Origin of the sequence: Oceanicella sp. SM1341 (assembly GCF_003448965.1) — a bacterium.
Taxonomy (GTDB): Bacteria; Pseudomonadota; Alphaproteobacteria; order Rhodobacterales; family Rhodobacteraceae; genus Paroceanicella.
In genome coordinates this window covers 1-113,431 of record NZ_QRGC01000001.1, presented here as the reverse complement: position 1 = coordinate 113,431, position 113,431 = coordinate 1, and the positions used below count along the sequence as shown (strand labels likewise).

Here is a 113,431-nt window from a genome sequence, read left to right as displayed (position 1 = left end):
CACCGCCAACGCGAAGGTGGGCGAGGAGATGACCCCCGTGGGCACCGCCCTCTCCGAGCGCACCGTGCCGATCCGCCTCGAGCACGAGGGCCGCGAGGTGATCATCCACTCCAACCCCGTGGGCACCAACTTCGACTATATCGAGGAATGCGCCAGCGCCGAGGACGTGCAGGCCAAGGTGGAGGAGATCCGCGCCGAGATCGGCGATCTGAGCCTGATCATCTCCGTCGCGCGCACCGACTACACCAAGGGCAACATCGAGCAGCTCGAGACCTACGAGCGCCTGCTCGAGCGGCGGCCGGAGCTGCACGGCAAGATCCGCCTGATGCATGTCTCGGTGGGCGCGAACCGCAACATGACCGCCTACGAGGAGGTGCAGCGCTCGATCGAGGAGATCTCCGGCCGCATCAACGGCCGCTTCGGCTCGTTCGAGTGGCAGCCGGTGTCGCTGATCTCCACCGCCATCCCCTTCCGCGACCTCATCGCCTACTACCGGGTGGCCGACGTGTGCTGGATCACCCCGCTCTGCGACGGGCTGAACCTCGTCGCCTCGGAATACTGCGCAGCGCGCACCGATGGCGCCGGCCGGCTGATCCTCTCCGAGTTCGCCGGCTGCGCCATCCTGCTCAACGGCGCCATCCCGGTGAACCCGTTCAGCCATGCCTCGATGAACTCGGCCATCGACCAGGCGCTCGACATGGACGACGAGGAAGCCCGCGGCCGCATGGCGCTGCTGCGCAAATCCTCCAAGCGCTTCGACGTGGGCGCCTGGACGCGCGGCCAGCTCGAGGTGTTCGAGGAAGCCCGCCGCGGCGTGGCCGAGACGGTACGCGCCTGAGACGGCGGGCCCCCGGGCCCGCCCCTCGCCTGCCTCAGCCCTCCGTTTCGGCGGGCCGGGAGTTCAGCGTGCAGATGGCCGGCGGCATGTAGCTGCGGGCCTTCACCAGCGTGTCGATCAGCTGGTGAACCATCTTGTCGGGCACGTGCACGAAGAGCTCGGAGTAGATCTGGGTGATCGAGCTGCGCAGCTCCTCGACATGCGAGACGCCGGCGGGCGTGAGCTCGACGTATTTCTGCCGCCGGTCCTCCGGGTTTTCGCGCCGCTGCACCAGGCCGGCGCGCACCATGCGCTCGACCATGCGCGAGGCGGCGGTGGAGCTGAGCTTCACCGCCTCCGCCAGGTCGGCGATGATCACGGCGCCATGGCGATTGAGATGCATCAGGGCATGAATCTGGCTGAAGGAAAGCTCGAGGCCGCGCTGGTCGTCGGTCATCCGCCGGAACATTTCCGAGGAGACAAGGGCGTGGCACTGGTCGAACAGCGCCCCGAGACGAAGCCTTGACGGATCCGCAACCGGATGACTCATGCAATTGTTACCTTTCTGCAAATGTTGCGCTTCCTCAGGTTACCGCGCTTGCGGGGCCGGTCAATTTTTTTCGTGCAACGGCAGATACATACCATCGCACTGCGGCGGATTTGCATGATTTTTGTCGCTTTGGAACGGAAACTGCCTCCGATCAGGCGGGCAGCAGGCCCTTGCTCTGCAGGATAAATCGGTGCACGGCCGCCGCGGGGTGTGACAATGCCGCTCCGGCGCGATGGATGAGGAACCATTGCCGCTCGATGGGCAGGCCGGCGAAGCTCAGGGTCACCAGCCGGCCCGCCTCCAGTTCGTGCAGCACCGTGTGCCGCGAGATGATGGCGAGGCCGAGCCCCGCGATCACCGCCTGCTTGATGGTTTCGTTCGAGTTCATCTCCACCGTGGCATAGGGCTGGCCGTCGCCGATCCGGTCGAGGATTCGCTCCGCGAGGATGCGGGTGCCGGAGCCGGGCTCGCGGCTGAGGAAGGTCTGGGCCAGCAGCGCCTCGGGCGTAATGTCGCAGCGCCCGGCCAGCGGGTGGTCGGGGGCCGCGATCAGCACATGCGGGTGCGGGCCGAGTATGCTGGCCTCCACCGCCGGCTCGCGCGGCGGGCGGCCCATGATCGCGAGGTCGACCGAGCGGCGGCGCAGCGCCTCGATCACCTCCTCGCGGTTGCCCACGAAGAGCGACACCTCGATGTCCGGCAGCGCTTGCCGCGCTGCAGCAACGATGCCGGGGGCGAAGTATTTCCCCGTGCTCACCACCCCCAGCGCCACCTGCCCCGCCTTGCCGGCGCGGATGGCGGCGATACGAGCAAAGCACCGGGCGAGCACGCTTTCCACCTCCTGCACCGCGAGCAGCACCTCGCGCCCCTCGGGCGTGGGCAGCGCCGGGCCGCCCTCGTTGCGGTGCAGCAGGCGCACGTCGAGATGCCCCTCCAGCGTGCGCAACTGGGTGGAGACGGCGGGCGCCGTGACGCTCAGCCGCTCGGCCGCCGCGGTGAGGGTTCCCGCCTCCACGATCGCGGCCAGGGCGCGGAGCTGCTTGAGGGTGATCGCGTTTTCATGAGCCATAATTTTTCTTAACGGATACACAAAACTTTTCAATTCCCTTTCACGCCGCCCTCCCGCAATGAAAGATTATTGCGCAACCAAGCCGCAGCCGGGAAGGAACCATGATCCACATCACCAGATTGCAGGAGCATCTGCTGCTCACCGGGGCCGAGCCCGTCGTGGCCGGGCTGATCGGCGCCCTGGCTGAGGTGGCGGCGGAGATCTCCCGGCTCATCGCCCGCGGCGGCATCGGCTCTCCCCTCGGGGCCGCCGTGGGGCGCAACTCGGACGGGGACGGCCAGAAGGCTCTGGACGTGATCGCCGACGAGGCCTTTGCCGCCATCCTCCCCGGCAAGGGTGTCCGCTGGCTGGCGTCCGAGGAGCGCGAGGGGGCGACACAGATCGACCCGCGAGGCCCCCTCGCGCTCGCCATCGACCCGCTGGACGGCTCGTCCAACATCGACGTGAACGTCTCCATCGGCACGATCTTCTCCATCCGCCCGGCCGGGGAGACGCCGCAGGAGAGTTTCCTCGCCCCCGCGCGAAACCAGCTCGCCGCCGGCTACGTGATCTACGGGCCGCAGACCGCCCTGCTCGTCACCTGCGGCGCGGGCGTGAGCCACTACGTGCTCGAGCCCGCGAGCGGCGAGTTCCTGCTGGTGAACGAGGTGGTGCGCGTGCCGCCGCGCGCCACCGAATTCGCCATCAACGCCTCCAACTTCCGCCACTGGAGCAAGCCGGTGCGCGCCTATATCGACGATTGCCTCTCCGGCGAGGCGGGCCCCCTGGGGCGCAACTACAACATGCGCTGGATCGCCTCGCTGGTGGCCGAGACGCACCGCATCCTGATGCGCGGCGGCATCTTCCTCTACCCCGCCGACGCGCGCCCCGGCTACCAGCACGGCCGGCTGCGGCTGGTCTACGAATGCGCGCCCATCGCCTTCCTGATCGAGCAGGCCGGCGGCCGCGCCACCGACGGCGCCGACCCCATCCTGTCGCTCGCCGCCTCCGGCCTGCACGACCGCACCCCCTTCGTGTTCGGCAGCGCCGAGAAGGTGGCCCGCGTGGCCGCCTACCACGACCTGCCGGAGGCCGAGATCTCGCCGCTCTTCGGCATCCGCGGCCTGTTCAAGACCTGAAGGGCGACACCATGAGCAGAAAACACCCCATCATCTCGGTCACCGGCTCCTCCGGGGCGGGCACCACCACGGTGAAGCACACGTTCGACCAGATCTTTCGCCGCGAGGGCATCACCCCGGTCACCATCGAGGGCGACGCCTTCCACCGCTTCAACCGCGCCGAGATGAAGGCCGAGCTGGCCGCCCGCCTCGCCGCCGGCGACGAGACCTTCAGCCATTTCAGCCTCGAGGCCAACGTGCTGGGCGAGCTGGAGGCGATCTTCCGCGAATACGGCGAGACCGGCAGCGGTCGCACCCGCCACTACGTGCACGACGACAAGGAGGCCGCGCGCTGGGGCACCCCGCCGGGCGAGTTCACCCCCTGGGCGCCCTTCGAGGAGGGCTCGGACCTGCTGTTCTACGAGGGCCTGCACGGCGCGGTGAAGACCGACACGCTCGACATCGCCGGCGAGGCCGACCTCAAGATCGGCGTGGTGCCGGTGATCAACCTCGAATGGATCCAGAAGATCCACCGCGACCGGGCGCTGCGCGGCTACACCACCGAGGCCGTCACCGACACCATCCTGCGCCGCATGCACGCCTATGCGCACGTGATCTGCCCGCAGTTCACCGAAACGGACATCAACTTCCAGCGCGTGCCGGTGGTGGACACGTCCAACCCGTTCATCGCCCGGTGGATCCCCACCGCCGACGAGAGCCTGGTGGTGATCCGCTTCCGCAGCCCGCGCGGCATAGATTTCGCCTACCTCACCCAGATGATCCACGGCTCCTGGATGAGCCGCGCGAATTCCATCGTCATCCCCGGCAACAAGCTCGACCTCGCGATGCAGCTGATCCTCACGCCGCTCATCCTGCGGCTGGTCGACCAGGCGCGCCGGGCCTGAGAGGAGACCCCAGACATGACCACCATGGAGAAGATCGCCCCCGCCACCAGCGCAGAGACCGCCATGGCCACCGCCCTGCGCGTGCTGGCGATGGACGCGGTGGAGGCGGCGCAATCGGGCCACCCGGGCATGCCGATGGGCATGGCGGACGTGGCGGCGGTGCTGTTCAACCGCTTCATCCGCCTCGACCCCGCCCGCCCCGACTGGCCGGACAGGGACCGTTTCGTGCTCTCGGCCGGCCATGGCTCGATGCTGCTCTACGCGCTGCACCATCTCGTGGGCTTCGAGGACATGACGCTGGAGGAGCTGAAGGCCTTCCGCCAGCTCGGCGCCCGCACCGCCGGCCACCCGGAATACGGCCACGCGAGCGGCATCGAGATGACCACAGGCCCCCTCGGCCAGGGCATCGCCACGGCGGTGGGCATGGCGCTGGCCGAGCGCATGCTCAACGCCCGCTATGGCGACGGGCTGGTCGACCACCACACTTACGTGATGGCGGGCGACGGCTGCCTGATGGAGGGCATCTCCCACGAGGCGGCCGACCTCGCCGGGCATCTCGGCCTCGGCCGGCTGATCGTGCTGTGGGACGACAACCGCATCACCATCGACGGGCCGGTCTCGCTCTCCTCCTCCGCCGATCAATGCGCGCGCTTCGCCGCCCTCGGCTGGCACGTGGCCCGGGTGGACGGGCATGACGCGGAGGCGATCGCCGCCGCCATTGCGGCCGCGAAGGCCGACCCCCGCCCCTCGCTGCTCGCCTGCCGCACCGAGATCGGCCGCGGCGCGCCCACGCTCGCCGGCTCGCACAAGGTGCATGGCGCGCCGCTGGGGGCGGAGGAGATCGCCGCCGCCCGCGCAGCACTCGACTGGCCGCATCCGCCCTTCGAGATCCCGGCCGATGTGCGCGCCGCCTGGGCCGCCGTGGCCCGGCGCGGTGCCGCCGCACGGGCAGACTGGGAGGCGCGTCTGGCGGGCGACGCCCGCGGCCCGGCCTTCGCCGAGGCGCATGGCCCGGGCGATCTCGCCGCCCTGCGCGAGGCGCTCTGCACCTTCAAGGCGGAGGTGAGTGCGGCCGAGCCCGCGCATGCCACGCGAAAAGCCTCCGAGCTCGCCCTCGGGGTGGTGAACGCCGCCCTGCCCCACACGGTCGGCGGCTCGGCCGATCTCACGGGCTCGAACAACACCCGCTCGGCCGGGATGGCGCCGGTGACACCGGGCGATTTCTCCGGCCGCTACATCCACTACGGCATCCGCGAGCACGGCATGGCCGCGGCGATGAACGGCATCGCGCTGCATGGCGGGCTCAGGCCCTACGGCGGCACCTTCCTCGCCTTCGCGGACTATTGCCGCCCGGCCATCCGCCTCTCCGCGCTGATGGGCGTGCCGGTGGCTTACGTGATGACCCACGATTCCATCGGCCTCGGCGAAGACGGCCCCACCCACCAGCCGGTGGAGACCATCGCCAGCCTGCGCGCCATGCCCAACCTGCATGTCTACCGCCCGGCCGACGCGGTGGAGACCGCCGAGGCCTGGGAGCTTGCCATGGCCTCGGCCCGCACGCCCTCGGTGCTCTGCCTGTCGCGCCAGTCCCTCCCCACGGTGCGGCGCCACCACGAGGCGGAAAACCTCACCGCCCGCGGCGCCTACGTGCTGCGCGAGAGCATCGGCCCGCGCGACCTCACGCTGATCGCCACCGGCTCGGAGGTCTCGCTCGCGCTCGAGGCGGCGGATGTGCTGGAGGCGGAGGGCATCCGCGTCGCCGTGGTCTCCGCGCCCTGTTTCGAGCGCTTCGCGGAGGAGGCGCTGGCCTACCGCGCCGAGGTGCTGGGCAGCGCCCCGCGCCTCGGGGTGGAGGCCGCGGTGCGCCAGGGCTGGGAGGCGCTGATCGGCTGCGAGGGCGGCTTTGCCGGCATGACCGGCTTCGGCGCCTCCGGCCCGGCCCCCGAGCTCTACCGCCATTTCGGCCTCACCCCCGCGCGCGTGGCCGAGGCCGCCCGCGCCCTGCTCACCCGCAGCTGAAGGAGACACGCAATGCCCCTCATCACCCTGAGGCAGCTTCTCGACCATGCCGCCGAGCATGGCTACGGGGTGCCGGCCTTCAACATCAACAACATGGAGCAGGGCCTCGCCATCCTGCGCGCCGCCTCCGCCTGCGACGCGCCGGTGATCCTGCAGGCCTCGCGCGGCGCGCGCTCCTATGCCGGCGACATCATGCTGCGCCACATGGTGAGTGCGCTCACCGAGATGTACCCCGCCATCCCCATCTGCCTGCACCAGGACCACGGCAACAACGAGGCCACCTGCATGTCGGCCATCCGCCACGGCTTCACCTCGGTGATGATGGACGGCTCGCTGATGGAGGACATGAAGACGCCGGCGAGCTACGAGTACAACCTCGCCATCACCGAGCGGGTGGCGCGCATGGCGCATTGGGTGGGCGCCTCGGTGGAGGGCGAACTGGGCGTGCTCGGCAGCCTCGAGAGCGGCGAGGCCGCGGCGGAGGACGGCTCGGGCGCCGAGGGCAAGCTCGGCCATGACCAGCTCCTCACCGACCCCGCCCAGGCGGTGGATTTCGTCACCCGCACCGGGGTCGACGCGCTCGCCATCGCCTGCGGCACCTCCCACGGCGCCTACAAGTTCACCCGCGCACCCGATGGCGAGATCCTCGCCATGTCGGTGATCGAGGAGATCCACGCCCGCCTGCCCGCCACCCACCTGGTGATGCACGGCTCCTCCTCGGTGCCGCAGGCGCTGCAGGACCTGATCAACGCCCATGGCGGCGAGATGCCCCAGACCTGGGGCGTGCCGGTCGACGAGATCGTGCGCGGCATCCGCATGGGCGTGCGCAAGGTCAACATCGACACCGACTGCCGCATGGCGATGACCGGGCAGTTCCGCAAGGTGGCGGCCGAGAAGGCCGCCGAGTTCGACCCCCGCAAGTTCCTCGTGCCCGCCATGGCCGAGCTCGAGGCCCTGTGCCGCGAGCGCTTCGAGGCCTTCGGCACAGCAGGCCACGCGCACGCCATCCGCGTGGTCGAGATGGACGAGATGGCGCGCGCCTATGCATCCGGCGCGCTCGCCCCCGAAACCCGCACCCGCAAGGCAGCCTGAAGGAGGCCAAGATGCTCGACGACAAGAAAACCGAATTGCGCGGCAAGGAACGCTACCGCGCCGGCGTGCTCAAATACGCCCAGATGGGCTACTGGGACGGTGACTACACCCCCAAGGACACCGACCTGATAGCCCTCTTCCGCATCACCCCGCAGGAGGGGGTGGACCCGATCGAGGCCGCCGCGGCCGTGGCGGGCGAAAGCTCCACCGCCACCTGGACCGTGGTCTGGACCGACCGGCTCACCGCCTGCGACCAGTACCGCGCCAAGGCCTACCGGGTCGACGAGGTGCCGGGCACGCCGGGGCAGTATTTCGTCTACATCGCCTATGACCTGATCCTGTTCGAGGAAGGCTCCATCGCCAACCTCACCGCTTCGATCATCGGCAACGTGTTCTCCTTCAAGCCGCTGAAGGCGGCGCGGCTGGAGGACATGCGCCTGCCGGTGGCCTATGTGAAGACCTTCAAGGGCCCGCCCACCGGCATCGTGGGCGAGCGCGAGCGGCTCGACAAGTTCGGCAAGCCGCTGCTGGGCGCCACGACCAAGCCCAAGCTCGGCCTCTCGGGCAAGAACTACGGCCGCGTGGTCTACGAGGGGCTGAAGGGCGGGCTCGACTTCATGAAGGACGACGAGAACATCAACTCGCAGCCCTTCATGCACTGGCGCGACCGGTTCCTCTACTGCATGGAGGCGGTGAACCGCGCCCAGGCCGAGACCGGCGAGGTGAAGGGCCATTACCTCAACGTCACCGCCGGCACGATGGAGGAGATGTACCGCCGCGCCGAGTTCGCCAAGGAGCTGGGCTCGGTGATCGTGATGGTCGACCTCATCATCGGCTACACCGCCACCCAGTCGATCTCCGAGTGGTGCCGGCAGAACGACATGATCCTGCACATGCACCGCGCCGGCCACGGCACCTACACCCGGCAGAAGAACCACGGCATCTCCTTCCGCGTCATCGCGAAATGGCTGCGGCTGGCGGGGGTGGACCACCTGCATTGCGGCACCGCCGTGGGCAAGCTGGAGGGCGACCCGCCCACCGTGCAGGGCTACTACAACGTCTGCCGCGAGATCCGCAACGAGGTCGACCTCGCCCGCGGCATCTTCTTCGACCAGGACTGGGGCGACATCCGCAAGGTGATGCCGGTGGCCTCGGGCGGCATCCACGCCGGCCAGATGCACCAGCTGCTCGACCTCTTCGGCGATGACGTGGTGCTGCAGTTCGGCGGCGGCACCATCGGACACCCGATGGGCATCCAGGCCGGCGCCACGGCAAACCGCGTGGCGCTGGAGGCGATGGTGCTCGCCCGCAACGAGGGCCGCGACATCGCATCCGAGGGCCCGGAGATCCTCCGCGCCGCGGCGAAATGGTGCAAGCCGCTGGAGGCCGCCCTCGATACCTGGGGCAACATCTCCTTCAACTACACGCCCACCGACACGTCGGACTTCGTGCCCGACATGACCCCCGCCATCTGACCCCGCGACACGAGGAGAGAGACCATGCGCATCACCCAGGGCTGCTTTTCCTTCCTGCCCGACCTCACGGACGAGCAGATCACCGCCCAGGTGGAATACTGCCTCGGCCGCGACTGGGCCATTGGAGTGGAATACACCGACGACCCCCACCCCCGGAACACCTACTGGGAAATGTGGGGCAACCCGATGTTCGACCTGCGCGACGCGAAGGGCGTGATGATGGAGCTGGAGGACTGCCGCAAGGCGCATCCCGAGGCCTACATCCGCCTCAACGCCTTCGACAGCACCCGCGGGCTCGAGACGGTCACCATGTCCTTCATCGTGAACCGGCCCACCGTGGAGCCCACTTTCCTCATGACCCGCACCGAGGTGGCCGGGCGGAGAATGAACTACACGCTCACCGCTCGAAGAACTTGACGAGGGAGAGCACGATGACCGCGAGCACCGTGGCGATGATGGCGAGCAGGTACAGCCCCACCCCGGTGGCACAGCCGATGGCGCCCGCAAGCCACATGCCCGCGCCCGTGGTGAGCCCCTTCACCCCTCCCTCGCCGCGGATGATCGTGCCCGCGGCGAGGAAGGCCACCCCGGCCGTCACCGCCTCGATGACGCGCGTGGGGTCCATGTTGCCGCCCGCATCGGCGAAGCGCGCGAAGAGCTCGGCGCTGATGAGGGTGAACAGGCAGGCCGCGAGGCAGATGAGGATATGGGTGCGCAGGCCGGCCGAATGCTGCCGCGCCTCCCGGTCGATGCCGATCACCGCGCCGAGGGCCGCCGCTATGCCCAGCCGCACCACTGCCGTGCCGAGCGGGGTTTCCATCCGATCGAGCATCGCGATCGTCTCAAGTTCCATGCGACTGCCTCCCCTGAACCGTTTTTGCGAGAGGAGATCCCGATGAGCCTGGACACCGCCGAGACCGCCCCCCCCGGGGATATAGACCTGCGCGCCGAGTTCGAAAGCTCCGGCGTCGCCGGGGTGCTGGCCGATCTCGACCGCGAGCTCACCGGCCTGAAGCCGGTGAAGGCCCGCATCCGCGAGACCGCCGCCCTGCTGCTGGTCGACCGCGCGCGCCGCAGCCTCGGCCTCGCGCAGGACACGCCCACCCTGCACATGTGCTTCACCGGCAACCCCGGCACCGGCAAGACCACGGTGGCGCTGAAGATGGCCGGCCTGCTGCACCGGCTGGGCTACGTGCGCAAGGGCCACCTCATCTCCGTCACGCGTGACGACCTCGTGGGCCAGTACATCGGCCACACCGCGCCCAAGACGAAGGAGATCCTGAAGAAGGCCATGGGCGGCGTGCTGTTCATCGACGAGGCCTACTACCTCTACCGCCCCGACAACGAGCGCGACTACGGCCAGGAAGCCATCGAGATCCTGCTGCAGGTGATGGAGAACAACCGCGACGACCTCGTGGTGATCCTCGCCGGTTACGCCGACCGGATGGACCTGTTCTTCCGCTCCAACCCCGGCTTCCGCTCACGCATCGCCCATCACATCGACTTCCCGGACTACTCCGACGCCGAGCTGCTCACCATCTCCGAGCGCATGCTGGAGGGGCAGAGCTACCGCCTCTCGGCCGGGGCGCGGGCGGCGGTCACCGAGTACATCGCCCTGCGCCGCGCCCAGCCGCATTTCGCGAATGCCCGCTCGCTCAGAAACGCGCTCGACCGCGCCCGCCTGCGCCAGGCGAGCCGGCTGTTCGAGGCCGGCGGCCGGGTGAACGCCGCCACCCTCTCGACCATCGAGGCGGAGGACATCCGCGCCAGCCGGGTCTTCTCCGGCGGGCTCGACCAGGAGAGACCCCATGACTGACCGGATCCGCATCGCGCCCTCCATCCTCTCGGCCGATTTCGCCGCCTTCGGCGCGGAATGCGAGGCGATCGAGGCGCAGGGCGCCGACTGGGTGCATGTCGACGTGATGGACGGGCATTTCGTGCCCAATCTCACCTTCGGCCCCGCCATGGTGAAGGCCCTGCGCCCGCATGTGAAAACCGTGATGGACGTGCACCTGATGATCGCGCCGGCCGACCCCTACCTCGCCGCCTTCGCCGAAGCGGGCGCCGACGTGCTCACGGTCCATGTCGAGGCCGGGCCGCACCTGCACCGCTCGCTGCAGGCGGTGCGCGCGCTTGGCTGCAAGGCCGGCGTGGCGCTCAACCCCGCCACCCCGGCCGAGGCCATCGAGTACCTGCTCGACGACATCGACCTCGTCTGCGTGATGACGGTGAACCCCGGCTTCGGCGGCCAGGGCTTCATCGGCTCGCAGCTCGAGAAGGTCCGCCATCTGCGCGCCATGCTGGGCGACCGCCCGGTGCATGTCGAGATCGACGGCGGCGTGACCCCCGAGACCGCTCCGCTGGTGGCGGCGGCGGGGGCCGATGTGCTGGTGGCGGGCTCCGCGGTGTTCCGCGGCGGCTCGGTGGCAAACCCCGCCCCCTACGGCGCCAACATCCGCGCCATACGCGCCGCGGCCGAAGCCGCGCTGCGCGCGCCCGAGCCGGTGTGAGGCCCGGGCCCTGCCCGGCTCACTCCGGCCAGGGCACCCGGCGGATCGGGATGATCTCGATGTCCTTCCACACCTTCTCGCGGTAGAACACCTCGGCCGCGAGAATGGCGTCGAGCGCCGCGCGGTCCTCGGCCTCGTAGACCATCACCGAGCCGGCCATGTTGCCGTCCTCGCCGATGATGGCGCCGCCGTCGATGACCGAGCCGTCCTTCTTGCCGGCGAACAGCCCCTCGAGATGCTCCGGCCGGTGCGCCATGCGGCGGTCGAGCGTGCCCGGGGCGGTGTCGTCGCGGGCGATTACGGTAAATTGCATGAAAGATCCTCCGGTTGCGGCGCCACTCTGGCGAAGCGTGCGGCGCGGATCAAGCCTCTGTCCGGTCGGTCCGATGCTACCACGGTTCATCTGGCAAGCGGGCGCGCAGTGTGTCACTGTCAGGGCCATGTCGAAACCGCAGGACCCCTTGGAAATCACTCCCACACTGCTGCTGCGGGCCTACGCGGCCGGCGTGTTTCCCATGGCCGAGTCGGCACGGGCCACGAGCCTGTTCTGGGTGGATCCCAAGCAGCGGGGCATCCTGCCGCTCGACGCGCTGCACGTCTCCGCCTCGCTGCGCCGGCGCATCCGCCGCGGCCGCTTCCGGGTGGGGATCGACGAGGATTTCACCGGCACGCTCGCCGGCTGCGCCAGCCGCGAGGAAACCTGGATCAACCCCGAGATCCGCGACCTGTTCATCACCCTGCACCGCATGGGCTACGCGCATTCCATCGAGGTCTACGACGAGCAGGGCCTGGCGGGCGGGCTCTACGGGGTTCGGCTGGGGGCGGCCTTCTTCGGCGAGAGCATGTTCTCCTACCGCCCCGATGCCTCGAAGATCGCGCTCGTGTGGCTGGTGGCCCGGCTGCGCGCCGGCGGCTTCACCCTGCTCGACACCCAGTTCGTCACCGACCACCTCGCCCGCATGGGCGCGGTGGAGGTGAGCCGGGACACCTATCACCGCATGCTCGACTCGGCGCTGGAGCGCACGGCTCAGTTCTGGGAACTGCCCGTCGACGCCTCCTCCGAGGCCATCCTGCAGCTCAGCACCCAGACATCGTAGCGCGGGTGGTCCAGCGCCGAGAGCGCCGGGCTCGAGGCGAACATCCAGCCGTGGAAATCCGGCTCTTCCTGGCGCAGGTCGCGGATCTGCAGCCAGGCGTAGGCGTCCTCGCCATCGCCCTCGGCGGGGCGCCGGCAGGCCTCGAGCGTGAGGTCGAGGCGCTCGTACTCGCGCTCCTCGCCCACCTTCATCTCGAAGGTGGTGATCGCGCCGGTCATCTTGTCGAGCCCGCGCAAGACCGCGATATCGGCGGCAACCGAGGTCACCGGCGGCCGCACGGAGGGGATCTCGTTGGTGAGCTCGCGCGTGGGCGCGCGCTCCTCGGTGGCGCCCTCGGCCGGCGTGCCGGTATCCGCCCCCGGCGTCTCGCCCTCGCCGGGCAGGTCGTCGAGCGGGGTGATCTGGATGGTCTGCGCCCCTGCCGGAGTCACGGCCGGGCCGAGGGCGGCAGACAGCACCATGCAGGCGGCCAGCGCCAGCTGGGAGGCGCGCGCGAGGCGGGGAAGGGTCTGTGTCACTGCTCGTCTTCCAGAAACGGGGCCGCGGCCGGGATCTTCGCCCGGCCCACGGCCTGGTCAGTTTTGGCTTGCGCCACTGCCGCCGCTGCCGCCGGCGAAGGTCAGCAGCAGGTCGATGAGCGAGACCGAGCCCTGGGTCATCGTGATCTCGTCACCGGGGTTGAGCATGAATTCCGAGGCGCCGGGGGTGATGGCAACATAGTTGCCGCCCAGAAGGCCCTCGGAATCGATCTTGGCGTCGGAATCCTCCGGCAGCTCCACACCCTCGCGCACCGACATGTGCGTGACCGCCTGGTAGGTGGTGGGGTCGAGGGTGATGCCGGTCACCGAGCCGACCTTCACGCCGGAGATCCGCACATCCGAGCCGACATTCAGCCCCCCGGCCTTGCGGAACTTCGCCACGACCTCGTAGCCGCCGCCACGGCCGAAATCGGCATTCTGCGACGCGAAGGCAAGGAAGCCTCCGGCCGCGACCAGCACAACCGCGCCGATCAGCGTTTCCGCTGCGGAACTGGCCATGTCAGCCCTCCGGCGCCCAGGCTTCGTACTCCGGCCGGCGGGCCGGGCTCGGCGTCAGGATGCTGCCGGGCGGGTGGTAGGCCGCATCGGTGCCGGTGAGGTTCGGCAGATGCGGCTTCTCCCAGGCCCGGTGCTTCAGAGGCGCCTCGGTCGGCGCCTCGTCATAGGTGAAATGCAGCCAGCCATGCCAGTCCGGCGAGATGCGCGAGGCTTCCACGGGGCCGTTGTAGATGACCCAGCGACGCTTGCCGCCACCGCTCTGGTAGAAGGTGTTGCCCTGGTCGTCGGTCCCTACCTTCTCCCCCGATCTCCAGGTGGAGAGGCGGGTTCCGACGGTCTGGCCGTTCCACCAGGTGAAAATCTGCGCAAGCAAGCTCATCTCGACGCTCCGTACGGTGGTTATGCGGGGGGTTATGCCCCCTGCGGCGGCCGAACGCCAGCCTCCATCAGGAGGCTGACGCCGGTTTTCCGCTGCTCTGCTCGGAGTAGACGAGCATGGGCTTGGCTTCTCCGCGGATCGCCTCTTCGTTCACCACAACCTCTTCCAGCCCCTCGCGGCCCGGCAGCTCGAACATCGAGTCGAGCAGCACGTCCTCGAGGATGGAGCGCAGGCCACGCGCACCGGTCTTGCGCTCGATGGCCCGGCGGGCGATGGCCCGCAGCGCCTCGGTGGTGAAGGTGAGCTTGGTGTCCTCCATCTCGAACAGCCGCTGGTACTGCTTGATGAGCGCGTTCTTCGGCTCGGTGAGGATGGTGATGAGCGCATCCTCGTCGAGGTCCGTGAGGGTCGCGATCACCGGCAGGCGGCCGACGAACTCGGGGATCAGGCCGAACTTCAGCAGGTCCTCGGGCTCGAGCTCGGCGAAGAGCTCGCCCACCCGGCGGTCCTCGTTCGACTTCACGTCGGCGCCGAAGCCCATCGCGGTGCCCTTGTTGCGCTGGGAGATGATCCGGTCCAGCCCGGCGAAGGCGCCGCCGCAGATGAACAGGATGTTCGTGGTGTCCACCTGCAGGAATTCCTGCTGCGGATGCTTGCGCCCGCCCTGCGGCGGCACGGAGGCCACGGTGCCTTCCATGATCTTCAGCAGCGCCTGCTGCACGCCCTCGCCCGACACGTCACGGGTGATCGACGGGTTGTCGGACTTGCGCGAGATCTTGTCGACCTCGTCGATGTAGACGATGCCGCGCTGTGCCCGCTCCACGTTGTACTCGGCGGACTGCAGGAGCTTGAGGATGATGTTCTCGACATCCTCGCCCACGTAGCCGGCCTCGGTCAGCGTGGTGGCATCGGCCATGGTGAAGGGCACGTCGATGATGCGCGCCAGCGTCTGCGCCAGCAGCGTCTTGCCGCAGCCGGTGGGGCCGATGAGCAGGATGTTGGACTTCGCGAGTTCCACATCCGCGTTCTTGGCCGCGTGGTTGAGGCGCTTGTAGTGGTTGTGCACGGCGACGGAGAGAACCCGCTTGGCCGTGTCCTGGCCGATGACATAGTCATCGAGCACGTTGCAGATGTCGCGGGGGGTGGGCACGCCCTCGGTCGACTTGACCAGGGTGCTCTTGCTCTCCTCGCGGATGATGTCCATGCAGAGCTCGACGCATTCATCGCAGATGAAAACGGTCGGACCCGCAATCAGCTTCCGCACCTCGTGCTGCGACTTTCCACAGAAAGAGCAGTACAGTGTGTTCTTGGAATCGGTTGTGCCCGACTTGCTCATTCAACACTCCCGGAAAGGCCTGGGGCCCTTCCCTGTTTGGCAGAGCCGATGGCCCTGCGCTCTTCAGACCGCGCCCCCGATTGGAGCACGGTCATGGTTGCCCTGACAAGCTCAAAGCCCGGAATTGAGCGATTCCTCGCCAAAAAATGACCTCTGTGTGTCAGCTTTCCTCACTCGAGAAATCGCGTTTCTCAACGATCTTGTCGACCAGACCCCATTCCTTGGCCTGCTGGGCGGTCATGAAATTGTCGCGGTCGAGGGCGTTTTCAACCGTCTGCAGGTCCTGGCCGCAGTGCTCGACGTAGATGCGGTTCAGCCGGTCCTTCAGCTCGAGAATTTCCTTCGCGTGCAGGGCGATGTCCGAGGCCTGGCCCTGGAACCCGCCCGAGGGCTGGTGGACCATGATGCGGCTGTTGGGCAGCGAGAAGCGCATGTCCTTCTCGCCGGCGGCGAGCAGCAGCGAGCCCATCGAGGCCGCCTGGCCGATGCAGAGCGTCGAGACCGCCGGGCGGATGTACTGCATCGTGTCGTAGATCGAGAGACCCGACGTCACCACCCCGCCGGGGGAGTTGATGTACATCGCGATCTCTTTCTTCGGGTTCTCCGCTTCGAGGAACAGCAGCTGCGCGACCATCAGGGTCGCCATCCCGTCATGCACCGGGCCGGAGAGGAAGATGATGCGCTCCTTGAGCAGGCGCGAGTAGATGTCGTAGGCCCGCTCGCCGCGCGACGTCTGCTCGACGACCATCGGCACGAGGGTATTCATGTAAACGTCGTAGGGATCTTTCATCGTGCCGCCTGCCTTCTGACTGTGCCGGAAGTCCTTTGGACCACCTTGGGGTTACCACAAGGTTTAGTGGCTGACTCGGGGGGGTTCAAGGGGCGAGCGGTGCCGCTGTCGCCGCGTCCGCCGGCCGCAATGGACGCCCGCAGCCCCCGCGTGTCATAAGCGGCACACCACAACCGGTCGCCCTGCCCGCCCCGGGCCCGTGCGGCCCCGCCGCGGAAAGGCCCCCGAATGCTCTACGATATCGCCAAGGCAGCCCATATCTTCTCCGTCCTGCTCTGGGTGGGCGGCATGCTCACCCTCGCCGTCGTCATGCCGGTGGCGGGCCGGGCCCGCGAGGCCGCGCAGAGGGTGCATCGCTGGGACCGCGCGGCCTTCAACCCCGCCATGGCCGCGGCCTGGGTGCTGGGGCTGTGGATGGCCTGGGACGGCGGATGGTTCGTCGCCGGCTGGCTGCACGGCAAGCTGCTGCTGGTCGTCATCCTCTCCGCCGTGCACGGCATGCTCTCGGCCGGCATGCGGCGCGCGGCCGGAGGCGAGGGCCGCCCGCTCTCCGCCATCCAGCGCCATGGCGGCCGGATCATCGTCGGCCTCGTCGCCATCGTGGCGATCCTGGTCGAGGTCAAGCCGTTCTGAGGCGAAACGAAAGGAGCCCCGCGCCGGCCGGCACGGGGCTCCGAACTCATGGCCCGGCGCCCGGAGGCGCCGGCGACGGGATCACTCCTCGTCGAGCGACTCGATGGTCTTCTGCAGCTCTTCCTTGGTGACCGTCTTGTCGGAGACCTCGGCCAGCTCGACGATGTAGTCGACGACCTTGTCCTCGTAGATCGGCGCCTGGATGGACTGCAGGGCCTGGGGGTTGTTCTTCACGAAGTCGAAGAACTGCTTCTCCTGGCCGCGGTACTGCATCGCCTGGCGCATCACCGCCTGGTTCAGCTCGTTCTCGGAGACCTGCACGCCGGCCTTGGCGCCGGTGTCGGCCAGCAGCAGCCCGAGGCGCACGCGGCGCTCGGCGAGCTTCTTGTGCTCGTCGGTCACCTCGACCGCGCCATGGTCATGGCCCTGCACTTCCGGGTGCTCCTCGTGCCACAGCTGGTGCGCGACCTGCTGGGCCTCGGCATCGACCAGGGCGGTCGGCAGCTCGAAGGACACGAGATCGTCGAGCGAGTCCATCAGCTGGCGCTTGAGCACGGAGCGCGCGGCGCCCTTGTACTCGGCGCCCAGGCGCTCGGTGATCTGGGCCTTGAGGTCGTCGAGCGACTCGGCGCCGAACTTCTTGGCCAGCTCGTCGTCGATCGCCGCGGCCTCGGGGGCCTTCACTTCCTTCACCTTGCAGGCGAAGGAGGCTTCCTTACCGGCGAGGTTCGGCGCGCCGTATTCCTCGGGGAAGGACACCTTCACCTCGACCTCGTCGCCGGCCTTGGCACCGACGAGCTGCTCCTCGAAGCCGGGGATGAAGGAGTTGGAGCCCAGCACCAGCGGGTAGTCCTCGGCGGAACCGCCCTCGAACAGCTCGCCGTCGATGGAGCCGGCGAAGTCGATCACCACCTGGTCACCGTCCTCGGCCGCGGCACCCTCCTCGCGGGCGGCGAAGTTCTGCGCGGAGTTGGCGAGGTTTTCCAGCGCCTCGTTGATCGCGCCGTCCTCGACCTCGACCACCAGCCGCTCGAGCTTGAGGGTGGAGAAATCGGGCTGCTCGATCTCGGGGAGCTTCTCGTAGGACATCTCGACGGTGAGGTCCTCGCCTTCCTTCCACTCCTGGTTGGTGACCTTCACGTCCGGCTGCTGGGCCGGGCGATCACCGGACGCCTCGAAATGCGACTTCATCGCCTCGTCGACGACTTCCTGCATGGCCTCGCCGATGACGGACTTGCCGAACATCTTCTTCATCAGCGCGGCGGGGGCCTTGCCCTTGCGGAAGCCCTTCATCTGGAAGTCGGCGCGCACCGCGTCGAGCTTCTCGTTCACCTTGGCCTCCAGCGCGTCGGCCGTCAGGGTCATGGAATAGCCGCGCTTCAGACCTTCGTTCAGCGTCTCGGTGACCTGCATAAGTGTTCCCTTTTTCTTCGTCTCGTCCGACCGGGGGCCGGTTTGCCTCTGGTCCGGCGCGGGGCCGGCGATTGCGTCCGTCCGATCCCGGAGGACCGGCCTCACATCAGTGCATCGGGGCCCGGGAGCTGGTGCGGGCGAAGGGACTTGAACCCCCACGCCTTGCGGCACGAGAACCTAAATCTCGCGTGTCTACCAGTTCCACCACGCCCGCAGCCCTGCCGGCAGGCGAACCTGCCGGTGAATTCCGCGCGCCTTCTAACAGAGCTTTCGCGCGAGAGTAAGCGGAAAATGACGCGCGCAGCCCCGCCCGAGGCCCGCCTCAGAGCCCCAGCGCGGCCAGAACGGCGGGCAGCCGCTCCGGCAGGTCCTCCGCGATCAGCCCGGGCCCGAAGCCGCGCGCGGCCTCCGCGTGCAGCCAGGCACCGCTCTCGGCCGCCGCCGGTGCGGGCAGCCCGCGCGCCATGAGCCCGGCGATGAGCCCGGCCAGCACGTCGCCCGCCCCGGCGGTGGCGAGCCAGGGTGCGGCGCGCGCATAAACCGCGTCGTTCACCACAACGGCCCCATCGGGCGCGCCGATCACCGTGTCCGGCCCCTTCAGCAGCACCACCGCCCCGGCCCGCGCCGCGGCCTCCCGCACCGCGTCGATGCGCGAGAAGGCGGGGCCGCGCTCCGCCGCCCCCTTCAACCGCGCCGCGATGTCGGGGAAGAGGCGCGCGAACTCGCCGGGATGGGGCGTGAGCACCGTCTCGCCCTGCCCCGCGGCGATGGCGGCGAAGAGCACCTCGGGCGCGTCCTCGAAGGCGGTGAGGGCGTCGGCGTCGAGCACCGCGGCACGGCCGGCGCCGAGCGCGGCCTCCACCAGGGCGCGCGTACCCTCCGCCCGTTCGGGGCCGGTGCCGAGACCGGGGCCGAGGCAGAGCGCGTTCACCCGCGCGTCCTCCAGCAGCGCCGCCAGTGCCTCCGCGTCCGCCAGCCGCCGCAGCATGATGGCATCGAGCCGCATGGCATTCTCCTGCAGCGCCGAAGGCGGCACCCCGAGGGTGACCAGCCCGGCCCCCGCGCGCAGCCCCGCCCGGGCCGCGAGCCGTGCCGCGCCGCCGCGGCCGGCTCCGCCGGCCAGCACCAGCAGGTGGCCGTGGGTGTACTTGTGCGCGCCGTGCCGCTTCGCCAGCCGCTCCGGGCCCTGCGCGCCGCCGGGCCGCGCCAGCCGTTCGGCGCCCTCCACCGGGAGCTGCGGCAGGCCGATATCGACCACCTCGAGTGCCCCGCAGAGCTGCGGGCCGAGGTCGAGATAATGGCCCGGTTTCGGACGGTGGAAGCTCACCGTGAGATCGGCGCGAAACGGCACGCGCCCCAGCGCCCGGCCGCTGTCCGAGCAGAGCCCGCTCGGCATGTCCACCGCCACCACGTGCTTGCCGCGCCCCAGCGCCGCGAGCCCCTCGGCAAGGCCCGAGAGATGTTCCGAGATCGGCCGCGACAGCCCGGTTCCGAACACCGCGTCGACCACCAGCCCCGCCGCCGCGATGCCGGAGAGATCGAGCATGGCGAGATCGGCCACCGTGCCGCCCATGGCGCGCCAGCGCGCGCAGTTGAGCGCTGCATCGGGGGGAAGTTTCCCTTCATCTCCAAGGAGAAACAGGTCGATGTTCCAGCCCTTTTCCGCCAGTAGCCGCGCGATGACGAACCCGTCGCCGCCGTTGTTGCCCGGCCCGCAGAGCACCGCCGCGCGCCCCGGCACATCGCCCTGCGGCCAGCGCGCGGCGATGGCCGCCACCACGCCTGCCCCGGCCCGCTCCATCAGCGCCTCGCCGGTCACGGTTCCCCGGCCGATGGCCTCCTCCTCGACGGCCCGCATGCGGGCCGCGGTCAGCAGTTCCATATCGATACCTTGTCGTTACCTTTACACTCTGCCCGAGGCTCGGGCATCCTGCACAGAAAATCGGCACGTCCGCGGAATTATGCGTTTCCTTCCGCGTCCGCCCGGCTTAACCATTTGAAAGCCCCGGAGCGAAGTGCTTTTCCATCGAACTGTGCGGACGCGCCGGGCCGCTGACGCACCGAATTGTCACGGGAGCTCGACAGACAATGAAAAAGATCGAAGCGATCATCAAGCCGTTCAAGCTCGATGAGGTCAAGGAAGCGCTGCAGGAAGTGGGCGTCCAGGGTCTCAGCGTGATCGAAGCCAAGGGATTCGGGCGCCAGAAGGGCCACACCGAACTCTACCGCGGAGCGGAATACGTCGTCGACTTCCTGCCGAAGGTCAAGATCGAGGTCGTGCTGGCAGACGACCAGGTGGATGCGGCCATCGAGGCCATTGTATCCGCCGCCAAGACCGGCAAGATCGGCGACGGGAAGATCTTCGTCTCCAGCGTCGAGCAGGCGATCCGCATTCGCACCGGCGAGGAAGGCGGAGACGCTCTCTGACGACCGGCGCAGTCCCCGAACGTAATGAAAATAAGGGAAATCAGGACATGAGCGACACGAAGAACGTGCTCAAGACCATCAAGGATGAGGACGTCGAATACGTCGACATCCGTTTTACCGACCCCCGCGGCAAGCTGCAGCACGTCACGGTGATGTCCGACCAGGTGGACGAGGACTTCCTGGAGGAAGGCTTCATGTTCGACGGCTCGTCGATCGCCGGCTGGAAGTCCATCGACCAGTCCGACATGAAACTGATGCCTGACGCGGCCTCCGCCTACATGGACCCGTTCTACGCCGAGAAGACCCTCTGCGTGCATTGCAACGTGGTCGAGCCCGACACCGGCGCCGCCTACGACCGCGACCCCCGCTCCACCGCCGTGAAGGCCGAGGAATACCTCAAGGCCTCCGGCATCGGCGACCAGTCCTTCTGGGGCCCGGAAGCGGAGTTCTTCCTGTTCGACAACGTCCGCTTCTCGAACACCATGCAGAAGGTGGGCTACGAGGTCGACGCCATCGACGGCGCCTGGAACTCGGACACCGAGTACGAGATGGGCAACATGGGCCACCGCCCGGGCATCAAGGGCGGCTACTTCCCCGTGAACCCGACCGACTCGGCCCAGGACATCCGCTCCGAGATGCTCTCGACCATGAAGCGCATCGGCATGAAGGTCGACAAGCACCACCACGAGGTGGCCTCCGCGCAGCATGAGCTCGGCCTCATCTTCGGGACGCTGACCGCCCAGGCCGACGCGATCCAGAAGTACAAGTACGTGATCCACAACGTGGCCCACGCCTACGGCAAGACCGCCACCTTCATGCCCAAGCCCATCAAGGGCGACAACGGCACCGGCATGCACGTGAACATGTCGGTCTGGAAGGACGGCAAGCCGCTCTTCGCGGGCGACAAGTATGCCGACCTCTCCCAGGAAGCCCTGTGGTACATCGGCGGCATCCTGAAGCACGCGAAGGCGCTCAACGCCTTCACCAACCCGGGCACCAACTCCTACAAGCGCCTGATCCCGGGCTTCGAGGCCCCGGTGCTGCTGGCCTACTCGGCCCGCAACCGCTCCGGTGCGATCCGTATTCCCTGGGCCGAGTCCCCGAAGGCCAAGCGCGTCGAGGCCCGTTTCCCGGATCCGTCCGCGAACCCCTACCTCGCCTTCTCCGCGCTGCTGATGGCCGGCCTCGACGGCATCAAGAACAAGATCGACCCGGGCGAGAGCTCCGACAAGGATCTCTACGACCTGCCCCCCGAGGAGCTGGCCGCGATCCCGACCGTCTGCGGCTCGCTGCGCGAGGCCCTGCAGTCGCTCGAGGCGGACATGGACTTCCTCACCGCGGGCGACGTGTTCACCGCCGACCAGATCGCCGGCTACATGGACCTGAAGTGGGAAGAGGTGTACGCCTACGAGCACACCCCGCACCCGGTCGAGTACCAGATGTACTACTCCTGCTGATCCCGCGCGGATCATGCGGACGGAACGGGGCCTTCGGGCCCCGTTTCTCGTTTCAGGGCCGGATCACGCAGAGTTGCGCTTGGCGCGGGGCGGCCCGGTCTGCCATGCTGCAGGCGGGACGCGGCCCGGCAGAGGCCCCCCTCGGGACGGAGAGCGAAACATGGCCCCCATCGACTACATCCACGATCTTGCGCCCGAAGACCCCCAGGGTGCCTACCCGGAGGCGGTGGCCGCCCTCCGGCGCTCCACGCGGGTGATGATCGGGCATGTCGATGCCGGCATCGCCCCGCATCCCTCGCTGGGCTTCGCCGGAGAGATCGCCCCCTCCAACATCCTCATCGACGAGGGCGCCAACCTTTACGACCCGGAGAACGACCCCAGCCCGCTCACCTCGCTGCGCACCGGCTCCGACCCGCTGGCGGGCTATCTCGAGTTCCCCGACCACGGGGTGAAGACCCTCTCGGTCATCCTCGGCCACGAGCCGGCCTTCCGCGGCGTGGCGCCGGGGGCGAAGGTGGTGCCCTACCGGGTGTCGAACGGCCCGCTGTTCCGCAACGGCGACGGGCCGATGATGCGCTCGCGCGAGGCGACGGAGGCGATCGGCCTCGCCATCGACCAGGCGGTGCGCCTCGGCCCGGCCATCCGGGTCATCACCATCTCGATGGGCAACCCCGGCTGGCTGGGGCCGTTCGATCTCGCGGTGCGGCTGGCGGGCGGCGGCGTGGGCATGTCGCGCGTCACCGGCCGCGCGGTGGACCGCGCCTACGAGGCGGGCGTCATCCTGTGCTGCGCCGCGGGACAGGTGATCGACCGGGTGATCTACCCCGCCCGCTACCCGCGCACCATCGCCGTGGGCGGGTTCGACAGGCGCGGCGGCCTCTACGACCATTACCCGCCCGCGGGCTACGCCGAGCCGAGCCGAGTCGACATCTGGGCCCGGGCCGAGCGGCTGAACCGCGCCGGCTACCTGCCGGAGACCGACCCGCCGGTGCCCGCCTATGCCGACGACCCGCGCGCCGATGCGGGCGAGCCCTCGGGCACCTCCTACGCCACGCCGCAGGTGGCCGCGGCCGCCGCGCTCTGGGTGGAGCGCTTCCACGACCAGCTCGAGGACATGTTCTCCGAGGAGCGCTGGAAGATCGTCGAGGCCTTTCGCGCCGCCCTGCGCGGCAGCGCGCGCAACGTCCGCGCCCGGCTGCACACCGACACCGACGTGCCGATCCGCGCGCTCGACATCCCGCGGCTGCTGGACACCAGGCCGCAGCCCGTCAGCGGCGAGCCTGCCGCGCGCAGCGGAGCCGGCTTCTTCTGATCACTTCGCACGGCGGATGAAGAACACCCGCCATGCAATTGAAATCACGCGTTTACGCGGGCTTCCTCGGGGAAGAGATCGGCGAGTTTCGCGATCATCTGCGCGCCGCCCTTGTAGGTGAATTCCTTCTCCGGCAGCTTGCGGAACTCGGCCAGCATCACCGTGCCTTCCTCCGGCGTCACGCTGGAGATATGCGCGACATCGGTCTTCACGGTGAAGATCACGGCGCCGCTCTGCGGCAGGCGGCTGAGGGTCTGGCGCTCGACGCGCAGCCAGAGGTCGGGCTGGTCGTAGTTGCGCTGGCGGTTGGCCTTGGAGATCGGCTGGAACAGCTCCGGGTAGGTGTGCAGCACCCAGTTCGCCCGCCACAGCGGGCGGCCGGGGCGGATGGCGTCGAAGAACCGCTGCACCCGCTTCGACAGGCTCTCCTCGTAGAAGGGCACCGGCCCGTGGATGGCGAGCAGCCCGCGCCGCATCTTCTCCTGCAACGACCAGCGCGAGGGAAAGCACAGGATGCCGCCGCCCAGGTGGTGCTCCTCCTCGCCCTCGCGGCGCTCGAGCACCAGGAAGTCCTCCTGCACCAGCCGGCCGATCGTGGCGAGCGGCGCATCGGCGGTAACGTCGATGGTCACCCCGTCCGGCCGGGTCACCACGTCGCCCTCGCGGGCATAGCCGGGGTCGGCGGCGATGGCGCCGAGCACGGTTGCGAGCAGTTCCTCCGAGGCAGGCCGGCCCCAATCCGCCTGCTGGTACACCTCGTCGCGCCGCGCGCCCGTCACCAGCCCGTCGCGCAGCGCCATCTGCGGAGCAAAGGCCGCGTCGCGCCGCAGCCATTCCGCCGGGTCGAGCGGCTGCACCCCCGGGGCCGTGGCGGTGCGTGCTTCCATGAAGGGCAGAATCGGCAGGCGGTCGAGATGCGTGGGATCCATTGCGGAGACCTTCGGACAGGGAGCGCCGCCACCCCCGGCGGACGCTCAGCGGAACAGGGCGCGCACCGGGCGGTGGTCGGACCCCAGATCCGGACCGACCGACACTCCCCCGACCGCGAGATCAGGATGCGCCAGCACATGGTCGATGGGCAAGGGAAGAAGGAAGTGCGGCTTGAAAAGCGTGAAGCCGAGCCCGCCCACCCGCCGGGTGCCGCTGGCCCGCGCCACCCGCGCCACCGCCTCCGACCACGGCAGGGCGTTGAAATCACCCGAGATCAGCACCGGCCGCTCCAGCCCCTCGAGCAGCGGCTCCAGCGCGTCGAGCTGCTGTTCCTGCGCATACGGCCAGGGCCAGCGCAGGTGGATTGAGGCGATGGTCACCGGCCCGTCCGGCCCCTCCACCCGGGCCCAGGCCAGGCCCTCCTGCTCGGCACAGCCGAAGCTGCCCTGCTTCAGCGGCAGCCGGGTGAGCACGGCGGTGGAGATGTAGCCGGTGAAGCGGCAGACGAACTGCGCCGGGTAGCGCGCCTCGAGGTTCGCGAGCACGCGGTCATTGTCGGTCGAGACCTCCTGCAGGGCGATCACGTCCGGGCTCTCGGCGGCGATCCAGGCCTCCACCTCGGCCGGCGCGCGGTTGGCGAGGTTGAGGTTGAAGCTCAGCAGCTTCAGCCGCCCGGTGGCGGCCGAGCCCGCATCCTCCCCCGCGCCGTTGAGCGCATAGGGCAGCACCCCGGCAAGCGAGATTACGAAGGCCGCGGCGGCGATCAGCCCGGGCGTGCGCGCGCGCAGCATCATCGCGGCGGCGAGCAGCAGCAATGCCGCCAGCCCGCCCTGCATGCGGAACACCGAGAGCGAGTCGAAGGCCGGGTGCAGGTGGCCCAGGAAGCCGAGCGACAGCGCCGCCACGTCTCCCAGCGCCAGCGCTCCGAGCACCCATCCGGCCCGGGCGCGCGCGCTCATCGGAAGGTCCGCGAGTAGTTGAGCTTGTTGAAGCCGGTGAGCCCGGCATGCACCGGCGCCCAGGCCTGCGCAAAGGCGAACCAGTCGAGCCGGGCGGCGCGGGCAATCTCGCCCAGCGGCCGGCCGTCAGCCAGCGCGATCAGCCGCGCGGCCGAGGGCGGCAGGCGCACCCTGTGCTTCACCCCGGCATAGTCGATGGTGATGCCGCCGCGTTTCGCCACCGTCTCGGCCAGCGCCTTCGGCGGCAGGCCGACGAGGCGCGGCACCGCGTCGGGGGTGACCTTCGCGCTCACCGCGCCCGCCCGCTCCGCATGGGTGGCATAGGCCACGTGCAGGCGGATGTCGCCGGCCAACTCCTCGGCCAGCGCCATGCGCTCGAGCGGGGCCAGCGCCTTCACCCGCGCGGCGAAGGCCTCGCCCTCGGGCAGGTAGCGCAGCGGGTCATAGCGCGCGGGCTCGAGCATCGAGACGAGGCCCAGCCCCGCCTCCTCCAGCGCAGCCCCCAGGGCGGAGACGGTGAAGGGCACGTCGCGCGAGTGCAGCAGCAGGTCGTAGAGCCCGGCGTCGGACTGCTGGTGGTCGGTCACGAACCGGTTGTGGCGGAACCAATTCGCCTCCGGCAGCGCCTTCAGCACCTCGCGGGCGAGCGCGGGCTTTTCCGAGGCCGCGTCGGCCCCCAGCAGCCGGCCGAAGGCGCTCTGCAGCGCATACACCCCGGTGCGCCCGTAAGGCGCGTAGACCATCAGCCCCATGCCGCCCTCGGGTGCGAGCGCCTTCGCCAGCGCGTCGAACCCGGCTTGCGGGGTTTCGAGGTGGTGGAGCACGCCGCAGCAGTCGATGTAGTCGAACTGGCCGAGGGCGGGCGCCTCCTCCAGCGGGCCGGTGACGAAGCGGATGTCGAGCCCGCGGATGCGCGCCCGCTCCTCCGCGATGCCGCGCGCGGCGCGCGAGGGGTCGAGCCAGGTGATCTCGGCCGGGCAGCCGGCATCGGCGAGGAGCTGCGCGATCTGGATGGTGCCGTCGCCCGTGCCGCCGCCGGCGCAGAGCACCCGGAAGGGCTGGCTCCAGTCGCGCGCGCCGCGGAACAGGAAGTGGTCGATTTCCCGCGGTGCGGAGGGCGAGCCTGTCACCAGCCGGCGCGTCTCGTCCGCCGGGTCGCGCTCGGGATAGGGATAGGTCTCGTATTGTTCGGATACCGGGTCCATGCCTGCTCTCGCTGGCCCCGCCTGCCGGGGGGCGGTGCTGCTGCCTCGGGCCCTCTCATCCGACGCGCCGGGGGGCGATGTCAACTGCCGCGGCGGCGCGCGCCACCAAGCACATGCGGTGCCGGGCGGGCGGTCATACCGGATATTGAACCTCCTCCGCCCTCTCTGCTCTAATGGGCCCTCAAGGCAAGAACGATTCGAGGACAGTATGGCAGGCAGCCCCGAGCCCGCAGACCTTTTCCAGGACGACGCGGCACAGACCGCCTATGACGCTTCGTCGATCGAGGTCCTCGAGGGGCTCGAGCCGGTGCGCAAGCGCCCGGGCATGTACATCGGCGGCACCGACGAGCGTGCGCTGCACCATCTCGTGGCCGAGGTGCTCGACAACGCGATGGACGAGGCCGTGGCCGGCCACGCCAACCGCATCGAGGTCGAGCTCACCGAGGACGGCTCGTGCATCGTGCGCGACAACGGCCGCGGCATCCCCATCGACCCGCATCCGAAATTCCCGCAGAAATCCGCCCTCGAGGTGATCCTGTGCACCCTGCACGCCGGCGGCAAGTTCTCCGGCAAGGCCTATGCCACCTCGGGCGGCCTGCACGGCGTGGGCGCCTCGGTGGTCAACGCCCTCTCCGACTCAATGGTGGTGGAGGTGGCACGCAACCGCGAGCTCTACCGCCAGAGCTTCTCGCGCGGCCTGCCGCAGGGCCCGGTGGAGAAGGTGGGAGCAGCACCCAACCGCCGCGGCACCACCGTCACCTTCCACCCCGATGCGCAGATCTTCGGCGAGACCGCACGGCTGAAGCCCGGACGGCTCATCGGCATGGTGCGCTCGAAGGCCTATCTCTTCTCCGGCGTCGAGATCCGCTGGAAATGCGCGCCCGCCCTGCTCTCGGAGAAGGACGAGATCCCGGCCGAGGCCACCTTCCACTTCCCCGGCGGCCTCGCGGACTATCTCGGCGAGCGGCTGGCGAAGGCCTCCACCTACTCGGAGAAGCCCTTCGCGGGCCGGGTGCAGTTCGCCGAGAAGTTCGGCGCCGACACCGCGGGCTACGTGGAATGGGCGATCAACTGGACCCCCTCCATCGACGCCTTCGTGAACTCCTACTGCAACACCATCCCCACGCCGCAGGGCGGCACGCATGAGTTCGGCTTCTGGTCGGCCATCCTCAAGGGCATCCGCGCCTACGGCGAGCTCACCGGAAACCGCAAGGCGGCCAACATCACCCGCGACGACGTGATGGGCGGCGGCTGCGCGATGATCTCGGTCTTCATCCGCGAGCCGGAGTTCGTCGGCCAGACCAAGGACCGCCTCGCCACCAACGAGGCGCAGCGCCTCGTCGAGCTCGCGGTGCGCGACCATTTCGACAACTGGCTGGCGGGGGACCCGAAATCCGCCGGCGCCATTCTCGACTACATGGTGCTCAAGGCCGAGGAGCGCCTCGCCCGCCGCGCCGAGAAGGAGACGGCCCGCAAGTCCGCCACCAAGAAGCTGCGCCTGCCCGGCAAGCTGGTGGATTGCTCCACCTCCGCGCGCGAGGGCACGGAGCTCTTCCTGGTGGAGGGCGATTCCGCCGGCGGCTCGGCCAAGATGGCGCGCGACCGGCGCACCCAGGCCCTGCTGCCCCTGCGCGGCAAGATCCTCAACGTGCTCGGCGCCGCCTCCTCGAAGCTCACCCAGAACCAGGAGCTCAACGACCTGTGCCAGGCGCTCGGCGTGGCCCCCGGCTCGAAGTTCCGCATCGACGACCTGCGCTACGACAAGGTCATCATCATGACCGATGCCGATGTCGATGGCGCACATATCGCCTCGCTGCTGATGACCTTCTTCTTCACCCAGATGCGCCCGCTCATCGACCACGGCCATCTCTACCTCGCCTGCCCGCCGCTCTACCGCATCACCCAGGGCGGCAAGTCGGTCTATGCGCGCGACGACGTGGAGAAGGACGCGCTGATGGCAAAGGGCCTCGGCGGGCGCGGCAAGATCGACATCTCGCGCTTCAAGGGCCTCGGCGAGATGGACGCGAAGGACCTCAAGGAGACCACGATGAACCCGGAGAAGCGCCAGCTCATCCGGGTGACCATCGACGAGGACGAGCCGGGCGAGACCGGCGATCTCGTGGAGCGGCTGATGGGCAAGAAGCCCGAGATGCGCTTCCAGTACATTTCCGAGAACGCCCGTTTCGCGGAAGTTGTAGACGTCTGACACGGCCGCGCCGGCCCGCGCCGGCGCGGCATGCCATGGCCAAAATACGGAAACGCGTACAAGTAGTTGGCCGGTGGCCGGGCCATATCCCACTGCATGGACTTAACCATGGAGTGAAGACATGAAACGCAACATCCTCGCCTCCCTCGCCGTCGCCGCGCTGCTCGCCGGCGCCTCCGTTGCCAGCGCGGAAACCCTCTCCCTGCCGGTGGGCGAAGTGTTCAACAAGGACTTCGCCAGCGCCTTTGCCAGCTCGGGCAGCCTGCCGCTCGGCGGCACCCAGGCGGTGGAGATGCACGGCACCCCGCCCGAGGGCATGACCGACGCGCAGTTCGCCGCGATGATGTCGGCCCCGGCGAGCTACCAGCCCACCCGGTTCGCGCCGGCGAAGCCCGGGCCGGAGGCCTTCCGCTTCGTCGTCGGCTTCGGCGGCCAGGCCCCGGAAAACTACTGCGGCGGCGAGGTGGACGGCGGTGCGGCCGATCTCGTCTCGGTGGCGGTGTGCAACGGCCCGGTGACCGTGAGCCGCGCCTCGCTGCGCGTGAGCCCCGAGGAGTCGCTGCAGCCCCAGGTCGACACGCTGATGCAGGCCCTGCTCACCCCCGACCAGACCGAGATGGCCAACCCCCGCCACTGAGGCACCCTCCCCGCCGGCAGGCGGCGCGCGGCGGGCAACCGCCCACGCCACCTGCCCGCAGGGCATGCCCCACGGGCCCGCCACGCAAGCCCCGCGCCCCCGGCCATCCCCCGGGGGCGCGCTTGCGTGCGGGCACCGCGGCACCGGTGCACAACCGGCGCGAGAAAATGAGGGGCTTCCGCGAACCTCCGGATATATATTAAGTCACTCAATGTCCGGACCGGGTGCCCCCGGCCAGCGGGTGGCCATCCTGCCGCTCCGCACCCCCCACAGAAGGTGGAGATGAACATGAAAGCCTATCTCGCGGCCACGTTTGCTGCTCTCGGCCTTGCGGCCTGCTCGGGGCAGAGCCTCGTCTACAACACCGATTACCGCCCCAGCTTCGCTGCTGCCGGCATGGTTCCGCTCGGCGGCACCCAGCCGGTGGAGATGCACGGCACGCCGCCGCGCGGGCTCACGGATGTCCAGTTCACCCAGATCATGCGCGCCCCGCCGAGCATGCAGGCCACGACCTTCGCCCCGGCAAACCCCGGGCCCCGCGAATGGCGCTTCGTGGTGTCCTTCGGGCGTGATCAGAACACCGCGCTCTGCGAGGAAGCCGCCCCCGGCGGAAACCCCGACGTGCTCGCCATGTCGCTGTGCAACGGCCCGGTGCAGGTCAGCCGCGCCTCGCTGCGCATGACGCCGGACAAGCCGCTGCAGCCGCAGATCGACCAGCTGATGTACACGCTGCTCACCCCGCCGAACGACTCGCCCGACGATGGTGACGGCGTGCGGCGCCGCTATTGAGACGCGCCCTCCTCGCCTGCGCCCTGCTCCTCGCCGGCTGTGACGACCCCGACGGCACGGTCGTCACCCACATCACCCGGGAGGCGGGCTACGACCCGAGCATCTTCCGGGCCGGCGGCGTGGCGCTCGAGATCCACAACACGCCCTTCGCCGGCATGAGCGAGGGCGAGGTGGCGGGACTGATCGCGCTGCCCGAGAGCATGGCGAGCGGCATCCGCATGCCGCTCGTCGGCCCCGGGCAGGCGGGCCCCCACCAGGCGTTCCGGCTGGTGCTGGTGTTCAATGGCAGCGCCGGCGCCTCCGCCCTGCGCGGCGCCTGCACGGCCGAGGGCCCGCTCGACGCGCGGCCGGCGGAGGAGACCGGCTATGCCGTGCACGCAGTGGTGTGCCGCGAGGAAAAGCCGCTGCTCTCGGGCTACATGGTGGCAAAGAAGGTCGCGGCCGGCGACGGCGAGGCGATCACCCGCTCGCTGCGCACCCTGTTCCGCGCCATGGGGCTTTCGAAGGGCGAGGACCAGCGCTGAGGCTCAGCCCTCCAGTTCCTCGCGCAGCGCCTCGAGCTCGAGCCATTCCTCTTCCATGGCCGCCAGCCGCTCCTGCCGCTCCACCAGCCCGTCCGTGGCCTTCTGAAACTTCGCGGGCGCGGTGGTGAACAGCTCGGGGTCGGCGAGGAACTGCTCCAGCCGGGCGATCTCGGCGGTCACCCGCTCCATTTCCGCCGGCAGGGCCTCGAGCCGCAACGACTGCTTGTAGCTCAGCCGGTCCTGCGGCTTCGGCGCCGCCGCGGGCTCGGGCGCCGCGGCCTTCGGCTTCGCTGCGGCAGCCGCGGCGGCGGGCGCGTCGGCCAGCCCCTCGGCGCGCTGGGAGCGGTAGTCGGTCCAGCCGCCGGCATAGACCGTGGCGCGGCCGTCGCCCTCCATCGCGATGGTGGTGGTGGCCACGAGGTCGAGGAAGTCGCGGTCGTGGCTCACCAGCAGCACGGTGCCGTCGTAATCGTCGAGGATCTCCTGCAGCAGGTCGAGGGTCTCGACGTCGAGATCGTTGGTCGGCTCGTCGAGGATGAGCAGGTTGGAGGCCCGCGCCATGATGCGCGCCAGCAGCAGCCGGGCCTTCTCGCCGCCCGACAGGGCGGAGACCGGGCCGCGGGCCTGGCGCTCGTCGAACAGGAATTCCTTCAGGTAGCCCACCACGTGGCGCGGCGTGCCGCGCACCATCACCTGGTCCGAGCGGCCGGAGACGCCGAGCTCGGGATCCTCCGTGAGGCTGGCCCAGAGGCTCTTCTCGGGCGCGAGCTGGGCGCGGTTCTGGTCGAACAGTGCCGCGGAGAGGTTGGTCCCGATGCGGATGGTGCCGCTGTCGGGCGCCACCTGGCCGGTGAGGATGTTGAGCAGCGTGGTCTTGCCCACGCCGTTCGGCCCCACCAGCGCCACGCGCTCGCCGCGCATCACCCGGATGGAGAAATCGCGGATGATGCTGCGCTCGCCGAAGGCCTTCGCGACATCCGTGGCCTCGACCACCAGCTTGCCGGATTTCGGCCCGCTGTCGATCTCCATGCGTGCCACGCCGGTGCGGGCGATCTGGTTGCGCCGCTCCTCGCGCAGGCCCTGCAGGCGGCGCACCCGGCCCATGTTGCGCTTGCGGCGGGCGGAGATGCCCTCCACCGCCCAGCGGGCCTCGGCCTTGATCAGGCGGTCGAGCTTGTGGCGGCTCTGCTCCTCCTCCTCGAAGGTCTTGTCGCGCCATTCCTCGAAGCCCTCGAAGCCGCGCTCCTGCCGGCGCACCTCGCCGCGGTCCACCCAGAGCGTGGCGCAGGTGAGGCGGCGCAGGAAGGCGCGGTCATGGGAGATGAGCACGAAGGCCGCACGGGTCTGGGCGAGGTGCTCCTCGAGCCAGCCGATCGCCTCGATGTCGAGATGGTTGGTGGGCTCGTCGAGCAGCATCAGCTCGGGCTCGGCCGCGACGATGCGCGCCAGTGCCGCCCGGCGCCGCTCACCGCCCGAGGCGGCCTCGGGCCGGGTGGCGGGGTTGAGCTTCAGCCCCTCCATCACGATGTCGGCGCGGTAGCGCTCGGCCTCGGGCACGCCGGAGGCGGCGTAATCGCCCAGCGTCTCCCAGCCCGAGAGGTCGGGGTCCTGGGCCATGTAGTCGACCAGCGCGCCGGGCTGCACGAAGCGGGTGCCGCGGTCGGCCTCCACCAGCCCGGCCATGATTTTCAGCAGCGTGGACTTTCCGGAGCCGTTGCGGCCCACGAGGGCGACACGGTCGCCCGGCTGCACGGAAAGCTGCACCCCCTCGAAGAGCGGGTTGCCCCCGAAGGTGAGCGAGATGTCGGCGAGGGTGAGGAGCGGTGGCCTGTTCATGCGCCAAGGCCGTAGCGCGGCGGCGCGGCGCGGTCAACGGGGGGCGTGGCCCCGCGGAGCCCGATCCTCGTTGCATTCGCCGTGACGGCGCGTAGGGTGCGGAAAAACACGCAGGAGTGACCATGCCCACCGCCCCGTTCTCGCGCACCATCGACGCCACCTTCCCGCCCCCGGTGATGGAGGCGCGGCGCTGGATCGCGGGGCGCAGCTTTCCCGCGGAACGCCCCCTGCTGAACCTCAGCCAGGCCGCCCCGGTGGAGCGCCCGCCGCTGGCCCTGCGCGAGGAGATCGCCCGCGCGGCCCTCGAAGACCCGCAGGCGCATCTCTACGGCCCGGTGCTGGGACTGCCGGAGCTGCGCGCCGAGATCGCCACGCAATGGTCGGCGGCCTATGGCGGCAGCATCGCGGCACAGGACGTCTGCATCACCTCGGGCTGCAACGAGGCCTTCTGCGCGGCCATCTCCACCATCGCCGCGCCCGGCGAGGCGGTGATGCTGCCCACGCCGTGGTATTTCAATCACAAGATGTGGCTCGACACCGCCGGCATCGAGGCCGTGCCCCTGCCCTGCGGCCCCGACATGGTGCCCGACCCGCAGATGGCCCGCGCGCTGATCTCGGCAAAGGTGAAGGCCATCGTGCTCGTCACCCCCAACAACCCCACGGGGGCGGAATATCCCGCGGGCGTGCTCGCGGCGTTCCTGAAGCTCGCGCAGGAGGCCGGCATCACCCTGGTGGTGGACGAGACCTACCGCGACTTCCACTCCGCCTCCGGCGCCCCCCACGCCCTCTTCACCGACCCGCGCTGGCGCGAGAACCTGGTGCACCTCTACTCCTTCTCCAAGGTGTTCCGCCTCACCGGGCACCGGGTGGGGGCGATGGTGGCGAGCCCGGAGCGCCTCGCGCAGGTGGAGAAATTCCTCGACTCGATGACCATCTGCCCCGCCCAGCTCGGCCAGATGGCCGCCCTGCACGGGCTGCGCACGCTGAAGGACTGGGTGGCCGGCGAGCGGCGCGAGATCCTGGCCCGCCGCGCCGCGGTGGAGGAAGGCTTCGCCGCCCTGCCCGGCTGGAAGCTGCTCGGCTGCGGTGCCTATTTCGCCTATGCCGAGCACCCGTTTCCCGAAAGCTCCCTCGCGCTGGCCGAGGCGCTGGTGGAGGAGCAGTCTCTGCTGCTGCTGCCCGGCACCATGTTCACCCCCGAGGGTGCGGGCGGCGAGCGGCAGTTCCGCATCGCCTTCGCCAATGCCGACGTGGCGGGCCTGGGCGAGATGATCCGCCGGCTGGCGGCCTTCACCGCGGCGCGCACGCCCGCGCCGGCAAGCTGAACAAAGCGTAACTGGACAGGGCCGGGACGCGGCCCTAAAAGCAGCCGCGAAACGGTGAAGGGAAAGACATGCTCGGCTCCATGCGCTTCAAGGCGACGAACATCCTGGTCTGGATCATCCTCGTGCTCCTGATCTTCGGGCTCGCCGGCTTCGGCATCTCGGACATGCTGCGCGGCGGGATCTCCAACGAGATCGGCAGCATCGGTGACCAGAAGATCACCCGCGAGCAATATGCCAACGCGATGAACGCCCAGCTTCAGCGGCTGTCGCAGCGCGCGGGCCGGCAGATCACCATCGCCGAGGCGCGCCAGTTCGGCATCGACCGCGCGGTGCTGGCCGAGCTCGCCCGCCGTGCGGCACTCGACGCGGAGGCCGAGCGCCTCGGCATCGGCGCCGACATGGCCACCGTGCAGAAGCGCATCTCGATGATCCCCGAGTTCCAGGGCCCGGACGGCACGTTCAACGCCCAGCAGGCCCGGCTCGTGCTGCAGCAGTCGCGGATGGACGAGGCGGACCTGCGCGAGGACGTGGGCTCGGAGGTGAAGCAGAACATCCTCGCCGCCGCCGTCGCCTCGGGCATCACCGCGCCGCAGGGCCTGCTGCAGACCATCTTCGCCTGGCGCAACGAGCAGCGCGGCTTCACCTGGGTGAAGCTGCCGGCAAACCGCTTCGGCGAGGCGCCGGACGCCCCCGATGACGCCACCCTGCAGGCCTGGCACGACGAGCATTCCGCCGACTACACCCTGCCCGAGACCCGGGAAGTGACCTACGCGCTGCTCGACCCCGCGAAGCTCACCGCCGATGTCGACGTGCCGGAGGACGCCCTGCGCGCCGAGTACGAGCGCCGCGCCGCCCAGTACGACATCCCCGAGCGCCGCAGCCTCAGCCGCCTCGCCTTCGCGAGCCAGGCCGATGCCGAGGCCGCGAAGGCCGCCATCGACGCGGGCGAGACCACCCTCACCGCCCTTGCCGCCGAGCGCGGGCTGGAGCCCTCGGACATCGACCTCGGCGAGCGCGCGGAGACCCAGCTTGCCGCCAGCGCCCGCGGCCCGGTGTTCGGCACCGATGCGCCCGGCGTGGTCGGCCCGGTCGAGACCGATCTCGGCCCCGCCCTGTTCGAGATCTCCGCCATCCTCGCCCCGCAGCACACCAGCTTCGAGGACGCCCGCGCCGAGATCCACGAGGCGCTCGCCACGCGCGATGCCGTGGAGCGGGCCACCGGGATCGCCACCGAGGTGGAGGATCTCGTCGCCGGCGGCGCCACGGTGGAGGAGATCGCGCAGGAGACGCCCTTCGAGCTCGCCACCCTCGAGGTGCCGGCCGACGGTTCCGGCACCGGCCTTGCGACCGACACCAACTTCCGCCAGACCGCGCTCGGCGCGCAGGAGAAGGTCGAATCCGACCTCACCCAGACCGCCGACAAGCGCTACTTCGTGCTGCGCGTGGACAGCATCCGCCCCGAGGCGGTGCAGCCGCTCGACGAGGTGCGCGACCGCGTGCTGGCCGACTGGACGGCCGAGCAGAAGCGCCAGTCCGCCCACGCCGCCGCACAGGCGCTGGCCGACCGCATCTCCGGCGGCGAGGCCTTCAGCCGGGCCGCGATCTCGCTGGGCATCACCCCGGGCGACGCGGGCCCGGTCACGCGCAGCCAGCAGGTGGAGAACCTCCCGGCCGAGGCGGTGAGCGCCGTCTTCACCCTCGATCCGAACGGGGTCGCGGTGGCCGATGACGACACCGGCTCCTACGTGCTGCAGCTGCGCAACGTGACGAGCTTCGACCCCGGCGCCCCTCAGGCCCAGGCGATGATGACCCAGGCCCAGACGCAGATCGACCAGTCGATGACCGAGGACGTGATGCAGGCCTATGTCTACGCGCTCGAGAACGCCGAGGACGGGCTGCGGGTCGACATGAACGCCGTCGACACCGTGCTGAGCCAGATGCGCTGACCATGGAGCTGTTTCCCGGATACCCCGCCTTCGAGCCCCGGCACGCGGCGGGCGAGAACCAGGTGCTGTGGACCGTGCTGCCGGCCGATCTCGACACGCCGGTCTCGCTCATGCTCAAGCTCGCGGCAGGGCGCAAGGACACGTTCATCCTCGAATCCGTCACCGGCGGCGAGATCCGCGGCCGCTACTCCATCATCGGCATGAAACCCGACCTGGTGTGGCGCTGCGCGGGCGCGCAGGCCGAGGTGAACCGCCAGGCGCGCTACGACGCGGACGCCTTCGAGCCCGACACCCGCGCCCCCCTCGCCTCGCTGCGCGCGGTGATGGAGGAGAGCCGGATCGACCTGCCCGAGGGCCTGCCGCCGATGGCCGCCGGCATCTTCGGCTATCTCGGCTACGACATGGTGCGCCATGTCGAGCACCTGCCCGACGTGAACCCCGACCCGCTCGGCCTGCCCGACGCGATCATGCTGCGCCCCACCATCATCGCCATCATCGACGGGGTGAAGGACGAGGTGACCATCGTCGCCCCGGTCTGGGCCGCGGACGGGCTCTCGCCCCGCGCCGCCTATGCCCGCGCCGCCGAGCGCCTGCAGGACGTGGTGGCCGATCTCGACCGCTCGCCCGCCGCCGAGCGGCGCGACTGGTCGGCCGAGACCTTCGATCTCGCCCCGGTCTCCAACACCTCGGAGGCCGAGTACCACGAGATCGTGGCGAAGGCGAAGGAGTACATCCGCGCCGGCGACATCTTCCAGGTGGTGCCGAGCCAGCGCTGGTCGGTGCCCTTCCCGATGCCGCCCTTCGCGCTCTACCGCGCGCTGCGCCGCACCAACCCCTCGCCCTACATGTTCTACTTCGACTTCGGCGGCTTCCAGGTGGTGGGCGCCAGCCCGGAGATCCTGGTGCGGGTGCGCGACGGCGAGGTGACCATCCGCCCCATCGCCGGCACCCGCCCCCGCGGCGCCACGCCCGAGGCGGACGCCGCCCTCGAGGCCGAGCTGCTCGCCGACCCCAAGGAGCGCGCCGAGCACCTGATGCTGCTCGACCTCGGGCGCAACGACGTGGGCCGCGTGGCCGAGATCGGCACGGTGAACCCCGACGAGCAGTTCATCATCGAGCGCTACAGCCACGTGATGCACATCGTCTCCAACGTGCGCGGCCGGCTGCGGAGCGATACCGACGCCCTCGCCGCCCTGCTCTCCGGCCTGCCGGCGGGCACGGTCTCCGGAGCGCCCAAGGTGCGGGCGATGCAGATCATCGACGAGCTGGAGAAGGAGAAGCGCGGCGTCTACGGCGGCGGCGTGGGCTATTTCTCCGCCGCGGGCGAGATGGACGTGTGCATCGCCCTGCGCACCGGCGTGGTGAAGGACGGCACGCTCTACGTGCAGTCCGGCGGCGGCGTGGTGCATGACAGCGATCCGGCGGCCGAGTACCAGGAAACCGTGAACAAGGCGCGCGCCCTGATGCGCGCCGCCGAGGAAGCCGTGCGCTTCACCGGCCGCGGCAACCGCTGAGCGCCCCGGGCCCGCCCTCGCCGCGGGCCCGCTCTTTCCCGGAGAGTTCCCGGCGCGATGGCGCGGCCCCGCGCGCCCGCCGCACGGTCGCGGGGCCTCGCTCCTGCGGTGCAGCTCCGTGGCTCCGCTCCCCTGTGGTCCCTCGCTCCTGCCGCGCAATCCGGCCCGGTTTCGCGCGCTGGCTCAGCGCGGGAGCTGCGCCGTGGCCGGGGCCAGCGCCACCCGCCCCTCGTTGCCCGCCAGCGCCCAGGAGAGGATCTCCCGCGCGGTGTCGGGCCAGGTGTGTCCCAGCAGCACGACACCCTTCCGCGCCGTGGCGGCCGAGAGCTCCCGGGCCGCGTCTTCGAGCACGGCGCCGGTTTCCTGCGTCCCGCCGGCCTTGGCGGCGTCGAGCATCCGCGCCACCTCCAGCTCCGGCCCCTGGGCGGGCTCGGACCCGCGCTCCGGACCAAGCACCACCAGCGCGAGGCCGCGGCGCGCGACAGGGCCGCGCAAGGCGCTGGCCTGTCCCGCGGGCAACATCACGCCCACCGCCTCGGGCGCCCGCGAAAGCGCGGTCTCCAGCCGGGCCACGGCGACATCGGTGCCGTCGCTCGCGCTGCCGCCGGCCGGGCGCAGGAACAGCTCGTAACCCATCCCGCGCAGCAGCGCCGCGCGCTCCGCGAGCCCGGGCAGGTCGGAGGGCAGCACGAAGCTCACCGGCAGGCCCATGCCGGCCAGGTCCTCCAGCGCCACCCCGCCCTGGGGCAGCACCTCGAGCAGGATCGAGAGCACGGGCGCATCATCCGGGGCGGCGGCGTCTGCCTCGGCGGCGTAGGCCTGCCAGGCCGGCGTGCCCGGGGCGGCGGCATGCTGCGCGCCCGAAGGCGCGGCAGCGGACGCCCGGTCCATGCCACCAGGGGCCACGGGCGCCTGTGCGCCGGCATCCGCGCCGGGAAGCTCGGGCGCGGGTGCGCGGGCATTGAGGCTGTCGGCCGGGGCCGCGGCCTCGGGCGGTGCTTCCTCGGCCGGCGCCGGTGCGGGCCCGGCAGGCGCCGCGGCCACCTGCGGCGGCGCGGCGTCGGATCCGGCCTGGGTCGCCGGCGAGGGCGGTGCCTGCTGCGTCTCCGGCGCGGGTGATACAGCCTCAGACCCCGCCGCCCCGGCCTGCGAGGCTTCCGGCGCGGGAGCCGGCCCGCGTTCGGCTGTGCCGTCCCCCGCCGCATCCTCCGCCGGGGGCGGCGGGCCCAGCACCGCCAGCGCACCGGCCAGCACCAGGCTCAGCACCGTTCCCGTTGCCAGCCCGCGTCCGAATCCGTTGCCCCGGCCGTCTTGCCTGCTCATTTCGCCTCACCTTCCCGGCGCCGTCGCCGCTGCAGCGCTTGACCTCGGACAGTCACCCGAGCATGTATACGCCCGAACCGGGTCGCGCCAGCACGTCTGCCGCCCGCCCAGGCGAGGAAACGGACTGCCATGCTGCTGCTCATCGATAACTACGACAGCTTCACCTACAATCTCGTACATTATTTGGGCGAGCTCGGGGTCTCAAGCCTCGTGAAGCGCAATGACGAGATCGATGTGCAGGCCGCCCTCGCCCTGAAGCCGGAGACGATCCTGCTCTCCCCCGGCCCCTGCGACCCCGACCAGGCCGGCATCTGCCTCTCGCTCACCGAGGCGGCGGCGGCGGCCCGCATCCCGCTCATCGGCGTGTGCCTGGGCCACCAGACCATCGGCCAGGCCTTCGGCGGCCGGGTGGTGCGCTGTCACGAGATCGTGCACGGCAAGACCGCCGAGATCCGCCACGCCGGGCGCGGCGTGTTCGCCGGCCTGCCCTCGCCCTTCCGCGCCACGCGCTACCACAGCCTGGTGGTGGAGCGCGAGAGCCTGCCCGACTGTCTGGAGGTGACGGCCGAGCTCGAGGACGGCACCATCATGGGGCTGAGCCACCGCGAACTGCCGATCCACGGCGTGCAGTTCCACCCCGAGTCGATCGCCTCCGAGCATGGCCACGCGATGCTGCGCACCTTCCTGAACCTGACCGAGGCCGCCTGATGTCCGACGCCATGAAACCCTTCATCGCCCATGCCGCGGAGCGCGCCCTCACGCGCACCGAGGCGGAGGCGGCCTTCACGCTGATCATGGAGGGTCAGGCCACGCCGTCGCAGGTGGGCGGGCTGCTCATGGCGCTGCGCGTGCGCGGCGAGACGGTCGACGAATACGCCGCCGCAGCCGCGGTGATGATCGCGAAATGCGCGAAGGTGCGCGCGCCGGAAGGCGCGATGGACATCGTCGGAACCGGGGGCGACGGCAAGGGCACGCTCAACATCTCCACCGCCACCGCCTTCGTGGTGGCGGGCGCGGGCGTCACCGTGGCCAAGCACGGCAACCGCAACCTCTCCTCCAAATCCGGCTCTGCCGACGCGCTCTCCGGCATGGGCGTAAACGTGATGGTCGGCCCGGAAGTGGTTGAGAAAGCGCTGAAAACCTGCGGCATCGCCTTCATGATGGCGCCGATGCACCACCCGGCCACGCGCCATGTGATGCCGGCGCGCTCCGAGCTCGGCACCCGCACGATCTTCAACATCCTCGGGCCGCTCACCAACCCCGCCGGCGTGAAGCGCCAGCTCACCGGCGCCTTCAACGCCGAGGTGATCCGCCCGATGGCCGAGACGCTGCTGGCGCTGGGCTCCGAACGCGCCTGGCTGGTGCATGGCTCCGACGGCACCGACGAGATCTCCATCGCCGGCCCCACCGCGGTGGCGGCGCTGGAGGATGGCGCGGTGCGCGAGTTCGAGATCCATCCCGAGGAGGCCGGGCTGCCGCAGCATGCCTTCGAGGCCATTCTCGGCGGCGAGCCGGCCGAGAATGCCGCCGCCTTCCGCGCCCTGCTGGAGGGCGCGAAATCCGCCTATCGCGACGCCGTCCTGCTCAATTCCGCTGCCGCTCTCCTCATCGCGCAGCGTGCGAGCTCCCTCCGGGAAGGCGTTGAAATCGCAACCGAAAGCATCGACAGCGGCGCGGCACTCGCAAAGGTGCGCGCCCTCGCCGAGGTGACCGGAAGGCCAAGCTGATGTCAGACATCCTGGAGCGCATCCGCGCCTACAAGCTCGAAGAGATCGCCGCGCGCAAGGCCGCGCGGCCGCTGAGCGCCCTCGAGGAGGAGGCCCGCGCCGCCTCCGCCCCGCGCGGCTTTTACGCCGCTCTCGCCGCCGCCGAGGCCGCGGGCCGCTACGGGCTCATCGCCGAGATCAAGAAGGCCAGCCCCTCGCGCGGGCTCATCCGCCCGGATTTCGACCCGCCGGCCATCGCCCGCGCCTACGAGGCGGGCGGCGCCACCTGCCTCTCGGTGCTCACCGACGCGCCGAGCTTCCAGGGCGAGGAGGCCTTCCTCGTGGCCGCCCGCGCGGCCAGCGCCCTGCCGGTGATCCGCAAGGACTTCCTCTACGACCCCTGGCAGGTGACCGAGGCCCGCGCCATCGGCGCCGACTGCATCCTGATCATCATGGCGAGCGTCTCCGACAGCCTCGCCGCCGAGCTGGAGGATGCCGCGACCCACTGGGGCATGGACGCGCTCATCGAGGTGCATGACGAGGCCGAGCTGGAGCGCGCCCTGCGCCTGAAATCGCAGCTCCTGGGCGTGAACAACCGCGACCTGCGCACCTTCACCACCGACCTCGCCACCACCGAGCGCCTCGCGCCGCTGGTGCCGGCGGAGCGGATGATCGTGGGCGAGAGCGGGCTCTTTACCCCCGCCGATCTCGCGCGCCTCGCCGCCTGCGGCAGCCGCTCCTTCCTCATCGGCGAGAGCCTGATGCGCGAGGCCGATGTCGCCGCCGCCACCCGAACCCTGCTGCAGAACCCGGTGCCCGCATGAGCTTCACCCATTTCGACGACAAGGGCGCGGCCCATATGGTCGACGTCTCCGCCAAGGAGGTCACCGCGCGCGTCGCCGTGGCCCGCGGCGCGGTCACCATGGCGCCCGAAACCCTCGCGATGATCGCCGAGGGCCGGGCGAAGAAGGGCGACGTGCTCGCCGTCGCCCGCCTCGCCGGCATCATGGGCGCGAAGAAGACGCATGACCTGATCCCGCTGTGCCACCCGCTGGCGCTCTCCAAGGTCTCGCTCGAGCTCTCGCTGGGCGCCGACCGGGTGGAGATCGAGGCGACGGTGAAGACCACCGGCCAGACCGGGGTCGAGATGGAAGCCCTCACCGCGGTCAGCGTGGCCGCCCTCACGGTCTATGACATGGTGAAGGCGGTGGACAAGGCGATGCAGGTGACCGACATCCGCCTCGTGCTGAAAGATGGCGGTAAATCCGGGCGTTACGAGGCGAAGTGATGATCAGCACCGAAGAGGCGATCGGCCGGGTTCTCGAGCTCGTCGGCCCGCTCGGCACCGAGACCGTGGCGCTCGAGGATGCCGCCGGCCGCGTGCTCGCCGAGCCGGTGCGCGCCCGCCGCACCCAGCCGCCCTTCGCCTCCTCGGCGATGGACGGCTACGCGGTTCGCGAGGCCGAGGCGCAGCCCGGCATGGCGCTGCGGGTGATCGGCGAATCCGCCGCCGGCCGGCGCTTTGCCGGCGCCCTCGGCCCCGGCGAGGCGGTGCGCATCTTCACCGGCGCCCCGGTGCCCGAGGGGGCCGACAGCATCCTCATCCAGGAGGACGCGACGCGCGAGGGCGACACGATCACCGTGCGCGAGGGCCGCGACACCGAGCGCTACATCCGCCCCGCCGGCGGCGATTTCGCCACCGGAACCGAGGTCCCCGCGCCGATGCGCATCACCCCGGCCCTGCTCTCGCTGCTCGCGGCGATGAACGTCGCCCGCGTGCCGGTGGCGCGCCGCCCGGTGATCGGCCTGCTGCCCACGGGCGACGAGCTGGTCTGGCCCGGCGAGGAGCCGGGGCCGGACCAGATCGTCTCGTCGAACAACTTCGGCCTGAAGGCGCTGCTGGAGGCCCAGGGTGCCGAGGCGCGGCTGCTCCCCGTGGCGCGCGACCGGGCGGAGGCGCTGCGCGCAGCCCTCGACCTCGCTGCGGGCTGCGACATGCTCGTGACGCTGGGCGGCGCCTCGGTGGGCGACCATGACCTCGTGCAGCAGGTGTTCCGCGAGGAAGGGCTCGACCTCGCCTTCTACAAGATCGCCATGCGGCCGGGAAAACCGCTCATGGCCGGGCGGTTGCGCGGCATGGTGATGGTGGGGCTGCCGGGAAACCCGGTGTCCTCCATGGTCTGCGGCCACGTGTTCCTGCGCCCGGCGGTGGACCGGATGCTGGGCCTGCCCGCCGGGCCGCTGCCGCGCCTCAGCGCACCGCTCGGCATCGCCATCTCCGCCAACGGCCCGCGCGAGCATTACATGCGCGCACGCCTCGAGAACGGCCGGCTCATCCCCGCCAGCCGGCAGGACAGTTCGCTGCTGAGCGTGCTCGCCGAGGCCGGGGCCCTGATGGTGCGCCCGCCGCATGACGGCCCGCGTGACGCGGGGGAACGGATGGAATACATTCCGCTCTGATTTGCAGGGCTTTCCGGGAAGCATTGACACAAAACGCGAACTTTTGTAGAACACCTGCATGGCACGATCATGGAGGAGCCGAGAGCGAGCATGCTGACCAGGAAACAATACGACCTGCTGGTGTTCATCCACGAGCGCGTGCAGCGCGACGGAGTTTCGCCTTCGTTCGACGAGATGAAGGACGCGCTGGACCTGAGGTCGAAATCCGGCATTCACCGGCTGATATCGGCGCTGGAGGAACGCGGCTTCATCCGCCGCCTCGCCCACCGCGCCCGGGCCATCGAGATCCTGCGCATGCCGGAGAACTTCCCCGAGCGGGGCGGCAGCGGTAAGAAGGCGCCGGCCCCCGCCGCGCAGAAGGAGAGCCCCGCCGCCGAAGGGCCCGAGGGCGCGTTCGACGCGGCCCCCAGCGGCACCTCGGTTCCGCTGATGGGGCGCATCGCCGCCGGCGTGCCCATCGAGGCCATCCAGCAGCCCAGCCAGCACATCGGCGTGCCGGGCAGCATGCTCAGCCGCGGGCACGAGCATTACGCGCTGGAGGTCAAGGGCGATTCGATGATCGACGCCGGAATACATGACGGCGACATCGTCGTCGTCCGCCGGCAGGACGAGGCCTCGAGCGGCGACATCGTGGTGGCCCTCGTGCAGGAACAGGAAGCCACGCTGAAGTTCCTGCGCCGCAAGGGCGGCATGGTGGCGCTGGAAGCGGCGAACCCGGCCTACGAGACCCGGGTCTACCCGGCCGACCAGGTGCGCATCCAGGGCCGCATGGTGGGGCTCATTCGCACCTACTGAGGCGCAGGCGGGCGGTTCGGGCCACGGCACGTGCCGGGCCCGGCCCCGGCCTCCTACTCGTCGGCGATATCCCTGTCGCCGTCCCTCCCGGCCGGGCGTGTCCACAGACGCGCCTGGCCCGGCGCCCGCGGGCGCAGCTCCTCCCCCACGAGATCGAAGGCCACCGCCCCGCTGCGCGCCAGTCGGCTGCGGTTGTAGAACAGGCAGGGGCCGTCGGGCGGTGCGCGCAGGGCGGCACTCACCAGCACCGTGTGCTCGGCGCAGAGCTTGGCCACCGCCTCCGGATCGGGGCGCGGCGCGGTCACCACCACGATGTCCCAGGGCCCGAGGCGCGCGGCCGAGACATGGCGCGGCTCCAGCGGCCCGGCCCCCTCCAGCGGCGCGAAGCCCTGGCGGGCGGCGGCCCGCTCCGGGTCCGGGGCCTCGCCATCCGAGCGCAGCCATTCGGTGGTGGCGAAACTCTCGCGCCGCGCGCTGAGGATGGCCCTGCCCTCCGGCCCGGTTATCCCGGCCTGGCGCCCCGAGTCGGAGATGATGAGCTCCGGCCGGTCGACCGAGACCTGCCACCAGCCCAGGCCCGCCAGCAGCACCGGCGCGCCCAGCAGCCGCACCCGGCCGCGCCAGAGCGACAGCCACAGCCCGCCGAGCGCGATCAGCGCCATCACGCCGGCCGCGGGCTCGCTCACGTAGCGCAGCGCACCCTCCAGCCCGGCCACCCAATGTGCGATGGCGAGGATCACGTCGATGCCCGCGCCCATGGCGGTGAGCACCGGCCCCGCCAGCCCGAAGGGCGCGAGCACCGCCGCCACCACCGCCAGCGGCATCACCCAGAAGCCCATCACCGGCATGGCGAGCACATTGGCCAGCAGCCCGTAGCGCGCCACCTGGTTGAAGGCCGCCGCGGCGAAGGGTCCGGTCGCCAGCCCTGCCACCAGCGAGGTGAGCGCCGTGCCGCAGACCACGCCCACCGGCCCCATCGCCATCGGCGCCCGGCCCAGCCGGCGCAGCGCGTCATAGGTCGCCACAAGCGCCAGCGTGGCGGCGAAACTCATCTGGAAGCCGATCTCCACCACGCTCTCGGGCCGCATCACCAGGATGATGCCCGCCGCCAGCGCCAGCCCGCGCAGGCTGATCGGCGCGCGCCCCAGCAAGAGCGCGCCGAACACCACCAGCACCATCACGTAGGAGCGTTGCGTGGCCACCGCGGCGCCCGAGAGCGCGAGATAGGCGGTGCCCGCCAGGATGGCGCCCATCGCCGCCACCTTGCGGGTCTGCCAGACCAGCGACAGCCGCGGCACCAGCGCGAGCCCGATGCGCAGCACCGCGAAGACGAAGCCGGTGAGCAGGCCCATGTGCAGCCCCGAGATCGCCAGCAGGTGCGAGAGGTTCGAGGCGCGCAACGACGCCTGGGTGTCCTCGGGGATGCCGTCGCGCTCGCCCACCAGGATGGCGGCGGCGAAGCTGCCGGTCTCGCCCGGCAGGGCGCGGCGCAGCCCCTCGCCGATCTGCTGGCGCCAGCGCGCCACCCGTACCATGAGCCCCTCCGGCGGCGCCTCTCCCGCGCTCACAACCCGCCCGCGCGCGAGGCCGATGCCGCCGATGCGCTCGAACCAGGCCTTGCGGCGGAAGTCGAAGCCCCCCGGCTCCACCGGCGCGCCCGGCGGCATCAGCCCGGTGAGCACCATCACCCGCGTGCCGGGCAGGAAGATCCGCCCCGCCTCCGCCTCCATCAGCGTGACCCGCAGGCGCTCGGGCGCAGGCCCGCCCGACCAGTCATGCATCACGATGTCGTCGAGCAGCAGCCGGGTGCGGCCGGAGCGCGAATCCGACACGTCGATGATCCGACCCTCCACCGTGGCCTCGGAAAACCAGCCGATCACCGGCGCGCCCACCGCATGCGCGCGCACCTGCGCCGCGCCGAACCCCGCCAGCAGCACGAGGACCGGCCAGAGCGGCAGGCGCAGCAGCCGCAGCCCGAGGCAGGCCAGCAGGCCGAGCGGCACCGCCCAGCCCGGCGGCTCGGCCGGCAGCATGAAATAGACGGCACTGCCGCCCCCGAAGAGCACGGGCAGCCAGAGCGGCCATTGCGGCCGCTCCTCCTCCAGCCAACGCATCGTCAACGCCACCGGCGGCCTTGTCCTTCCCGGCCAAAAGGGGCCATATACCCCCAACTGAACGACCCGAGGATTAACCAAACATGAACGCACAGACCGGAAAGGTCGTCACCCGCTTCGCACCCTCGCCGACGGGCTTCCTGCACATCGGCGGTGCGCGCACGGCGCTGTTCAACTGGCTCTACGCCCGCCACTGCGGCGGCACCTTCCTGCTGCGCATCGAGGACACCGACCGCGCCCGCTCCACGCCCGAGGCGACGGCCGCGATTCTCGAGGGCCTGCGCTGGCTCGGGCTCGACTGGGACGGCGAGGCCGTGAGCCAGTTCGAGCGCGGCCCGCGCCACCGCGAGGTGGCCGAGGAGATGGTGGCGCGCGGCACCGCCTATCGCTGCTGGTCCACGAAGGAGGAGATCGACGCCTTCCGCGAGGCGGCGAAGGCCGAGGGCCGCCCGCCGCTGTTCCGCTCGCCCTGGCGCGACGCCGACCCCGCGACCGCCCCCGCCGGCGCCCCGCATGTCATCCGCCTGCGCGCCCCCCAGGAGGGCGAGACCACGGTGGAGGACAAGGTGCAGGGCTCGGTCACCTGGAAGAACGAGACGCTGGACGACCTGATCCTGCTGCGCTCCGACGGCGTGCCCACCTACATGCTGGCCGTGGTCGTCGACGACCATGACATGGGCGTCACCCATGTGATCCGCGGCGACGACCACCTCACCAACTCCGCCCGGCAGACGCTGATCTACCAGGCCGCGGGCTGGGAGGTTCCGGCCTTCGCGCATATCCCGCTCATCCACGGGCCGGACGGCGCGAAGCTCTCCAAGCGCCACGGCGCGCTCGGGGTCGATGCCTACCGCGACATGGGCTACCTTCCGGAGGCGATGCGCAACTACCTCGCCCGGCTCGGCTGGAGCCATGGCGACGATGAATTCTTCACGACGGAGCAGGCCGTGGAGTGGTTCGACCTGCCGCAGATCGGCAAGTCCGCCGCGCGGTTCGACTTCAAGAAGCTGGAGAATCTCTCCGGCCAGCACATCCGCGCGGCCGAGGATGCCGAGCTTTTGCGGCACCTGCTCACTCTCTTTGCCGTGCAGGGCCGCGAGACGCCCTCCGAGGCGGTGCAGGCGCAGCTGCTGGAGGCGATGCCGGGGCTCAAGGAGCGGGCGAAGACCCTCCTTGAACTCATTGACATGGCACACTATCTCCTCGGCAGCCGTCCCTTCGTTCCCGACGAGAAGGCGGCGAAGCAAATGACACCGGAATCCCGTGGTATACTGTCAAGATTGACGCAGCGTTTGCAAAATGCTAGCTGGGGCCGCGATGATCTTGAGACAGAATGCAAGGCATTCTCGGAAGCCGAGGACATCAAGCTCGGCAAGATTGCACAACCGCTTCGCGTGGCGCTGACCGGGCGCACCGTGTCCCCCTCTGTGTTTGACGTAATGGTAACACTGGGGCGCGAGGAAAGTCTGGCCCGGTTGGCCGACGCCACCGCGGAATGAATTTTCAGGTGTCGCGCCCCGCGCGGCACCACGCCATCAGCTCCCGGCGGCCGCTCCGGCGCCGGCGCTTTCAGACAGGGGAACGACTTATGACAGAGTCCGCCAAGACCGCGAAGCTCACGATCGGCGACAAAGAGATGGATCTGTCGATCCTGAGCCCGACGCTCGGGCCCGATGTGATCGACATCCGCAAGCTCTACGCCCAGATGGACGTCTTCACCTACGACCCCGGCTTCACGTCGACCGGCTCCTGCGAATCCGCCATCACCTTCATCGACGGCGACAAGGGCGAGCTCCTGTACCGCGGCTACCCGATCGACCAGCTCGCCGAGAAGTCCCACTACCTCGAGGTCTGCTACCTGCTGCTCTACGGGGAGCTCCCCACCGCGGCGCAGATGGAAGATTTCGAGAGCCGTGTGACCCATCACACCATGCTCCACGAGCAGATGAAGAACTTCTACTCGGGCTTCCGCCGCGACGCGCACCCGATGGCCGTGGTCTGCGGCGTGGTCGGCGCGATGTCGGCCTTCTACCACGACAGCACCGACATCTCCGACCCCTGGCAGCGCGAAGTGGCGACCATCCGCCTGATCGCCAAGCTGCCGACCATCGTCGCCTGGGCGTTCAAGTATTCCGTCGGCCAGCCGATGGTCTACCCGCGCAACGACCTCGACTACGCGTCGAACTTCCTGCACATGTGCTTCGCGGTTCCGGCCGAGAACTACGAGGTGAACCCGATCCTGAGCCGCGCGATGGACCGGATCTTCACCCTGCACGCCGACCATGAGCAGAACGCCTCCACCTCCACCGTCCGCCTCGCCGGCTCCTCGGGTGCAAACCCGTTCGCCTGCATCGCGGCCGGCGTCGCCTGCCTCTGGGGCCCGGCGCATGGCGGTGCGAACCAGGCCTGCCTCGAGATGCTGCGCGAGATCGGCTCGGTCGACCGCATCCCCGAATACGTGGCCCGCGCGAAGGACAAGAACGATCCCTTCCGCCTCATGGGCTTCGGCCACCGCGTGTACAAGAACTTCGACCCCCGCGCGAAGGTGATGCAGCAGACCGCGAAAGAGGTGCTCGACCTGCTCGGCGTCGCCGACAACCCGCTGCTGCAGACCGCGCAGGAGCTGGAGCGCATCGCGCTGGAGGACGAGTACTTCAAGGAGAAGAAGCTCTACCCGAACGTCGACTTCTACTCCGGCATCATCCTGGAGGCGATGGGCTTCCCGACCGCGATGTTCACCCCGATCTTCGCCCTGGCGCGGACCGTGGGCTGGATCTCGCAGTGGAAGGAGATGCTCGAGGAGCCGGTGCAGAAGATCGGCCGCCCGCGCCAGCTCTACACCGGGTCCGACTTCCGCGACTACGTGGACGTCGAGAAGCGCTGAGCCAGACGCGCTTCGTGAAGGATCCGGGCCGGGGCGGCGATGCCCCGGCCCTTTTCATGTCCGGGAGAGGGAAAAGACATGGGCAAGAGCGTGAATCGGGTGCGCGCGGCGGCGGAGGGCCTGGGCCTCGACATCGAGCTGCGCGAGATGGAGGCGAGCACCCGCACCGCCGCGGAGGCCGCGGCGGCCTGCGGCTGCGAGGTGAACCAGATCGTGAAATCGCTGATCTTCAGTGGCGCCGACGGCACGCTGGTGCTGCTGCTGGTGGCGGGCGGAAACCGGGTGGACCCCGAGATCGCCGCCGCCGCCTGCGGCACCGCGCTCGGCCGCGCCGACCCCGCGGAGGTGCGCCGGCGCACCGGCTTTGCCATCGGCGGCGTCTCGCCCATCGGCCACCTGGAGGCGCCGCGGGTGTTCATGGACCCCACGCTGATGGGATTCGACACGGTCTGGGCCGCGGCAGGCGCGCCGAACGCGGTGTTCCGCGTCGCACCGGCGGCGCTGGTGGCGGCCACCGGGGCCGTGGTCACACCGCTGGGATGAAGCCCGCGTCCTGGGGCGCGCCGAGCACGCGCAGCACGGCGGCTGCGGCGCGGTCGGAGGGCGGCTCGCCGCCCCGGCCGATGGCGCGCATCGCCTCGGCCTCGGCCGCAAGCTGCGCCGCGCGCTCCGGCCCGCGCATGAACAGCGGCAGCAGCGCCCCGGAGAGCGCCTCGGGCGTGCAGGCCTCCTGGTAGAATTCCGGCACCGCCTCGGATCTGGTGAGCAGGTTCACCAGGTTGCCGGATTTCACCCGCAGCAGGCGGCGCACCACGAAGGCGGTGAGCCCGTTGAGCCGGTAGGCCGCCACCATCGGGCAGCCCATGGCGGCGAGCTCCATCACCACCGTGCCGGATGCGGCGAGCGCCGCGTCGGCCCCGGCGAAGGCGAGGAACTTGCGCGCCTCCGCCTCGCCCGGCGCCATGCCGCGGGGGTCGAGCAGCGTGACCGGCACCGGCCAGCCCGCCACCATCGCCTCCACCTCGTCGATCACCGATCCCGCGGCGGGCACCACCACCTGCAGGCCCGGCACCACCTTCGCCAGCCGCGCCACCGTTTCACCGAAGATCGGGCCCAGGCGGGCCACCTCCGAGCGCCGGCTGCCCAGCAGCACCAGCAGGATGGGGCGCGAGGGGAAGCCGGCGCGGAACCCCTCCACCGCCTCGGCCGCCGGCGGCTCCAGCTCCGCGATCGGGTGGCCGACGAAATCGCAGCCCATGCCCACCTCGGTCATGTAAGGCGGCTCGAAGGGCAGCAGCGCCAGCACGTGGTCGGTGTGCCGCGCCATCAGCTTCGCCCGGTTCGGCCGCCAGGCCCAGACCGAGGGCGCCACGTAGTGGATGGTGCGGATCTGCGGGCGCGCCGCCTTCACCTTCGGCGCCACACGCAGCGAGAAGCCCGGCGCGTCGATGGTGATCAGCGCCTCGGCGCCGCTGGCCACGCAGGCGCGGGCGGTCTCGTCGATGCGGCGCAGCAGCAGGCGCAGGCGTGGCAGGATCTCGAACACGCCGAGCACCGCGATGTCGGAGATCGGGAACAGCGAGCGCAGCCCCTCCGCCTCCATCAGAGGCCCGCCGACACCCTCGAAGCGGATCTCGTCGGCGGAGCGACGGCGCAGGGCGCGCATCAGCTCGGCGCCCAGCCTGTCGCCCGAGGGCTCGCCCGCCACGATGTAGATGATCCGCGTCGCCATAGGCCCTCCCCGCCCGTCGTCTCAGTTCTCGCGCGGCCGGCCCCAGAGAAACAGGCCCAGCCGGTCGGCCTCGGCCACCACCGCGTCCCGACCCAGCAGCAGCACGCCGCCCGCCTCCACCACCACGCCGGAGAGCCCGGCGGCATGGGCACCGCGCACAGTCTGCACGCCGATTGCCGGCAGGTCGACACGCCAGTCCTGCCCGGGCTTGGGCGCCTTGAGGAGCACGCCGCGGCCGCCATCGGGGTCCGGCCTCAGCCCCGCGCCGGTGCGGGCCACGAAGTCGAGCAGCGCATCGGTGCCCTGCAGGGTCTCGAGCCCGAGGCAGAGCCCCTGGGCCACCACCGCGCCCTGCCCCACGTCGAGCCCGCCGAGGCTGCTGGCGAGCACGGCGGCGCGGGCGGCATCGGCACGGTCCGCCTCCGAGGGCTGCGCCTGCGTGAGCACGCCCCCGGGCGCGAGCAGGCCCTGCAGGAAGCTGTGCGGGGCGGCGACGGTGAAGCCCTCGGCCTCGAGCACCGAGGCGAAGCCGCGCAGCATGGCGTCATCGCCGGATTTCAGCAGCTGGAAGACCTTCGCGGCGATGCGCACGGCGGGAATGTCGAAGCGCAGCGGGTTGAGTTTCGGGCGCTGCATGGCCCCGGCGAAGGTGAGCGTCTCGCAGCCGCCCGCGCGCAGGGCGCGGAACAGCCGGCCGGCCTTCTCGAAGGGCAGGTGGACATGCTCATAGCCCTCCAGCCAGTCGATCTCGGTGCCCTCGAAGGTCACGATCAGCGGCGGCCGGCCCTGGCGGCGCTCCTCCTCGGCGATCAGCCGGGGCAGCGCGCCGGTGCCGGCGAGGATACCGAGCCTCATGGCGTGCAGAAGGAGCGCGAGCTGTCCGCGAGGATGAAACCGGCGATCTCGGCCACCAGCGGGTTTTCCGGCCAGCGCTCGGACACCGCCCGGGCGCGCTCGGCCAGCGGGCCCTCGCCCTCGAACAGCTCCTTGTAGGCGGCACGCAGGGCGTGCAGCTCGTCGCGCGGCACGCCGCGGCGCTTCAGCCCGACGAGGTTGAGCCCCTGCAGGCGCGCCCGGTCGCCCACCACGAGCCCGTGGGGGATCACGTCATGCACCACGCCGCAGACCCCGCCGATCATCGCGCCCCGGCCGATGCGGCACCACTGGTGCACGGCGGAGAGCCCGCCCATCACCACGTTGTCGCCCATCTGCACATGGCCGCCGAGCGTGGCGTTGTTGGCCAGCACCACGCCGTCGCCCACCATGCAGTCATGGCCGATATGGGCGGACATCATGAACAGCCCGCCGTCGCCGATGCGGGTGACACCGCCGCCGCCGGCGGTGCCGGGGTTCATGGTGACATGTTCGCGGATCATGTTGCGCGCGCCGATCACGAGGCGGGTGGCCTCGCCGCGGTACTTCAGGTCCTGCGGCTGGTGGCCGATGGAGGCGAAGGGCCAGATGCGCGTCTCGGTGCCGACCTCGGTATGGCCGGCCACCGCGACATGCGAGACCAGCTCCACCCGCTCGGCCAGCCGCACATCGGCGCCCACGGTGCAGAACGGGCCGATGACGCAGCCGGCTCCGATCGTCGCCCCGTCCTCGATGACGGAACTGGGGTGAATGCGGGCCTCGGGGTGAATGCTCACGGGGGATCAGCCTTTCGCGCGTGCGTCGTCGGGGGTGATGATCATCGCGGAATACTCGGCTTCCGCGACGAGTTCGCCACGCACTTTGGCCTCGCCCCAGAACTTCCACACCTTGCCGCGGCCGCGCAGGATCTTCACGTGCAGCTCGAGCTGGTCGCCCGGCGCCACGATCTTGCGGAAACGGCCCTTGTCGAGGGTCATGAAATACACCAGCAGCCCCTGGTCGGCCATGCCCAGCGTGTCGACGACCAGCACACCGGAGGTCTGGGCCATCGCCTCGACGATCAGCACCCCGGGCATCACCGGCTTGGCGGGGAAATGGCCCTGGAAATGCGGCTCGTTGATGGTGACGTTCTTCACGCCCACCGCGCTCTCGCCGCGCCTGATGTCCTTCACCGCATCGATCAGCAGGAACGGGTAGCGATGGGGAATCATCCGCTGGATGGTCTCGAGATCCGCGTAGCCCAGTTCCGTGACGTCCTCGTCGCCTGCCATTGTCTTTGTCCTCACGAGATGAATTCGGCGCCGGTTAGACAGGGGGCGGCGACGCGCGTCAAGCCCGATACGCACTCACTGCGGGGGCACCGGCCCGGCCCCCGGCACTTCCGGCGTGCCCGGCGCGGTGACCGGGCCGGTTTCGGACGCCCCCTCGCCCTCGGGCAGCGCGTCGCGTGGCATCACCTTGAAGCCGGGCAGCGGGTAGCTGTCCATGGGCCCGCTGCCCCGGGGCTGGGCGGCCGGGCCGCCGCCGCTGTTCTGCTCTTCCTCGAAGCGCTGGTCCATCAGGCTGATGACATCGCCGGTCACGTCGAGCGCGGGATCGGCCAGCAGCACCGAGCGGCCGTCGAGCATCACGCCCGCGCCGAAGGTCTGCATCACCTCAACCAGCACCGGCTGGAGCCCCTCGAAGAAAGCCCGCCGGTTGTCGTCGAACTCCTTCGCGACCTCCGCCGCCTTCTGGTCCTGGGCCTCGCGCGCGGCCTGCACCTTCTGGTCGAAGGCCTTGGCGAGCTGCGAGAATTCCTCTCGGCTCACCGCCGGGCGCAGGGCGGCGAGGCGCTTTTCCTCTGCCTCGAACTCCGCGTCGATGCGCTTGCGCTCGGCCACCAGCTCGGCCGTGCGCTGTTCCTCCTTGCGGCGAAACTCCTGCCCGGCGAGGGACTTCTCGAGCAGCTGTTCCTGGTAGATGATCACCACCGGCAGCCGGTCCTGCGCCACGGCGGGCGCGGCGACGGCACCGGCGGCGAGGAACGCCGCCAGCAGGGCCGCGGCGCCGAGCCGCCGGCCCGGCCCTGCCCGCTCAGAAGCGCGTGCCGGCCGTGAAGCGGAAGTATTCCTTGTCATCGCCGTCCTCCGACACCACGGGATAGGCGAGGTTGAAGCGCAGCGGGCCGAAGGTGCTGTCCCAGAACAGGGACACGCCCACGGCCGCGCGCAGCTGCGCCGAATCATCCACCGTGCGGGTCTGGTTGCCGTTGGCACTGGTGACGCTCGTGCTGTCGAGGCCCCAGAGCGTGCCGATGTCGGTGAAGAAACCGCCGTAGAGGCCGTAGTCTTCCGGCAGGCCGAGCGGGAAGGAGGCCTGCAGCCGCGTGACGGCGTAGAAGTTGCCGCCGAGCGCGTCGTCCACCCCGGCGCCGGAGAAATCGGTGCCGCGGTCACGCGGGCCGAAGCCGCCGTAGGTGAAGCCGCGGAACGTGTCGCCGCCGAGGAAGAAGCGCTCCGTCACCGTGGTGTCGTCGGAGAAGCTGATCAGCGCGCCGCCCTCGACCTCGGCGGAGAACACCAGGTCGCCGTCGAAGAAGCTGGTGAAGGCCTTCGCGCTCGCCACGTTCTTCACGTAGAAACTGTCGCCGCCCAGGCCGGCGAAATCCTGGCTGAGCTTCATCAGCCAGCCCTCGCGGGTCTCCACCGGGTCGTCGCGCAAGTCCCAGGTATAGGTGTAGCCGATCGAGGAGGTGAGGCGCGTGCCCGCCTCCGCCTTGATGAACTCCGAGGTGTGCTGGGTGCCGCGACGGTCGATCGGGTCGATCTCGTCCTGCGAGATGCGGTAGCGCACCTCGAGATCGCCGGTCTCCGACAGCGGGAAGACGATGCGCGGCTCGAAGCCGATGTTGGTTTCGTTGTAGGAGCTCTCGTCCGTGCGGTCGGTCTGGCGGTAGTAGACGTTGAAGCCGGCGCCGAGGTCGCGGTCGAGCAGCGCGGGCTCGAAGAAGTCGAAGGCGACCGACTGGTAGTCGCCCGAGATCACGAACTGGGTGGAGACCTGCTGGCCGCGGCCGAGGAAGTTGTCCTCCGCGATCACGAAGCTGCCGATGGGCCCGTCGGACGAGGAGTAGCCGACACCGAAGGACAGCGAGCCGGTGAGCTTCTCCTCGACATCCACCACCACCACGGCGCGATCATCGTCGGAGCCGGGCTCCACGTTCACTTCCTCGGTCTCGAAATAGTCGAGGTCGGAGATGTTCTGGCGCGCGCGCTGCAGGGCGCGGCTGTCGAAGGCGTCGCCCTCCACCACGTCGAACTGGCGGCGGATGACGCGGTCGAGCGTGGAGGTGTTGCCGCGGATGTCGATGCGCTCGATGTAGACCTTCGGCCCCTCGACGAGCTGGTAGTCGATGGAGACGGTGTTGTTCACCTCGTCCTTGACCACCTGCGGGCGCACCTGGATGAAGGCGTAGCCCTGCTGGCCGGCGAGGAAGGTCATCTCGTCGACGGTGCGCTCCACCTCGCGGATGTTGTAGGTGTCGCCTTCCTGCGTCTGGATCAGCGGCTCGAACTGCGACACGTCGAGGCCGGCGGCCTGGGTGCTGACGGTGGAGGGGCCGTAGCTGTACTGCTCGCCCTCGTCCACCGCGAAGGTGACGTAGAAGCCCGTGCGGTCGACCGAGAGCTCGGCGGCGGCCGAGAGCACCGTGAAGTCCACGAAGCCGTTCTCGAGGTAGTAGCGGCGCAGCATCTGCTTGTCGAGCTCGAGCCGGTCGGGGTCGTAGTTGTCGGAGGTGAAGAGGAAGCTCAGCAGGTTGGCTTCCTGGGTCTGGATCGTGCGGCGCAGGCGGCGGTCGGAGACATGCTCGTTGCCCACGAAGGTGATGCTCTCCACCTCCGTCACCTCGCCCTCGAAGATCTCGAACACGAGGTCGACGCGGTTGTCGGGCTGCTGAATGATCACCGGCTTCACCTCGGCGCCGTAGCGGCCGGACTGGCGGTAGGCGTCGATGATGAGCTGGGCGTCGGCCTCGGCGCTGCCGCGGGTATAGGCGCGGCGCGGACGCTCGTTGATGATGGTGTTGAGCGTCTCGTCGTCGAGGATGTCGTTGCCCTCGAAGGAGATGCGGTTGATCGTCGGGTTCTCGGTGACCTCGATGACCACGGCACTGCCCTCGGGGCGCACGTTCACGTCGGAGAACAGGCCGGTGGCGAAGATCTTGCGCGAGGCGAGGTTGAGATCCTCGGCGCTCAGCGACTGGCCGGCCTCGAGCCCGGAGTAGAGCCGCACGGTCTCCGCCTCGATGCGGCGGTTGCCGCGGACGTCGATGCTGTCGAAGCGCTGGCTGCTCTGGATCGACTGGGCGTTCACCGGCCAGAAGGGCACGGTGGATGTCATCAGGCCGGCACATGTCGCAAGGCAGAGCGCGCGCACCATTCCCCGCGGCCGCGCCACCCGGTCGTTCACCATGGTCATGTTCCTACCTCTTGCCCCTTGCCCGTGAATTTTCGCTGCGCCTGGTCCGGTCATGCCAGCCCTATGAGTCGCAGGACGTCGTTATAGGTAGCAAAAAGCATGAGCATGAGGACCATTGCAAGCCCGAGACCAGACGCATACTCCACCCACCTGTCGGCCGGCGGGCGCCCGCGCACCGCCTCGTAGCCCAGAAACACCAGATGCCCGCCGTCCAGCACCGGAACCGGCATCAGATTGAGGAAGCCGATGGCCGTGGAGATCACCGCCAGCAGGTTCACCAGATCGTCGAGCCCGGAGCGGGCGGTGTCACCCGACACCTGCATGATGCCCAGCGGGCCCTGCAGGTTTCGCGCGCTCACGTCGCCCGCGATGATGTGGTAGATGCCGCTCACCGAACCCGCGATCACCGCCCAGGTGCGCTCCACGCCCACCTGTGCCGCTTCCCAGGGCATCGGGGTGCGCAGCTCCGGCATCACCGGCACGCCGCTCGAGATGCCGATCACCGGCCGGCGCACGTAGCCGCCCTGCCCGTCCTCGATATCGGTCATCACCGGGGTGAGCGTGACCTCGCGCGCGGCACCGTCGCGCAGCAGGCTCACGCTCAGCGGCTTGTCCTGCGAGGCCATCACCATGCTCTGCAGCTCCCGGAACGAGGAGATCGGCGTGCCGTCGATGGCGGTGATGAGGTCGTTCTCGCGCAGGCCCGCGCCCATGGCGGCAGACATCGGCGCCACCCAGCCCACCAGCGGCGGGTTCACGTAGGGGATCTCCTCGGTGAGGCGCGCGCCGTCGCGCAGGATCGTGACCTGCATCGGCCCCGGCTCCGGCATGGCGGCGGCGGTGGAGTAGAGCCCGCCGAGCCCGGTCACCTCGGCGCCGTTCACGCTCAGGATCTCGTCACCCGCGCGCAGGCCGAAGTCATGCCCCTCCACGGTGGTGACCGAGCCCACGACGGCGCCCGGCACCGCCTGGCCCTGCCACATGGCAAGCCCGGCGAAGACCACGATGGACAGGATGAAGTTGAACACCGGCCCCGCCGCCACCGCGAGCGCGCGGCGCCACACGGCGGCACCGTGGAAACTGTGCCGCAGGGTGCGCGGGTCCATCTTCGCCAGGGCCGCCTCGTCGGGCGCGCTGGAGGTGCCGTCGGCATCGCCGAGGAACTTCACGTAGCCGCCCAGCGGCAGCAGGCCGATGCGCCAGCGCGTGCCACGGCTGTCGGTCCAGGCCGCCAGCTCCTTTCCGAAGCCGATGGAGAACACCTCGGCGTGGATGCCGCACCAGCGGCCCACGATGTAGTGGCCGTATTCGTGCACGAACACGACGATGCCGAGGACGACGATGAACCACAGGTAGTAGAGCTTGTCGGCAAGCTCGGCGGCGAACTCCATTCTGTTCCTCTCTCCTCACGCCACGCGGCGCCTGATCCTCTCGGCGGTGAGCGCCCTCGCCTCGGCATCGGCGGCATGCACCGCCTCCAGCCCTTCCGTCGCGCAGTCGCGCGCGCCCCAGGCGCCCAGCCGTTCCAGCGCGTGCTCCACATGGTCGGCCATGTCGAGAAACCCGCACTCCCCCTCGAGAAACGCCTCGAGGGCCGTTTCCTTGGCGCCGTTGAACACGGCACCGGTGAGCCCGCCCGCCTTCATCGCCTCGCGCGCGAGGCGCAGGGCCGGAAACCGCTCCGGGTCCGGCGCCTCGAAGGTGAGCGCGCCGATGGCCGCGAGGTCGAGCCGCGGCACCGGCAGCGGCGCCCGCTCGGGCCAGTTCAGCGCGTAGCCGATCGGCCCGACCATGTCCGGCGCGCCGAGCTGCGCGAGCTGCGCCCCGTCGGCAAACTCCACCAGAGAATGCACGATGGATTGACGATGCACCAGCACGTCGATGCATTCCGGCGAGATCGTGAACAATTCATGCGCCTCGATCATCTCCAGCGCCTTGTTGAACATGCTCGCACTGTCGACCGAGATCTTGCGGCCCATCTCCCAGTTCGGATGCGCCACCGCCTGGGCCGGGGTGGCGCGGGCCATGCGCGCGCGGTCCCAGTCGCGGAACGGGCCGCCCGAGGCGGTGAGGATCAGCCGCGAGATGTCGCCCCGCCCGCCCTCGAGCACCTGGAAGATCGCCGAATGCTCGCTGTCGGCCGGGATCAGCACCGCACCGGAGGCCGCCACGGTGGCATGCAGCAGCGCGCCGGCACACACGAGGCTCTCCTTGTTGGCCAGCGCCAGCGTGCCGCCGCGCGCCGCCGCGGCCAGCGTGGGCGCGAGCCCGGCCACGCCCACGATGGCCGACATCGTCCAGTCCGCCGGCCGGGCGGCGGCCTCGACCAGCGCCTCGGGCCCCGCGGCGCTCTCGATGCCGGAGCCGGCGAGCGCGTCGCGCAGCTCCGCGCCCCGGGCGGGGTCGGCGGTCACCGCGATCCCGGCGCGCAGGCTGCGGGCCATCTGCGCCAGCAGCGCGATGTTGCCGTTGCCGGTGACGGCGCGCACGGCATAGCGCTCCGCACCGCCCTGGGCCTCGAGCAGCTTCACGGTCTGGCAGCCGATGGAGCCGGTGGCCCCGAGGATCGATACGCTTCGATGCATGCCTGTCACCATATGAACAGCGATGTGCCGCGGGCGAAGGTGACGAGGGCGCTGAACAGCCCCGCCAGCATCAGCCCGTCCAGCCGGTCGAGCACGCCGCCGTGACCGGGGATCAGGCTGCTGCTGTCCTTCACCCGGAAATGCCGCTTCACCGCGCTCTCGCCGATGTCGCCCGCCTGGCTCATCAGGGCGGTGACGGCCGAGACGGTGGCCACCTCCTCCACCAGCGTGCCCGTGGTCCAGCGCGAGAAGAAGGCCCCCACGATGGCGGCGAGCGCCATGCCGGCGATGGTGCCGGCCCAGGTCTTCTTCGGGCTCACCCGCGGCCAGAGCTTCGGCCCGCCGACCAGCCGGCCGCCGAAATACCCGCCCACGTCGGAGGCGATGACGGTGAGGAACAGCCAGAGCACCGCGTCGAACCCGTAGAGCGGGTCGTTGCGCAGCCCGTCGACCGCCGACATGCACAGGCCGATGTAGACCATGCCGAAGATCTGCCAGCCGGTCTTGTGGCGCTCGAAGACCAGCAGCAGCAGGGCGCCGATCCCCAGCACACCGATGCCCCAGCGCAGCCGCATGGCCTCGGTGGCGAAGACCGAGAGCACGGCCGCCCCCACCATCACCCATTCGGTGAGGCCGCGCCCTGCCCCGGTCATCCGCCGCAGCTCCCAGGCCATGGCCCCGGCGGCGAGCGCGAACAGCGCCGCCGACCAGTAGTCCCCCGCCGCGATGGCCGCGAGGGCGACGGCGCCCAGCCCCAGTCCCGCGAGGGTCCGGGTGCGCAGATCTGCGAAACGGGTCCCGCTCACGCCGTGACCGCACCGAAGCGGCGTTCGCGCTTGGCGAACTCGGCCAGCACGCGTTCGAATTCCGGCGCGCCGAAATCCGGCCAGAGCGCGTCGATGAAGGCGTATTCCGCGTAGGCGGCCTGCCAGAGCAGGAAGTTGGAGATGCGCATCTCGCCGGAGGTGCGGATCACCAGGTCGGGGTCCGGCAGGCCGCAGGTGTCGAGCTCGGCGGCCAGGCTGTCGCCGGTCACCGCGTCGGCCTCGATCTCGCCGGCGGCCACGCGCCGGGCCAGTGCCCGGGCGGCGCGGGCCAGCTCGTCGCGCCCGCCGTAGTTCAGCGCGATGGTGAGCACCAGCTCGTCGTTCCCCGCGGTGCGGGTCTCCAGTGCCGCCATCAGCTTCTGCAGGCTGGGATGCAGCCGGCCGCGCTCGCCGATGAAGCGCACGCGCACGCCCTTGGAGGCGAGCTCGTCGGCCTCGGCGCGGATGTAGCGGCGGAACAGCGCCATCAGCCCCAGCACCTCGCGCGCCGGGCGCTTCCAGTTCTCCGTGGAGAAGGCGAAGAGCGTGAGATGCCGCAGGCCGAGCTCCGGGCAGGCCCGGACCACCTCGCGCACCACCTCGGCCCCCTTGCGGTGGCCGTTGAGCCGGGACATGCCGCGGCGTTCGGCCCACCGGCCGTTGCCATCCATGATGATGGCAACATGCGCCGGCATGCTTCCGCGCTGGTCCCGCGCCTCGTCACGCATCTGGATACTCCGCTCCCTGCCGCCGATCTCCGGTTCTCATACCTGCATGATTTCTTCTTGCTTGGATTCGAGGGCCTTGTCGATGTTCTTGATCGCGGTGTCGGTGAGCTCCTGGATCTCGTCCGACCAGATCTTCGAATCGTCCTCGCTCATGCCGTCGCCCTTGGCCTTCTTGATCTGGTCCATGCCGTCGCGGCGCACGTTGCGCACCGCCACGCGGGCGTGCTCGGCATACTGGCCGGCGAGCTTGGCGAGCTCGCGGCGGCGCTCCTCGTTCAGCTCGGGGATCGGCAGGCGGATGATCGGGCCGTCCACCACCGGGTTGATGCCGAGGCCCGAGTTGCGCAGCGCCTTCTCGACGGCGCCGATCATGCCCTTGTCCCAGACGTTCACGGTGATCATCCGCGGCTCGGGCACGTTCACCGTGCCGCACTGGTTGATCGGCATGGACGAGCCGTAGGCCTCCACCATGATCGGGTCCAGCATCGAGGCGGAGGCCCGCCCGGTGCGCAGCGACAGGAATTCCTGGCGCAGCGAGGTGAGCGCGCCGTCCATGCGCTTCTGCAGCGCGGTGATGTCGATGTCGATGTCCTCGGCCATGCTCTGTTCTCCTTGGGGGCGCTCAGGCCTGCCCCACTGTCGTGAATTGTCCCTCGCCGCGCAGCACGCCTGCCAGACCGGCTTCGGTGGCGAGCGAGAACACGACGATGGGCAGCTTGTTGTCCCGGGCGAGCGCGATCGCGGAGGCGTCCATCACCTTGAGGTTGCGCATCAGCACCTCGTCGTAGCTGATGCGCTCGAAGCGCTTCGCGTCCGGGTTCTGCTTGGGGTCGCTGTCATAGACCCCGTCGACCTGCGTGCCCTTGAAGATCGCCTCGCAGGACATCTCCGAGGCGCGCAGCGTGGCGGCGGTGTCGGTGGTGAAATACGGGTTTCCGGTGCCGGCGGCGAAGATCACCACCCGCTTCTTCTCCAGGTGCCGCACGGCGCGGCGGCGGATGTAGGGCTCGCAGACCTGGTCCATCGGGATGGCCGAGACCACCCTCGTGAACACGCCGATCGACTCGAGCGCGCCCTGCATGGCGAGCGCGTTCATCACGGTCGCGAGCATGCCCATGTAGTCGGCCGTGGTACGCTCCATGCCCTGGGCCGAGCCCTGCAGGCCGCGGAAGATGTTGCCGCCGCCGATCACCATGCAGACCTCGACACCCATGCCGACCACCTGCTTGATCTGGCCGGCGATGCGCTCGACGGTGGGCGGGTGCAGGCCGAAGCCCTGGCTGCCCATCAGGGCCTCGCCGGAGATCTTTATCAGCACGCGCCGGTATGTGGGTTCACCCTGTTTTCGTGACACATCATCCATGCGCGACTCTCCTTGCTGACCGCGTGCAAACTGTCCAATAGCGGCCACGCAATCAAGTGCCGAGACGGACTGCCCCGAGGGGGCGAGGGCCGGCTCACTCGAACCGATAGCCAAACATTTCCGCGTCCCGGCCGAAGAGCTCCTGTACGCGCTCGATATCGGCCTTGGACTTGTAAAAATCATGCCAGTCCCCCTCGGTGGAGCGATTTTCCACCGAAAGCGAAACGCCGGTAATACCCAATCTATCGCACAATTCGGCCCAATCCGCGCCCAGATTTTCCTGGCGGATGAGCAGATCGACCGCGAGCTCGCCCATCTCGTCGCAGACGTACTTGTACTGGGGATGGCGCTGGGCAAGGTTCACCAGCTCGTCCGATTGCAGGAACTGCGAGAAATCCATGCTGCGCGCGGCGTCGGAAATGCCGTTGCCGCCCTGGTCGCGCTTGCGCGCCGAGGTGTAGTAGCTCACCACCCAGGCCCAGGGGTTGCGCACCGTGGCGAAGGTGAAGGCATTCTCCAGCCGGTCGATGCCCATCACCTCGGCGAGGGTGAGCAGGCCGGAGTGCTTGCGCAGGTTGTAGCGCTCCCGGTAATAGGCCTCCACGGCATCGCCATGCGGCGTCGAGCCGAGGATGATGTCGTCGTAGAGCGCCACCTTGTCATAGGCGCGCGTGACCGCCGTTCCGGCCGTCTTGCGGATATGCACGAACACGAAATTGCGCTGTGGCGAGATGATCATCTAATTCAATCCGTACCTTGGGCAAAACTCGCTACCGAAACCCGCAGGATCGGTCAAGACCATGTCGGGTCGCAGCGCCAGGGTGCCGGCATGCAAACGGGTGCCCCGGAAGGGACACCCGCCTGGCATTTTCAGTCGAAGGACGCGTGGCGCCCGCTCAGGAACCCATGGTCTTCGCCACTTCCGCGGCGAAATCCTCTTCTTCCTTCTCGATGCCCTCGCCCACGGCAAGACGCGCGTAGCCGACAACCTCGACACCGGCTTCCTTCGCGGCCTGGGCCACGGTGACGTCCGGGTTCATCACGAACTTCTGCTCGAGGAGGCAGACCTCCTCGAAGAACTTCTTCATGCGGCCGACGATCATCTTCTCGATGACCGCGTCCGGCTTGCCGGATTCGCGGGCCTGCTCGGTGAGCACGGCCTTCTCGCGCTCGACCAGCGCCGGGTCGAGATCCGCCTCGGAGAGCGAGGCCGGGCTGGTGGCGGCGACATGCATGGCGATCTGCTTGCCGATGCCGTTGTCCGCACCCTTGAGCGCGACCAGCACGCCGATCTTGCCCATGCCGTCGACCACGGCGTTGTGCACGTAGGCGGCCACGGTGTCACCCTCGACGCGGGCCATGCGGCGCACCGACATGTTCTCGCCGATGGTCGCGACCTTGTCGGTCACCACTTCGGAGACCGGCTTGCCGCCCATGTTGGTGGCCAGCAGCTCCTCGACGGTCTTGGCGCCGACGGCGGTGGCGGCGATCTCGCCGACCATCTTCTGGAACTCGGCGTTGCGCGCCACGAAGTCGGTCTCGGAGTTCACCTCGACGGCGACGCCCACGCCGCCCTCGACGGCCACGCCCACCAGGCCCTCGGCCGCGGTGCGGCCGGCCTTCTTGGCGGCCTTGGCCAGGCCCTTGGTGCGCAGCCAGTCGATGGCCGCTTCCATGTTGCCGTCGTTCTCGGTCAGTGCCTTCTTGGCATCCATCATGCCTGCGCCGGTGGTGTCGCGCAGTTCCTTCACCATGCTCGCGGTGATCGCCATGTCTCTCTCCTCAACCTGTCGCCCCGGGGAGCCCGCGGAGGGCGGGCCCGGCTCGCGGGGCTTTCATAGACGATGACGCCCGGGCGCGTCACGCGCCGCGAGCGTCATCGGACTGTCAGAAAGATCAGCCCTGTGCGGGCGTCTCCTCGACCAGCACGTCCTCGACCGGGCCCTCTTCGAGCTCGCCGAGGTCGAAGCCGGCGGAGCCCATCTGGGCCGCCATGCCGTCGAGCGCGGCGCGCGCGATCAGGTCGCAGTAGAGCGCGATGGCGCGGCCGGCGTCATCGTTGCCCGGGATCGGGTAGTCGACGCCTTCCGGCGAGGAGTTCGAGTCGAGCACGGCCACCACCGGGATGCCCAGCTTCTTGGCCTCGAGCACGGCGAGGTCTTCCTTGTTGGTGTCGATCACCACCAGGAGGTCCGGAATGCCGCCCATCTCGCGGATACCGCCGAGGGAGGCCTGCAGCTTGGCCTGCTCGCGGTCCATCTGCAGACGCTCTTTCTTGGTCATGCCCACGGCGCCGGCGCCGAGCTGCTCGTCGATCGCCTTCAGGCGGGCGATGGAGTTGGACACGGTCTTCCAGTTGGTGAGCGTGCCGCCCAGCCAGCGGTGGTTCATGTAATACTGCGCGGACTTCTCGGCGGCCTCGGCCACGGCGCGCTGCGCCTGGCGCTTGGTGCCGACGAACAGCACGCGGCCGCCCTTGGCCACGGTCTCGCGCACCACGTTCAGCGCGGCATCGAGCAGCGGAACGGTCTGGGTGAGGTCGAAGATGTGGATCCCGTTGCGCTCACCGTAGATGTACGGGGCCATGCGGGGGTTCCAGCGGTGGGTCTGGTGACCAAAGTGCACACCGGCTTCGAGAAGCTGGCGCAGGGAAAATTCGGGCAGAGCCATCTGCGTTTTCCTTTCCGGTTTCATCCTCGGCGGGGGTGAGGGGCGGCTGCCCCAACCGGTGGACCGCGCGGGGATGTCTCCCCCGACGGCCCGAAACCCCGCCTGTGGTTTCGATGGCAGGCCTATAGGCCCTCGGCGGGGGGAATGCAAGCGCAACCGCGCCTGCCCCCCCGCCGGATGCGCCGGGTCAGGCGCCGCGCGCCGCCGCGAGGATCACCCTTGCGGTCAGCAGGTCGAGATGCGCGCCGCCGCCGTTCTTGAACACGGTGATGTCGTCGGGCGAGAGCCGTCCGCGCATGCCCTTGCACAGGTCGTTGAAATCGCCCAGCACGTCGGCCTCGGTGATGGCGCCGGCGGCGAGCGGCTTCATCAGCTCGCCGATGTGGTGGATCGTGGTCGCCCGCGAGTCGACGAAGAGCCGCCCGCGCTGCAGCGCCCGGTCGTCGGCCTCGCGCATGTCGGCGGTGAAGGCGCCGATCAGGTCGAGATGCGTGCCCCGGCTCAGCCAGTCGCCGAACACCACCGGCTCCATCGACATGGTCGCGGTGCTCACGATGTCGGCGTCATGCACTTCCGTCGCGAGGTCGGGGCCCGCCTGCACCACCGGGTAGCGGCCGGACATGGCGCGCACCAGCTCCGCCGCACGGTCCGGGTTGCGGTTCCAGATGCGCACCTGGCGCAGGCCGGGGAAGACGGCCGTGTAGGCCTCCACCAGCGAGCGGGCCACCTCGCCCGCCCCTACGATCAGCAGGCGCCGGCTGTCGGGCCGCGCGAGCAGCCGCGCGCCGAGCACGCTGTCGCCCGCGGTCTTCCAGCGGGTGACGAGGGCGCTGTCGATCACCGCCTCCACCGCGCCGGTCTCGTCGTTGAACAGCACCAGCGCGCCCTGCACGCTGGGCCGCCCCTTCGCCGCGTTGCCCGGCAGCACGGTGACCGATTTCACCGCCACGCCCTTGCCGTCGATCCAGGCCGAGCGCGAGAGCAGCACGTCCTCGCCGCGGTGCAGGAAGGTGTCGTCGATCTGCGCCTCGGCGCCCTTGTGGCCGGCGGCCAGCGCCTCGACCAGATCCACCCAGCTCATGCGGTTTCCGACACGCGCGGCGGTGATGAAGGGAACGACCATCGCTCACAGCCCCACGGAGATGAAGGCACGGGCGAGATCGCCCAGCCGGTCCTCGGGCAGGCCGGCGATATTCATCCGGCTGTCGCCGACCATGTAGATGCCGTGCTCGGCGCGCAGGCGCTCCACCTGCTCCGGGCTGGCGCCGAGGCGCGAGAACATGCCCCGGTGCCGGGCGAGGAAGTCGAACCGGTCGTCGTTGGCCTCGCGGCGCAGCGCATCGGCCAGGCCCTCGCGCAGCTTCAGCATGCGCAGGCGCATGCCCTCGAGCTCGGCCATCCAGCCGGCCCTGAGCGCGTCGTCGGTGAGCACGCCGGAGACCAGCGCCGCGCCATGGTCGGGCGGGAAGGAGAAATGCACCCGGTTCAGCGTCTCCATCGTGTCGCGCGCCATGCGGGCCGTGGCGGGCGACTGGCAGAGCACCATCGCCGCCCCCACCCGGTCGCGGTAGAGGCCGAAGTTCTTCGAGCAGGAGGCCGCGATCATCATCTGCGGCACCCTGGCGGCCATGGCGCGCACGCCGGCGGCATCCGCCTCCAGCCCGTCGCCGAAGCCCTGGTAGGCGAAGTCGACGAAGGGCAGGAAGCCCTGCGCCACCGCCATCTCGGCGATCTCCTCCCACTGCGCGAGGGTGAGGTTCGCGCCGGTGGGATTGTGGCAGCAGCCGTGCAGCAGGATGATGTCGCCCGGCCCCGCCGCGGCGAGATCGGCGCGCATCGCCTCGAAATCCACCTCGCGGGTGGCGGCGTCGAAATAGCGGTAGTTGCGCGCGGCGAGGCCGAGGTGCTTCACGATCGCGGCATGGTTCGGCCAGGTGGGGTCGGACATCCAGATGGTGACGTTCGGGTCGGCCATGCGCACCAGGTCGAGCAGCGTGTAGATGGCGCCGGTGCCGCCCACGCTCTGGGCGCCGGCCACCCGGCCGGGCTCGATCTCGCCCAGCACCAGCTCGCGCATCGCGCCGATGAACACGCCGTCACCGATCAGCGCCTTGTAGGTCTTGGTGGTCTCGGTTTCCCAGTGCCGCTGCTCGGCGGTCTTGATGGCGCGGACGATCGGGGTCTTCCCCTCCGCATCCTTGTAAACGCCCACCCCCAGGTCGACCTTGCCGCCGCGCGGGTCCGCGGCGAACTGGGCGATGAGGGCGATGATCTTGTCCGGGGCCTGCGCCGTGAGCTTCGAGAACATCGTCTATCTCCGTATCCAACGCCTAGTCGGTAGAGCACTCGCGAGTGCGGCGCAAGCCGTTCGGCGGAGACGGGGTAAAGACGCGGCACCGGGGGCGCTGCTGCCCCCGGCGCGGCAGGATCAGGCGCTCACCACGCCGTTGCGCAGCACCTGGCCGGGCCTGGCCCAGTCCGCGCGCCCGCAGAGCTGCAGCCCGATCTGGCGGATCTCCAGCGCGGCCTCGAAGTCGAAATAGAGCTGCAGGAACAGCTCCATGCGCTCGGGCACCGCCACCGCCGCCTCGTCGAAGCGCAGCAGGTCGGAGACATGCCCCCACTCCCGGCCGATGGACACCTCGGACCAGTAGTCGGTGAACTCGCCGCCCTTGTGGATGCGCAGGAAGTACTTCAGGCGGAAATAGTCGCCGTCGGCCCGGGCCAGGAGATCGAGGTTGGTGCCCTCGAGCATGTCGAAGCCGCGCACCGGCACGTCGGTGCGCAGCAGCCGGTAGCTGCCCGGCGCCCAGCTCTCCGGCATGTCGCTCACCGCGATGCGCAGCCCCCCCTCCTCGAGCGGCGAGAAGGCCTGGGTGGGCCCGGCATTGGCCTGGGGCACGTACCAGCCCTCGCAGAGCCGGCCGTAGGGCTCGATCTCGGCCGCCTCCTGCACACCCTCGAAGGTCTGGTTGGCAAGGCGGTTCTCAGAGAGGATGCTCGCGCCGGTGATGAAGCTGGTGCCGTCGACCAGCTTGCGCGAGAAGGACTCCACCAGCGTGCCGGGGATGTTGCCGCCCATGTAGCGCACGGCCTCCTTGAGCCGCCCGCAGGCGATCATCAGCCGCACCAGGTCCTCGCGGCGCTGCTCGCCCCAGGAGCCGCCGGTGCGCAGGCGCTTCATGTAGTCCGGCACCTCGGAGGAGCGCCAGATCTGCTCGCGGGCATAGGCGGTCTGCTGCGCCAGAACGGCGGCGGAGGACATCTCGACCAGGTCCTGCACGGTGGAGACCGGCAGGCGGTCGGCATGCGCGCGGATCATCCGCGCCACGCGGTTGCGGTTGAACAGCAGCAGCTCCGGCCCCTGCCCGCCCTGCAGCATCGAATCCTCGGCCAGCCGGTACCAGAACAGCGGCCGCGGCACCACCGTGGTGCGCCGCCCCATGAGCGCCGCCCGGGCGAAGAACTCGTAATCCTCGAAGCCCTGGCCGTATTCCTCGGTGAAACCGCCGATCTCCTCGAACATCGAGCGGCGCACGAGGGCGTTCGCATCGCCCATGAAATTGTCGAAGAGCTGCGCGGTCTCGCCGCCGCCCAGCGGCAGGTAGTAGCCGGTGATGTCCTCGCGCCCCTTCGGCCGCGGGTTGCGGAACCACTGCGCGAAGCAGGTGACGATGTCGGAGTCGGTGTGCAAGGCCACGCGCACCATCTGCGAGATCTCGTCGGGCAGCGAGATGTTGTCGTCGTCCATGAACTTCACGAAGGTGCCGCGGGCCTCGCGCACACCGGCGTTGCGCGCCGCGCCCAGGTAGGCGTTCTCCTGGCGCACGATGCGCACCTTCGGGTGCTTGCCCCAGGTCTTGACCAGCTCGGCCTGCACACCGGGGCGCGAACCGTCGTCGACGATGACGACCTCGATCTCGGGGTAGTCCTGCGCGAAGACCGAGTTCAGCGCCAGGCGCAGCATCTCGAGCCGGTTGTAATGGGTGATCACCACCGAGACGAGCGGAGGCTCCTGCGGGTCGGCCGCGTCCGGCGCCGCCGCGGGCGCGCCGGGCTGCGCCAGCAGGGCGTCGATGCGCTCCGACCAGGCCTCGATCGCTTCGGCATGGGTGTAGGACAGCCGGGCCGTGGGCACGCCGTCGGTGAGCGCCTCGATCAGCCGGTCCGCCATGGCGGCCCGCTGCAGCGGCAGGGCGATGGCCTCGGCATCCGCCGGCCGCAGCAGCTCCTGCGTGCCGCCCGCGGTGGAGCAGAGCATCGGCACGCCGCGGTTCACGCATTCCACCACCACGCAGGGGGCGTTCTCCTCCACCGAGGGCATCACCCCCAGCCGGCCCGGGCCGGTGAGATAGTCGAGCGCCTCCGACTGGGTGCAGGTCTCGAGAAAGGAGATCTCGAAGGGCCACTTGCGCGAGCGTTCGATCACGTAGGCGGTGCTGTCCATGCCGTTGAGCACCGAGCCGCGGCCGAGGAAGGTCACCTTGCGCGGCTGGTGGAGGCCGATCTGCACCAGCCTGTCGAGCGCGTTGCAGAACGAGACGATGCCCTTGCGCTGCTCGAGGCGGCCGAAGAACACGAACTCCTCCACGTCCGCCCAGGGGGCACCGGCCGGGCGCGGCGCCACCACGTCCTCCTCCACCGGGTGGGTGAGGTAGTGCTCGATCGGGTGCAGCGGCACGATGTTGCGTTCCACCGTGTGGCGGGCGGCGTCGAGCGCCCAGCCGTCGCGCAGGCACCAGTCGTAGATGTATTGCGAGGGCGAGGAGACATGGTCCGACAGCTCGACCGCCCGGCGCTCCATGAAGTCCTGCACGTAGGTCTGCTTGCTCGGCGTCAGGTCGCCGTTGATGGTCCGCGCCCAGCGGGCGGGCCCGTGCAGCACGGTCAGGATGCGGGTTCCCGCGAGATCACCGTTCTGCGCCTTGTCGAGGGCGGGATAATAGCCCAGTGCCCCGTATTCATGGAACACCGCCAGCTCCGGGCGCAGCTCGCGCAGCGCCTCGAGCGCCAGCCACGAGCTGGTGCGCACATCCGAAAGGTCGACCACGTCCGGATCGACGCTCGCGCGCGGATCGATGAATTCGACACCCAGGTCGGAGTAGTAGGCCCTGGCCCTCTCCACGTCCCAACCGCCGGAGTAGCTGCCCAGGTAGATGACGCAGACCCGGTACTTGCGGGCAAGCAGCGTCGTGAGCCCGAACACCGAGGTGGCAATTCCACCCCCCAGATAGGGGCCCAGTATCTCCGAACATACGAGCGCGACCACGATCTCACGGGATCGGAAACTGTGATCTTTCATGATCTGGCACTTTTCTCGCCGTGAAAGGAGGCTTGGTATCGGCAAGGATAAAAGGGTTTGTCTTCAAACACCGCACAAACGCTTGTCGTTACCCCAGACCGCACCAAGGGGCCCTCCTTCAACCTTAGGCTCCGCTCCCCGCGCGATCAAGACGGAACATCGCGTCACGCGGGTGCTGGAGCAATTCCGGGGGCCCCGCGCCGCGTTGCGGAATCCCCTCCCTGCGGCCCTTCGCCTAGCACCCTCCCGCACCTTTCGCAACGCAGCACGAACGGCTGCGGCGAAAGCCCCGCCCGCCGGTGCCGCGGGGCAGCGCAATCTTCGCTTCAATCACCCGGCTTTCGTTGCTAGACAAGCGCGCAAACCCGACAGCAGCGGAACCGATCGAGATGAAATTCACGCTTTCCTGGCTCAGGCAGCATCTGGAAACCGAGGCCAGCCTCGAAGAGATCACCTACGCGCTCACCGATCTCGGCCTCGAGGTGGAAGGCGTGGAGGACCCCGGCGCGCGTCTGGCCGCGTTCCGCATCGGCTACGTGCGCGAAGCAGAGCAGCACCCGGACGCGGACCGCCTGCGCGTGTGCAAGGTCGAGACCGCCGACGGGCTGCAGCAGATCATCTGCGGCGCGCCCAACGCGCGCGCCGGCATCCGCGTGGTCGTCGCCCGGCCGGGCGATTATATCCCCGGGCTCGACACCACCATCGCCGTGGGCAAGATCCGCGGCGTGGAGAGCTTCGGCATGATGTGCTCGGAGCGCGAGCTGGAGCTGTCGGAGGAGCATGACGGCATCATCGAGCTGCCCGAGGATGCCGAGGTGGGCCAGCGCTACGTCGACTACGCCAAGCTCGACGACCCGGTGATCGACATCGCCATCACCCCCAACCGCCCCGACGCGCTCGGCGTGGCCGGCATTGCGCGCGACCTCGCGGCCCGCGGCCTCGGCCGGCTGATCACGCCCGCGCCGGAGCCGGTGCCGGGCAGCTTCACCTCCCCCGTGGGGGTCAGCATCGACGCCTCGGCCCAGGCGCATTGCCCGCTCTTCCTCGGCCGCTATATCCGCGGCGTGAAGAACGGCCCCTCGCCGAAATGGCTGCAGGACAAGCTGCGCGCCATCGGCCTGCGCCCGATCTCGGCCCTCGTCGACATCACCAACTACATGACCATGGACCGCGCCCGGCCGCTGCACGTCTTCGACGCGAAGAACGTCGCCGGCGACATCCTGGTGCGCAAGGCCGCCCCGGGCGAGACCCTCACCGCGCTCGACGGCCGTGTCCACACGTTCGACGGTACCGAGACCCTGGTGTGCGACGCGAACGGCCCCTCCTCCGTCGGCGGGATCATGGGCGGCGAAGGCTCGGGCTGCGAGCCCGACACCACCGATGTCTTCGTGGAAGCCGCCTGGTTCGAGCCGGTCTCCACCGCTGCCACCGGCCGCCGGCTGAAGATCAACTCCGACGCCCGCTACCGCTTCGAGCGTGGGGTCGACCCCGAGTTCACCCGCCCCGGGCTGGAGATGGCCACGCGCCTCATCCTCGAGCTCTGCGGCGGCGAGGCCTCCGAGATCGTCACCGCCGGCGCGGTGCCCGAGACCGCGCGCAGCTACGGCCTCGACCCCGCCCGCGTGGTGAGCCTCGTGGGCATGGAGATCGCCGAGGAGGAGCAGGTGCGCACGCTCGAGGCGCTCGGCTTCGCCGTCACCCGCACCGGGGACAGGCTCTCGGCCGCCGTCCCCCCTTGGCGCCCGGACGTGCACGGCGAGGCGGATCTCGTGGAGGAGATCGCCCGCGTGGCCTCGCTCTCGAAGCTCGTCGGCAAGCCGATGTCCCGGGTCACCACCGGGGTCACCCGCCCCACCCTCACGCCGATGCAGATGCGCGAGCGCCGCGCCCGCCGCACCCTCGCCATGCTCGGCCTCAACGAATGCGTGACCTACACCTTCGTCTCCGACACCGAGGCGGCGCTCTTCGGCGGCGGCGAGCCGGCGCGCCGGCTGGAGAACCCGATCTCCAGCGAGATGACCAACATGCGCCCCAGCCTGCTGCCGGCGCTGCTCTCCGCCGCGGCGCGCAACCAGGCCCGCGGGCATGGCGAGATCGGGCTGTTCGAGATCGGCCCGCTCTTCGAGGGCGGCGAGCCGGGCGAGCAGAAGCTGGTCGCCGCCGCCATCCGCACCGGCCACACCGCGCCGCGCAACGCCTGGGGCAGCCGCCGCCCGGTCGACCTCTTCGACGCCAAGGCCGATGCCGAGGCCGTGCTCTCGGCCTGCGGCGCGCCGGTGGAGCGGCTGATGGTGCTGCGCGACGCCCTGCCCGACTGGTACCACCCGGGCCGCTCGGCCTGCCTGTCGCTCGGGCCGAAAACCCCGCTGGCGATGTTCGGCGAGCTGCACCCCAGGGTGCTCTCCGCGCTCGGCGTGAAGGGCCCGGCGGTGGCGCTCACCGTCTTCCTCGAGAACATCCCCTTCCCGCGCGCCAAGGGCACCACCCGCCCGGCGCTGGAAGTGTCGGACTACCAGGCCGTGGAGCGCGACTTCGCCTTCGTGCTCGACGACACGGTGGAGGCCGAGGCGGTGCTGAAAGCCGCCCGCGGCGCCGACAAGGGGCTGATCGAACGGGTCTCGGTGTTCGACATCTTCGCCGGCAAGGCCGCGTCCGAGCAGCTCGGCGAAGGCCGCAAGTCGCTCGCGATCTCGGTGCGCCTGCAGCCGAAATCGGGTACGCTCACCGACAAGGAGATCGACGCCGTGGCCGCGAAGGTGGTGGCCGCGGTCACCAGGGCCACGGGCGGCACCCTGCGCGGCTGAGCACCCCCTGCCTTCGGCCAGGGCCGCGCCCGGCGCGCGGCCCGGCCCCACGGAGGCCCGCCATGACCCGACGCATCGTGCGCGCAGACCATGTCGCGACCTACCCGGACCCGTTCCGGATCGCCCGCGGCGCGGCGCTGCGGCTCGACGGCCGCGAGGACATCTGGGACGGCCGCCGCTGGCTCTGGGCCACCGACCCCGGGGGCCGCGGCGGCTGGATCCCCGACACGCTCATCGCCCCCGAAGACGACCACCCCCGCGCCCTGCGCACCTACTCCGCCCTCGAACTGACCTGCCGCACGGGCGAGGCCCTGGAGATGCTCGAGAGCACCCATGGCTGGGGCTGGTGCCGCAGCGCCGCCGGCGCCGAGGGCTGGGTGCCCCTGCGCAACCTCGCGCCGCCAACGGCCGGAACGCCTGACGCAGGGCCTGAAGATTAACCCACAAGATATTGATATGGCGCCTGTTTCAGGCTGGCATGCACGGCGACGGCCCGTCTCAGCCTCCAACGCATCGCCGCGGCCCGCACCACACAACGCGCGTGAAGTCAGGCAGACAGCACGCTGAAAACGCGAGGTGACTCATTCTCGCATCGGCTCACATCACGGGCCGATTTCGGCTCCCGGAACGCCAGCCCCCGGATCACGGCACACAGATGCCGGCGCGCACCGCGCTCTCGCGCGATGCTCCGACCCGATGAAAAGGCCGGCGCATTGCTGCGCCGGCCCTTGTCATCCGCCGTGTCGGCCGGTCAGCCGGCCAGGGCCTTGTTGAGATACTCGTCGACCTTCTCGAGGAAGCCCATGGTGGTGAGCCACTTCTGGTCCGGGCCCACGAGCAGCGCGAGGTCCTTGGTCATGAACCCGTCCTCCACCGCCTTCACGGTCACCTTGTCGAGGGTCTCGGCGAACTCGAGGAGCTTCGCGTTGCCATCGAGCTTGGCGCGGTGCTTGAGGCCCCCGGTCCAGGCGTAGATCGAGGCGACGGAGTTGGTCGAGGTCTCCTTGCCCGCCTGGTGCTGGCGGTAGTGGCGGGTGACGGTGCCGTGCGCGGCCTCGGCCTCCACCGTCTTGCCATCGGGGGTCATCAGCACCGAGGTCATCAGCCCCAGCGAGCCGAAGCCCTGCGCCACGGTGTCGGACTGCACGTCGCCGTCGTAGTTCTTGCAGGCCCACACGTAGCCGCCGTTCCACTTCATCGCGCAGGCGACCATGTCGTCGATCAGCCGGTGCTCGTAGGTGATGCCGGCCTTCTTGAACTTGTCGGCGAACTCGGCCTCGAACACCTCCTGGAAAAGGTCCTTGAAGCGACCGTCATAGGCCTTGAGGATGGTGTTCTTGGTGGAGAGATACACCGGCCAGCCCAGCGACAGGCCGTAGTTCATCGAGGCGCGGGCGAAATCGCGGATCGAGTCGTCGAGGTTGTACATCGCCATGGTGACACCGGCGGAGGGGGCCTGGAACACCTCGCGCTCGATGGTCTCGCCATCCTCGCCCACGAACCTGATGGTGAGCTTGCCCTTGCCGGGGAAGCGGAAGTCGGTGGCGCGGTACTGGTCGCCGAAGGCGTGGCGGCCGACGACGATGGGCCGCGTCCAGCCCGGCACCAGCCGCGGCACGTTCTGGCAGATGATCGGCTGGCGGAAGATCACGCCGCCGAGGATGTTGCGGATGGTGCCGTTGGGCGAGCGCCACATCTGCTTGAGCCCGAACTCCTCCACCCGCTGCTCGTCCGGCGTGATGGTGGCGCATTTCACGCCCACGCCGTACTGCTTGATGGCGTTGGCGGCGTCGACGGTGATCTGGTCGTCGGTGCGGTCACGCTCCTCGATGCCGAGATCGTAATACTTCAGGTCGATATCGAGGTAAGGAAGGATCAGCTTCTGCTTGATGAAGTCCCAGATGATCCGGGTCATCTCGTCGCCGTCGAGCTCGACGACCGGGTTTTCAACCTTGATCTTCGTCATGTGCGGGCTCCTGTCCGTGATGGGGTCCGGGCCGTCTTAGCCCATCCCCTGCCACCGGGGAAGATGGTGCGGCGCATTTTTGTATGCAACCGTATACATTTCATGAACCCGGGCGCGGCACCTCGCCCGTTGCACTCTCCGGGGGCGCGCAGTATCACCCGTCACGCAAGGCGGCCGAGGAGTGGACATGAGCGCGACCGAGCGAAACGAGGCAGATCCCGCCGGCGGACCCGGCCCGGTGATGGTGCTCGTGAAGCCCCAGATGGGCGAGAACATCGGTGCCGCGGCGCGGGCGATGTGGAACTTCGGCCTCGACCGGATGCGCATCGTCGCCCCGCGGGACGGCTGGCCGAACTCGCGCGCCGTGGCCATGGCCTCCGGCGCCGGGCGGCTGCTCGACGAGGCGATGGTGACCGAGACCAGCGCCGAGGCCACCGCCGACCTCAACTACATCTTCGCCACCACCGCCCGGCCGCGCGACATGATCAAGCCGGTGATGACGCCCGAGCACGCCATGCGCCTCGCGGCACAGAAGATCGCGGCCGGCGAGAAGGTGGGCGTGCTCTTCGGCGCCGAGCGCGCCGGCCTCGAGAACGAGGACGTGGTGCGCGCCAACGCCATCATCACCGTGCCGGTGAACCCTGCCTTCGCCTCGCTCAACCTCGGGCAATGCGTGCTGCTCACCGCCTACGAGTGGCGCCGGCAGGTGACCGAGACCGAGGGCGAGACCCTCGAGCTGGGTCGCACCCGCATGGCCGAGACCGGCGAGGTGGAGCGTTTCGTGGACAGCCTCACCGAGCGGCTGGAGACGGCGGGCTTCTTCTGGCCCGAGCACAAGCGCCCGTCGATGGAGGCGAACCTGCGCAACATCTTCGCGCGCGCGCCCCTCACCGACACCGACCTGCGGACATTCTACGGCGTGGTGCGCGCGCTTGCCGAGCGCAGCCGCCCGCGCGAGAGCTGAGGACCGACCCCATGAGCCAGAAGCGCAGCATCTTCGTCGAGGTCTCCGACACCGGGCCCAAGCCCGCCGCGGTGCCCGGCGCCGCCCAGGCGGCGAAGCGCCGCGCGCGCCGGCAGATCTCGGTCTGGCTCATGCTCATCTTCGTGATGCTGGTGGCGATGATCGCGGTGGGCGGGCTCACCCGGCTCACCGATTCCGGCCTGTCGATCACCCAGTGGAAGCCGCTCACCGGCGCGCTGCCGCCGCTCTCGCAGGCGGACTGGGAGGCGGAATTCGCCCTCTACCAGCAGATCCCGCAGTTCGAGCTGATCAACAAGTCCATGACCGTGGACGAATTCAAGTCCATCTACTGGTGGGAGTGGAGCCATCGGCAGCTCGGCCGGGCCATCGGGCTCGTCTGGGCGCTGGGGTTCTTCTGGTTCCTGCTGCGCCGCAAGATCCCCACCGGCTGGACCCCGCGGCTGCTCGGCGTGGGGCTGCTGGGCGGGCTGCAGGGCGCCATCGGCTGGTGGATGGTCTCCTCGGGGCTCACCGGCGAGATGGTGAGCGTGGCGAGCTACCGGCTGGCGACGCATCTCGGGCTGGCCTTCCTCATCCTCGGGCTCATCGCCTGGTTCGTCTTCCAGCTCCGGCGTGACGAGGCCACGCTGCTGCAGGCCCGCCGGCAGGCGCAGGCCGGGCTGAAGGGCCTCACCGGCGTGCTGGTGGCGCTCGCCTTCGCACAGATCCTGCTCGGCGCGCTGGTGGCCGGCATCGACGCGGGCCGCGGCTACATCGACTGGCCGATGATGAACGGCGAGTTCCTGCCCTCCGAGAGCTTCGACTACCAGCCGCTCTGGACCAATTTCTTCGAGAACCCCGCGCTGGTGCAGTTCAACCACCGCATGCTGGGCTACGTGGTGTTCGTGTTCGGGCTGTTCCTCTGGGCCCGGGCGCGGCGCGCGGCGCTCTCGGGCGTGCGGCGGGCCTATTCGGCGATGGCGGCCATGCTGGTGCTGCAGGTGGTGATCGGCATCGCCACGGTGATGCACGCGGCGCCGGTGGGCCTCGCGCTTCTCCACCAGGTGGGCGCCGTGGTGCTGTTCTGCCTCATCCTGCGCGCGCGCTTCGAGGCCGCCTACCCGGCCGAGGAGCGCATCCGCGGCCGGGCCTGACGCGCTCAGCCCTGCCAGCGGGGGGCGCGTTTCTCAAGGAAGGCGGTGATGCCCTCGGCGGTGTCATCGTCCATCATGTTGAGCGCCATCACCTCGCCGGTGTGGGCATAGGCCTGCTGCAGGCCCATCTCCGCCTGCTCGTAGAAGGCGCGTTTGCCGATGCGCACCGCGGTGGCGAGCTTGGCGGCCACGGTGGCGGCCAGCTCCTGCGCCGCCGCGTCGAGCCCGGCCTCCGGCACCACGCGGTTCACCAGCCCCAGCTCGCGCGCCCGCGCAGCGTCGATGAACGCGCCGGTGGTGAGCATCTCGAAAGCGTGTTTCGCCGGGATGTTGCGGGTGAGCGCCACCATGGGCGTGGAGCAGAACAGGCCGATGTTCACCCCGTTCACCCCGAAACGCGCCCCCTCTCCGGCCACCGCCATGTCGCAGGTGGCGACGAGCTGGCAGCCCGCCGCCGCCGCCAGCCCCTGCACCTGCGCGATCACCGGCTGCGGCAGAAGGGTGATCGAGGTCATCACCTTCGAGCACTTGGCGAAGAGCGCGCGGAAGGCCTCGGCGCCGCCGTCCGGCGCCTGGCGGGCGGCGCTCATCTCGCGCAGGTCGTGCCCGGCGCAGAAGGCCCGGCCGGCGCCGCGCAGCACCACGGCGCGGATGTCGCGGTCCTGCTCCAGCGCATCGAGTGCGGCCTGCAGCGCGTCGAGCATCGCGTCGGAGAGCGGGTTCAGCCGCTCGGGCCGGTTGAGGGTGAGCGTGGCGACCCCGGCCGCATCCTCGCGCGTGAGCAGATCTTCCATCCCCGGTGTTCCTTTTCTTGCCTCGGCATCGCCGCCAGCTTAGGCAATGGGAAACGAATGACAACGGGGAGGAACGGCGGATGCAGCCGGTGATGGATGCCGCGGCGCTGGAGCGGTTCATGGCAGAGGAGTTTCCGCAGATGGCCCCGCGCTTCCGGGTGACTGCGGTCGCGCCGATGCGGGTGGACGTGGCGATGGCCGTCACCGGGGCCGACCTGCGGCCGGGCGGCACGGTCTCCGGCCCCACGATGTTCGCCCTCGCCGACTGCGCCTACTACCTCGCCACCCTGTCGATGATCGGGCCGAAGGCGCTGGCGGTCACCACGAGCTGCTCCATCGACTTCATGCGCAAGCCGGGCACGGCCGGGCTCACGGCGGAGGCGCGCATCCTCAAGCTCGGCCGGGTGCTGAGCGTGGGCGACGTGCTGATCCGCTCCGAGGGCATCGAGGCCCCGGTCGCGCGCGCCAGCCTCACCTATTCCATCCCGCCGCGCTGAGGGGGGCGGGCCGCACGCGCAGGAAATCATCCGGACGAGCCGCCATCACCCACCGGATGGCCCGGGCGGGCGCGTCCGGAGGGCTCATGCGGACCAGCGGTTTCCCGGCCATTCTACCCGCCGCACCCCGCTCACCACCAGGCACGGAGGGTCGCGCCCGACCCTGGGTGGGCGCAGATACGCCTGTGGTCAGCGGTTTATCGTGAAAGCCCCGGACGACGGCTGAACGGCAAGCGACATCGCCATCGCGCCCTCCCGGGGGAGGGTCGGGCGCGGCCCGGGCTGGTCGCCCGGGCGACAGGATGACGTGGAGACCGGGGCCGCCGGGCCGCAAAGCGAGACCAACCGCTCGGGGGCAAGACCACCCCTGGCCCCGACACCGGAGTGCAACGCCGAACCCTGCGGAACACCGCAAGGCAGGCCCGAGCCTGGCCTCTCGCCGCAAATCTCCGGGCACGGGCCGTGAGGCCAAAGGCCTTGCCATCACGCCCGCGCGGGGTACGCAGTTTCCCGGGCGGTGTCCTTGCTCGTGGTCGTGCCTGAGGCTGAAGGAGCAGGCGGCGGGGCGCTCCCGCAAGGATGGAGACCAATGCGCCGGCAAGCGAAAGCTCCCCACGCTCAGACTGTTTCGCCCACCTCGATCATGTCCTTCACCTTGGCGGTGAGATCGTTGAGCGAGAAGGGCTTGGCGAGGAACACGGCGCCGGCGAGGGCGTCGCCATCCTCCTTGAACACCTCCTCGGCATAGCCCGAGACGAAGATCACCTTGATGTCCGGCCGGGTGCGGCGGGCCTCGCGCACCCAGGTGGGGCCGTCGACGCCGGGCATCACCACGTCGGACACCAGCAGGTCGATGCGCTGCTCGGCGTCGCCGGTGATCTCAAGGGCCTCCTCGCCGGAGGCGGCCTCGAGCACGGTGTAGCCGCGCAGGCGCAGGGCGCGGGCGGCGAAGGAGCGCACCGGTGCCTCGTCCTCCACCAACAGCACCGTGCCCTTGCCGGTGAGATCGCGCCCGCTCTCGCTCGGCAGCTCGATCACCGCGTCGCCCGCCGGCTCGCCCTCGTAGACCGGCAGGTAGATCGAGAAGGTCGACCCCCGGCCCGGCACGCTGGCGGCGAAGATGAACCCGCCGGTCTGCTTCACGATGCCGTAGGCGGTGGAGAGGCCGAGCCCGGTGCCCTCGCCCGGGCGCTTGGTGGTGAAGAAGGGCTCGAAGATCTTGTTGCGCCGGTCCTCGGGGATGCCGCAGCCGGTGTCGGCCACCTCGATCAGCACGTAGTCGCCCGCCGGGATGGTGGCCCGGTCGCGCTCCACGTCGTGGCGCAGGTGAAGGTTGCGGGTGGAGATGAACACCTCGCCGCCCTGGGGCATCGCGTCGCGCGCGTTCACCACGAGGTTCATGATCACCTGCTCGAACTGGCGCTCGTCGACCTTCACCGGGCCGATGTCGCGGTCGCTCTCGATGCGCAGGGTCACGCGCTCGCCCAGCAGGCGGTTGAGCAGGTGGGTGAGCTCGGAGAGCGTCTCCACCATGTTCAGCACCTTCGGGCGCAGGGTCTGCTTGCGCGAGAAGGCGAGGAGCTGGCGCACGAGGGCCGCGGCGCGGTTCGCGTTCTGGCGCACCTGCAGCAGGTCGCCGTGGTCGGCGTCACCGGCCTCGTGGCGCAGCAGCAGCAGGTCGCAATGGCCGCAGATGGCGGTGAGCAGGTTGTTGAAATCATGCGCCACGCCGCCGGCGAGCTGGCCCACGGCCTGCATCTTCTGGCTCTGCACGAACTGGGCCTCGAGCGCCTTCATCTCGGTGGCATCCGAGATCACCGCGATCACCGAGATGTCGCCCTCCACCACCAGCCGGTTGAGCGCCACCTGCAGGAAGAGGTCTCGGTCGCCGCCGCGGGAGCGCGCGATTTCCGAGCGGGCGAGCCGCCGGCCGCGCGAGACTTCCATCAGCCGGTCGGGGATGGAGCGGCCAAGCCCCTCCACCAGGTCGCTCAGCGGCAGGCCGGGCACCGCGCGCTCGCCCAGCAGGGCGCGCGCGGCGCGGTTCACGAACACGAGTTCGCCCGACATGGTGAGGCGGGCGAGGCCCACGGGCAGATGGTCGAGGAACCGGTCGGGCGTGACGCCATGCGCCTCCGCCGGGTCGGTGGGGAAGAGGAAGAGCTCGCGCGTGCCGTCGGGCAGCTCCTTGACCAGGCAGCGCAGGCTCTCCTCCGGCCGGCCGCGCAGCGTGTGCACGCCGCCGGGGCGCAGAGGCGGGTCGCCCAGCAGCTCGGAGAGCGTGGTGGGCACCTTGCCGTCAGGCCCGAGCACGCGGCGGTTCATCCGCACGATGCGCTCGCCATGCCCGAGCGAGACCTGGAGGAAGGGCGCGGAGCGATAGTCCGGCGCCGCGGCGGAATCGATGGCGAGCGTGCGCATCACCCGCCATTCCAGCAGGTCGCTGCCCAGCCGGGCCACGCGCACCCGCGAGTAGCCGCCCGCGCCGGGGTCGAGCACGGCCGTCGCCTCCTTGCCGGCTGCGGCACGGCGGGCGAGGCCGGGCACCAGCCCGTCCGCCGCCTGGCCCCAGTGGCGCAGGCAGCGGCCGATCTCGTGCCGGTCCGCCCGGCGCACGAGGCGGCGCATCTCCAGGTTGCACGAGAGCACCCTGCCGGACAGGTCGGTGAGGGCCATCGGATCGGCCACCTGGCCGTAGAGGAGCTGGAAGGCCGCCGGGTGGCGCCGCTCGTTGCGCCCGGTCTGCGAGCGCAGCACCAGCGAGAGCCCGCCCACCAGCAGCAGGCCGCCGCCGAAGGAGACCAGCGCCATGTGCAGGCCCGGGGTCGACCCCGGACCGCGGGCGGCGAGGCTGAGCAGGATCGCCCCGACCCCGACGATGAGCAGGATGAGCGGCAGTCGCGGCATCTCGCCGATTGCCTGCCTGTGTTCGGTCGGCTGCGCCCGATTGACCATGCGAAACGTCCCGCCCTCCCCGTCCGGACCGATGCGTATATCCGCATCCCACGTCCATGCTTAAGGAATAGTAAACAGAACACATGTTCGCGCGGGACGCGACTGTTGCGTGCATCGCGCCGAGGCCTCCCGCCCGCCTCGCGTCAGGCGGGGAGGATCAGTCCCGGCGGGTCATGCGGGCGGCGAAGAAGCCGTCGCCCCCGTCCTGCGGGGTCAGGCGCAGGGTCTCGCCGGGTGTGAATTCCGGGGCCCGGGCGAGGAAGGCCTCCACCCGGTCGTCGTTCTCCTCCGCCAGGAGCGAGCAGGTGGCGTAGACGAAGCTGCCGCCGGGGCGCACGTGGCGGGCGGCGGCATCCATCACCCGGTCCTGGAGCCGGGTGAGCGCGGTGAGGTCCTGGGGAGTGAAGCGCCATTTCGCGTCCGGGTTGCGCCGCCAGGCGCCGGTGCCCGAACAGGGCGCGTCGGCCAGCACGAGGTCGCAGCCGAGCGCCGGGCCGCGACCGCCGGAGGGGCCCTCGGGGGCGATGGTCTCCACCGTGAGCCCGGCGCGGGCGGCGCGGGGGGCGAGATCCTTCATGCGGGCCGGCGCCACGTCGTGGGCGATGAGCCGGCCCTGCCCGGCCATGTGCATGCCGAGCGCCAGGGTCTTGCCGCCCCCGCCCGCGCAATAGTCAAGCACGGTGAGCCCGGGCCGCGCCCCGGCGAAACGCGCCACGCGCTGGCTGCTGAGGTCCTGGATCTCCACCCGACCGTCGAGGTAGGCGGCGGCGCGGCGCAGGGCGCGGGCACCGGCCTGCACGCGCAGCGCGGCGGGCTCGGCCGCGAGCGGCACCGCGCCAAGGCCCTCCGCCGCGAGGGCGGCCAGCGCCTCCTCCGGCGTGCAGCGCAGCAGGTTCACCCGCAGATCGAGCGGCGCGCGGTGGCGCAGGGCTTCCATCACCGGCTCGAGCTCGTCGCCCAGGGCGCGGGCAAGCGGCTCCTCCATCCAGTCGGGGAAGTCGAGCCGCTCGGCGAGGGGCATCGCAGGCGCGGCGGCGAGGGCCCCGCGCTCGGCCGCGCTCAGCGGAGCCGGCCCGTGCGGACGGCCGTCGAACAGCGTCTCGTCATCGCCCGCGAGGCCCACGACGAGGCCGCGCCCGGTTTCCGCCCCGCCGCGACGGGCGAGCGTGCGCCGGCAGCGCAGGGCGTCGTAGACATGGTCGGCGATGGCGGCCCGGTCCTTCGCCCCGGCGAAGCGCCGGCTTCGCCCCCAGGCCGCGAGCGCACGATCGGCTGCGGCTCCGGAGAGCACGTCGTCGAGGATTTCAATGGCGGCTGAGAGTCGGGCTGCGGGTGTCATGGCGCGGAGGTGCCCTATCCGGCGCCCCTTGGCAACCCGGTACTCTTGGCAATTGACGCCGATCCGTGCTCAACTCCCGAGCGAAGCACCCGGGACACACTCTCCGAGGAGGACAGACCTTGCCCCGCGCCCCGATCGCCCCGCTGACCGCACTTCTCGCCACCGCGCTCCTGGCCGCGAGCGCCGCGGCACAGGAGCTTCCCGCCGCCGGCGACCAGCCCGAACGCACCTTCGAGACCGTGGCGGCCGCGCGCGGCGAGGCCCGGCGCGAGATGGTGGTGGCCGCCCACCCGGCAGCCACCGCGGCGGGCATGGCGATGCTCGAGCGGGGCGGCTCGGCGGCGGACGCGGCCATCGCGGTGCAGATGATGCTCAACCTCGTGGAGCCGCAGAGCTCGGGGATAGGCGGGGGCAGCTTCATCCTCTACTGGGACGCGGCGGGCCAGGGCCTCGTGACCATCGACGGCCGCGAGACCGCCCCCCGCGCCGCCGGCCCGGACTACTGGCTGGGCGAGGACGGCGCGCCGCTCGCCTTCTTCTCCGCCGTGCCGGGCGGCCGCTCGGTGGGGGTGCCGGGCACGCTGCGCGCCTTCGAGAAGCTGCACGCCCGACATGGCCGCCTGCCCTGGGCCGATGCCTTCGCCCCGGCGATCGCGGCCGCCGAGGCGGGGTTCGAGGTGTCGCCCCGCATGGCCGCCTCCATCGCCGAGGCGCCGGTGCTCGACGCCTTCCCGGCCGCGAAGGCGTATTTCTTCACCGAAGCCGGCGCCCCCCGCCCCGCCGGCAGCCGGCTGGCGAACCCCGATCTCGCGCGCAGCTTCCGCCTGGTCGCCGCACAGGGGGCGGACGCCTTCTACGAGGGCTCCATCGCCGGCGACATCGTCGCCGCCACCCGGGATGCGCCGATGAACCCCGGCCTGCTCACCCGCGAGGATCTCGCCGCCTACGAGGCGGTGGAGCGCCCGGCTGTCTGCGCGCCCTACCGGGCCCGGGAGGTGTGCGGCATGGGCCCGCCCTCCTCCGGCGGGCTCACGGTGGGGCAGATCCTGATGCTGCTCTCGGGTTTCGATCTCGCCGCCTCCGGCGACAGTGCCGAAACTTGGCATCTCTTCGCCGAGGCCTCGCGCCTCGCCTATGCCGACCGCGGGCTCTACATGGCCGACAGCGACCTCACCGGGATGCCCGAGGGCCTGCTCGACCCCGCCTATCTCGCCGCCCGCGCGAAGCTGATCGACCCCGCGGCCCGCGCGGCCGAGGCGGCGCCCGGCAGCCCGCCCTGGAAGGAAACCCGCCTGCGCGCGCCCGACACCCAGCCCGAGCGCCCCGGCACCACGCATTTCGTGATCGTGGACCGCTACGGCGACATGGCCTCGGTGACCTCGAGCATCGAGACCGGCTTCGGCTCGCGCCTCATGGTCGGCGGCTTCCTGCTCAACAACGAGCTCACCGATTTCAGCTTCCGCCCGGAGGCAGACGGCAAGCCGGTGGCGAACCGGGTGGAGGCGGGCAAGCGCCCGCGCTCCTCCATGGCCCCCACCATCGTGCTGGAAGACGGCCGGCCGGTGCTGCTCACCGGCTCGCCCGGTGGCTCGCGCATCATCGAATACGTGGCGGAGAACGTGATCCGCATCCTCGACCTCGGCCAGGACCCGGCCGAGGCGGTTTCGGCCGGCCATGTCGTCGAGCGCGGCTCGGGGGTGGAGCTGGAGAGCGGCACCGGCGCCGAGGCGCTGGCCGAGGGGCTGCGCGCGCTCGGCCACGCGCCGGAACCGGCCAACCTGAATTCGGGCCTGCACGTGATCCTCGTCACCCCCGACGGACTGATCGGCGCCGCCGATCCGCGCCGCGAGGGCGCGGTGGCAGGGAACTGAACCCCGCCCGGCCGCGTTCGCTCCGCAAAGGAGGACGTGACGATGCCGATGAAGACCATTGCATTGGGTTTTGCCGCCCTCGCCGCCGGCGAGGCCGCCCAGGCGGCCTGTTCCGACGAGGTGGGCGCGCTGCGCCAGGAAGTGTTCCGGCTGGAGCAGGCGGCGCTGCGCGACCAGGAGCCGAACAACCTCATCGTGCAGATGTCCGACGGCTCGCTGCGCGACCTGCGTGGCGAGGAGGAGGTGTCGCAGCCCCTCGAAAGCTGGTTCGACGACGCGGGCGAACGCGAAAGCTTCATGGTGGGGCTGCGGGGTGCCGAGCAGGCGCTGGTCGACGGCGACGAGGACAGTTGCCAGGAGGCCTACAACAAGCTCAGGACGCTCTACGAGGGCCGCACGCGGATCGAGGACGATGCTCCCCCGGCCGAGGCCCCGGCCAGCAACTGACCATGCGCTGAAGGCGCCCCGCCGCACCCGAGCGCCACGGGCGCGCCCTTCAGGCTGCGGCGGACTTGAGGCGACCGTGGGTCGCCTCGGCGAAGGCCGTGAAGAGCGCGCGGGACACCGGATCGTCGCCCGCGCGCCATTCCGCGTGCCACTGCACGGCCATCGCGAAGTTGCACGCCCCGGCGATATGCAGCGCCTCGGCGGTGCCGTCCGGCGCGTAGCCTTCGATCACGACGCGTGAGCCCGCGTCGATAACCCCCTGCCCGTGCAGCGAATTCACCTGGATCACGTCCGAGCCGAACAGCTGGGCGAACTTGCCGCCGGGGGTGAGGTTCACCGGGTGGCGCAGGGCGAACTTCTCCTCCAGCGTGCCGTCGGGCGGCATGCGGTGGTTCATCCGGCCCGGCAGGTCGCGGATCTCCGGGTGGAGGGTGCTGCCGTAGGCGACGGCGAATTCCTGGAAGCCGCGGCACAGGCCGAGGATCGGGATGCCGCGCTCCACGCAGGCGCGGATGAGCGGCAGGGTGAGCCCGTCGCGGCGCGGATCGAAGGGGCCGTGGCCGGGAGTTTCCTCGTGGCCGTAGAGCGAGGGGTGCACGTTGGGCCGCCCGCCGGTGAACACGAAGCCCGCACAGGCTTCCACCAGGTCGGCCACCGCCACCGCCTCGGGCATGGAGGGCACGATGAGCGGCACCGCATCGCAGACGTCGGCGACCGCGGCGATGTTCATCTCTCCCGCCGCCTGGGTGCGGTAGTCATTGTTGATGAGGTGGTGGTTCCCGATGATTCCGATGACCGGACGCGCCATGCCGCACTCCTTCCTGCTGCAATGCAGAATAGTCACGGGAATCCCGCGCGTCGAGATGTCACGGGGAGAAAATACCGGCAAAACAGTGTTTCGCCGGTATTGACGTCACGGCTCCTTGGCGCCCCCCAGGAGGCGACGCATCAGCGCCCCTCCGGTGGCGGCATACCGGCGACCCCGCCGGGGAGACACATCGGCGCCCCTCCGGGGCGACGCATCAGCGCCCCTCCGGGGCGACGCATCAGCGCCCCTCCGGGGAGACGCACCGGCGCCCCTCCGGGGCGACGCGCGTCAGGCCCGGGCCGCCTTGAGTTCGAGCCGCCGGGCGTGCAGCACCGGCTCGGTGTAGCCCGAGGGCTGCTCCACCCCGCGGAACACGAGGTCGCAGGCCGCGAGGAAGGCCGGGCCGTCGAAGCCGGGCGCCATCGGGGTGTAGAGCGCATCGCCGGCGTTCTGGCGGTCCACCACCTCGGCCATGCGCTTCATCACCGCCATCACCTGGTCCTCGGTGGCGACACCGTGGTGCAGCCAGTTGGCCATGTGCTGGCTGGAGATGCGGCAGGTGGCGCGGTCCTCCATCAGCCCGACGTCATGGATGTCGGGCACCTTGGAGCAGCCCACGCCCTGGTCGACCCAGCGCACCACGTAGCCCAGGATGCCCTGCGCGTTGTTCTCCAGCTCGGCGGTGATCTCCTCCTCCGACCAGTTGTGGCCGGGGCTCGCCACCGGCACCGTGAGGATGTCGGAGAGCTTCGCGCGCGGGCCGCCGGCGGCGATCTCCTTCTGCCGGGCGAAGACGTCCACCTCGTGGTAATGCGTCGCGTGCAGGGTGGCGGCGGTGGGGCTGGGCACCCAGGCGGTGTTGGCGCCGGATTTCGGGTGGCCGATCTTCTGGGACAGCATGTCGGCCATCCGGTCGGGCGCCGCCCACATGCCCTTGCCGATCTGCGCGCGCCCCGAGAGGCCGCAGGCGAGGCCCACGTCGACGTTGTTGTCCTCGTAGGCGGAGATCCAGGGCTCGGCCTTCATGTCTCCCTTGCGGATCATCGGGCCGAGCTCCATCGAGGTGTGGATCTCGTCGCCCGTGCGGTCGAGGAAGCCGGTGTTGATGAACACCACCCGCGCCTTCGCCACCCGGATGCATTCCTTGAGGTTCACCGTGGTGCGGCGCTCCTCGTCCATGATGCCGATCTTCACCGTGTTCGGCGCGAGGCCGAGCACCTGCTCCACCTTCGTGAAGATCCGGTCGGTGAAGGCCACTTCCTCGGGCCCGTGCATCTTGGGCTTGACCACGTAGACCGAGCCGCAGACCGTGTTGCGCGCGCCCTCGCCCTTCTTCAGGTCGTGCAGGGAGCACAGCACGGTGCACATGGCGTCGAGCAGACCCTCGAAGGCCTCCGCCCCGTCGCGGGTGAGCACGGCGGGCGTGGTCATCAGGTGGCCCACGTTGCGCACCAGCATCAGCGAGCGGCCCTTCACGGTGAAGCTGCCGCCGGAGGGCGCGGTGAACTCGGGGTCGGGGTTGAGGGTGCGGGTGAAGGTCTCGCCGCCCTTCGTGACCGTCTCGGAGAGGTCGCCGCGCATCAGGCCCAGCCAGTTGCCGTAGGCCAGCGCCTTGTCCTCGGCGTCCACGGCGGCGACGGAATCCTCGCAGTCCATGATCGCGGTCACCGCGGCCTCGAGCCAGACGGCGTCGATGCCCGCGGGGTCCGTCCTGCCGATGGCGCCGTTGCGGTCGACCACGATCTCGATCATCAGGCCGTTGTTGCGGAACAACAGGCCCAGCCCGCCGCCGATCTCGCGCGCGCCGGCGAAGCGGCCGGGCTCGGCCAGCGCCGTCTCGCCGGCGTTGGAGGTGAGGCTCACCCCCTCCGGGCCCACCGACCAGGAGGTGACATCGGCGTGCGAGCCGCGGGTGAGCGGAAGGGCGCGGTCGAGGAAGGCCTTGGCCCAGGCGATCACCTCCGCGCCGCGGGCGGGGTCGTACCCCTTGCCCGAGGGCGTGGAGCCGAGCGCGTCGGTGCCGTAGAGCGCGTCGTAGAGATTGCCCCAGCGGGCGTTGGCGGCGTTGAGCGCGTAGCGCGCGTTCATCACCGGCACCACCAGCTGCGGGCCGGCGATGGTGGCGATCTCGGGGTCGACGTTGCCGGTCTCCACCTCGAAGGCGCCGCCCTCGGGCACGATATAGCCGATCTCGCGCAGGAAGGCCTCTTCCTCGGCGACATCGAGCGGCTGGCCCCGGCGGGCCTTCGACCAGGCGTCCACCTGCTCCTGCAGCTCGGCACGGCGGGCGAGCAGGCGGCGGTTGTCATCGGCGAAATCGTGCAGCAGCTCCGACAGCCCGGCCCAGAAGGCCTCGGGCGTGACACCGCTGCCGGGCAGCGCGCGCGCCTCGATCAGCTCGCACAGCGGACGGGCCACCTGCAGCCCGTGGCGGTCCAGTCTCTCGGCCAGTCTCTCGGTCATCGGCGCAGCCTCCATGAAGTGTCTCGTTCCGGGACAGGGTAACTCTGTTTCCGCGGCAAGAGATGACGTTTCCGATCGGAAACGTAAAGCGGTCATGGATGGCGTTTCCACCTGTCGGAAACGCCGGCCGCAGGGGCCGGCGGTTCACATCCTCTGCGGATCACTGGCCCGGCGGGCACTGGCCCGGCAGGTCACTGGCCCGGCGGGCGCTGGCCCGGCGGGCGCTGGCCCGGCAGATCACTGGGTCGTGGCGGGCGGCTCGGCCTGCGGGGCGGTCACGCCGGCGGGTTCTCCAGGCTCGTTGCCCTTGTAGGACAACTCGAAGAACCACACCACGATGAGCCCCACACCCACCAGGACGGCGAGGGCCATGCCGATCAGCGGCCAGCGGTGCTGTTTCTTCTGCCGCTCGAGGTTCGTGTCGGGGGCGCTCATTTCCTCTTCCTTTCGGTGTGTTGCTGTTCAGGGGCCCTCCGGCGGTTGAAGGCCCCTCTCATCAGGGCTAACGTCCCGATCACCGCAAAGGTTCACATTCCCGCCCCGCAATCGACGGAGGCCGGGACACGCCCGGACGAGGAGAGCGATGGCCATGAGAGATGCGATGCACGGGGCTGTGCGCCTCACCGATTACGCGCCCGCGCCGTGGAACGTGGAAACGGTGGAGCTGACCTTCGCGCTCGACCCCCATGCCACGCGGGTGACCGCGCGCATCCGCTTCCGGCCCAACCCCGCCGCGGCCCCCGGCCAGGGCCTGTGGCTCGACGGCGAACACCTCGAGCTGGTCTCCGCGAGCATCGACGGCGCGCCCGTGCAGCCCGATGTGACGACCGAGGGCCTGTCGCTCCCCGCCGCCGCCCTGCCGGCCGAGGGCTTCACCTGGGAGGCGGTGACCGAGATCGACCCGGCCGAGAACACCTCGCTCGACGGGCTCTACATGTCGAACGGCATGTACTGCACCCAGTGCGAGGCCCAGGGCTTCCGCAAGATCACCTACTACCCCGACCGGCCGGACGTGATGGCCCGCTTCCGCGTGCGCATCGAGGGGCCGCAGCGGGTGAAGCTCTCCAATGGCAATCCCGTGGGCGCGGGCGAGGGCTGGGCCGAGTGGGAAGACCCCTGGCCGAAGCCCTCCTATCTCTTCGCCCTCGTGGCGGGCGACCTCATCTCGCATGATGACAGTTTCACCACCGCCTCGGGCCGCGAGGTGGCGCTGAAGATCTACGTGCGCCCCGGCGACGAGGACCGCTGCGCCTACGCGATGGACGCGCTCAAGCGCTCGATGGAATGGGACGAGCGCGCCTATGGCCGCGAATACGACCTCGACCTGTTCATGATCGTGGCGGTGGACGATTTCAACATGGGCGCGATGGAGAACAAGGGGCTGAACATCTTCAACTCCAAATACGTGCTCGCCAGCCCCGACACCGCGACCGACCGCGACTACGAGCTGATCGAGGGCATCATCGCCCACGAGTATTTCCACAACTGGACCGGCAACCGCATCACCTGCCGCGACTGGTTCCAGCTCTGCCTCAAGGAAGGCCTCACCGTGTTCCGCGACCAGTGCTTCAGCGCCGACCAGCGCTCGGAGCCGGTGAAGCGCATCGCCGACGTGCTGATGCTGCGCGCGCGCCAGTTCCGCGAGGATGCGGGGCCGCTCGCCCACCCGGTGCGGCCCACGGAATACGTCGAGATCAACAATTTCTACACCGCCACGGTCTACGAGAAGGGCGCGGAGGTGATCCGCATGCTCCGCCTGCTGGTGGGCGATGCGCTCTACCGCCAGGCGCTCGACCTCTACTTCGAGCGGCATGACGGCCAGGCCTGCACCATCGAGGACTGGCTGAAGGTGTTCGAGGACGCGACGGGCCGCGACCTCGCGCAGTTCGCCCTGTGGTATTCCCAGGCCGGCACGCCGCGCCTGCGCGCCCGCACCGACTGGGCGGAGGGCGTGCTCACCCTCACCCTGTCACAGGAGGTGCCGCCCACCCCCGGCCAGCCGCAGAAGGCCCCGATGGTGATCCCGGTCGCCACCGGCTTCCTCGCGCCCGACGGCTCGGACGCGGCACCGGCGCAGGTGCTCGAGCTCACGCAGGCGGAACAGGTGTTCACCTTCGAGATGCCGGAGCAGCCGGTGGTCTCGCTGCTGCGCGGCTTCTCGGCGCCGGTGATCCTGGAGATGGCGCGCAGCCCTCAGGAACGCGCCTTCCTCATCGCGCATGACTCCGACCCGTTCAACCGCTGGGAGGCGGCGCGCACGCTCGCCACCGACACGGCACTCGCCATGGCGGCGGACCCGGAGCTGTCGGCCGACGAGGGCCTCGTCTCGGCCCTCGTGGCGCTCGCGGCGGACGGCTCGCTAGACCCCGCGTTCCGCGCCCTCGCCCTCACCCTGCCCTCGCGCGAGGCGCTGGCCCAGGAGAGCTACCAGCGCGGCACGCAGGCCGACCCCGACGCGATCGAGCGCGCGCTCACCGAGCTTGCCACCGCGGTGGCGCAGGGCGGCGCGGACGTCTTCGCCGATCTCTACGCCCGCTACGAGACGCCGGGCGCCTATTCGCCGGAGGCGGGCGACGCCGCGCGCCGCGCCCTGCGCGCCACCGCGCTGGGCTACATCACCCGGCTCGATCCGCGCGGCATCGCCGCCGGCACGCTGTTCGGGGCCGCGACCAACATGACCGAGAGCCTGAGCGCCCTGGGCCTGCTGGTGCGCGAGGACGCGCCCTCGGCCACCGCCGCGCTCGCCACCTTCTACGACCGCTGGCAGGCCGACCGGCTGGTGATCGACAAGTGGTTCACCCTGCAGGCGATGACCTCACCCTCAGGCGTGGCGCTGGAGCGGGTGCAGCAGCTTGCCGGGCACGGGGATTTCGAGTGGAAGAACCCCAACCGCTTCCGCGCCCTGATCGGCGGTTTCGCCGCCAACCCCACCGCCTTCCACCGCGCCGACGGGGCCGGCTACCGCTTCGTGGCCGACTGGTTGCTGAAGCTCGATCCGATCAACCCGCAGACCACCGCCCGCATGGCCGGCTGCTTCGAGACCTGGGCGCGCTACGAGCCCGGCCGGCAGGCGCTGATCCGCGCCGAGCTGGAGCGCATGGCCGCCGTGCCGACGCTGTCGAAGAACACCCGCGAGATCGTGGAGCGCATCCTCGGCAGCTGAGCGGGGGCGCGCCGGGCGCGGCCGCCGGGGACCGCAGGATCACGGGGCCCACGGCGCGCCGCGCGGGTGCAGCCATCGCCCGTCGCGCCTGCCGGCCGGTCCGGCCGGGCGGCATCTCGGCGCGCGCCCGGCCCTTGCGAGGACGCGGGCCCGGCACCGCCGTCGCGCAGCCTGCGGCAAAGGCGCCGCCGCTTGCCCTCGGGCCGGCATCCTGCGCCCTCCTCCCGCACCCGTTCCGACCCTCCGCCGCCCCCGTTGCGGCCGCGCGCCGGGAGCGGCCGGCGGCGGACGCGGGCCTGCCGCACGGCAGACAGACCCCCTCGGCTCTTGACCCGCAGGCGCCGGCGCGCCATTTGCGGGAGCGCACCGGGGCCAGGCGGCCGCCGGGCGGTGATCGCCGGGAGGCCCCGATGTCCGACAGATATGCCGAGGTGCGCGCGCGCATCCTCTCGCTCACCGAGGGCGAGGCCGACGAGGTGGCACTGATGGCCACCGTGGCCTGCGAGCTGCACCACAGTTTCGCGCATTTCGACTGGACCGGCTTCTACCGGGTCACCGGGCCGGAGGTGCTGAAGATCGGGCCCTACCAGGGCGGGCACGGCTGCCTGGTGATCCCGTTCTCGCGCGGGGTGTGCGGGGCGGCGGCGCGCAGCGGCGAGACCCAGCTGGTGCCGGACGTGGACGCCTTCCCCGGCCATATCGCCTGCGCCTCCTCCACCCGCTCGGAGATCGTGGTGCCGGTGCGCCGGGCCGATGGCAGCCTGCTCGGCGTGCTCGACATCGACAGCGACACACCCGCGGCCTTCGACGCGCAGGACCAGGCGGCGCTGGAAGCGCTGATGACCGAGGTCTTCGCCCGCGCCTGATCCCCGGCGACACCGCGGGGGGTGGCGGCCTCGGGGGCATCGAGCCCCCTCGGCCGCCGGGCCCGTTCCGGGCCGCCCGGCACGGGAGAGCGCCCCGCCTGATGCGCGGCGCGCCCTGCCCCGAAGGCCGGCTGCGATCCTGCCCGGGGCTCCTCGCCGGTGCGGGAGCCCCGGCGAAGCCGGGACGCCGGAGGGTTTTCCGGCCGCATGGCAGCAGCGCTCTGCGACACTCCGGAGCTTCGGCGCACCGCCGCGAACGGACACGACCGCAGGACGCTTCGCGCCCCTGAGCCTCTCTGACGCGACAGCAAGGCACCGCGCGCAGCTCCTCATGGGCTCCGCGCCCGGCCGGGCGGGCCTGCCCGACGAGGCAGGCGCCACGCCTGCCTCCGCCCCCGGGCCTGCCGGGGTCTCACCCAGCCGTGATCGTATCGCTCACCGGCCCTCTGCGCCCGGGCAGGCGCTCAGGGAGATTGCCAGTACCGGCGCCAGGGCCTATCACTCCGGGCATGACCTCGTTTCTCGTCACCGGCACGGCCGGCTTCATCGGCTTCCACCTCGCGCGGCTCCTGATCGCGGAGGGTCACCATGTCACCGGCATCGACGGGATGACCGATTACTACGACGTGTCGCTGAAGCGCCGGCGGCACCAGGTTCTGCTCCAGAGCCCCGGGTTCACCGCCCATGAGGTGATGCTGGAGGACGCCGCCCGGCTGCGCGAGATCGCCGATACCGCCCGGCCGGACGTGATCGTGCATCTCGCCGCCCAGGCCGGGGTGCGCTATTCGCTGGAGAACCCGCGCGCCTATGTCGACGCCAACGTGACCGGCACCTTCAACGTGATGGAGATCGCGCGCGAGCACGCGGTGCGCCACCTGCTGATGGCCTCCACCTCCTCGGCCTATGGCGCGAACGAGAAGATGCCCTTCGAGGAGGGCGACCGGGCCGAGCACCCGCTCACCATCTACGCCGCCACCAAGCGGGCGACGGAGCTGATGGGCCACGCCTATGCGCATCTGTGGAAGATCCCCACCACGATGTTCCGCTTCTTCACCGTCTACGGGCCCTGGGGGCGGCCGGACATGGCGCTCTACAAGTTCGTCTCCGCCACGCTCGAGGGCCGGCCGATCGATGTCTACAACCACGGCGACATGAAGCGCGACTTCACCTATGTCGACGACCTGGTGCGCGCCATCCGCCTGCTGATCGACACCGCCCCGGGCGAGGAGCCGGTGGAGGGCGACACGCTCTCGCCCGTGGCGCCCTGGCGGCTGGTGAACATCGGCAACGGCGCGCCGGTGCAGCTCACCGGGTTCATCGACGCGATCGAGGACGCACTCGGCGTGCCGGTGACCCGCAACATGATGGACATGCAGAAGGGCGACGTGCCGGCCACCTGGGCCGACACCGCGCTGCTGCAGCGCCTCACCGGCTACCGGCCGCAGACCACGGTGGACGAAGGCGTGCGCCGCTTCGTGGACTGGTACCGGGACTACCACGGGGTGTAGCCCTGCGCCGAGGCCGGCGCTTGCGTTCGGGCCGCGTCGCGCCGAGACCATCCGGCCCGCATTCCCGCCCCGGCCAGCCACGGCTGCGCCCCCCCGGCTCCCCGCGCGCGGCCGGTCCGGATCCTGCAGCGCCGCCCTCTCCGCAGCCGGGCCGGATGCGGCATCACCGCCCCGCCGCCCCCGGATCGGATCCGGAATCGGCGGACCCGCATGCCCCGGAAAGGCCAGCCCGCCAGCACGCACCGACCAGATGTCCGCCGCACCCCGCCCTGCCGGGCGAAGGCACGACCCGGCTGCCGATGCTCCCGGCGCCCCGCCCGGTCGCGGTCGCGCCCGCGCCCTGTCCCTGCGTCAGCGCAGGCTGCCCTGTCTTGATCCCGCCACGAAACCGGCCGATAAGGGGTTGCAACCGCTCCGAAGGAGGATGTTGCGCATGAGTTTTTCCAGCTGGCCCGAGAGTGCCGCGCGGCTGATCGCCGTCGCCGCCGGGCGCGCCCCCGCCGACATGGTCATCCGCGGCGCCACCTGGGCGAATGTGCAGAGCCGCGAGCTCATCCCCCACACCGATATCGCCATCGCCGCCGGCCGCTTCGCCTATTGCGGGCCGGATGCGTCGCATTGCATCGGCGAGGGGACGGAGGTGATCGAGGCCGGGGGGCGCATCGCCCTGCCCGGCCTGTGCGACGCGCACATGCACATCGAGAGCGGCATGCTCACGGTCACCCAGTTCGCCCGCGCCGTGGTGCCGCATGGCACCACGAGCATGTTCGTCGACCCGCATGAGGTGGCGAACGTGCTCGGGCTCGAGGGCGTGCGGCTGATGCATGACGAGGCGCTGGAGCAGCCGGTGAACGTCTTCGTGCAGATGCCGTCCTGTGCCCCCTCCGCCCCGGGGCTGGAGACCACGGGCCGCGAGATCACCCCCGAGGACGTGGCCGAGGCGATGACCTGGCCCAACATCGTCGGCCTGGGCGAGATGATGAACTTCCCCGGCGTGATCAACGCAGACCCGAAGATGCTCGCCGAGATCGCCGCGACACAAGCCGCCGGCAAGACGGTCGGCGGCCACTACGCCTCGCCCGATCTCGGCCCCGCCTTCCATGCCTATGCCGCGGGCGGGCCGGCCGACGACCACGAGGGCACGCGCGAGGAAGACGCCATCGCCCGCGTGCGCCTCGGCATGCGCGCCATGCTGCGCCTCGGCTCGGCCTGGTACGACGTGGAGCGCCAGATCACCGCCGTGACCGAGCGCGGGCTCGATCCGCGCAACTTCATCCTGTGCACCGACGACTGTCACTCCGGCACGCTGGTGAACGACGGCCACATGAACCGCGTCTTCCGCCACGCGGTCGCCTGCGGCGCCGACCCGATGGTGGCGCTGCAGATGTGCACGATCAACACCGCCACCCATTTCGGCATGGAGCGCGAGATCGGCTCCATCGCGCCGGGCCGCCGCGCCGACCTGATCCTCACCTCCGACCTCGCCACCCTGCCCGTCGAGACGGTGATCGCCCGCGGGCGGGTGGTGGCGCAGGATGGCGCGATCGCGTCTGACTGGGGTGGTTTCCGATGGCCGGCCGAGTCGCGCTCCACCGTCAACATGAAGCGCGACCTCACCGCCGATGACTTCGCCATCCCCGCCCCCGAAGGCGCCGCAGAGGTCACCGCCCGGGTGATCGGCGTGGTGGAAAACCAGGCGCCCACGCAGGCCCTCACCGCCACGCTGCCGGTGGAAGGCGGCCTCATGAAGGCCGACGGCGCGGTCTGCCAGATCGCCCTCGTCGAGCGCCACCGCGCCACGGGGGGTGTCACGAACGCCTTCGTCACCGGCTTCGGCTACGACGTGCCCTGCGCCATGGCCTCCACCGTGGCACATGACAGCCACCACATGATCGTGGTCGGCACCTCGCGGGCCGACATGGCGGCGGCGGCGAACCACCTGCGGCGCCTGGGCGGCGGCATCACCGTGTGGCGCGGGGGGGCGGAGCTCGCCTCCGTCGCCCTGCCCATCGCCGGGCTCATGTCCGACGCGCCGGCCGCCGAGGTCGCCGCCGCGGCAGAGGCCATGGGTGCCGCGATGCGCGCCTGCGGCTGCAGCCTCAACAACGCCTACATGCAGCACTCGCTGCTCGCGCTCGTGGTGATCCCCGAGCTGCGCATCTCCGACCTCGGGCTGATCGACGTCACCCGTTTCGAGAAGGTCGGCCTCTTCCCCGAACCGCAGGAGTGACAATGCGGACTGAAAGCACCGGGCGCAGCGAGCTCGCCCTCCTTACCCCCGAGCCGCCCGAGGCGAGGGCCTTCACCGATGCCGCCGAGGCCGTGGCCGCCCTGCGCGCCCTCTACGACCAGGCCACCGGCTTCCTGCGCAGCCATTTCGCCGGCGTGATGGAAACCGGCCGCGTCGAGGGCCGCTACCGCGCCTACTACCCGGAAATCTCCCTCACCACGGACACTTACGCCAAGGTCGACAGCCGCCTTGCCTATGGCCATGTCACCGCGCCCGGCGTCTATACCACCACCATCACCCGGCCCGACCTGTTCGGGAACTACCTCACGGCGCAGATCCGCCTGCTGATGGCCAACCACGGCGTGCCGGTGACCATCCGCGCCTCGCGCACCCCGATCCCGCTGCACTTCGCCCTGCCCGAGGGCGCGCATGTCGAGGGCTCGATCGAGGAGCGCATCCGCCGGCCCCTGCGCGATGTCTTCGACGTGCCCGACCTCGCCGACACCGACGACCGCATCGTGAACGGCACCTATGAGCCCGGCGAGACCGGCACCCTGCCGCTCGCCCCCTTCACCGGCCAGCGCATCGACTATTCGCTGGCCCGGCTCGCGCATTACACCGCCACCAGCCCGACGCATTTCCAGAACTTCGTGCTGTTCACCAACTACCAGTTCTACATCGACGAGTTCCTCGCCTTCTCCCGCGCCGCGGTGGCCGACCCCGCGAGCGGCTACGAGAGCCTCGTGGAGCCCGGAAACCTCATCACCACCGCCGCGGGCGCCGAGGGGCTCGCCGCCCCGCGCCTGCCGCAGATGCCGGCCTATCACCTCACCCGGGCCGACGGCTCGGGCATCACCATGATCAACATCGGCGTCGGCCCCTCGAACGCCAAGACCATCACCGACCATGTGGCGGTGCTGCGCCCGCATGTGTGGCTGATGCTCGGCCATTGCGCCGGCCTGCGCCACTCGCAGTCGCTCGGCGATTACGTGCTCGCCCATGCCTATGTGCGCGAGGACCACGTGCTCGACGACGACCTGCCGATCTGGGTGCCGATCCCCGCGCTCGCCGAGGTGCAGGTGGCGCTCGAGACGGCCGTGGCGCAGGTGACCGGCCTCACCGGCTACGACCTCAAGAAGATCATGCGCACCGGCACGGTCGCCACCATCGACAACCGCAACTGGGAGCTGCGCGACCAGTCCGGCCCCGTGGCGCGGCTGAGCCAGAGCCGGGCCATCGGGCTCGACATGGAATCGGCCACCATCGCGGCCAACGGCTTCCGCTTCCGCGTGCCCTACGGCACGCTGCTGTGCATCTCCGACCGGCCGCTGCACGGCGAGCTGAAACTGCCCGGCATGGCCACCGAGTTCTACAAGCGCCAGGTGGCCCAGCACCTGCAGATCGGCATCCGGGCGCTCGAACTGCTGCGCGACACGCCCGAGGAGCGGGTGCACTCGCGCAAGCTGCGCAGCTTCGAGGAGACGGCCTTCCTCTGAGCCCGCCGCGGGACACAGCGAGGCCCCGGCGCAAGGCCGGGGCAGCGGGGCGCGGGGACGGCAGCGGGCGGGGCTCATCGTATACGAAATCCGGATTTCGCTTGTGCCTCAAGGGCTCTGGCGTTTCCGGGCCCGGCGTTGCACGATCCCCTGAAAGCACCAGCAGAGGAGCCCTCCCGCATGCGCCCGCCCTATACCGGATCCGATCTCGCCGCCATGACCGCCTGCGAGGTGACCGGGCTGCTCGCCCGCCGCGAGGTGAGCCCGCAGGAGCTGATCGAGGCCTCCCTCGCCCGCACCGCCGACACCGAGCCGGCGATCAACGCCATGCCCACCCTCTGCCCCGACCGCGCCCGCGCCCATGCGGAGCGCCTGCGCACGGCCCCGGCCGAGGCCGGCCCCGGCTGCCTGCACGGCCTGCCGGTGTCGATCAAGGACCTCACCGCGGTGGCCGGTGTGACGCTCACCTGCGGCACCCCGGGGCTGGCCGGGTTCGTGCCCGCGGAGTCGGACCCGCTGGTCGAGCGGATGGAGGCGCGCGGCGGCATCGTGATGGGCAAGACCAACACGCCCGAGTTCGGCGCCGGCGGCAACACGTTCAACGCCGTCTTCGGCCCCACGCGCAACCCCTGGGACACGGGGCTCAACCCCGGCGGTTCCTCGGGCGGGGCGGCGGCGGGGCTCGCGGCCGGTCAGGTCTGGCTCGCCGAGGGCTCCGACCATGGCGGCTCGCTGCGCACGCCGGCCGCCTATTGCGGCATCGTCGGCCTGCGCCCCTCGCCCGGCCGCGCCGGCGGCGGCACCAGGGAAGCCGCCTTCGGGCTCGAGGGCGTGCACGGTCCGATGGCCCGCACGGTGGAGGACTGCGCCCTGCTGCTCGACACCATGACCGGCTTCGACCCCCGCCAGCCGCTGAGCATCGCCGAACCCGCGCACCCTTTCCGCGCCGCGGTGCAGGAGGCCCGGCCGGGCTTCCGCGTTGCCTTCGCGCCCGATCTCGGCGGCTTCGCCCCGGTGGAGGCGGAGGTGCGCGACATGCTCGCCGCCGCGATGCAGGCGCTGGAAGGCACCGGCACCCTGATCGAGGAGGCCGCTCCCGACACCTCGGGCCTCTACGAGACCTACACCACGCTGCGCGCCTTCGGCCAGGCCTCGGGCCCGGGCCAGATGCCCGAAGCGGTGCAGGCGCACTACAAGCAGACCCTGCGGGACAACATCGCCGCCGGCCGCGCGCTGACGGTCGACGACGTGATGCGGGCCAACCGCGCGCGCTCGCTCATCTACCACCGCACGCGGGAGTTCCTGCTGCGATACGACGTGATCGCCTGCCCGGTGGTGGGCCTGCCGGCGCAGCCTTGCGAGGTGGAATACCCGCGCAGCGTCGACGGCCGGCCGATGGCCGATTACGTCGACTGGCTGCGCTTTGCCTATCTCGCCACCATGTGCACCCTGCCGGCGATCAGCGTGCCGATCGGCCTCACCGCGGCGGGCACGCCCATGGGCCTCCAGCTCATCGGCCAGCCGCGCGGCGAGGCGGCCCTGCTCGCCGCCGCCCGCGTGCTCGAGCAGGCGGTGGGCTTCGGCCACCGCCCCATCGACCCCGTGACCCGCTGAGTGCACGCCGGCCGGGGCCTGTCCCGCCATTGTCGGCCGGTCCGGCCGGTCCGGCCCTGCTGTCCCGGCCTCACTCCGCCGCGAGGCTGAGGCCGGTGGGCAGGCCGTCCATGCTGGTGAGGTTCTTCTCCTCCCAGTAGGCGCGCAGGCCCTCCGGCCCCTTGGCGTCATGCCAGTTGTCGATGGCCGCGCGCTCGCCCTCGTAGCCGAAGAGCGGCACGCCGTAGCCGCAGGAAGTCTGCACCAGGTCGATCTCCAGCCGCATGATCTGGCGCGCTCCCAGCGGCACCTCGCCGCCGTAATGCGCCGCCGCGAGGGTTGCGAACTCCTCCGTCTCCCAGCCGATGGACCGGCCCCGGCCGTAGAGCCGCAGGATCTGCGGCGGGCCCTCGAAGGCGCAGAACATCAGGGTGAGCCGCCCGTCGGCGCGCATGTGCGCCGCGGTCTCGTTGCCCGAGCCGGTGCGGTCCATGTAGAGCGCGGTCTGCGCATCGGGCAGGCGCAGCGCCCCGGTCTCGCGCGGGGAGACGTTCACCCGGCTGCCCGCGGTCGCGGAGGCGGTGAAGAACACGTGCTGGCGGGCGATGAAATCGCGGTGCGCCTCGGTCATGGAAGGGTATTGCCTGGCCATGGAGAACCTCTCTGCCGGACTTGTGATGCGCGAAGGCTAGGGCCGATCCGCGCGCCGGGCAATCCCGCCCGCGGGCCCCCGGGCCCGGCGAAGGCCCCGGCCCGGCCCCGCGCGCCGCCCGGGCCGCCAGGGCCGCCGGCACAGGCCGGCGGCAGGCGCCGAAGGGGGCTCGATGCCCCCTTCGGTGCCGGCCACCGCCCGTCAGGGCCACTCTCCCTCGCCGCCGCCCGCGCGCAGGGCCTCAGCCCGCCCCGCCCTCCTCCTCCGCGAGCAGGGCGCGCAGGCCGGCGCGGTAGTCGGGGTATTTCAGCGCCACGCCCAGCTCGGTCTTCATCCGCGCGTTGGAGACGCGCTTGGACTCGGCGTAGAAACTGCGCGCCATGGGCGACATCTCGGCCGCCTCGATGGGCACCGCCTCGGGCACCGGCACGCGCAGCAGGCGCGCGGCCTCCTCGATCACCGCTTCGGGCGGGGCGGGATCGTCGTCGCAGATGTTGTAGATGCCGCCCGGCTCGGGGTGGTCGATGGAGGCGAGCACGGCCTGGGCGATATCGTCGACATGGATGCGCGAGAAAACCTGCCCGGGCTTCACGATGCGCCGCGCGGTGCCGCGCCGCACCTTCTCGAAGGGCCCGCGCCCGGGGCCGTAGATGCCGGCGAGGCGGAAGATGTGCAGCGGCAGGCCATGGGCGAGGAACAGCTCCAGCCAGGCGTCCTCCGCCGCCGCCCGCAGCGCCCCGCGCCGGGTGGCGGGGCGGCGCACCGAGGTCTCGTCCACCCAGCCGCCCGCGCGGTCGCCGTAGACGCCGGTGGTGGAGAGATAGCCCGCCCAGGCATAGCTGCGCCGGGCGATCTCGGGGCCGAGGGCGCCCAGCACCGGGTCTCCCGCCTCGTCCGGCCCGGCGGAGACCAGCAGGTGCGTCGCCCGATCGAGCACCGAGAGATCGGTGAGCGGCCAGATCAGCGGCGTCACGCCTTCCGCCCGCATCGCCTCGGCGCGCTCCTGCGAGCGGGTGGTGCCGAGCACTTCCCAGCCACGCGCCAACAACGCCCGGCCCACCCGGCTGGCGGAATAGCCGTGCCCGAAACTCAAAAGACTGTGTTGGGCCATTTCACATCCCCCCCGGCTTCGCTATGGTCCGCGCGACCATAACGATACCGGTGCCGAATGCGACCCCTGACCGTCTCCGCCCTCGCCCTTGTGTGCCTCTCCCTGCTCGGCCAGGGCGCTGCCGCCGAGATCCGCTCCATGGCCGAGTGCCGGGCGCGCATCACCGAGGACCCGGCCATGGCGCGCGAGGAGGCAGCGCAATGGCTCACGCTCGACGGCGGGCCGGAGGCGCGGGTCTGCACCGCCGAGACGCTGATCGCGCTCGGCGCGCGCACCTCGGCCGCGCAGATGCTCACCGCCACCGCGGATGACCGCAATAACGGCCTGCCCGCCGCCAGCCGCGCGCGGCTGATGCGCGACGCGGGCCGGCTCTGGCTCGACGAGGACCAGCCGCGGCTGGCGATGGAGACCTTCACCCGCACCATCCAGCTCACCGGAAGCGACCCCGACACGCTGGTGCTGCGCGCCGAGGCCCAGGGCCGGCTGGGCCTCTGGCAATCGGCGATGACCGACCTCGACCGCGCCCTGAAGCAGGACGCGAACCGGGCCGACATCCTCGCCCTGCGCGCCGCCGCGCGCCGCAAGTCGGAAGACCCCACCGGCGGGCTGGAGGACGCGGAGGCAGCGCTGGAGCTGCAGCCTGACCTGCCGGAGGCGCTGTTCGAGAAGGGTGCGAGCCTCGCCGTGCTCGGCCGCATGCCCGAGGCGCTGGACGTCTGGTTCCGCCTCATCGAGCTCGACCCCGAGAGCCAGCTCGCGAAGCTTGCGCAGCGCAACATGCAGCGGCTGAGCGGCAACTGAGGCCCGGAGCGCGCCACGCCGCCGGCGATGGCGCGAAGCACGCCCCCGGTTGCAATCACGGCAAGGCGCGCCCCGCCGGCCGGGGCACCGCCCGGCCCGCGCCGGCCAGTTCCGGCCAGTTTGCCTTCACGATCAGAAACGCGCGAGCGGCCCCCGCGGTACCGGGGCGGCCCTGCGCAAGGCGCATTCGGGTCGCGGGACCTGTCAATGACACCAGTCGGTCGCATCGGCTTCGCCGCCTCTGCCTTCGTCGGGGCCGACACCCGGCCCGCGCTGGCCGGCTTCCGACTGGCTTCATGATGTTGCATGCGCGAGCGGCCCCCGGCCCTCGCGGCACCGGAACTGACCGACATACGGCACCCGTGTCGCGAGATCTGGCCATGAGACCGCCCGGTCGCGTGGGGCGCGCCGCCGGTCGCCTCTGCCATCGCGTCAGCGCATCCCGGCCCGCGCCAGCCGGGTCCGGTGCACCTCCAGGCTCCGGGATGGGAGAACGGCCCTGCCCTCGGGGCGTCGGCACAGCCCGGCAAAAGGCGCACCCGTGTCGCGAGACGCGGCCATGAGACCGCCCGGTCGCGTGGAGGGTGCAGATGGCCTCCGCATTTGCCCGGGGCACCACCCGCTCCGCGCTGGCCGGCCCCGCGCCCGGCGCGCGGCCTTCAGCCTCCGCGCAGGCGGTGCAGGGCCCAGCCGGCGGCGTCGCGCACCACCGGGTCGGGATCGTCGAGATGCGGGGCGGCCGCGGCGGCAAGGGCCGGGCTGGCGGAATTCCCGATGGCGTAGAGCACGTTGCGCAGGAAGCGGTCGCGGCCGATGCGCTTGATGGGGGAGCCGGAGAAGCGCTCGCGGAAGGCCGCGTCGTCGAGGGCGGCGAGCTCGGCGAGCGGCGGCGCCACCGTGCCCTCGCGCGCGGCGTAACGCGCCTCGGAGGCGGTTTCGGCGAACTTGTTCCAGGGGCAGACGGCGAGGCAGTCGTCGCAGCCGTAGATGCGGTTGCCCAGGGCGGGGCGCATCGGCTCGGGCACCGGGCCCCTGAGCTCGATGGTGAGGTAGGAGATGCAGCGCCGCGCGTCGAGTTGGTAGGGCGCGGGGAAGGCCGCGGTGGGGCAGATGTCGAGGCAGCGCCGGCAGGAGCCGCAATGGTCGGCCTCCGGCGAATCGGCGGGCAGATCGAGCGTGGTGAAGACCGCGCCGAGGAAGAACCAGCTGCCGAGATCGCGGCTCACCAGGTTGGTGTGCTTGCCCTGCCAGCCGAGCCCGGCGGCCGCCGCCAGCGGCTTTTCCATCACCGGCGCGGTGTCGACGAACACCTTGATCTCGCCGCCCGCCTGCTCGATCAGCCAGCGGCCGAGGCGCTTCAGCCGCTTCTTCACCACGTCATGATAGTCGCGCCCGCGGGCGTAGACCGAGATCACCCCGCCCTCGCGCCGCTCCAGCAGCGGCAGGGGGTCCTCCTCCGGCCCGTAGTTCTCGGCCAGCATGATGACCGAGCGCGCCTCGGGCCAGAGCGCATCGGGCGCGCCGCGCCAGCCCATGCGCTCGGCCATCCAGCCCATGTCGCCGTGCCGCCCCTGCCCCACGAAAGCCGCCAGCCGCCCGGCCGCGAGGGGGATGGCGTCGGGCCGCGTGATGGCGCAGGCGGAGAAGCCGGTCTCGCTCGCCTGCGCCTTCACGGCGCGGGCCAGCGCCTCGGTCAAAAGTCGAGGTCCGCGTAGTGGGCGGGAACCTGGAAGCCGGGCAGGCTGTCGGCCAGCAGCGAGCGGAAGCTGGGGCGCGACTTGATGCGCGCGTACCAGTTCTTCGCGTTGGGCACGCGGTTCCAGTCCACGTCGCCCACGTAGTCGAGGCAGGAGAGCTGGGCGGCGGCGGAGAGGTCGGCGATGGTCATCGTGTCGCCGGCCAGCCAGCGGCGGTGGTCGGAGAGCCAGTCGATGTAGTCGAGGTGGTAGCGGATGGCGGAGAGGCCGAGCTTGATGTTGGACGAATCCGGATAGCCGGATTTCATCAGCCGCTTGGTCACCCGCTCGTGCAGCAGGTTCACCGTCACCTCGCCGTGGAACTTGTCGTCGAAATAGGCGGCGAGGCGGCGGGCCTCGGCCCGGGCGGCGGCGCCCTGCGGCAGGAGCGCGGGCTCGGGGCGGGTTTCCTCGAGATACTCGCAGATCGCGGTGGAATCGGAGAGCACCAGCCCGTCGATCTCCAGCACCGGCACCTGGCCCGCGGGGTTGAGCCGCAGGAAGTCGATGCGCCGCTCCCAGAACTTCTCTTCCACGAGGGCGACCTCGATGCGTTTCTCTGCCAGTGCCAGGCGGACCTTGCGGCAGAAAGGCGACAGTTTCTGGTGAAATAGACGCTGTATGGACATTGAGGCTCCGATGTTGCGCCCTTTCTCATTGCCTCTCCGCGCCGGGCAATGCAAGAGGCACCCCGCTGTGGCGGCCTTCCGGAGGCGCGCCGGCCAAGACGACTGCGACACCGATGCAGGGCGGTGAAATTATGGAGTGTTTGACTCAGATCAACTCAACCGGGATCATTCACGCATGACACTGCATTCAACCAATCCGGAAGGGCGCAAGCCGGTGATTCGCTGCGCAGCCTGCCCGATCGCCGACCGGGCCGTCTGCAGCTATTCGACCACGCGCGAGCTGTCGCTGCTCGAGGCGATCAAGTCCTACCGCACCTACCTGCCGGGCGAGGAGATCCAGTCCACCGGCGAGGCCGCGGCCCATGTCGGCTCGGTTGTCGAGGGCATCGTCTCGCTCTCGCGCCTCATGCCCGACGGGCGCAGGCAGATGGTGGGCCTGCTGTTTCCCGGCGACTTTCTCGGCCGCGCCACGCGCGACACCGCGCCCTACGACGCCATTGCCGTGGGCCAGGTCACCCTGTGCCAGTTCGACCGCCGGCGCTTCGAGAAGATGCTGGGCGACAGCCCGGCGCTCAACCGCCGCCTGCTCGACATGACCCTCGACGAGCTCGACGCCGCGCGCGAGTGGATGGTGCTGCTCGGCCGCAAGACCGCGCGCGAGAAGATCGCGAGCTTCATCGCCCTCACCGCCCGGCGCTCGCGCGCGCCGGTATCGGCAGACGGGCTGCACATCGCCCTGCCCCTCACCCGCGAGGCGATGGCCGACTATCTCGGCCTCACCATCGAGACCGTGAGCCGGCAGATCGGCGCGCTGAAGCGCGACGGGCTCATCATCCTCACCGATGCCCGCCACCTCGTGATCCCCGATCTCGACGCGCTGAGCGCGGAGGCGGGCGACGACGTCGTCTGAGCCTCCACTCCCCCCCTCTCCCCTCCCGGCCGCTCGCGCGCCGCTCACGGCGAATTGCGCGGCCCGCCCCTTGACGCAGATCAAGGCCGCAGCCGCCTGATGCCGCTACCCCTTCGCATGGTCCTGCAAGAATCTTGAGGAGGGGGCGCATGTTGCCTGCGGCCAAACTGATCGTGCTGGGAGCCATAGGCTTCCTCGCCGCGCTGACGGCGAATCTCACACCGGATACGGCGATGTCGGTTCACGGCATCATCGTCGCGGCGGTCGCGCTGGGGTTGTTCCTGCGCGAATTGCGCCGCGTGGGCGAGCCGGTGCCGGCCACGCCCGCCGGCTACATGGACGACGTGATCCGCGCCGGGGTCATCGCCACGGCCTTCTGGGGGATCGTGGGGTTCCTGGCCGGCGTCTACATCGCCTTCCAGCTCGCCTTCCCGGCGCTGAACCTCGACCTGCCCTGGACGAGCTTCGGCCGGCTGCGCCCGCTGCACACCTCCGCCGTGATCTTCGCCTTCGGCGGCAACGCGCTGATCTGCACCTCGTTCTACGTGGTCCAGCGCACCTCGGCCGCCCGGCTCTGGGGCGGCAACCTCGCCTGGTTCGTGTTCTGGGGCTACCAGCTCTTCATCGTGCTCGCCGCCACCGGCTACGTGCTGGGTGTCACCCAGGCGAAGGAATACGCCGAGCCGGAATGGTACGTCGACCTCTGGCTCACCGTGGTCTGGGTGGCCTATCTCGCGGTGTTCCTCGGCACGATCCTGAAGCGCAAGGAGCCGCATATCTACGTGGCGAACTGGTTCTACCTGTCGTTCATCGTCACCGTGGCCATGCTGCACATCGTGAACAACCTCGCCATCCCGGTGTCGGTGTTCGGGGTGAAGAGCTACTCGCTCTTCGCAGGCGTGCAGGACGCGCTCACCCAGTGGTGGTACGGCCATAACGCCGTGGGCTTCTTCCTCACCGCCGGTTTCCTCGGCATGATGTACTACTTCGTGCCCAAGCAGGCCGAGCGGCCGGTCTACAGCTACAAGCTCTCGATCATCCACTTCTGGGCGCTGATCTTCCTCTACATCTGGGCCGGCCCCCACCATCTGCACTACACCGCCCTGCCCGAATGGGCGCAGACGCTGGGCATGGTGTTCTCGATCATGCTGTGGATGCCGAGCTGGGGCGGGATGATCAACGGGCTGATGACCCTCTCGGGCGCCTGGGACAAGCTGCGCACCGACCCGGTCATCCGCATGATGGTCGCCTCGATCGCCTTCTACGGCATGTCGACCTTCGAGGGCCCGATGATGTCGATCAAGGCGGTGAACTCGCTCAGCCACTACACGGACTGGACCATCGGCCACGTGCACTCGGGCGCGCTGGGCTGGAACGGGCTCATCACCTTCGGCGCGCTCTACTTCCTCGTGCCGCGGCTGTGGAACCGCCCGGGCCTCTACTCGGTGCGCGCGGTGAGCTGGCACTTCTGGCTCGCGACCATCGGCATCGTGCTCTACGCGGCCTCGATGTGGGTGTCGGGGATCACCCAGGGCCTGATGTGGCGCGAGTATGACAGCCTCGGCTTCCTGGTGAACAGCTTCGCCGACACCGTGGCCGTGCTGCACCCCTACTACGTGATCCGCGGACTGGGCGGCGTGCTCTACCTCGCGGGCGGCGTGATCATGGCGTGGAACCTGTGGATGACCGTGCGCGCGCAGCGCCCCGTCGCCGCCGCCACCGTCGCCGCGGAATGAGGACAGGACAATGACGAACGACAACGACAAGATCCCGAGCCCGGAAGAGGACCCGAAGGTCGCCACCGTGTCCGACTTTCCGGAGAAGATCCCCAACGAGCTGCCGCACCACTCGTGGTTCATCGGCAAGCACGCCTTCATCGAGCGCAATGCCACGCTGCTGCTGATCCTCTCCTTCCTGGTGGTGACCATCGGCGGCATCGTGGAGATCGTGCCCCTGTTCTACATCTCGAACGTGATCGAGAAGGTGGAGGGCATGCGGCCCTACACCCCGCTCGAGCTCGCCGGGCGCAACATCTACATGCGGGAGGGGTGCTACCTCTGCCACAGCCAGATGATCCGCCCGATGCGCGACGAGGTGGAGCGCTACGGCCACTACAGCCTCGCGGCCGAGAGCATGTACGACCACCCCTTCCAGTGGGGCTCGAAGCGCACGGGGCCCGACCTCGCCCGCGTCGGCGGCCGCTACTCGGACGACTGGCACCGCGACCACATGCGCGACCCGCGCAGCCTGGTGCCCGAGAGCATCATGCCCGCCTACCCCTGGCTGGAGCAGCGCCATCTCGACTACCGGACCATCGAGGGCGATCTCGCCGCCCTGCGGGTGACCGGGGTGCCCTACACCGACGAGATGATCACCGCCGCCGCCAACGACCTGCGCGCCCAGGCGAACCCGGACTCCGACGGCGTGGACGGTCTGCTGGAGCGCTACCCCGGCGCCCAGGTGCGCAACTTCGACCGGCTGCAGCCGATCACCGAGCTCGACGCCCTCGTGGCCTACCTGCAGATGCTCGGCACGCTGGTCGATTTCTCAACCTTCGAAGTCGATGAGGCCCGCTGATGGACACCTACACCATCCTCCGCCACTTCGCCGACAGCTGGTTCCTGCTGCTCATGACCTGCTTCTTCGTCGGGGCCGTCGCCTTCGCCTTCCGCCCGGGCGCGCGCAAGGTGCATGAGGACGTCGCGAACATCCCGCTGCGCAACGACGATTTCCCCGCCGGGAAAGGAGACTGACCATGGCCGGCAAAGACCCCGAACTCGACAAGCCGACCGGCGTGATGACCACCGGCCATGAGTGGGACGGTATCCGCGAGCTCAACAACCCCCTGCCGCGCTGGTGGCTGTGGACCTTCTACGCCACCATCTTCTGGGCGCTGGTCTATGCCATCGCCTACCCGGCCTGGCCGCTGATCAGCCAGGCCACGCAGGGGCTGCTGGGCCATGACCAGCGCATCGAGGTGGCCGAGGAGATGACCGCGGCCGACCAGGCGCGCGAGGTCTACCGCGCGCAGATCGCCTCGATGGACCTGCAGGAGGTGCAGAACGACCCCGAGCTGGCCCGCTTCGCCATGGGCTCGGGTGCGGCCACCTTCCGCACCTATTGCGCCCAGTGCCACGGTGCGGGCGCGCAGGGCCATCCCGGCTACCCCAACCTGCTCGACGACGCCTGGCTCTGGGGCGGCGACCTCGACGCGATCCAGACCACCATCACCCACGGCATCCGCTCGCCCGATGACGACGACACCCGCATCGGCGACATGCTGGCCTTCGGCCGCGACGGGCTGCTGGAGCGCCCCGACATCGCGGCGGTGGTGGAACACGTGCTCTCGCTCAGCGGGCAGGATCATGACCCCGAGCTGGCCGAGACCGGCGCCACGGTCTTCGCCGACAACTGCGCCACCTGCCACGGCGAGGACGGCACCGGCCTGCGCGAACTCGGCGCGCCGAACCTCACCGACGCGATCTGGCTCTACGGCGGCGACCGCGCGACCATCACCGAGACCGTGGTGAACGGCCGCTCGGGCATGATGCCGAACTGGAGCCCGCGCCTGACGGAGGAGCAGATCAAGGAAGTCGCACTCTACGTCCACTCGCTGGGCGGCGGCGAGTAGCGCGAAGGCATACCCGGAGCCGGCCCCTTCCGGCTCCGGGGACCTGGCCCGCCGGCGAACGGGACCTCGCCGGCGGGCCTTTTTGCATCTGCCCGAGGGACGGCGCAGCTGCAGGCGCGATCATCCCGCAGCCCGGCCCCCCTGTCCAGCACCGCGTGCAGGCCCACCGGCGGCGTCCGCCCGGCGCGGCCGCTGGTGCCTGCTGTCCGCCGCGATGCTCCGCTGCCCGGTGACGACAGTGCCGCCCCGAAGCCCCGCTCAGCCCATCGAGCCGCGGCTGCGCTCGTCGCCGAATTTCCGCCGGTCGGCATTGGCCGACCAGATGGCGATGCCGCACCAGGAGCCGATGTAGAGCAGCCCGAGCACGATGATCACCACGCCCGGGATCGGGCCCACCGCCGCGCGGTCCCACAGCTGGTCCACGCTTTCCAGCGGCTTGGGGTGCACCATGATCTTGCCCACGAAGGCCAGCGACTGGATGACGAGGATCCACAGGTAGTTGCGCCGGATGCGCCGGCCGAAGGCGGTCATGAAGCTGATGTGGTAGCCGGGGGCCCAGTAGTCCTGCGCCAGCACCTCCTGCCAGTTCTCGTCGAGATGCAGGTTCCCGTCATGCAGCATCGGGGCGTAGAGATGCGTCTCCATCCAGCGCGCCCGCGCCCGCCAGACGTTGAAGTAGAGGTAGCGCCGGGCCTCGAGCGCGAGGAAGAGCAGGATCAGCACCCCCACCAGCACCAGCGGCAGCGGCGAGGCCTCGGGGGCGGCGAAGGTGATCGACAGCGCCACGCCCAGCGTGACCACCGACCAGTTGGTGGTGGTGTCGAGCCGGGTGCGCCAGGTGGTGGAGCGGTAGATCTCGGCCCGGTAGAGATGGGCGATGGCGCCGAGCTCGGCGGCGGTGAACTCGCGCCGCGCCGAGGGCTGGCGGGCCGGCGGGCAGGCCTCGATCGGCCCCAGCCCCTCGCCGCGCCCGGTGGCGACACTGCCGCCCCCCGCGCCGTCGCCGGCCGGAACCTGGCCCGCACCCTGCCCGGAGGGACCCTCGGCCGGCCGCTCCGCCGCGCCGGGTCCCGACACGCCGGTGCTGCCCCGCTCCGCGCCCTGTTCCTCACGCTGCCGCTTGCCCTGCCCGTCCGTCATGCCTGCACCTCCCTCTGGCGGGCGCAGTCCGTTCGGGGGCACGGCGCCCTTTGGTTGGTCACAACCTAGCACGGATCCGCGAGCCGGCGAGAGCCCCGCCGCGCGCGATGGTTGACCTCGATCAAGGAATTGCCCCGGCGCAGCCGCTATCGAGGGGGCGTCGCTCATCACAGGAGGTCCCGATGAGTCACGGTCCCGACGGGGGTGTCGAGCCCCAACCTCTCTACGCCGCCCGCATCCCGATCTTTCCGCGTCGGGTGCACGGGTGGTTCCGCAATCTCAAGTGGTGGATCCTCGCGATCACGCTGGGCATCTACTACATCACCCCCTGGATCCGCTGGGACCGGGGGCCGAACCTGCCCGACCAGGCGGTGCTCGTCGATCTCGCCAACCGGCGGTTCTACTTCTTCTGGATCGAGATCTGGCCGCAGGAATTCTACTACGTCGCCGGCCTGCTGATCATGGCGGGGCTCGGGCTGTTCCTGTTCACCTCCGCGCTGGGGCGCGTGTGGTGCGGCTATGCCTGCCCGCAGACCGTCTGGACCGATCTCTTCATCCTCGTGGAGCGCTGGATCGAGGGCGACAGGAACGCCCGCATCCGCCTGCTCAAGCAGAAATGGGACGCGCGCAAGACGCGGCTGCGCCTCACGAAATGGACGGTCTGGGCGCTGATCGGCCTCGCCACCGGCGGCGCCTGGGTGTTCTACTTCGCCGATGCACCCACGCTGGCGCGCGACCTCGTGACCGGGGCGGCGCACCCGGTGGCCTACATCTCCATCGCCCTGCTCACCGCCACCACCTTCACCTTCGGCGGCTTCATGCGCGAGCAGATCTGCATCTACATGTGCCCCTGGCCGCGCATCCAGGCCGCGATGATGGACGAGAACACCCTGACCGTGAGCTACCGCGAGTGGCGGGGCGAGCCGCGCGGCAAGAAGCACGAGGGCACCACGGGCGATTGCATCGACTGCATGGGCTGCGTGAACGTCTGCCCGATGGGCATCGACATCCGCAACGGCCAGCAGCTCGAATGCATCACCTGCGCGCTGTGCATCGACGCCTGTGACGACGTGATGGCCAGGATCGGCAAGCCGCGCGGGCTGATCGACTACGTCACCCTCGCCGATGACGAGGCCGCGGCGAAGGGCGCGCCCACGCCGCCGGTCTGGACCCGCATCGTGCGGCCGCGCACCCTGCTCTACACCGCGCTCTGGGCCGGCATCGGCGTGGCGATGGTGGTGATGCTGATGGTGCGCAGCTCGGTCGACCTCACGGTCGCGCATGACCGCAACCCGCTCTACGTCACCCTGTCCTCGGGCGCGATCCGCAACGGCTACACGGTCAAGATCGCAAACCGAAACGGCGACGCGCGCAACTACGAGCTCGGCCTCGTCTCGGAAGCGGCGCTGGACTTGCAGATCCAGGGCGAAGAGGGCACGCTCGTCGAGGTCGGCCCCGACCAGATCCGCGAGATCCGCATCTTCGTGAGCTCGCAGCCCGGCGCCGAACTGACCGGCGACGTGCCGATGGAAGTCTGGGTCGCGGAGGAGGACAGCCCCGCCCGCGCCCGCACCATGAGCTTCTTCAAGGGACCAGACGCATGACCAGACCGCTCACGGGCCGCATGGTTCTCGCCATCTTCGTCGCAGGCTTCGGCATCATCATCGCGGTGAACCTGCTGATGGCCTCGTTCGCCACGGGCACCTTCCCCGGGCTGGTGGTGGAGAATTCCTACATCGCCAGCCAGGAGTTCGACCGCAACCGCGCCGAGCAGGAGGCGCTGGGCTGGACGGTGAGCATGGAGCATGACGCGGGCGGCGTGGTGGCGCGCATCACCGATGCCGCCGGCGCCCCGGTGCACCGGCTCGCCCTCACCGCCCATGCCGCCCGGCCCTCCACCGACCAGGGAGCGCGGGAGCTGGAGTTCTTCGACGACGGCAGCGCCTATCGCGCCCGCTTCGACCTGCCCCCGGGCCTGTGGCGGGTGAACCTCCACCTCGCCGGCGAGGGCGGAGCTACCTGGCAGGGCGAGGCACGGGTTTTCGTGCCGGAGGCGCGGCCTGCGGCACTCGTGCCGGAGGCACGGGAATGAGCGACAAGCCCTGCACCTGTGCCACGCCCTGCGCCGCCCGCCGGCTGCGCGACATGTTGCTGCCCGAGCCCGGCGCTGCCCCGGCACCCGGCCCGGCCGCGCCGGAGGCCGGCACCCCGGCCGTGCCCTTCGCGCAGGAGCCCCGCGCCGGAGACCCGTCATGAGCGCCACCGACTACGAGAGCGGCCCCGCCCCTGCCGGCGCCTGCTGCCCCACCGGGGCGGCGATGGACCTGGCGGGCGGCAGCTCGGCCGCCGCCCGGCTCGCCCGGCCCGACGGCAAGGGCCGCCTCGCGCTCGACCTGCTGGTGCCCGAGGCGCATTGCGCCGCCTGCATCGGCACCATCGAGCGCGGGCTGGGCCGCCTGCCCGGCGTCGCCTCGGCCCGGCTGAACCTGTCGCTGCACCGGCTGGCGGTGAGCTTCGAGCCCGGGCGCGTCTCGGCCGACGACATCATCGCCGCCCTCGCGAAACTGGGCTATTCCGCCCGCCCCTGCGACAGTGCCGCGATGGGCGAGATCGCCTCCGACGCGCGCGGGCGCGACCTCACCGCCCGGCTCGGCGTGGCCGGCTTCGCCGCGATGAACATCATGCTGCTCTCGGTCGCCATCTGGTCCGGGGCGGACGGCGCCACGCGCGACCTGCTGCACTGGATCTCGGCGATGATCGCGCTGCCGGTGGTGATCTTCTCCGGCATGCCCTTCCACCGCTCGGCCCTGCGCGCGCTGCGCGCCGGCCGCCTGAACATGGACGTGCCGATCAGCCTCGCCATCCTGCTCGCCGCCGGGGTCTCGCTGTCGGAGACCATCCAGGGCGGGGCGGAGGCCTATTTCGACGCCTCCGTCAGCCTCACCTTCTTCCTGCTGCTGGGCCGGGTGCTCGACCATCACACCCGCCGCGCCGCGCGCTCGGCCGCGGCACAGCTCGCCACGCTCACCGCCCGCACCGCCCTTCTGGTGACGCCCGAGGGCCGCGCCCATGTCCATGTCGAAGACCTGCGGCCGGGCGACCGCATCCTCGTCGCCCGCGGAGAGACCCTGCCGGCCGACGGCGTGGTGCTTGCCGGCGAGAGCGAGATCGACCGCGCCATGGTGACCGGCGAGAGCCTGCCCGAGCCCGCGCGCCCCGGCACGCCCGTGCATGCCGGCATGATGAACCTCGCCGACGCGCTCACCGTGGAGGTGCGCGCCACCGGCGAGGCGACGCTGATCGCCGAGATCACCCGCATGGTCGCCGCCGCCGAGGCCGGGCGCAACCGCTACACCCGGCTGGCGGACCGTGCCGCGCGCATCTACGCGCCGGCCGTGCACATCGCCGCGGCGCTGGTGTTCGCCTTCTGGCTCGCCACCGGCCTGCCGCTGCGCGAGGCGGTGATGATCGCGGCCGCGGTGCTCATCGTCACCTGCCCCTGCGCGCTCGGCCTCGCCGTGCCGGCGGTGCAGGCGGTGGTGAGCGGGCGGCTGTTCCGCGCCGCGGTCTACGTGAAGGACGGCTCGGCGCTCGAGCGGCTGGCCGAGGTCGACACCGTGGTGTTCGACAAGACCGGCACGCTCACCACCGGGCGCCCCGAGGTCACCCTGCCGCCCGGGCTCACGCCCGATCAGGCCGCCGCCGCGCGCCTGCTCGCCGAGGCGAGCCGCCATCCCTTCTCGCGCGCCATCGCCGGCCACGCGGGCCTGCGCGATGCGGCCGCCGGCGCGGCACTGCCCGAGGCCGCCGGCCTTGCCGAGATCCCCGGCCAGGGGGTGGAGGCGCGCATCGGGGAGGCGCGGGTGCGGCTCGGGAGGGCCGAGTGGTGCGGCGTGCACGGCGGCGCGGGCACCGAGGTCTGGCTCACCGGGCTCGGCGCGCCGCGGGTGTTCCGCTTCGCCGACAACCCCAAGCCCGACGCCGCCGCCACCGTGGCCGGGCTCCAGGCCCGCGGCCTGCGCGTGCTCCTGCTCTCGGGCGACGCGCCGGAGGCCGTGGCCCATGCGGCCGGTGCCACCGGCATCGCCGAGTGGCAGGCCCGCCTCACCCCGGCCGAAAAGCTCGCCGCCCTGCACGCCCTCGCGGCCGAGGGCCGGCGCGTCGCGATGGTGGGCGACGGGCTGAACGACGCCCCCGCCCTCGCCGCCGCCCATGTCTCGCTCTCCCCCGCCTCGGGCAGCGACATCGCCCGCGTGGCCGCGGATTTCGTCTTCCCCGAGGACCGGCTGGCCCCGGTGCTGCTGAGCCACGCCCAGTCGCGCCTCGCCCGGCGCCGCGCGCTGGAGAACTTCGGCCTCGCCGCGGTCTACAACGTCATCGCCGTGCCCCTCGCGGCCCTCGGCCTGGTGAACCCGCTCATCGCGGCGCTCGCCATGTCGGGCTCCTCGGTCCTCGTCACCCTCAATGCCCTGCGCCCCGGGCGCAGGGACGGCCCCGCCTCATGACCATTCTCGCCCTGCTCATCCCGATCTCGCTCTTCCTGGGCCTCTGCGGCCTCGGCGCCTTCCTGTGGACCCTGCGCTCCGGCCAGTACCGCGACATCGAGGGCGACGCGCAGCGCATCCTGCTGCCCGACGACCCCGACCCGGTGATCGAGGATTCCCACCGCAACAGCCGCGGCTGACCGCCCGCCCCACGAACAGCCGCGCAGGCGGGGCGGAGCGCGGACGCCCGCCCTGCGCGCTCCCGCCGCCCCAACGGCGCGCCCCCGGGCCCGCGGCTGCCCGCGAGCTGCGCCCCCGCGATCCAGAGCAG

101 protein-coding genes and 1 tRNA gene (1 of these 102 cut by a window edge) are annotated in these 113,431 nt (G+C 70.6%); 54 read left to right on the top strand and 48 right to left on the bottom strand.

Annotation, left to right across the window (positions count from 1 at the left end; all coding sequences use genetic code 11):
- On the top strand, positions 1-838 hold the 3' portion of the coding sequence (ggpS, locus tag D3P35_RS00510) for a glucosylglycerol-phosphate synthase (RefSeq protein ID WP_118132498.1). Its footprint begins 665 nt before the window's first position; only the last 838 of its 1,503 coding nucleotides appear in the window; its start codon lies off the left edge, out of view; the stop codon is at positions 836-838.
- A gap of 34 nt (positions 839-872) precedes the next feature.
- On the opposite strand, the gene D3P35_RS00505 is transcribed toward ggpS, so the two are convergent.
- Positions 873-1,367: a MarR family winged helix-turn-helix transcriptional regulator gene (locus D3P35_RS00505; RefSeq protein ID WP_118132497.1), complete on the bottom strand. Its 495-nt coding sequence runs from the start codon at positions 1,365-1,367 to the stop codon at positions 873-875.
- Between the two features lie 151 nt (positions 1,368-1,518).
- A complete protein-coding gene (locus D3P35_RS00500; RefSeq protein ID WP_118132496.1) occupies positions 1,519-2,436 on the bottom strand; it encodes a LysR family transcriptional regulator in 918 nt (305 codons plus the stop codon).
- Positions 2,437-2,537: 101 nt separating this feature from the next.
- Between D3P35_RS00500 and D3P35_RS00495 the strand changes: the two genes are divergently transcribed.
- Genes D3P35_RS00495 through D3P35_RS00470 form a run of 6 tightly spaced genes read left to right on the top strand, consistent with a single transcriptional unit; the run spans position 2,538 to position 9,441 of the window.
- Entirely contained in the window at positions 2,538-3,554 is a 1,017-nt protein-coding gene (locus D3P35_RS00495) for a class 1 fructose-bisphosphatase (protein ID WP_118132495.1), read from the top strand.
- Positions 3,555-3,565: 11 nt separating this feature from the next.
- Positions 3,566-4,438 (top strand): phosphoribulokinase, encoded by an 873-nt coding sequence (locus D3P35_RS00490; RefSeq protein ID WP_118132494.1) that lies wholly within the window; start codon positions 3,566-3,568, stop codon positions 4,436-4,438.
- Between the two features lie 15 nt (positions 4,439-4,453).
- Positions 4,454-6,457 (top strand): transketolase, encoded by a 2,004-nt coding sequence (gene tkt, locus D3P35_RS00485; protein ID WP_370029749.1) that lies wholly within the window; start codon positions 4,454-4,456, stop codon positions 6,455-6,457.
- A 12-nt stretch (positions 6,458-6,469) separates the two neighbouring features.
- Positions 6,470-7,549, top strand: coding sequence for a class II fructose-bisphosphate aldolase (fba, locus tag D3P35_RS00480; protein WP_118132493.1), 1,080 nt, complete (start codon positions 6,470-6,472; stop codon positions 7,547-7,549).
- Between the two features lie 11 nt (positions 7,550-7,560).
- Positions 7,561-9,024, top strand: coding sequence for a form I ribulose bisphosphate carboxylase large subunit (locus D3P35_RS00475; RefSeq protein ID WP_118132492.1), 1,464 nt, complete (start codon positions 7,561-7,563; stop codon positions 9,022-9,024).
- Positions 9,025-9,048: 24 nt separating this feature from the next.
- A complete protein-coding gene (locus D3P35_RS00470; protein ID WP_118132491.1) occupies positions 9,049-9,441 on the top strand; it encodes a ribulose bisphosphate carboxylase small subunit in 393 nt (130 codons plus the stop codon).
- On the opposite strand, the gene D3P35_RS00465 is transcribed toward D3P35_RS00470, so the two are convergent.
- A complete protein-coding gene (locus D3P35_RS00465; RefSeq protein ID WP_118132490.1) occupies positions 9,422-9,877 on the bottom strand; it encodes an MgtC/SapB family protein in 456 nt (151 codons plus the stop codon). The genes D3P35_RS00470 and D3P35_RS00465 overlap by 20 nt on opposite strands.
- A 48-nt stretch (positions 9,878-9,925) precedes the next feature.
- On the opposite strand from D3P35_RS00465, the gene cbbX reads away from it, so the two are divergent.
- Positions 9,926-10,840: a CbbX protein gene (gene cbbX, locus D3P35_RS00460; protein ID WP_118132773.1), complete on the top strand. Its 915-nt coding sequence runs from the start codon at positions 9,926-9,928 to the stop codon at positions 10,838-10,840.
- Positions 10,833-11,534, top strand: coding sequence for a ribulose-phosphate 3-epimerase (gene rpe, locus D3P35_RS00455; protein ID WP_118132489.1), 702 nt, complete (start codon positions 10,833-10,835; stop codon positions 11,532-11,534). Before cbbX ends, rpe begins: the two co-directional genes overlap by 8 nt.
- Before the next feature lie 19 nt (positions 11,535-11,553).
- On the opposite strand, the gene D3P35_RS00450 is transcribed toward rpe, so the two are convergent.
- Positions 11,554-11,847 (bottom strand): YciI family protein, encoded by a 294-nt coding sequence (locus D3P35_RS00450; RefSeq protein ID WP_118132488.1) that lies wholly within the window; start codon positions 11,845-11,847, stop codon positions 11,554-11,556.
- Positions 11,848-11,974: 127 nt separating this feature from the next.
- Between D3P35_RS00450 and aat the strand changes: the two genes are divergently transcribed.
- Positions 11,975-12,631, top strand: coding sequence for a leucyl/phenylalanyl-tRNA--protein transferase (gene aat / locus D3P35_RS00445; RefSeq protein WP_118132487.1), 657 nt, complete (start codon positions 11,975-11,977; stop codon positions 12,629-12,631).
- On the opposite strand, the gene D3P35_RS00440 is transcribed toward aat, so the two are convergent.
- The 5 genes from D3P35_RS00440 to clpP all read right to left on the bottom strand — a co-directional run bounded on the left by D3P35_RS00440 (position 12,562) and on the right by clpP (position 16,173).
- Positions 12,562-13,149 carry a DUF2155 domain-containing protein gene (locus tag D3P35_RS00440; RefSeq protein ID WP_118132486.1) on the bottom strand — a complete coding sequence of 196 codons (588 nt, stop codon included), beginning with the start codon at positions 13,147-13,149 and terminating at the stop codon, positions 12,562-12,564. The genes aat and D3P35_RS00440 overlap by 70 nt on opposite strands.
- 57 nt (positions 13,150-13,206) lie before the next feature.
- Positions 13,207-13,668: an outer membrane lipid asymmetry maintenance protein MlaD gene (gene mlaD / locus D3P35_RS00435; RefSeq protein WP_118132485.1), complete on the bottom strand. Its 462-nt coding sequence runs from the start codon at positions 13,666-13,668 to the stop codon at positions 13,207-13,209.
- Between the two features lies 1 nt (position 13,669).
- Positions 13,670-14,047 carry an NADH:ubiquinone oxidoreductase subunit NDUFA12 gene (locus tag D3P35_RS00430; RefSeq protein WP_118132484.1) on the bottom strand — a complete coding sequence of 126 codons (378 nt, stop codon included), beginning with the start codon at positions 14,045-14,047 and terminating at the stop codon, positions 13,670-13,672.
- Positions 14,048-14,114: 67 nt separating this feature from the next.
- Positions 14,115-15,383 carry an ATP-dependent Clp protease ATP-binding subunit ClpX gene (gene clpX, locus D3P35_RS00425; protein WP_118132483.1) on the bottom strand — a complete coding sequence of 423 codons (1,269 nt, stop codon included), beginning with the start codon at positions 15,381-15,383 and terminating at the stop codon, positions 14,115-14,117.
- A 160-nt stretch (positions 15,384-15,543) separates the two neighbouring features.
- Positions 15,544-16,173, bottom strand: a complete 630-nt coding sequence (clpP, locus tag D3P35_RS00420) for an ATP-dependent Clp endopeptidase proteolytic subunit ClpP (protein WP_118132482.1) — start codon at positions 16,171-16,173, stop codon at positions 15,544-15,546.
- A 228-nt stretch (positions 16,174-16,401) separates the two neighbouring features.
- Here clpP and D3P35_RS00415 point away from each other — a divergent pair, with 228 nt between their 5' ends.
- Complete coding sequence (locus D3P35_RS00415; protein ID WP_118132481.1) at positions 16,402-16,806, top strand: CopD family protein; 405 nt, start codon at positions 16,402-16,404, stop codon at positions 16,804-16,806.
- Positions 16,807-16,887: 81 nt separating this feature from the next.
- On the opposite strand, the gene tig is transcribed toward D3P35_RS00415, so the two are convergent.
- The 3 genes from tig to D3P35_RS00400 form a co-directional block, all read right to left on the bottom strand.
- Complete coding sequence (gene tig / locus D3P35_RS00410) at positions 16,888-18,219, bottom strand: trigger factor (protein ID WP_118132480.1); 1,332 nt, start codon at positions 18,217-18,219, stop codon at positions 16,888-16,890.
- 129 nt (positions 18,220-18,348) lie between these two features.
- Positions 18,349-18,433 (bottom strand) — tRNA-Leu (locus tag D3P35_RS00405).
- A gap of 108 nt (positions 18,434-18,541) precedes the next feature.
- Positions 18,542-20,101 (bottom strand): NAD(P)H-hydrate dehydratase, encoded by a 1,560-nt coding sequence (locus tag D3P35_RS00400; protein ID WP_118132479.1) that lies wholly within the window; start codon positions 20,099-20,101, stop codon positions 18,542-18,544.
- A 206-nt stretch (positions 20,102-20,307) separates the two neighbouring features.
- On the opposite strand from D3P35_RS00400, the gene D3P35_RS00395 reads away from it, so the two are divergent.
- The 3 genes from D3P35_RS00395 (at position 20,308) to D3P35_RS00385 (ending at position 23,415) form a co-directional block, all read left to right on the top strand.
- On the top strand, positions 20,308-20,646 hold the full coding sequence (locus D3P35_RS00395; protein WP_118132478.1) for a P-II family nitrogen regulator: 339 nt from the start codon (positions 20,308-20,310) through the stop codon (positions 20,644-20,646).
- Between the two features lie 47 nt (positions 20,647-20,693).
- The gene (glnA, locus tag D3P35_RS00390) at positions 20,694-22,103 is read left to right on the top strand and encodes a type I glutamate--ammonia ligase (RefSeq protein ID WP_118132477.1); all 1,410 of its coding nucleotides are present in this window, start codon (positions 20,694-20,696) and stop codon (positions 22,101-22,103) included.
- Positions 22,104-22,263: 160 nt separating this feature from the next.
- Positions 22,264-23,415 carry a S8/S53 family peptidase gene (locus D3P35_RS00385; RefSeq protein ID WP_157981992.1) on the top strand — a complete coding sequence of 384 codons (1,152 nt, stop codon included), beginning with the start codon at positions 22,264-22,266 and terminating at the stop codon, positions 23,413-23,415.
- Between the two features lie 44 nt (positions 23,416-23,459).
- On the opposite strand, the gene D3P35_RS00380 is transcribed toward D3P35_RS00385, so the two are convergent.
- From D3P35_RS00380 to D3P35_RS00370, 3 genes are read right to left on the bottom strand one after another with little or no spacing between them, the layout of a single operon-like run.
- Positions 23,460-24,344 carry a DUF3445 domain-containing protein gene (locus D3P35_RS00380; protein WP_118132475.1) on the bottom strand — a complete coding sequence of 295 codons (885 nt, stop codon included), beginning with the start codon at positions 24,342-24,344 and terminating at the stop codon, positions 23,460-23,462.
- 45 nt (positions 24,345-24,389) lie between these two features.
- Positions 24,390-25,304 (bottom strand): endonuclease/exonuclease/phosphatase family protein, encoded by a 915-nt coding sequence (locus tag D3P35_RS00375; protein ID WP_118132474.1) that lies wholly within the window; start codon positions 25,302-25,304, stop codon positions 24,390-24,392.
- Positions 25,301-26,509, bottom strand: a complete 1,209-nt coding sequence (locus D3P35_RS00370) for a bifunctional 2-polyprenyl-6-hydroxyphenol methylase/3-demethylubiquinol 3-O-methyltransferase UbiG (RefSeq protein ID WP_118132473.1) — start codon at positions 26,507-26,509, stop codon at positions 25,301-25,303. Before D3P35_RS00370 ends, D3P35_RS00375 begins: the two co-directional genes overlap by 4 nt.
- Before the next feature lie 208 nt (positions 26,510-26,717).
- Between D3P35_RS00370 and parE the strand changes: the two genes are divergently transcribed.
- The 4 genes from parE to D3P35_RS00350 all read left to right on the top strand — a co-directional run bounded on the left by parE (position 26,718) and on the right by D3P35_RS00350 (position 30,665).
- Entirely contained in the window at positions 26,718-28,715 is a 1,998-nt protein-coding gene (gene parE, locus D3P35_RS00365) for a DNA topoisomerase IV subunit B (RefSeq protein ID WP_118132472.1), read from the top strand.
- A gap of 121 nt (positions 28,716-28,836) precedes the next feature.
- Positions 28,837-29,352 (top strand): hypothetical protein, encoded by a 516-nt coding sequence (locus D3P35_RS00360; RefSeq protein WP_118132471.1) that lies wholly within the window; start codon positions 28,837-28,839, stop codon positions 29,350-29,352.
- A gap of 282 nt (positions 29,353-29,634) precedes the next feature.
- Positions 29,635-30,141, top strand: a complete 507-nt coding sequence (locus tag D3P35_RS00355; RefSeq protein WP_118132470.1) for a hypothetical protein — start codon at positions 29,635-29,637, stop codon at positions 30,139-30,141.
- Entirely contained in the window at positions 30,138-30,665 is a 528-nt protein-coding gene (locus D3P35_RS00350) for a hypothetical protein (RefSeq protein ID WP_118132469.1), read from the top strand. The genes D3P35_RS00355 and D3P35_RS00350 overlap by 4 nt, the downstream gene beginning before the upstream one ends.
- Before the next feature lie 3 nt (positions 30,666-30,668).
- On the opposite strand, the gene D3P35_RS00345 is transcribed toward D3P35_RS00350, so the two are convergent.
- Entirely contained in the window at positions 30,669-32,501 is a 1,833-nt protein-coding gene (locus D3P35_RS00345; protein ID WP_118132468.1) for an ABC-F family ATP-binding cassette domain-containing protein, read from the bottom strand.
- A 122-nt stretch (positions 32,502-32,623) separates the two neighbouring features.
- Here D3P35_RS00345 and D3P35_RS00340 point away from each other — a divergent pair, with 122 nt between their 5' ends.
- From D3P35_RS00340 to trpE, 3 genes are all read left to right on the top strand, one after another.
- Positions 32,624-33,826, top strand: coding sequence for an aminotransferase (locus D3P35_RS00340; RefSeq protein ID WP_118132467.1), 1,203 nt, complete (start codon positions 32,624-32,626; stop codon positions 33,824-33,826).
- Positions 33,827-33,894: 68 nt separating this feature from the next.
- Positions 33,895-35,772 (top strand): peptidylprolyl isomerase, encoded by a 1,878-nt coding sequence (locus tag D3P35_RS00335; RefSeq protein WP_118132466.1) that lies wholly within the window; start codon positions 33,895-33,897, stop codon positions 35,770-35,772.
- Between the two features lie 2 nt (positions 35,773-35,774).
- Entirely contained in the window at positions 35,775-37,286 is a 1,512-nt protein-coding gene (trpE, locus tag D3P35_RS00330; protein WP_118132465.1) for an anthranilate synthase component I, read from the top strand.
- A 183-nt stretch (positions 37,287-37,469) separates the two neighbouring features.
- Here trpE and D3P35_RS26015 read toward each other — a convergent pair whose 3' ends face one another.
- On the bottom strand, positions 37,470-38,609 hold the full coding sequence (locus D3P35_RS26015; RefSeq protein WP_157981991.1) for a hypothetical protein: 1,140 nt from the start codon (positions 38,607-38,609) through the stop codon (positions 37,470-37,472).
- Between the two features lie 129 nt (positions 38,610-38,738).
- Between D3P35_RS26015 and D3P35_RS00320 the strand changes: the two genes are divergently transcribed.
- The 6 genes from D3P35_RS00320 to lexA all read left to right on the top strand — a co-directional run bounded on the left by D3P35_RS00320 (position 38,739) and on the right by lexA (position 43,570).
- Positions 38,739-39,317 carry an aminodeoxychorismate/anthranilate synthase component II gene (locus D3P35_RS00320; protein WP_118132463.1) on the top strand — a complete coding sequence of 193 codons (579 nt, stop codon included), beginning with the start codon at positions 38,739-38,741 and terminating at the stop codon, positions 39,315-39,317.
- Entirely contained in the window at positions 39,317-40,336 is a 1,020-nt protein-coding gene (gene trpD, locus D3P35_RS00315; protein WP_118132462.1) for an anthranilate phosphoribosyltransferase, read from the top strand. The genes D3P35_RS00320 and trpD overlap by 1 nt, the downstream gene beginning before the upstream one ends.
- Complete coding sequence (gene trpC / locus D3P35_RS00310; RefSeq protein ID WP_118132461.1) at positions 40,336-41,139, top strand: indole-3-glycerol phosphate synthase TrpC; 804 nt, start codon at positions 40,336-40,338, stop codon at positions 41,137-41,139. The genes trpD and trpC overlap by 1 nt, the downstream gene beginning before the upstream one ends.
- A complete protein-coding gene (gene moaC / locus D3P35_RS00305) occupies positions 41,136-41,603 on the top strand; it encodes a cyclic pyranopterin monophosphate synthase MoaC (RefSeq protein ID WP_118132460.1) in 468 nt (155 codons plus the stop codon). Before trpC ends, moaC begins: the two co-directional genes overlap by 4 nt.
- Entirely contained in the window at positions 41,603-42,775 is a 1,173-nt protein-coding gene (gene glp, locus D3P35_RS00300) for a gephyrin-like molybdotransferase Glp (protein WP_118132459.1), read from the top strand. The genes moaC and glp overlap by 1 nt, the downstream gene beginning before the upstream one ends.
- Positions 42,776-42,865: 90 nt before the next feature.
- Positions 42,866-43,570, top strand: a complete 705-nt coding sequence (lexA, locus tag D3P35_RS00295; RefSeq protein WP_118132458.1) for a transcriptional repressor LexA — start codon at positions 42,866-42,868, stop codon at positions 43,568-43,570.
- A gap of 53 nt (positions 43,571-43,623) precedes the next feature.
- Here lexA and D3P35_RS00290 read toward each other — a convergent pair whose 3' ends face one another.
- Complete coding sequence (locus tag D3P35_RS00290; protein WP_157981990.1) at positions 43,624-45,696, bottom strand: ComEC/Rec2 family competence protein; 2,073 nt, start codon at positions 45,694-45,696, stop codon at positions 43,624-43,626.
- Positions 45,697-45,767: 71 nt separating this feature from the next.
- Here D3P35_RS00290 and gltX point away from each other — a divergent pair, with 71 nt between their 5' ends.
- The 3 genes from gltX (at position 45,768) to D3P35_RS00275 (ending at position 49,111) form a co-directional block, all read left to right on the top strand.
- The gene (gltX, locus tag D3P35_RS00285) at positions 45,768-47,183 is read left to right on the top strand and encodes a glutamate--tRNA ligase (protein WP_118132456.1); all 1,416 of its coding nucleotides are present in this window, start codon (positions 45,768-45,770) and stop codon (positions 47,181-47,183) included.
- A gap of 89 nt (positions 47,184-47,272) precedes the next feature.
- Positions 47,273-48,568: a citrate synthase gene (gltA, locus tag D3P35_RS00280; protein WP_118132455.1), complete on the top strand. Its 1,296-nt coding sequence runs from the start codon at positions 47,273-47,275 to the stop codon at positions 48,566-48,568.
- A gap of 78 nt (positions 48,569-48,646) precedes the next feature.
- Positions 48,647-49,111, top strand: coding sequence for a YbaK/EbsC family protein (locus D3P35_RS00275; protein ID WP_118132454.1), 465 nt, complete (start codon positions 48,647-48,649; stop codon positions 49,109-49,111).
- Here the strand turns inward: D3P35_RS00275 and lpxB are convergent.
- The 18 genes from lpxB to D3P35_RS00185 all read right to left on the bottom strand — a co-directional run bounded on the left by lpxB (position 49,095) and on the right by D3P35_RS00185 (position 69,088).
- Positions 49,095-50,300 carry a lipid-A-disaccharide synthase gene (gene lpxB / locus D3P35_RS00270; protein ID WP_118132453.1) on the bottom strand — a complete coding sequence of 402 codons (1,206 nt, stop codon included), beginning with the start codon at positions 50,298-50,300 and terminating at the stop codon, positions 49,095-49,097. The genes D3P35_RS00275 and lpxB overlap by 17 nt on opposite strands.
- A 21-nt stretch (positions 50,301-50,321) precedes the next feature.
- A complete protein-coding gene (locus D3P35_RS00265; protein ID WP_118132452.1) occupies positions 50,322-51,155 on the bottom strand; it encodes an LpxI family protein in 834 nt (277 codons plus the stop codon).
- Positions 51,152-51,949 (bottom strand): acyl-ACP--UDP-N-acetylglucosamine O-acyltransferase, encoded by a 798-nt coding sequence (gene lpxA, locus D3P35_RS00260; protein ID WP_118132451.1) that lies wholly within the window; start codon positions 51,947-51,949, stop codon positions 51,152-51,154. The genes D3P35_RS00265 and lpxA overlap by 4 nt, the downstream gene beginning before the upstream one ends.
- 6 nt (positions 51,950-51,955) lie before the next feature.
- Positions 51,956-52,444, bottom strand: coding sequence for a 3-hydroxyacyl-ACP dehydratase FabZ (gene fabZ, locus D3P35_RS00255; RefSeq protein ID WP_118132450.1), 489 nt, complete (start codon positions 52,442-52,444; stop codon positions 51,956-51,958).
- A gap of 75 nt (positions 52,445-52,519) precedes the next feature.
- Positions 52,520-53,293 (bottom strand): OmpH family outer membrane protein, encoded by a 774-nt coding sequence (locus D3P35_RS00250; RefSeq protein WP_118132449.1) that lies wholly within the window; start codon positions 53,291-53,293, stop codon positions 52,520-52,522.
- Entirely contained in the window at positions 53,250-55,634 is a 2,385-nt protein-coding gene (gene bamA / locus D3P35_RS00245) for an outer membrane protein assembly factor BamA (protein WP_157981989.1), read from the bottom strand. The genes D3P35_RS00250 and bamA overlap by 44 nt, the downstream gene beginning before the upstream one ends.
- A 50-nt stretch (positions 55,635-55,684) precedes the next feature.
- Positions 55,685-57,025, bottom strand: coding sequence for an RIP metalloprotease RseP (gene rseP, locus D3P35_RS00240; protein WP_118132447.1), 1,341 nt, complete (start codon positions 57,023-57,025; stop codon positions 55,685-55,687).
- A gap of 15 nt (positions 57,026-57,040) precedes the next feature.
- The gene (gene dxr / locus D3P35_RS00235; RefSeq protein WP_118132446.1) at positions 57,041-58,219 is read right to left on the bottom strand and encodes a 1-deoxy-D-xylulose-5-phosphate reductoisomerase; all 1,179 of its coding nucleotides are present in this window, start codon (positions 58,217-58,219) and stop codon (positions 57,041-57,043) included.
- Between the two features lie 5 nt (positions 58,220-58,224).
- Positions 58,225-59,025, bottom strand: coding sequence for a phosphatidate cytidylyltransferase (locus tag D3P35_RS00230; RefSeq protein ID WP_157981988.1), 801 nt, complete (start codon positions 59,023-59,025; stop codon positions 58,225-58,227).
- The gene (gene uppS, locus D3P35_RS00225) at positions 59,022-59,753 is read right to left on the bottom strand and encodes a polyprenyl diphosphate synthase (protein WP_118132445.1); all 732 of its coding nucleotides are present in this window, start codon (positions 59,751-59,753) and stop codon (positions 59,022-59,024) included. Before uppS ends, D3P35_RS00230 begins: the two co-directional genes overlap by 4 nt.
- 36 nt (positions 59,754-59,789) lie before the next feature.
- Complete coding sequence (gene frr, locus D3P35_RS00220) at positions 59,790-60,353, bottom strand: ribosome recycling factor (protein WP_118132444.1); 564 nt, start codon at positions 60,351-60,353, stop codon at positions 59,790-59,792.
- Between the two features lie 22 nt (positions 60,354-60,375).
- A complete protein-coding gene (gene pyrH, locus D3P35_RS00215; RefSeq protein WP_118132443.1) occupies positions 60,376-61,116 on the bottom strand; it encodes a UMP kinase in 741 nt (246 codons plus the stop codon).
- A 94-nt stretch (positions 61,117-61,210) separates the two neighbouring features.
- Positions 61,211-61,855, bottom strand: coding sequence for a sulfotransferase family 2 domain-containing protein (locus D3P35_RS00210; protein ID WP_118132442.1), 645 nt, complete (start codon positions 61,853-61,855; stop codon positions 61,211-61,213).
- A 157-nt stretch (positions 61,856-62,012) separates the two neighbouring features.
- On the bottom strand, positions 62,013-62,888 hold the full coding sequence (gene tsf / locus D3P35_RS00205; protein WP_118132441.1) for a translation elongation factor Ts: 876 nt from the start codon (positions 62,886-62,888) through the stop codon (positions 62,013-62,015).
- Positions 62,889-63,012: 124 nt separating this feature from the next.
- Positions 63,013-63,786: a 30S ribosomal protein S2 gene (gene rpsB / locus D3P35_RS00200; protein WP_118132440.1), complete on the bottom strand. Its 774-nt coding sequence runs from the start codon at positions 63,784-63,786 to the stop codon at positions 63,013-63,015.
- 187 nt (positions 63,787-63,973) lie between these two features.
- Positions 63,974-64,867, bottom strand: a complete 894-nt coding sequence (locus D3P35_RS00195) for an ornithine cyclodeaminase family protein (RefSeq protein WP_232830313.1) — start codon at positions 64,865-64,867, stop codon at positions 63,974-63,976.
- Positions 64,868-64,912: 45 nt separating this feature from the next.
- Positions 64,913-66,094 (bottom strand): amino acid aminotransferase, encoded by a 1,182-nt coding sequence (locus D3P35_RS00190; RefSeq protein ID WP_118132438.1) that lies wholly within the window; start codon positions 66,092-66,094, stop codon positions 64,913-64,915.
- Positions 66,095-66,214: 120 nt separating this feature from the next.
- Entirely contained in the window at positions 66,215-69,088 is a 2,874-nt protein-coding gene (locus D3P35_RS00185; RefSeq protein ID WP_118132437.1) for a glycosyltransferase, read from the bottom strand.
- 389 nt (positions 69,089-69,477) lie between these two features.
- Between D3P35_RS00185 and pheT the strand changes: the two genes are divergently transcribed.
- Positions 69,478-71,892, top strand: a complete 2,415-nt coding sequence (pheT, locus tag D3P35_RS00180; protein WP_118132436.1) for a phenylalanine--tRNA ligase subunit beta — start codon at positions 69,478-69,480, stop codon at positions 71,890-71,892.
- Positions 71,893-71,954: 62 nt separating this feature from the next.
- Positions 71,955-72,332 (top strand): hypothetical protein, encoded by a 378-nt coding sequence (locus D3P35_RS00175; protein ID WP_118132435.1) that lies wholly within the window; start codon positions 71,955-71,957, stop codon positions 72,330-72,332.
- A 311-nt stretch (positions 72,333-72,643) separates the two neighbouring features.
- Here D3P35_RS00175 and D3P35_RS00170 read toward each other — a convergent pair whose 3' ends face one another.
- A complete protein-coding gene (locus D3P35_RS00170) occupies positions 72,644-73,858 on the bottom strand; it encodes an NADP-dependent isocitrate dehydrogenase (protein ID WP_118132434.1) in 1,215 nt (404 codons plus the stop codon).
- Between the two features lie 187 nt (positions 73,859-74,045).
- Between D3P35_RS00170 and D3P35_RS00165 the strand changes: the two genes are divergently transcribed.
- Both D3P35_RS00165 and ctaA read left to right on the top strand, forming a co-directional pair.
- Positions 74,046-74,822 carry an RNA methyltransferase gene (locus tag D3P35_RS00165; protein ID WP_232830312.1) on the top strand — a complete coding sequence of 259 codons (777 nt, stop codon included), beginning with the start codon at positions 74,046-74,048 and terminating at the stop codon, positions 74,820-74,822.
- 11 nt (positions 74,823-74,833) lie between these two features.
- Complete coding sequence (gene ctaA / locus D3P35_RS00160) at positions 74,834-75,976, top strand: heme A synthase (protein WP_118132433.1); 1,143 nt, start codon at positions 74,834-74,836, stop codon at positions 75,974-75,976.
- A 5-nt stretch (positions 75,977-75,981) separates the two neighbouring features.
- Here ctaA and D3P35_RS00155 read toward each other — a convergent pair whose 3' ends face one another.
- Entirely contained in the window at positions 75,982-76,770 is a 789-nt protein-coding gene (locus D3P35_RS00155; RefSeq protein ID WP_118132432.1) for an enoyl-CoA hydratase, read from the bottom strand.
- An 80-nt stretch (positions 76,771-76,850) separates the two neighbouring features.
- On the opposite strand from D3P35_RS00155, the gene D3P35_RS00150 reads away from it, so the two are divergent.
- A complete protein-coding gene (locus D3P35_RS00150) occupies positions 76,851-77,267 on the top strand; it encodes a PaaI family thioesterase (protein ID WP_118132431.1) in 417 nt (138 codons plus the stop codon).
- 618 nt (positions 77,268-77,885) lie between these two features.
- Here the strand turns inward: D3P35_RS00150 and D3P35_RS00145 are convergent.
- On the bottom strand, positions 77,886-80,174 hold the full coding sequence (locus tag D3P35_RS00145) for an ATP-binding protein (RefSeq protein ID WP_118132430.1): 2,289 nt from the start codon (positions 80,172-80,174) through the stop codon (positions 77,886-77,888).
- 205 nt (positions 80,175-80,379) lie between these two features.
- Positions 80,380-81,561, bottom strand: coding sequence for an RsmB/NOP family class I SAM-dependent RNA methyltransferase (locus D3P35_RS00140; RefSeq protein ID WP_118132429.1), 1,182 nt, complete (start codon positions 81,559-81,561; stop codon positions 80,380-80,382).
- Positions 81,562-81,680: 119 nt separating this feature from the next.
- Between D3P35_RS00140 and ggt the strand changes: the two genes are divergently transcribed.
- Positions 81,681-83,432, top strand: a complete 1,752-nt coding sequence (gene ggt / locus D3P35_RS00135) for a gamma-glutamyltransferase (protein WP_118132428.1) — start codon at positions 81,681-81,683, stop codon at positions 83,430-83,432.
- 42 nt (positions 83,433-83,474) lie between these two features.
- The gene (locus D3P35_RS00130; RefSeq protein ID WP_118132427.1) at positions 83,475-83,879 is read left to right on the top strand and encodes a hypothetical protein; all 405 of its coding nucleotides are present in this window, start codon (positions 83,475-83,477) and stop codon (positions 83,877-83,879) included.
- Between the two features lie 49 nt (positions 83,880-83,928).
- Here D3P35_RS00130 and D3P35_RS00125 read toward each other — a convergent pair whose 3' ends face one another.
- The 3 genes from D3P35_RS00125 to D3P35_RS00110 all read right to left on the bottom strand — a co-directional run bounded on the left by D3P35_RS00125 (position 83,929) and on the right by D3P35_RS00110 (position 87,585).
- Entirely contained in the window at positions 83,929-84,687 is a 759-nt protein-coding gene (locus D3P35_RS00125) for a gamma-glutamyl-gamma-aminobutyrate hydrolase family protein (RefSeq protein WP_118132426.1), read from the bottom strand.
- A 288-nt stretch (positions 84,688-84,975) separates the two neighbouring features.
- On the bottom strand, positions 84,976-87,138 hold the full coding sequence (locus tag D3P35_RS00115) for a malate synthase G (protein WP_118132770.1): 2,163 nt from the start codon (positions 87,136-87,138) through the stop codon (positions 84,976-84,978).
- A 249-nt stretch (positions 87,139-87,387) separates the two neighbouring features.
- Complete coding sequence (locus D3P35_RS00110; RefSeq protein ID WP_118132424.1) at positions 87,388-87,585, bottom strand: hypothetical protein; 198 nt, start codon at positions 87,583-87,585, stop codon at positions 87,388-87,390.
- 154 nt (positions 87,586-87,739) lie between these two features.
- Between D3P35_RS00110 and pepN the strand changes: the two genes are divergently transcribed.
- The 6 genes from pepN (at position 87,740) to D3P35_RS00080 (ending at position 98,027) form a co-directional block, all read left to right on the top strand.
- Positions 87,740-90,313 (top strand): aminopeptidase N, encoded by a 2,574-nt coding sequence (pepN, locus tag D3P35_RS00105; RefSeq protein WP_118132769.1) that lies wholly within the window; start codon positions 87,740-87,742, stop codon positions 90,311-90,313.
- Between the two features lie 410 nt (positions 90,314-90,723).
- Positions 90,724-91,179 (top strand): GAF domain-containing protein, encoded by a 456-nt coding sequence (locus D3P35_RS00100; protein ID WP_118132423.1) that lies wholly within the window; start codon positions 90,724-90,726, stop codon positions 91,177-91,179.
- A gap of 509 nt (positions 91,180-91,688) precedes the next feature.
- A complete protein-coding gene (locus D3P35_RS00095) occupies positions 91,689-92,687 on the top strand; it encodes an NAD-dependent epimerase/dehydratase family protein (RefSeq protein ID WP_118132422.1) in 999 nt (332 codons plus the stop codon).
- A 433-nt stretch (positions 92,688-93,120) separates the two neighbouring features.
- The gene (locus D3P35_RS00090) at positions 93,121-94,917 is read left to right on the top strand and encodes an adenine deaminase (RefSeq protein ID WP_370029719.1); all 1,797 of its coding nucleotides are present in this window, start codon (positions 93,121-93,123) and stop codon (positions 94,915-94,917) included.
- 2 nt (positions 94,918-94,919) lie between these two features.
- Positions 94,920-96,413, top strand: coding sequence for an AMP nucleosidase (locus D3P35_RS00085; RefSeq protein ID WP_118132420.1), 1,494 nt, complete (start codon positions 94,920-94,922; stop codon positions 96,411-96,413).
- Positions 96,414-96,593: 180 nt separating this feature from the next.
- On the top strand, positions 96,594-98,027 hold the full coding sequence (locus tag D3P35_RS00080) for an amidase (RefSeq protein WP_232830311.1): 1,434 nt from the start codon (positions 96,594-96,596) through the stop codon (positions 98,025-98,027).
- A gap of 70 nt (positions 98,028-98,097) precedes the next feature.
- Here D3P35_RS00080 and D3P35_RS00075 read toward each other — a convergent pair whose 3' ends face one another.
- Both D3P35_RS00075 and D3P35_RS00070 read right to left on the bottom strand, forming a co-directional pair.
- The gene (locus D3P35_RS00075; protein WP_118132419.1) at positions 98,098-98,658 is read right to left on the bottom strand and encodes a pyridoxamine 5'-phosphate oxidase family protein; all 561 of its coding nucleotides are present in this window, start codon (positions 98,656-98,658) and stop codon (positions 98,098-98,100) included.
- A 241-nt stretch (positions 98,659-98,899) separates the two neighbouring features.
- Positions 98,900-99,769, bottom strand: a complete 870-nt coding sequence (locus D3P35_RS00070; RefSeq protein ID WP_118132418.1) for an SDR family oxidoreductase — start codon at positions 99,767-99,769, stop codon at positions 98,900-98,902.
- A 57-nt stretch (positions 99,770-99,826) separates the two neighbouring features.
- Here D3P35_RS00070 and D3P35_RS00065 point away from each other — a divergent pair, with 57 nt between their 5' ends.
- Positions 99,827-100,570: a tetratricopeptide repeat protein gene (locus D3P35_RS00065; RefSeq protein ID WP_118132417.1), complete on the top strand. Its 744-nt coding sequence runs from the start codon at positions 99,827-99,829 to the stop codon at positions 100,568-100,570.
- A gap of 659 nt (positions 100,571-101,229) precedes the next feature.
- Here the strand turns inward: D3P35_RS00065 and queG are convergent.
- Together queG and D3P35_RS00055 are read right to left on the bottom strand one after the other, a co-directional pair.
- Positions 101,230-102,255 carry a tRNA epoxyqueuosine(34) reductase QueG gene (gene queG / locus D3P35_RS00060; protein WP_370029852.1) on the bottom strand — a complete coding sequence of 342 codons (1,026 nt, stop codon included), beginning with the start codon at positions 102,253-102,255 and terminating at the stop codon, positions 101,230-101,232.
- An 8-nt stretch (positions 102,256-102,263) separates the two neighbouring features.
- On the bottom strand, positions 102,264-102,929 hold the full coding sequence (locus D3P35_RS00055; protein WP_118132767.1) for a glutathione S-transferase family protein: 666 nt from the start codon (positions 102,927-102,929) through the stop codon (positions 102,264-102,266).
- Positions 102,930-103,110: 181 nt separating this feature from the next.
- Between D3P35_RS00055 and fnrL the strand changes: the two genes are divergently transcribed.
- From fnrL to ccoP, 5 genes are all read left to right on the top strand, one after another.
- Positions 103,111-103,845, top strand: a complete 735-nt coding sequence (gene fnrL, locus D3P35_RS00050) for a transcriptional regulator FnrL (protein ID WP_118132415.1) — start codon at positions 103,111-103,113, stop codon at positions 103,843-103,845.
- A 149-nt stretch (positions 103,846-103,994) separates the two neighbouring features.
- Positions 103,995-105,581 carry a cytochrome-c oxidase, cbb3-type subunit I gene (gene ccoN, locus D3P35_RS00045; RefSeq protein ID WP_118132414.1) on the top strand — a complete coding sequence of 529 codons (1,587 nt, stop codon included), beginning with the start codon at positions 103,995-103,997 and terminating at the stop codon, positions 105,579-105,581.
- Positions 105,582-105,591: 10 nt separating this feature from the next.
- Entirely contained in the window at positions 105,592-106,422 is an 831-nt protein-coding gene (gene ccoO / locus D3P35_RS00040; RefSeq protein WP_118132413.1) for a cytochrome-c oxidase, cbb3-type subunit II, read from the top strand.
- The gene (locus D3P35_RS00035; protein ID WP_118132412.1) at positions 106,422-106,598 is read left to right on the top strand and encodes a cbb3-type cytochrome c oxidase subunit 3; all 177 of its coding nucleotides are present in this window, start codon (positions 106,422-106,424) and stop codon (positions 106,596-106,598) included. The genes ccoO and D3P35_RS00035 overlap by 1 nt, the downstream gene beginning before the upstream one ends.
- Positions 106,599-106,600: 2 nt before the next feature.
- A complete protein-coding gene (gene ccoP / locus D3P35_RS00030; protein WP_118132411.1) occupies positions 106,601-107,476 on the top strand; it encodes a cytochrome-c oxidase, cbb3-type subunit III in 876 nt (291 codons plus the stop codon).
- Between the two features lie 258 nt (positions 107,477-107,734).
- Here ccoP and D3P35_RS00025 read toward each other — a convergent pair whose 3' ends face one another.
- Positions 107,735-108,616 carry a DUF2270 domain-containing protein gene (locus D3P35_RS00025; RefSeq protein WP_118132410.1) on the bottom strand — a complete coding sequence of 294 codons (882 nt, stop codon included), beginning with the start codon at positions 108,614-108,616 and terminating at the stop codon, positions 107,735-107,737.
- Between the two features lie 182 nt (positions 108,617-108,798).
- Here D3P35_RS00025 and ccoG point away from each other — a divergent pair, with 182 nt between their 5' ends.
- The 5 genes from ccoG to ccoS are packed head-to-tail and all read left to right on the top strand — an operon-like array spanning position 108,799 to position 113,300.
- Entirely contained in the window at positions 108,799-110,220 is a 1,422-nt protein-coding gene (ccoG, locus tag D3P35_RS00020) for a cytochrome c oxidase accessory protein CcoG (protein WP_118132409.1), read from the top strand.
- On the top strand, positions 110,217-110,708 hold the full coding sequence (locus D3P35_RS00015) for a FixH family protein (protein ID WP_118132408.1): 492 nt from the start codon (positions 110,217-110,219) through the stop codon (positions 110,706-110,708). The genes ccoG and D3P35_RS00015 overlap by 4 nt, the downstream gene beginning before the upstream one ends.
- Entirely contained in the window at positions 110,705-110,872 is a 168-nt protein-coding gene (locus D3P35_RS26010; RefSeq protein ID WP_157981987.1) for a hypothetical protein, read from the top strand. Before D3P35_RS00015 ends, D3P35_RS26010 begins: the two co-directional genes overlap by 4 nt.
- A complete protein-coding gene (locus D3P35_RS00010; RefSeq protein WP_118132407.1) occupies positions 110,869-113,121 on the top strand; it encodes a heavy metal translocating P-type ATPase in 2,253 nt (750 codons plus the stop codon). Before D3P35_RS26010 ends, D3P35_RS00010 begins: the two co-directional genes overlap by 4 nt.
- A complete protein-coding gene (ccoS, locus tag D3P35_RS00005) occupies positions 113,118-113,300 on the top strand; it encodes a cbb3-type cytochrome oxidase assembly protein CcoS (protein WP_118132406.1) in 183 nt (60 codons plus the stop codon). The genes D3P35_RS00010 and ccoS overlap by 4 nt, the downstream gene beginning before the upstream one ends.
- The last annotated feature ends 131 nt before the right edge of the window (positions 113,301-113,431 follow it).

Bases quoted from the DNA above. Each gene is read 5' to 3' on its own strand.
- pheT (WP_118132436.1), top strand. From the start codon at position 69,478: ATGAAATTCACGCTTTCCTGGCTCAGGCAGCATCTGGAAACCGAGGCC.
- ccoP (WP_118132411.1), top strand. From the start codon at position 106,601: ATGGCCGGCAAAGACCCCGAACTCGACAAGCCGACCGGCGTGATGACC.
- D3P35_RS00095 (WP_118132422.1), top strand. From the start codon at position 91,689: ATGACCTCGTTTCTCGTCACCGGCACGGCCGGCTTCATCGGCTTCCAC.
- gltA (WP_118132455.1), top strand. From the start codon at position 47,273: ATGACAGAGTCCGCCAAGACCGCGAAGCTCACGATCGGCGACAAAGAG.
- D3P35_RS00265 (WP_118132452.1), bottom strand. From the start codon at position 51,155: ATGAGGCTCGGTATCCTCGCCGGCACCGGCGCGCTGCCCCGGCTGATC.
- D3P35_RS00175 (WP_118132435.1), top strand. From the start codon at position 71,955: ATGACCCGACGCATCGTGCGCGCAGACCATGTCGCGACCTACCCGGAC.
- ccoS (WP_118132406.1), top strand. From the start codon at position 113,118: ATGACCATTCTCGCCCTGCTCATCCCGATCTCGCTCTTCCTGGGCCTC.
- ccoO (WP_118132413.1), top strand. From the start codon at position 105,592: ATGACGAACGACAACGACAAGATCCCGAGCCCGGAAGAGGACCCGAAG.
- pyrH (WP_118132443.1), bottom strand. From the start codon at position 61,116: ATGGATGATGTGTCACGAAAACAGGGTGAACCCACATACCGGCGCGTG.
- D3P35_RS00395 (WP_118132478.1), top strand. From the start codon at position 20,308: ATGAAAAAGATCGAAGCGATCATCAAGCCGTTCAAGCTCGATGAGGTC.
- D3P35_RS00190 (WP_118132438.1), bottom strand. From the start codon at position 66,094: ATGTTCTCGAAGCTCACGGCGCAGGCCCCGGACAAGATCATCGCCCTC.
- glnA (WP_118132477.1), top strand. From the start codon at position 20,694: ATGAGCGACACGAAGAACGTGCTCAAGACCATCAAGGATGAGGACGTC.
- D3P35_RS00185 (WP_118132437.1), bottom strand. From the start codon at position 69,088: ATGAAAGATCACAGTTTCCGATCCCGTGAGATCGTGGTCGCGCTCGTA.
- D3P35_RS00025 (WP_118132410.1), bottom strand. From the start codon at position 108,616: ATGACGGACGGGCAGGGCAAGCGGCAGCGTGAGGAACAGGGCGCGGAG.
- D3P35_RS00070 (WP_118132418.1), bottom strand. From the start codon at position 99,769: ATGGCCCAACACAGTCTTTTGAGTTTCGGGCACGGCTATTCCGCCAGC.
- D3P35_RS00170 (WP_118132434.1), bottom strand. From the start codon at position 73,858: ATGACGAAGATCAAGGTTGAAAACCCGGTCGTCGAGCTCGACGGCGAC.
- D3P35_RS00370 (WP_118132473.1), bottom strand. From the start codon at position 26,509: ATGGACCCGGTATCCGAACAATACGAGACCTATCCCTATCCCGAGCGC.
- D3P35_RS00080 (WP_232830311.1), top strand. From the start codon at position 96,594: ATGCGCCCGCCCTATACCGGATCCGATCTCGCCGCCATGACCGCCTGC.
- fba (WP_118132493.1), top strand. From the start codon at position 6,470: ATGCCCCTCATCACCCTGAGGCAGCTTCTCGACCATGCCGCCGAGCAT.
- D3P35_RS00155 (WP_118132432.1), bottom strand. From the start codon at position 76,770: ATGGAAGATCTGCTCACGCGCGAGGATGCGGCCGGGGTCGCCACGCTC.
- D3P35_RS00165 (WP_232830312.1), top strand. From the start codon at position 74,046: ATGAGCGCGACCGAGCGAAACGAGGCAGATCCCGCCGGCGGACCCGGC.
- clpP (WP_118132482.1), bottom strand. From the start codon at position 16,173: ATGAAAGATCCCTACGACGTTTACATGAATACCCTCGTGCCGATGGTC.
- D3P35_RS00015 (WP_118132408.1), top strand. From the start codon at position 110,217: ATGACCAGACCGCTCACGGGCCGCATGGTTCTCGCCATCTTCGTCGCA.
- D3P35_RS00360 (WP_118132471.1), top strand. From the start codon at position 28,837: ATGAAACGCAACATCCTCGCCTCCCTCGCCGTCGCCGCGCTGCTCGCC.
- D3P35_RS00400 (WP_118132479.1), bottom strand. From the start codon at position 20,101: ATGGAACTGCTGACCGCGGCCCGCATGCGGGCCGTCGAGGAGGAGGCC.
- fnrL (WP_118132415.1), top strand. From the start codon at position 103,111: ATGACACTGCATTCAACCAATCCGGAAGGGCGCAAGCCGGTGATTCGC.
- D3P35_RS00100 (WP_118132423.1), top strand. From the start codon at position 90,724: ATGTCCGACAGATATGCCGAGGTGCGCGCGCGCATCCTCTCGCTCACC.
- rpe (WP_118132489.1), top strand. From the start codon at position 10,833: ATGACTGACCGGATCCGCATCGCGCCCTCCATCCTCTCGGCCGATTTC.
- D3P35_RS00110 (WP_118132424.1), bottom strand. From the start codon at position 87,585: ATGAGCGCCCCCGACACGAACCTCGAGCGGCAGAAGAAACAGCACCGC.
- D3P35_RS00495 (WP_118132495.1), top strand. From the start codon at position 2,538: ATGATCCACATCACCAGATTGCAGGAGCATCTGCTGCTCACCGGGGCC.
- ctaA (WP_118132433.1), top strand. From the start codon at position 74,834: ATGAGCCAGAAGCGCAGCATCTTCGTCGAGGTCTCCGACACCGGGCCC.
- D3P35_RS26015 (WP_157981991.1), bottom strand. From the start codon at position 38,609: ATGAGCAGGCAAGACGGCCGGGGCAACGGATTCGGACGCGGGCTGGCA.
- D3P35_RS00145 (WP_118132430.1), bottom strand. From the start codon at position 80,174: ATGCCGCGACTGCCGCTCATCCTGCTCATCGTCGGGGTCGGGGCGATC.
- D3P35_RS00475 (WP_118132492.1), top strand. From the start codon at position 7,561: ATGCTCGACGACAAGAAAACCGAATTGCGCGGCAAGGAACGCTACCGC.
- D3P35_RS00450 (WP_118132488.1), bottom strand. From the start codon at position 11,847: ATGCAATTTACCGTAATCGCCCGCGACGACACCGCCCCGGGCACGCTC.
- lexA (WP_118132458.1), top strand. From the start codon at position 42,866: ATGCTGACCAGGAAACAATACGACCTGCTGGTGTTCATCCACGAGCGC.
- parE (WP_118132472.1), top strand. From the start codon at position 26,718: ATGGCAGGCAGCCCCGAGCCCGCAGACCTTTTCCAGGACGACGCGGCA.
- D3P35_RS00500 (WP_118132496.1), bottom strand. From the start codon at position 2,436: ATGGCTCATGAAAACGCGATCACCCTCAAGCAGCTCCGCGCCCTGGCC.
- D3P35_RS00075 (WP_118132419.1), bottom strand. From the start codon at position 98,658: ATGGCCAGGCAATACCCTTCCATGACCGAGGCGCACCGCGATTTCATC.
- D3P35_RS00210 (WP_118132442.1), bottom strand. From the start codon at position 61,855: ATGATCATCTCGCCACAGCGCAATTTCGTGTTCGTGCATATCCGCAAG.
- D3P35_RS00335 (WP_118132466.1), top strand. From the start codon at position 33,895: ATGCTCGGCTCCATGCGCTTCAAGGCGACGAACATCCTGGTCTGGATC.
- moaC (WP_118132460.1), top strand. From the start codon at position 41,136: ATGAGCTTCACCCATTTCGACGACAAGGGCGCGGCCCATATGGTCGAC.
- D3P35_RS00470 (WP_118132491.1), top strand. From the start codon at position 9,049: ATGCGCATCACCCAGGGCTGCTTTTCCTTCCTGCCCGACCTCACGGAC.
- rseP (WP_118132447.1), bottom strand. From the start codon at position 57,025: ATGGAGTTCGCCGCCGAGCTTGCCGACAAGCTCTACTACCTGTGGTTC.
- D3P35_RS00065 (WP_118132417.1), top strand. From the start codon at position 99,827: ATGCGACCCCTGACCGTCTCCGCCCTCGCCCTTGTGTGCCTCTCCCTG.
- frr (WP_118132444.1), bottom strand. From the start codon at position 60,353: ATGGCCGAGGACATCGACATCGACATCACCGCGCTGCAGAAGCGCATG.
- D3P35_RS00505 (WP_118132497.1), bottom strand. From the start codon at position 1,367: ATGAGTCATCCGGTTGCGGATCCGTCAAGGCTTCGTCTCGGGGCGCTG.
- D3P35_RS00380 (WP_118132475.1), bottom strand. From the start codon at position 24,344: ATGGATCCCACGCATCTCGACCGCCTGCCGATTCTGCCCTTCATGGAA.
- D3P35_RS00375 (WP_118132474.1), bottom strand. From the start codon at position 25,304: ATGAGCGCGCGCGCCCGGGCCGGATGGGTGCTCGGAGCGCTGGCGCTG.
- D3P35_RS00090 (WP_370029719.1), top strand. From the start codon at position 93,121: ATGAGTTTTTCCAGCTGGCCCGAGAGTGCCGCGCGGCTGATCGCCGTC.
- D3P35_RS00195 (WP_232830313.1), bottom strand. From the start codon at position 64,867: ATGAGCTGGGTGGATCTGGTCGAGGCGCTGGCCGCCGGCCACAAGGGC.
- lpxB (WP_118132453.1), bottom strand. From the start codon at position 50,300: ATGGCGACGCGGATCATCTACATCGTGGCGGGCGAGCCCTCGGGCGAC.
- trpE (WP_118132465.1), top strand. From the start codon at position 35,775: ATGGAGCTGTTTCCCGGATACCCCGCCTTCGAGCCCCGGCACGCGGCG.
- D3P35_RS00430 (WP_118132484.1), bottom strand. From the start codon at position 14,047: ATGAGCTTGCTTGCGCAGATTTTCACCTGGTGGAACGGCCAGACCGTC.
- uppS (WP_118132445.1), bottom strand. From the start codon at position 59,753: ATGCGTGACGAGGCGCGGGACCAGCGCGGAAGCATGCCGGCGCATGTT.
- trpD (WP_118132462.1), top strand. From the start codon at position 39,317: ATGTCCGACGCCATGAAACCCTTCATCGCCCATGCCGCGGAGCGCGCC.
- bamA (WP_157981989.1), bottom strand. From the start codon at position 55,634: ATGACCATGGTGAACGACCGGGTGGCGCGGCCGCGGGGAATGGTGCGC.
- ccoN (WP_118132414.1), top strand. From the start codon at position 103,995: ATGTTGCCTGCGGCCAAACTGATCGTGCTGGGAGCCATAGGCTTCCTC.
- D3P35_RS00250 (WP_118132449.1), bottom strand. From the start codon at position 53,293: ATGACAAGGAATACTTCCGCTTCACGGCCGGCACGCGCTTCTGAGCGG.
- D3P35_RS00340 (WP_118132467.1), top strand. From the start codon at position 32,624: ATGCCCACCGCCCCGTTCTCGCGCACCATCGACGCCACCTTCCCGCCC.
- D3P35_RS00010 (WP_118132407.1), top strand. From the start codon at position 110,869: ATGAGCGCCACCGACTACGAGAGCGGCCCCGCCCCTGCCGGCGCCTGC.
- D3P35_RS00320 (WP_118132463.1), top strand. From the start codon at position 38,739: ATGCTGCTGCTCATCGATAACTACGACAGCTTCACCTACAATCTCGTA.
- D3P35_RS00415 (WP_118132481.1), top strand. From the start codon at position 16,402: ATGCTCTACGATATCGCCAAGGCAGCCCATATCTTCTCCGTCCTGCTC.
- gltX (WP_118132456.1), top strand. From the start codon at position 45,768: ATGAACGCACAGACCGGAAAGGTCGTCACCCGCTTCGCACCCTCGCCG.
- tkt (WP_370029749.1), top strand. From the start codon at position 4,454: ATGACCACCATGGAGAAGATCGCCCCCGCCACCAGCGCAGAGACCGCC.
- tsf (WP_118132441.1), bottom strand. From the start codon at position 62,888: ATGGCGATCACCGCGAGCATGGTGAAGGAACTGCGCGACACCACCGGC.
- D3P35_RS00345 (WP_118132468.1), bottom strand. From the start codon at position 32,501: ATGAACAGGCCACCGCTCCTCACCCTCGCCGACATCTCGCTCACCTTC.
- D3P35_RS00150 (WP_118132431.1), top strand. From the start codon at position 76,851: ATGCAGCCGGTGATGGATGCCGCGGCGCTGGAGCGGTTCATGGCAGAG.
- mlaD (WP_118132485.1), bottom strand. From the start codon at position 13,668: ATGGCCAGTTCCGCAGCGGAAACGCTGATCGGCGCGGTTGTGCTGGTC.
- D3P35_RS00385 (WP_157981992.1), top strand. From the start codon at position 22,264: ATGGCCCCCATCGACTACATCCACGATCTTGCGCCCGAAGACCCCCAG.
- D3P35_RS00355 (WP_118132470.1), top strand. From the start codon at position 29,635: ATGAACATGAAAGCCTATCTCGCGGCCACGTTTGCTGCTCTCGGCCTT.
- ccoG (WP_118132409.1), top strand. From the start codon at position 108,799: ATGAGTCACGGTCCCGACGGGGGTGTCGAGCCCCAACCTCTCTACGCC.
- D3P35_RS26010 (WP_157981987.1), top strand. From the start codon at position 110,705: ATGAGCGACAAGCCCTGCACCTGTGCCACGCCCTGCGCCGCCCGCCGG.
- D3P35_RS00035 (WP_118132412.1), top strand. From the start codon at position 106,422: ATGGACACCTACACCATCCTCCGCCACTTCGCCGACAGCTGGTTCCTG.
- dxr (WP_118132446.1), bottom strand. From the start codon at position 58,219: ATGCATCGAAGCGTATCGATCCTCGGGGCCACCGGCTCCATCGGCTGC.
- clpX (WP_118132483.1), bottom strand. From the start codon at position 15,383: ATGAGCAAGTCGGGCACAACCGATTCCAAGAACACACTGTACTGCTCT.
- D3P35_RS00490 (WP_118132494.1), top strand. From the start codon at position 3,566: ATGAGCAGAAAACACCCCATCATCTCGGTCACCGGCTCCTCCGGGGCG.
- trpC (WP_118132461.1), top strand. From the start codon at position 40,336: ATGTCAGACATCCTGGAGCGCATCCGCGCCTACAAGCTCGAAGAGATC.
- D3P35_RS00125 (WP_118132426.1), bottom strand. From the start codon at position 84,687: ATGGCGCGTCCGGTCATCGGAATCATCGGGAACCACCACCTCATCAAC.
- D3P35_RS00140 (WP_118132429.1), bottom strand. From the start codon at position 81,561: ATGACACCCGCAGCCCGACTCTCAGCCGCCATTGAAATCCTCGACGAC.
- tig (WP_118132480.1), bottom strand. From the start codon at position 18,219: ATGCAGGTCACCGAGACGCTGAACGAAGGTCTGAAGCGCGGCTATTCC.
- D3P35_RS00130 (WP_118132427.1), top strand. From the start codon at position 83,475: ATGCCGATGAAGACCATTGCATTGGGTTTTGCCGCCCTCGCCGCCGGC.
- D3P35_RS00275 (WP_118132454.1), top strand. From the start codon at position 48,647: ATGGGCAAGAGCGTGAATCGGGTGCGCGCGGCGGCGGAGGGCCTGGGC.
- pepN (WP_118132769.1), top strand. From the start codon at position 87,740: ATGAGAGATGCGATGCACGGGGCTGTGCGCCTCACCGATTACGCGCCC.
- D3P35_RS00465 (WP_118132490.1), bottom strand. From the start codon at position 9,877: ATGGAACTTGAGACGATCGCGATGCTCGATCGGATGGAAACCCCGCTC.
- fabZ (WP_118132450.1), bottom strand. From the start codon at position 52,444: ATGGCAGGCGACGAGGACGTCACGGAACTGGGCTACGCGGATCTCGAG.
- glp (WP_118132459.1), top strand. From the start codon at position 41,603: ATGATCAGCACCGAAGAGGCGATCGGCCGGGTTCTCGAGCTCGTCGGC.
- D3P35_RS00085 (WP_118132420.1), top strand. From the start codon at position 94,920: ATGCGGACTGAAAGCACCGGGCGCAGCGAGCTCGCCCTCCTTACCCCC.
- rpsB (WP_118132440.1), bottom strand. From the start codon at position 63,786: ATGGCTCTGCCCGAATTTTCCCTGCGCCAGCTTCTCGAAGCCGGTGTG.
- aat (WP_118132487.1), top strand. From the start codon at position 11,975: ATGTCGAAACCGCAGGACCCCTTGGAAATCACTCCCACACTGCTGCTG.